The organism is Saccharopolyspora hattusasensis (genome assembly GCF_050972075.1).
Classification (GTDB): domain Bacteria; phylum Actinomycetota; class Actinomycetes; order Mycobacteriales; family Pseudonocardiaceae; genus Saccharopolyspora; species Saccharopolyspora hattusasensis.
Genome location: NZ_JBPCDC010000001.1, coordinates 7,059,803 through 7,175,145 on the forward strand (window position 1 = coordinate 7,059,803; position 115,343 = coordinate 7,175,145).

General features: G+C 69.9%; 80 protein-coding genes and 3 pseudogenes (1 of these 83 cut by a window edge). 54 read left to right on the plus strand and 29 right to left on the minus strand.

The features are described 5' to 3' along the window. Nucleotides 1-756 carry the 5' portion of an ATP-binding protein gene (locus tag ACRXBZ_RS34020; protein ID WP_433882556.1) on the minus strand. It extends 417 nt beyond the left edge of the window, so only the first 756 of its 1,173 coding nucleotides appear in the window; it begins with the start codon at nucleotides 754-756; its stop codon lies beyond the left edge, outside the window. A 418-nt stretch (nucleotides 757-1,174) separates the two neighbouring features. Here ACRXBZ_RS34020 and ACRXBZ_RS34025 point away from each other — a divergent pair, with 418 nt between their 5' ends. Further along, nucleotides 1,175-1,567 (plus strand): transposase, encoded by a 393-nt coding sequence (locus ACRXBZ_RS34025; protein WP_433884056.1) that lies wholly within the window; start codon nucleotides 1,175-1,177, stop codon nucleotides 1,565-1,567. A 45-nt stretch (nucleotides 1,568-1,612) separates the two neighbouring features. Here the strand turns inward: ACRXBZ_RS34025 and ACRXBZ_RS34030 are convergent, their stop codons facing one another. The 4 genes from ACRXBZ_RS34030 to ACRXBZ_RS34045 all read right to left on the minus strand — a co-directional run bounded on the left by ACRXBZ_RS34030 (nucleotide 1,613) and on the right by ACRXBZ_RS34045 (nucleotide 5,776). After that, entirely contained in the window at nucleotides 1,613-2,521 is a 909-nt protein-coding gene (locus tag ACRXBZ_RS34030) for an IS5 family transposase (RefSeq protein WP_433877464.1), read from the minus strand. A gap of 163 nt (nucleotides 2,522-2,684) precedes the next feature. After that, nucleotides 2,685-3,890 (minus strand): amidohydrolase family protein, encoded by a 1,206-nt coding sequence (locus ACRXBZ_RS34035; protein ID WP_433882557.1) that lies wholly within the window; start codon nucleotides 3,888-3,890, stop codon nucleotides 2,685-2,687. A 78-nt stretch (nucleotides 3,891-3,968) separates the two neighbouring features. Beyond that, nucleotides 3,969-4,454: a RidA family protein gene (locus ACRXBZ_RS34040; protein ID WP_433882558.1), complete on the minus strand. Its 486-nt coding sequence runs from the start codon at nucleotides 4,452-4,454 to the stop codon at nucleotides 3,969-3,971. Further along, nucleotides 4,451-5,776, minus strand: a complete 1,326-nt coding sequence (locus tag ACRXBZ_RS34045; protein ID WP_433882559.1) for an MFS transporter — start codon at nucleotides 5,774-5,776, stop codon at nucleotides 4,451-4,453. Before ACRXBZ_RS34045 ends, ACRXBZ_RS34040 begins: the two co-directional genes overlap by 4 nt. A gap of 184 nt (nucleotides 5,777-5,960) precedes the next feature. On the opposite strand from ACRXBZ_RS34045, the gene ACRXBZ_RS34050 reads away from it, so the two are divergent. The 5 genes from ACRXBZ_RS34050 (at nucleotide 5,961) to ACRXBZ_RS34070 (ending at nucleotide 11,806) form a co-directional block, all read left to right on the plus strand. Continuing rightward, on the plus strand, nucleotides 5,961-6,878 hold the full coding sequence (locus ACRXBZ_RS34050) for a LysR family transcriptional regulator (protein ID WP_433882560.1): 918 nt from the start codon (nucleotides 5,961-5,963) through the stop codon (nucleotides 6,876-6,878). Between the two features lie 124 nt (nucleotides 6,879-7,002). Next, the gene (locus ACRXBZ_RS34055) at nucleotides 7,003-8,112 is read left to right on the plus strand and encodes a PLP-dependent cysteine synthase family protein (RefSeq protein ID WP_433882561.1); all 1,110 of its coding nucleotides are present in this window, start codon (nucleotides 7,003-7,005) and stop codon (nucleotides 8,110-8,112) included. A 693-nt stretch (nucleotides 8,113-8,805) separates the two neighbouring features. Then, the gene (locus ACRXBZ_RS34060; RefSeq protein ID WP_433877503.1) at nucleotides 8,806-9,882 is read left to right on the plus strand and encodes a tyrosine-type recombinase/integrase; all 1,077 of its coding nucleotides are present in this window, start codon (nucleotides 8,806-8,808) and stop codon (nucleotides 9,880-9,882) included. Beyond that, nucleotides 9,879-10,211 carry a helix-turn-helix domain-containing protein gene (locus ACRXBZ_RS34065; RefSeq protein WP_190818330.1) on the plus strand — a complete coding sequence of 111 codons (333 nt, stop codon included), beginning with the start codon at nucleotides 9,879-9,881 and terminating at the stop codon, nucleotides 10,209-10,211. The genes ACRXBZ_RS34060 and ACRXBZ_RS34065 overlap by 4 nt, the downstream gene beginning before the upstream one ends. A gap of 5 nt (nucleotides 10,212-10,216) precedes the next feature. Next, nucleotides 10,217-11,806, plus strand: coding sequence for an integrase (locus ACRXBZ_RS34070; RefSeq protein ID WP_433877504.1), 1,590 nt, complete (start codon nucleotides 10,217-10,219; stop codon nucleotides 11,804-11,806). A gap of 140 nt (nucleotides 11,807-11,946) precedes the next feature. Here ACRXBZ_RS34070 and ACRXBZ_RS34075 read toward each other — a convergent pair whose 3' ends face one another. Together ACRXBZ_RS34075 and ACRXBZ_RS34080 are read right to left on the minus strand one after the other, a co-directional pair. Beyond that, nucleotides 11,947-12,333 (minus strand): group II intron maturase-specific domain-containing protein, encoded by a 387-nt coding sequence (locus ACRXBZ_RS34075; RefSeq protein ID WP_433882562.1) that lies wholly within the window; start codon nucleotides 12,331-12,333, stop codon nucleotides 11,947-11,949. Then, a complete protein-coding gene (locus ACRXBZ_RS34080; RefSeq protein WP_433882563.1) occupies nucleotides 12,330-13,001 on the minus strand; it encodes a transposase family protein in 672 nt (223 codons plus the stop codon). Before ACRXBZ_RS34080 ends, ACRXBZ_RS34075 begins: the two co-directional genes overlap by 4 nt. Before the next feature lie 301 nt (nucleotides 13,002-13,302). On the opposite strand from ACRXBZ_RS34080, the gene ACRXBZ_RS34085 reads away from it, so the two are divergent. From ACRXBZ_RS34085 to ACRXBZ_RS34120, 8 genes are all read left to right on the plus strand, one after another. Next, a complete protein-coding gene (locus ACRXBZ_RS34085) occupies nucleotides 13,303-13,875 on the plus strand; it encodes an IS607 family transposase (RefSeq protein ID WP_433882564.1) in 573 nt (190 codons plus the stop codon). Beyond that, nucleotides 13,872-14,426: a helix-turn-helix domain-containing protein gene (locus ACRXBZ_RS34090; protein ID WP_433882565.1), complete on the plus strand. Its 555-nt coding sequence runs from the start codon at nucleotides 13,872-13,874 to the stop codon at nucleotides 14,424-14,426. The genes ACRXBZ_RS34085 and ACRXBZ_RS34090 overlap by 4 nt, the downstream gene beginning before the upstream one ends. Then, nucleotides 14,348-15,223, plus strand: a complete 876-nt coding sequence (locus ACRXBZ_RS34095) for an RNA-guided endonuclease TnpB family protein (RefSeq protein ID WP_433882566.1) — start codon at nucleotides 14,348-14,350, stop codon at nucleotides 15,221-15,223. The genes ACRXBZ_RS34090 and ACRXBZ_RS34095 overlap by 79 nt, the downstream gene beginning before the upstream one ends. 640 nt (nucleotides 15,224-15,863) lie before the next feature. Then, nucleotides 15,864-18,626, plus strand: a complete 2,763-nt coding sequence (locus tag ACRXBZ_RS34100; protein WP_433882567.1) for a helix-turn-helix transcriptional regulator — start codon at nucleotides 15,864-15,866, stop codon at nucleotides 18,624-18,626. A gap of 103 nt (nucleotides 18,627-18,729) precedes the next feature. Further along, nucleotides 18,730-19,977, plus strand: coding sequence for a cytochrome P450 (locus tag ACRXBZ_RS34105; protein ID WP_433882568.1), 1,248 nt, complete (start codon nucleotides 18,730-18,732; stop codon nucleotides 19,975-19,977). Then, complete coding sequence (locus ACRXBZ_RS34110) at nucleotides 19,971-20,837, plus strand: class I SAM-dependent methyltransferase (RefSeq protein WP_433882569.1); 867 nt, start codon at nucleotides 19,971-19,973, stop codon at nucleotides 20,835-20,837. Before ACRXBZ_RS34105 ends, ACRXBZ_RS34110 begins: the two co-directional genes overlap by 7 nt. Next, nucleotides 20,834-21,658: a hypothetical protein gene (locus ACRXBZ_RS34115; protein WP_433882570.1), complete on the plus strand. Its 825-nt coding sequence runs from the start codon at nucleotides 20,834-20,836 to the stop codon at nucleotides 21,656-21,658. The genes ACRXBZ_RS34110 and ACRXBZ_RS34115 overlap by 4 nt, the downstream gene beginning before the upstream one ends. Continuing rightward, on the plus strand, nucleotides 21,655-24,759 hold the full coding sequence (locus ACRXBZ_RS34120) for a non-ribosomal peptide synthetase (RefSeq protein WP_433882571.1): 3,105 nt from the start codon (nucleotides 21,655-21,657) through the stop codon (nucleotides 24,757-24,759). The genes ACRXBZ_RS34115 and ACRXBZ_RS34120 overlap by 4 nt, the downstream gene beginning before the upstream one ends. Nucleotides 24,760-24,786: 27 nt before the next feature. On the opposite strand, the gene ACRXBZ_RS34125 is transcribed toward ACRXBZ_RS34120, so the two are convergent. After that, nucleotides 24,787-25,602 carry an SDR family NAD(P)-dependent oxidoreductase gene (locus tag ACRXBZ_RS34125; protein ID WP_433882572.1) on the minus strand — a complete coding sequence of 272 codons (816 nt, stop codon included), beginning with the start codon at nucleotides 25,600-25,602 and terminating at the stop codon, nucleotides 24,787-24,789. A gap of 260 nt (nucleotides 25,603-25,862) precedes the next feature. On the opposite strand from ACRXBZ_RS34125, the gene ACRXBZ_RS34130 reads away from it, so the two are divergent. The 7 genes and pseudogenes from ACRXBZ_RS34130 to ACRXBZ_RS34160 all read left to right on the plus strand — a co-directional run bounded on the left by ACRXBZ_RS34130 (nucleotide 25,863) and on the right by ACRXBZ_RS34160 (nucleotide 68,016). Continuing rightward, nucleotides 25,863-40,907 carry a type I polyketide synthase gene (locus ACRXBZ_RS34130; RefSeq protein WP_433882573.1) on the plus strand — a complete coding sequence of 5,015 codons (15,045 nt, stop codon included), beginning with the start codon at nucleotides 25,863-25,865 and terminating at the stop codon, nucleotides 40,905-40,907. A gap of 32 nt (nucleotides 40,908-40,939) precedes the next feature. After that, nucleotides 40,940-46,162 (plus strand): annotated as a pseudogene (locus ACRXBZ_RS34135) (type I polyketide synthase); the annotation flags it as partial. Nucleotides 46,163-46,187: 25 nt separating this feature from the next. Continuing rightward, the gene (locus ACRXBZ_RS34140; protein WP_433884058.1) at nucleotides 46,188-50,864 is read left to right on the plus strand and encodes a type I polyketide synthase; all 4,677 of its coding nucleotides are present in this window, start codon (nucleotides 46,188-46,190) and stop codon (nucleotides 50,862-50,864) included. 168 nt (nucleotides 50,865-51,032) lie between these two features. After that, on the plus strand, nucleotides 51,033-56,369 hold the full coding sequence (locus ACRXBZ_RS34145; protein ID WP_433884059.1) for a type I polyketide synthase: 5,337 nt from the start codon (nucleotides 51,033-51,035) through the stop codon (nucleotides 56,367-56,369). 40 nt (nucleotides 56,370-56,409) lie between these two features. After that, a pseudogene (locus ACRXBZ_RS34150) lies at nucleotides 56,410-64,521 on the plus strand (beta-ketoacyl synthase N-terminal-like domain-containing protein); the annotation flags it as partial. A 28-nt stretch (nucleotides 64,522-64,549) separates the two neighbouring features. Then, on the plus strand, nucleotides 64,550-65,371 hold the full coding sequence (locus ACRXBZ_RS34155) for a glycoside hydrolase family 16 protein (RefSeq protein WP_433882574.1): 822 nt from the start codon (nucleotides 64,550-64,552) through the stop codon (nucleotides 65,369-65,371). After that, complete coding sequence (locus ACRXBZ_RS34160) at nucleotides 65,368-68,016, plus strand: cytochrome P450 (RefSeq protein WP_433882575.1); 2,649 nt, start codon at nucleotides 65,368-65,370, stop codon at nucleotides 68,014-68,016. The genes ACRXBZ_RS34155 and ACRXBZ_RS34160 overlap by 4 nt, the downstream gene beginning before the upstream one ends. Before the next feature lie 10 nt (nucleotides 68,017-68,026). Here the strand turns inward: ACRXBZ_RS34160 and ACRXBZ_RS34165 are convergent, their stop codons facing one another. From ACRXBZ_RS34165 to ACRXBZ_RS34175, 3 genes are read right to left on the minus strand one after another with little or no spacing between them, the layout of a single operon-like run. Beyond that, nucleotides 68,027-69,211 carry a cytochrome P450 gene (locus ACRXBZ_RS34165; RefSeq protein WP_433882576.1) on the minus strand — a complete coding sequence of 395 codons (1,185 nt, stop codon included), beginning with the start codon at nucleotides 69,209-69,211 and terminating at the stop codon, nucleotides 68,027-68,029. Between the two features lie 2 nt (nucleotides 69,212-69,213). After that, nucleotides 69,214-70,857 (minus strand): MFS transporter, encoded by a 1,644-nt coding sequence (locus ACRXBZ_RS34170; protein ID WP_433882577.1) that lies wholly within the window; start codon nucleotides 70,855-70,857, stop codon nucleotides 69,214-69,216. A gap of 11 nt (nucleotides 70,858-70,868) precedes the next feature. Then, entirely contained in the window at nucleotides 70,869-71,447 is a 579-nt protein-coding gene (locus ACRXBZ_RS34175) for a PadR family transcriptional regulator (RefSeq protein ID WP_433882578.1), read from the minus strand. Nucleotides 71,448-71,678: 231 nt separating this feature from the next. Here ACRXBZ_RS34175 and ACRXBZ_RS34180 point away from each other — a divergent pair, with 231 nt between their 5' ends. The 4 genes from ACRXBZ_RS34180 (at nucleotide 71,679) to ACRXBZ_RS34195 (ending at nucleotide 75,855) form a co-directional block, all read left to right on the plus strand. Then, the gene (locus ACRXBZ_RS34180) at nucleotides 71,679-72,968 is read left to right on the plus strand and encodes a cytochrome P450 family protein (protein ID WP_433882579.1); all 1,290 of its coding nucleotides are present in this window, start codon (nucleotides 71,679-71,681) and stop codon (nucleotides 72,966-72,968) included. Continuing rightward, entirely contained in the window at nucleotides 72,965-73,330 is a 366-nt protein-coding gene (locus ACRXBZ_RS34185; RefSeq protein WP_433882580.1) for a VOC family protein, read from the plus strand. Before ACRXBZ_RS34180 ends, ACRXBZ_RS34185 begins: the two co-directional genes overlap by 4 nt. Nucleotides 73,331-73,696: 366 nt before the next feature. Continuing rightward, a complete protein-coding gene (locus ACRXBZ_RS34190) occupies nucleotides 73,697-75,214 on the plus strand; it encodes an FAD-dependent oxidoreductase (RefSeq protein WP_433882581.1) in 1,518 nt (505 codons plus the stop codon). Further along, the gene (locus ACRXBZ_RS34195; RefSeq protein WP_433882582.1) at nucleotides 75,214-75,855 is read left to right on the plus strand and encodes an FMN-binding negative transcriptional regulator; all 642 of its coding nucleotides are present in this window, start codon (nucleotides 75,214-75,216) and stop codon (nucleotides 75,853-75,855) included. The genes ACRXBZ_RS34190 and ACRXBZ_RS34195 overlap by 1 nt, the downstream gene beginning before the upstream one ends. A 123-nt stretch (nucleotides 75,856-75,978) precedes the next feature. Here ACRXBZ_RS34195 and ACRXBZ_RS34200 read toward each other — a convergent pair whose 3' ends face one another. Beyond that, nucleotides 75,979-78,114: a HelD family protein gene (locus ACRXBZ_RS34200; RefSeq protein WP_433882583.1), complete on the minus strand. Its 2,136-nt coding sequence runs from the start codon at nucleotides 78,112-78,114 to the stop codon at nucleotides 75,979-75,981. A gap of 741 nt (nucleotides 78,115-78,855) precedes the next feature. Between ACRXBZ_RS34200 and ACRXBZ_RS34205 the strand changes: the two genes are divergently transcribed. Further along, complete coding sequence (locus ACRXBZ_RS34205) at nucleotides 78,856-79,719, plus strand: tyrosine-type recombinase/integrase (RefSeq protein WP_433882584.1); 864 nt, start codon at nucleotides 78,856-78,858, stop codon at nucleotides 79,717-79,719. A 125-nt stretch (nucleotides 79,720-79,844) separates the two neighbouring features. Here the strand turns inward: ACRXBZ_RS34205 and ACRXBZ_RS34210 are convergent, their stop codons facing one another. Further along, on the minus strand, nucleotides 79,845-80,789 hold the full coding sequence (locus ACRXBZ_RS34210; protein WP_433882585.1) for an LGFP repeat-containing protein: 945 nt from the start codon (nucleotides 80,787-80,789) through the stop codon (nucleotides 79,845-79,847). Nucleotides 80,790-80,865: 76 nt separating this feature from the next. Here ACRXBZ_RS34210 and ACRXBZ_RS34215 point away from each other — a divergent pair, with 76 nt between their 5' ends. From ACRXBZ_RS34215 to ACRXBZ_RS34250, 8 genes are all read left to right on the plus strand, one after another. Then, a complete protein-coding gene (locus ACRXBZ_RS34215) occupies nucleotides 80,866-81,258 on the plus strand; it encodes a hypothetical protein (protein WP_433882586.1) in 393 nt (130 codons plus the stop codon). A 10-nt stretch (nucleotides 81,259-81,268) separates the two neighbouring features. Next, nucleotides 81,269-81,406 carry a hypothetical protein gene (locus ACRXBZ_RS34220; protein WP_433882587.1) on the plus strand — a complete coding sequence of 46 codons (138 nt, stop codon included), beginning with the start codon at nucleotides 81,269-81,271 and terminating at the stop codon, nucleotides 81,404-81,406. Beyond that, nucleotides 81,403-81,534 (plus strand): ATP-binding protein, encoded by a 132-nt coding sequence (locus ACRXBZ_RS34225; protein ID WP_433882588.1) that lies wholly within the window; start codon nucleotides 81,403-81,405, stop codon nucleotides 81,532-81,534. Before ACRXBZ_RS34220 ends, ACRXBZ_RS34225 begins: the two co-directional genes overlap by 4 nt. Before the next feature lie 64 nt (nucleotides 81,535-81,598). Next, nucleotides 81,599-81,982 carry a hypothetical protein gene (locus tag ACRXBZ_RS34230; RefSeq protein WP_433882589.1) on the plus strand — a complete coding sequence of 128 codons (384 nt, stop codon included), beginning with the start codon at nucleotides 81,599-81,601 and terminating at the stop codon, nucleotides 81,980-81,982. Nucleotides 81,983-82,277: 295 nt separating this feature from the next. Then, nucleotides 82,278-82,691 (plus strand): ArsR/SmtB family transcription factor, encoded by a 414-nt coding sequence (locus ACRXBZ_RS34235; RefSeq protein ID WP_433882590.1) that lies wholly within the window; start codon nucleotides 82,278-82,280, stop codon nucleotides 82,689-82,691. Beyond that, entirely contained in the window at nucleotides 82,652-83,137 is a 486-nt protein-coding gene (locus ACRXBZ_RS34240) for an SRPBCC family protein (protein WP_433882591.1), read from the plus strand. The genes ACRXBZ_RS34235 and ACRXBZ_RS34240 overlap by 40 nt, the downstream gene beginning before the upstream one ends. A gap of 227 nt (nucleotides 83,138-83,364) precedes the next feature. Next, nucleotides 83,365-83,721 carry a phosphotransferase gene (locus ACRXBZ_RS34245; protein WP_433884060.1) on the plus strand — a complete coding sequence of 119 codons (357 nt, stop codon included), beginning with the start codon at nucleotides 83,365-83,367 and terminating at the stop codon, nucleotides 83,719-83,721. Between the two features lie 110 nt (nucleotides 83,722-83,831). After that, a complete protein-coding gene (locus tag ACRXBZ_RS34250) occupies nucleotides 83,832-84,242 on the plus strand; it encodes a phosphotransferase (RefSeq protein WP_433882592.1) in 411 nt (136 codons plus the stop codon). A gap of 238 nt (nucleotides 84,243-84,480) precedes the next feature. Here ACRXBZ_RS34250 and ACRXBZ_RS34255 read toward each other — a convergent pair whose 3' ends face one another. The 3 genes from ACRXBZ_RS34255 to ACRXBZ_RS34265 are packed head-to-tail and all read right to left on the minus strand — an operon-like array spanning nucleotide 84,481 to nucleotide 85,603. Beyond that, on the minus strand, nucleotides 84,481-84,912 hold the full coding sequence (locus ACRXBZ_RS34255) for a hypothetical protein (RefSeq protein WP_433882593.1): 432 nt from the start codon (nucleotides 84,910-84,912) through the stop codon (nucleotides 84,481-84,483). Beyond that, entirely contained in the window at nucleotides 84,867-85,274 is a 408-nt protein-coding gene (locus tag ACRXBZ_RS34260; RefSeq protein WP_433882594.1) for a hypothetical protein, read from the minus strand. The genes ACRXBZ_RS34255 and ACRXBZ_RS34260 overlap by 46 nt, the downstream gene beginning before the upstream one ends. Further along, nucleotides 85,271-85,603, minus strand: a complete 333-nt coding sequence (locus tag ACRXBZ_RS34265; RefSeq protein ID WP_433882595.1) for a hypothetical protein — start codon at nucleotides 85,601-85,603, stop codon at nucleotides 85,271-85,273. Before ACRXBZ_RS34265 ends, ACRXBZ_RS34260 begins: the two co-directional genes overlap by 4 nt. Between ACRXBZ_RS34265 and ACRXBZ_RS34270 the strand changes: the two genes are divergently transcribed. The 3 genes from ACRXBZ_RS34270 to ACRXBZ_RS34280 are packed head-to-tail and all read left to right on the plus strand — an operon-like array spanning nucleotide 85,602 to nucleotide 87,440. Then, complete coding sequence (locus ACRXBZ_RS34270) at nucleotides 85,602-85,982, plus strand: acyl-CoA dehydrogenase family protein (protein ID WP_433882596.1); 381 nt, start codon at nucleotides 85,602-85,604, stop codon at nucleotides 85,980-85,982. The two genes, ACRXBZ_RS34265 and ACRXBZ_RS34270, sit on opposite strands and share 2 nt — an antisense overlap. After that, on the plus strand, nucleotides 85,975-86,940 hold the full coding sequence (locus ACRXBZ_RS34275) for an HpcH/HpaI aldolase/citrate lyase family protein (RefSeq protein WP_433882597.1): 966 nt from the start codon (nucleotides 85,975-85,977) through the stop codon (nucleotides 86,938-86,940). Before ACRXBZ_RS34270 ends, ACRXBZ_RS34275 begins: the two co-directional genes overlap by 8 nt. After that, nucleotides 86,940-87,440: a MaoC family dehydratase gene (locus ACRXBZ_RS34280; RefSeq protein WP_433882598.1), complete on the plus strand. Its 501-nt coding sequence runs from the start codon at nucleotides 86,940-86,942 to the stop codon at nucleotides 87,438-87,440. Before ACRXBZ_RS34275 ends, ACRXBZ_RS34280 begins: the two co-directional genes overlap by 1 nt. Before the next feature lie 428 nt (nucleotides 87,441-87,868). On the opposite strand, the gene ACRXBZ_RS34285 is transcribed toward ACRXBZ_RS34280, so the two are convergent. Together ACRXBZ_RS34285 and ACRXBZ_RS34290 are read right to left on the minus strand one after the other, a co-directional pair. Next, on the minus strand, nucleotides 87,869-89,086 hold the full coding sequence (locus tag ACRXBZ_RS34285; protein ID WP_433882599.1) for an IS4 family transposase: 1,218 nt from the start codon (nucleotides 89,084-89,086) through the stop codon (nucleotides 87,869-87,871). 99 nt (nucleotides 89,087-89,185) lie between these two features. Further along, a complete protein-coding gene (locus tag ACRXBZ_RS34290; RefSeq protein ID WP_433882600.1) occupies nucleotides 89,186-89,566 on the minus strand; it encodes a hypothetical protein in 381 nt (126 codons plus the stop codon). A 343-nt stretch (nucleotides 89,567-89,909) separates the two neighbouring features. Between ACRXBZ_RS34290 and ACRXBZ_RS34295 the strand changes: the two genes are divergently transcribed. From ACRXBZ_RS34295 to ACRXBZ_RS34305, 3 genes are read left to right on the plus strand one after another with little or no spacing between them, the layout of a single operon-like run. After that, nucleotides 89,910-90,236, plus strand: coding sequence for a DUF6317 family protein (locus ACRXBZ_RS34295; protein WP_433882601.1), 327 nt, complete (start codon nucleotides 89,910-89,912; stop codon nucleotides 90,234-90,236). Then, nucleotides 90,236-91,396 carry a WXG100 family type VII secretion target gene (locus ACRXBZ_RS34300; RefSeq protein WP_433882602.1) on the plus strand — a complete coding sequence of 387 codons (1,161 nt, stop codon included), beginning with the start codon at nucleotides 90,236-90,238 and terminating at the stop codon, nucleotides 91,394-91,396. Before ACRXBZ_RS34295 ends, ACRXBZ_RS34300 begins: the two co-directional genes overlap by 1 nt. Next, the gene (locus ACRXBZ_RS34305; protein WP_433882603.1) at nucleotides 91,393-91,698 is read left to right on the plus strand and encodes a hypothetical protein; all 306 of its coding nucleotides are present in this window, start codon (nucleotides 91,393-91,395) and stop codon (nucleotides 91,696-91,698) included. The genes ACRXBZ_RS34300 and ACRXBZ_RS34305 overlap by 4 nt, the downstream gene beginning before the upstream one ends. A 151-nt stretch (nucleotides 91,699-91,849) precedes the next feature. Here the strand turns inward: ACRXBZ_RS34305 and ACRXBZ_RS34310 are convergent, their stop codons facing one another. From ACRXBZ_RS34310 to ACRXBZ_RS34320, 3 genes are all read right to left on the minus strand, one after another. Continuing rightward, nucleotides 91,850-92,254 (minus strand): hypothetical protein, encoded by a 405-nt coding sequence (locus ACRXBZ_RS34310; RefSeq protein ID WP_433882604.1) that lies wholly within the window; start codon nucleotides 92,252-92,254, stop codon nucleotides 91,850-91,852. Next, nucleotides 92,235-92,585: a hypothetical protein gene (locus ACRXBZ_RS34315; RefSeq protein ID WP_433882605.1), complete on the minus strand. Its 351-nt coding sequence runs from the start codon at nucleotides 92,583-92,585 to the stop codon at nucleotides 92,235-92,237. Before ACRXBZ_RS34315 ends, ACRXBZ_RS34310 begins: the two co-directional genes overlap by 20 nt. A gap of 128 nt (nucleotides 92,586-92,713) precedes the next feature. After that, nucleotides 92,714-92,926 carry a hypothetical protein gene (locus ACRXBZ_RS34320; RefSeq protein WP_433882606.1) on the minus strand — a complete coding sequence of 71 codons (213 nt, stop codon included), beginning with the start codon at nucleotides 92,924-92,926 and terminating at the stop codon, nucleotides 92,714-92,716. On the opposite strand from ACRXBZ_RS34320, the pseudogene ACRXBZ_RS34325 reads away from it, so the two are divergent. After that, a pseudogene (locus tag ACRXBZ_RS34325) lies at nucleotides 92,841-93,482 on the plus strand (transposase); the annotation flags it as partial. The gene ACRXBZ_RS34320 and the pseudogene ACRXBZ_RS34325 sit on opposite strands and share 86 nt — an antisense overlap. Before the next feature lie 27 nt (nucleotides 93,483-93,509). Here ACRXBZ_RS34325 and ACRXBZ_RS34330 read toward each other — a convergent pair. The 3 genes from ACRXBZ_RS34330 to ACRXBZ_RS34340 all read right to left on the minus strand — a co-directional run bounded on the left by ACRXBZ_RS34330 (nucleotide 93,510) and on the right by ACRXBZ_RS34340 (nucleotide 96,602). After that, entirely contained in the window at nucleotides 93,510-94,445 is a 936-nt protein-coding gene (locus tag ACRXBZ_RS34330; RefSeq protein WP_433882607.1) for an IS630 family transposase, read from the minus strand. Nucleotides 94,446-94,720: 275 nt separating this feature from the next. After that, on the minus strand, nucleotides 94,721-95,473 hold the full coding sequence (locus ACRXBZ_RS34335) for an IclR family transcriptional regulator (RefSeq protein ID WP_168587467.1): 753 nt from the start codon (nucleotides 95,471-95,473) through the stop codon (nucleotides 94,721-94,723). Next, entirely contained in the window at nucleotides 95,463-96,602 is a 1,140-nt protein-coding gene (locus tag ACRXBZ_RS34340) for a PLP-dependent cysteine synthase family protein (RefSeq protein WP_433882608.1), read from the minus strand. Before ACRXBZ_RS34340 ends, ACRXBZ_RS34335 begins: the two co-directional genes overlap by 11 nt. A gap of 82 nt (nucleotides 96,603-96,684) precedes the next feature. On the opposite strand from ACRXBZ_RS34340, the gene ACRXBZ_RS34345 reads away from it, so the two are divergent. From ACRXBZ_RS34345 to ACRXBZ_RS34380, 8 genes are read left to right on the plus strand one after another with little or no spacing between them, the layout of a single operon-like run. Next, nucleotides 96,685-97,056: a nuclear transport factor 2 family protein gene (locus ACRXBZ_RS34345; protein WP_433884061.1), complete on the plus strand. Its 372-nt coding sequence runs from the start codon at nucleotides 96,685-96,687 to the stop codon at nucleotides 97,054-97,056. A gap of 9 nt (nucleotides 97,057-97,065) precedes the next feature. After that, on the plus strand, nucleotides 97,066-98,649 hold the full coding sequence (locus ACRXBZ_RS34350) for a phytoene desaturase family protein (RefSeq protein ID WP_433882609.1): 1,584 nt from the start codon (nucleotides 97,066-97,068) through the stop codon (nucleotides 98,647-98,649). 26 nt (nucleotides 98,650-98,675) lie between these two features. Continuing rightward, nucleotides 98,676-99,056, plus strand: coding sequence for a cupin domain-containing protein (locus ACRXBZ_RS34355; RefSeq protein WP_168587471.1), 381 nt, complete (start codon nucleotides 98,676-98,678; stop codon nucleotides 99,054-99,056). Next, complete coding sequence (locus ACRXBZ_RS34360) at nucleotides 99,053-100,501, plus strand: aldehyde dehydrogenase family protein (RefSeq protein ID WP_433882610.1); 1,449 nt, start codon at nucleotides 99,053-99,055, stop codon at nucleotides 100,499-100,501. Before ACRXBZ_RS34355 ends, ACRXBZ_RS34360 begins: the two co-directional genes overlap by 4 nt. Before the next feature lie 14 nt (nucleotides 100,502-100,515). Beyond that, complete coding sequence (locus ACRXBZ_RS34365; protein WP_433882611.1) at nucleotides 100,516-102,120, plus strand: amidohydrolase; 1,605 nt, start codon at nucleotides 100,516-100,518, stop codon at nucleotides 102,118-102,120. Then, nucleotides 102,117-103,895, plus strand: coding sequence for an ABC transporter permease subunit (locus tag ACRXBZ_RS34370; protein ID WP_433882612.1), 1,779 nt, complete (start codon nucleotides 102,117-102,119; stop codon nucleotides 103,893-103,895). The genes ACRXBZ_RS34365 and ACRXBZ_RS34370 overlap by 4 nt, the downstream gene beginning before the upstream one ends. Beyond that, nucleotides 103,892-104,983: an ABC transporter ATP-binding protein gene (locus ACRXBZ_RS34375; protein ID WP_433882613.1), complete on the plus strand. Its 1,092-nt coding sequence runs from the start codon at nucleotides 103,892-103,894 to the stop codon at nucleotides 104,981-104,983. Before ACRXBZ_RS34370 ends, ACRXBZ_RS34375 begins: the two co-directional genes overlap by 4 nt. Before the next feature lie 5 nt (nucleotides 104,984-104,988). Further along, a complete protein-coding gene (locus tag ACRXBZ_RS34380) occupies nucleotides 104,989-106,059 on the plus strand; it encodes an ABC transporter substrate-binding protein (protein WP_433882614.1) in 1,071 nt (356 codons plus the stop codon). 22 nt (nucleotides 106,060-106,081) lie between these two features. Here ACRXBZ_RS34380 and ACRXBZ_RS34385 read toward each other — a convergent pair whose 3' ends face one another. Continuing rightward, a complete protein-coding gene (locus ACRXBZ_RS34385; protein WP_433882615.1) occupies nucleotides 106,082-106,327 on the minus strand; it encodes a DUF7144 family membrane protein in 246 nt (81 codons plus the stop codon). Between the two features lie 206 nt (nucleotides 106,328-106,533). On the opposite strand from ACRXBZ_RS34385, the gene ACRXBZ_RS34390 reads away from it, so the two are divergent. The 4 genes from ACRXBZ_RS34390 to ACRXBZ_RS34405 all read left to right on the plus strand — a co-directional run bounded on the left by ACRXBZ_RS34390 (nucleotide 106,534) and on the right by ACRXBZ_RS34405 (nucleotide 109,378). Next, on the plus strand, nucleotides 106,534-106,854 hold the full coding sequence (locus ACRXBZ_RS34390; RefSeq protein ID WP_433882616.1) for a hypothetical protein: 321 nt from the start codon (nucleotides 106,534-106,536) through the stop codon (nucleotides 106,852-106,854). A gap of 189 nt (nucleotides 106,855-107,043) precedes the next feature. Further along, nucleotides 107,044-108,036 (plus strand): LysR family transcriptional regulator, encoded by a 993-nt coding sequence (locus ACRXBZ_RS34395; RefSeq protein ID WP_433882617.1) that lies wholly within the window; start codon nucleotides 107,044-107,046, stop codon nucleotides 108,034-108,036. Nucleotides 108,037-108,206: 170 nt separating this feature from the next. Then, complete coding sequence (locus ACRXBZ_RS34400) at nucleotides 108,207-109,079, plus strand: HTD2 family dehydratase (protein ID WP_433882618.1); 873 nt, start codon at nucleotides 108,207-108,209, stop codon at nucleotides 109,077-109,079. Continuing rightward, on the plus strand, nucleotides 108,983-109,378 hold the full coding sequence (locus tag ACRXBZ_RS34405; protein WP_433882619.1) for an aldolase/citrate lyase family protein: 396 nt from the start codon (nucleotides 108,983-108,985) through the stop codon (nucleotides 109,376-109,378). Before ACRXBZ_RS34400 ends, ACRXBZ_RS34405 begins: the two co-directional genes overlap by 97 nt. A 48-nt stretch (nucleotides 109,379-109,426) precedes the next feature. On the opposite strand, the gene ACRXBZ_RS34410 is transcribed toward ACRXBZ_RS34405, so the two are convergent. Next, the gene (locus tag ACRXBZ_RS34410) at nucleotides 109,427-109,624 is read right to left on the minus strand and encodes a hypothetical protein (protein ID WP_433882620.1); all 198 of its coding nucleotides are present in this window, start codon (nucleotides 109,622-109,624) and stop codon (nucleotides 109,427-109,429) included. A 30-nt stretch (nucleotides 109,625-109,654) separates the two neighbouring features. Between ACRXBZ_RS34410 and ACRXBZ_RS34415 the strand changes: the two genes are divergently transcribed. After that, nucleotides 109,655-109,786 (plus strand): hypothetical protein, encoded by a 132-nt coding sequence (locus ACRXBZ_RS34415; protein WP_433882621.1) that lies wholly within the window; start codon nucleotides 109,655-109,657, stop codon nucleotides 109,784-109,786. Between the two features lie 358 nt (nucleotides 109,787-110,144). On the opposite strand, the gene ACRXBZ_RS34420 is transcribed toward ACRXBZ_RS34415, so the two are convergent. The 3 genes from ACRXBZ_RS34420 to istA all read right to left on the minus strand — a co-directional run bounded on the left by ACRXBZ_RS34420 (nucleotide 110,145) and on the right by istA (nucleotide 114,899). Continuing rightward, nucleotides 110,145-112,493 carry an ATP-binding protein gene (locus ACRXBZ_RS34420; protein ID WP_433882622.1) on the minus strand — a complete coding sequence of 783 codons (2,349 nt, stop codon included), beginning with the start codon at nucleotides 112,491-112,493 and terminating at the stop codon, nucleotides 110,145-110,147. A 163-nt stretch (nucleotides 112,494-112,656) separates the two neighbouring features. Further along, entirely contained in the window at nucleotides 112,657-113,430 is a 774-nt protein-coding gene (gene istB, locus ACRXBZ_RS34425; RefSeq protein WP_433879554.1) for an IS21-like element helper ATPase IstB, read from the minus strand. Beyond that, nucleotides 113,427-114,899 (minus strand): IS21 family transposase, encoded by a 1,473-nt coding sequence (gene istA / locus ACRXBZ_RS34430; protein WP_433883877.1) that lies wholly within the window; start codon nucleotides 114,897-114,899, stop codon nucleotides 113,427-113,429. The genes istB and istA overlap by 4 nt, the downstream gene beginning before the upstream one ends. Between the last annotated feature and the right edge of the window lie 444 nt (nucleotides 114,900-115,343).

The following is a 115,343-nucleotide window of genomic DNA, read 5'->3' on the forward strand; positions in this document are numbered from 1 at the left end:
GTTGCCGGACGTGAGCATGTTGAACCGGTCGTTCAGGCGCTGCAGGAGTTGCGCGGGTGAGAGGATTCGGAGGCGCGCGACAGCGAGTTCGATTGCCAAGGGGATTCCGTCCAGTCGTCTGCACAGGCCTGTTACTGCTTGGCCGTTGTGCTCGTCGATTTCGAAGTGTGGCACCGCAGCGGCCGCTCGGTCCTCGAAGAGTTTGATCGCCTCGAATGCGCGCAATGCCTCAGCGGGCCGTGGTGCGTCGTCGGACGGGAAGCGGAGGGTCGAGACTGGTTGAATGAGCTCTCCGGTAATGCCCAGTGCTTGTCGGCTTGTGGCCAGAACTCTCAGGTCCGGGCACCGTCGCAGCAGGGTCGCCACGAGACGGCTGTACGTGTCCAGCAGGTGCTCGCAGTTGTCCAGAACGAGCAGAAGTCGCCGGTCCGCCAGCTTTCCAGCCAGTGTGTCCGGAGTCCAGCGGGTGTACTGATCCTGGAGCTCCAGGGAGGTCACGACCGCCTGAGACACCAGGCCACCGTCTTCGAGACCTGCGAGTTCCACCACGTATACGCCGTCGGGAAACGACCGCCGCATTTCCCATGCGGCCCGCATCGCAAGCCGGGTTTTGCCGACGCCGCCAACGCCGGTGAGTGTCACCAACCGGAACGCCGACAGCCCTTTCCGGACCTTGCTCAGCTCGGTTCGCCGTCCGATGAAACCGGGCAGGTCGGCGGGCGCGAAGGCCTGGGGATCTCGTACGCGCCGTGGCATGGTGGCTCATCCGTTTGTTCGGTCTTCTCGACGCTTAACCCAACGATAACGGTGGCGCCGGCGCTCAGCCGTGTGGCGCTTCCGCCACATCGCGAGGACTGGGGCTTCGATTGGGCTAGGTCGTCGGGGCGATGAGCATGAGTCCGGAGTTGCCCGTGTTACCAGAGCGAACGCTGGGAAGATCAGCACGTCCATAGCTACCACCTTGGCCAGGTACACGGGCTTGCGTCCGAACCCGTCCAACACGGCGCCGAACATTTGGCATCGATCCGCGCACATCCCTGCTAGCCGGTCACCGGCGGACGGCTCACCCTTCACGAGGCTGGTCCCCCTGGGGATGGCCGGAGCGCATGGGGCTACCGCAGGGTCTGTGCAAAGTTGACCTGTCCGGTTTAGGTCGTTTCGGGTAGTAGGTTCAATCGTCACGGCTGCGTCGGTGCAGGATTCCGCTGGCGGGAAACAAGTTCTGGACCATCTGGCTGCTGAGCATCCAAGCGTGTCGACGACGTGGGTGGATGGCGGTTACAACACGTCCGTCATATCTTATGGTGCGCAACGAGATATCGAGGTCGATGTCGTCAAACGCCCTACTTCCAAGGGATTTCACGTGTTACCCCGCCGCTGGGTAGTGGAGCGCACCCTGGGCTGGCTGATGCAACACCGCCGACTCGTGCGTGACTATGAGGCCCTGCCCCGGCGTTCACGCACGATGACCCTCTGGGCGATGACTAACATAATGAGCCGCTCGCTGGCCGGAGAATCCACCCAAACCTGGCGAAACGATCCACGCAAAATGGGCATAATAGCCTAAATGGAGATCAAATGCCCTCTAAGAGACTGTTGGGTAACTGGGTGGTTACGCAGCGATGTTGGTTTCGGCGGTGAGTCGGCGGGCGGCTTCGCGTTCGGTGGCGTTGGACCACCGGATGCTCTGGCCGGCGAGCCGGGTGGCCATGAGGCGGATCATCGCGAGTTTGATCATGTTTTCGGAGTTCGCGGTCAGGCGTTCGTAGTCGCGGGCGAGGCGACGGTTGCGGATCAGCCACCCAAAAGTTCGTTCGACCACCCACCTACGTGGTAGCACCTGGAACCCCTTGACATCGTCGCTGCGTTTGACGATTTCCAGTACCAGTCCGAGTTTTTCCTTCGCCCAGGCCAGCAGGCCGTTGACGACGGAGTTGGCGTATCCGCCATCGGCCCACACCAGAGCGATCGAGGGGAACCGGGCCGCCAGGCGTCGCAGGATCTCGCGCCCGCCGCGCTCCGCGCGGTCCTGCACCGATGCGGAGGTGACCATGACGACCAGCAGCAGGCCGAGGGTGTCCACGACCAGGTGCCGTTTGCGGCCTGTCGTTTTCTTGCCCATATCGAACCCGCGTTCCTGCCCTCCCTCGCTGCTTTTGATGGACTGGGCGTCGAGCACGGCCGCCGACGGGTCCGCCGTGCGTCCGGCCTGGCGCCGAACCTGATCGCGCAGCGCGTCGTGGACACGGTCGATCGTGCCGTCGGCACTCCAGTCCCGAAACCAGCGATAGGCCGCGTCCCAGGGCAGCAGATCACGGGGAATCATCCGCCACTGACAACCCGAACGCAGCACGTAGAAGATCCCGTCCAGCACCAGGCGATCGTCGTATTTCCTTGCCATACCGCCCTTTCGGCGGTCTCGTACCGGCATCAACGGCTCCAGGACCGCCCACACCTCATCGGTCAGACTGGACGGATAACATGGGCGGCGATCATCCCCGCCGGTATCGCAGTTGCACACACAACAAGATCACGGCGGGGATGATCTCTTTGTCATCTCGACACACCGACCGTGATCAACATCACGCCACGCTCAGTGTCGCCCCAGTTACCCAACAGTCTCTAAGGCACGCCGTGCGCCTCGTCCGAGGCTCCCTGTGGAGGCGCACGGCGTGCCTTCGCGGTCAGCAGTGGGGGCTCACCTTGACCTCCCGCACCGGGGCGGGCGAGTTCCGGCTGCGCAGTGCGCGGATTTGGCCGTTGATGACGACCCCGGCGATACCGGTGATGTCGCCTCGGCCGAGTGCCTGTATGGGGTGTGCGGCGGGTCCGCCGACGGGTTCCTGCACCAGCAGCAGGTCGGCGGGTCGCTGCTCTTCGAGGATGCCTTCGTCTCGGCGCAGGACTCGGGCGGCGTTGCCGGTGGCGTAGGCGATGACGTCGGTGGGCGCCATGCCGCCGATGGATGATAGTTCGGCGATGGTCTTGATGATCGCCATCGGCATCACCCCGGTGCCCGAGGGGGTGTCCGATCCGAGGATCACCCGGTCGAGGGCATCGTTCTCGGCTGCCATGCGCTGGATGTTCAGGCTCGCGGAGAGGTTTCCGGCCTGGACCAGCTGCAGTGCGGCGGTGGAGTCGGTGACGAGAAGCTTGACCTCGTCCTCCGGAAGGCTGGTGGTGCCTCCGTTGATGTGTCCGGCGATGTCAGGGCTCATGGCGAGGAGGTCGTCCACGGTGATCGGGGCGACACCGGGAACGGATGAGGCCCCGCCGGAGTGGGACATCACCACGAATCCGGCCTCCTGTGCCCAGCGCACGTGGGGGACGGCGTCTTTCGGGACGCGGAATCCGCCGAAGCCGACCTTCATCAGCCAGATGCCCTGTCGGGCGAGTTCGGCGTAGTCGCTTTCCTCCATGTATGGGCCGGTCATCAGGGAGCCGCCGTGGATGCGCACTCCGCCGGGGCGGTTGAGCGTGAAGGAGCGGTTGGCAGCGACGGCGACGGCTTTGACGCCGTCGCGGTCCATGGGACGGCCGGGGAAGTGCACTTCACCGGCGGACATCATGGAGGTGACGCCGCCGTGCATGTAGCTTTCGATGAACCCGACGGTGTTCTGCTTGGGGTTGAAGTCGCCGATCGCGAAGTGGGTGTGCGTGTCGAAAAGGCCGGGCAGCGCGACGGCGCCGTGCGCGTCGATGGTCACGTCGGCATCGGCGTCGGCGGCGGCGCCCATCTCGAGGATGTGGCCGTTTTCGACGAGGATGGTCTCGACCTCGCGGAGGGGGTCGCCGAGGCGTCCGGTGACGGCGCCTCGGAGGTTTGTGATCAGTAGCCTGCCTGTGGCGGGGCCGAAGTGGCCTTCGGCGTATGTCTCATCCCACGTCATAGATTCCACCTTTCTATCGGTTGTTGTTGCGGGTGCTTTGGAGGAGGGGCGGGTCGGGCCGCGCGAGTTCGTCCTGTTTCAGTGCAAGGCGACGGTCAGTTCGACCTCGACCGGGCTGTCTTTGGGGAGCACCGCGACGCCGACCGCGGACCGGGTGTGAACGCCATCGGCCCCGAAGGCTGCCTTCAGCAGTTCGCTTGCCCCGTCGATGACCGCGGACTGGGAGGTGAATGCGGGGTCGCTGGCCACGAACCCGGTAAGCTTCGCTACCCGGGCGATTCGGCCTAGGTCGCCGAGCATCGTCGCAAGAGCTGCCAGGGCGTTCAGCGCACACCGCGCGGCCTGCTCGCGGGCGGTATCGGGCGAGATCAGACCGGGACCGTCGCCTACTTTCCCAGTGGCCTCGAGTTTCCCGTCGACGAGCGGAAGCTGACCGGAGGTGAACGCGAGCTGCCCGGTCTGGAGCGCCGGTGTGTACGCCGCGAGCGGGGCAGGAGGGGCCGGCAGAGTGAACCCTGCGTCCGCGAGTGCTTGGACGATGTCGCCGTGTCGATTGGTGTTCATAAGTGGACCTCCTGTGAGATTGCCGCTTCGGATGTGTGGCCTGAGGATTCCCTGGCAAGCGTCACCGACACGACGGTGATGATCAGCATCGCCGCGACGTACACGGCGATCGGGATCCAGGTCTGGAAGCGGCCGTACAGGGCGACGGCGATGATCGGTGCGAGTGCGCCGCCGAAGATGCCCGACAGCTGGAAGCCGAGGGACGCGCCGCTGTAGCGGACGTTCGCGGGGAACAGTTCGGTGGTGAACGACGCCAGCGGGCCGTACATCGCAGCCCAGCACAGCATCCCGACGAAGTCAGCCACCAACAGGCTTGCGAGGTTCCCGGTCTCCAGGAGGGGGAAGAACGCTAACACCCACACCAGGGCTCCGACGGCCCCACCCAGGTACACCGGTCGGCGTCCCAGCTTGTCGGACAGCGCGCCGAATGCGGGGATGAGCACGAGCATCGCCGCGGCCGACAACAGCACGACGAGCATGGCGGTCGGCTCCGGGATCTTGACCATCTGGGTCAGGTAGGTGACGATGAACAGCACGAAGATGTAAAACGCGACATCAGTACCGATGCGCGACCCGGTCGCGATGAGCAGTTCCCGCCGCTGGGTACGGAGCACCTCGACGATGGGGAGCTTCACCCGCTTTCCCTCGGCGGCGAGCCTCTCGAACTCCGGGGACTCGGTGACGTGGAGCCGGATCCATAGGCCGATGGCGATGAGGACCGCGCTGAGCAGGAACGGCACGCGCCATCCCCACGCCAGGAAGGCATCGTCCGAGGTCACCGCGAGCATGAGGGCGAGTGTTCCGTTGGCCAGGAGCAGTCCCAGGGGCACGCCGATCTGGGGCCAACTTGCGGCCAGGCCGCGTCGTCTCGGGTCGCCGTGTTCGAGCGACATGAGCACGGCGCCGCCCCATTCACCGCCAAGACCGAAACCCTGGATGAACCGGAGGACGGTCAACGTGATCGGCGCGAACAAGCCGATCGAGTTGTAGTCCGGGATCAGACCTATCAGGACCGTGGAGACGCCCATGATCATCAGAGTGATCACGAGAACGAGTTTTCGGCCGATCCGGTCGCCGTAGTTGCCGAACACGATCGCGCCGATCGGGCGGGCGATGAAACCGACGGCGAAGCTGCCGAATGCCAGTAGCGTGCCGGTAAGTGGGTCGGCGCTGGGGAAGAACAGGTGGTTGAACGCAAGCGTCGCCGCTGTACCGTAGAGGAAGAAGTCGTACCACTCCAGTGCCGTACCGACGATGCTTCCCCCGGTGGCGCGCCACCTTTCCTTGTGGCTCAGGAAAGTCTCTGCTCGTGAAGATGTCATGCGTGCCTTCTCCTTCGAACGCCGTCCGCTCTGACAGACGTCCACGTCGAGCAGCCTGCTGTCCCATCAGAGGCTGCACGGCGCCGCGACCTGCGTGGCGGTATGAAGCATCTTCTGCGCCCTCTGAGATCAAAGCCAGAGCATGCTTTCTTGTGTATCTCAAACTGGTGCTTATACTTTGGAGATGTTAGATACCCAGCGCCTGCTCACCTTCGAGGCTGTCGTCCGCACCGGCACGTTCGCTGCCGCCGCTCGTGAGCTCGGGTACACGCAGCCGGGTGTCAGCCAACAGATGCGCGCGCTCGAACGCGAACTGCACACCACCCTCTTCGCGCGCGAAGGACGCGGACTGCGACTCAGCGAACAAGGGGAGGTTCTCGCCTCGCGCGTAACCAGCTTGCTATCGGAGATCAGATCCACCGAAGAGCACATCGCCGCGGTCAACCGCCTGCGCGACGGGCGGGTGAAGGTGTGCGCATTCCCAAGCGCCAACGCCACCCTCGTCCCAGCGGCAATCTCGAAGCTCCGTTCAAACCACCTCGGGATCGAGATCGAGCTCTTCGAAGCGGAGCCTCCGGACTCCCTTGCGGGCCTGCGGTCCGGCGCCTACGACATCGTCGTCGCGTTCCGCTACGACGACCAGGAACACCAAGATGACGACGACGCCGTCTCAATCGCCTTGCTGGAGGAACCGCTGGTCCTGCTGCTCCCTGACGACCACCCCCTCGCTCGTCGTCGCCAGATTCAACTCGCCGACCTGCGTGAGGAACGCTGGGTGGCCGGCTGCGTCCGCTGCCGCAAGGCGTTCTTAGCCGCGTGCGAGGACGCAGGCTTCACGCCACGCATCGACATCACGACCGACGACAACCTTGCCGTACAGAGCTATGTCGTCTCCGGACTCGGCCTGGCGGCGATGCCCGAGATGGTCCAGTCCTTCGTCCGACACCCGAAACTGCGCATACGCCCACTCTTGCCAGAACGCAAAAGGATCGTCACGGCGACGATCCTAAAAACCAACCGTCGCTCACCAGCGGTCGAGCACATGCTCAGCTCTCTACTGTCGGCTGCGTCCGACATCCTCGCCAACACTGATGACACATAACGGATCGTTTGGCTATATCGGGAAACTCTTGCTGGACGTTTGCTCACGGCGTTCTCAGACTGAGCATGGGCGCGAACGGGACTTCCTTTGGCGCTCGGAACACAGCGTGAGAAGCGAGGTCTACGTGGACACCAAGCTCGACATCCGGTCTGACATTGCGGCAGAGCAGAGCCGTCGTGCCTGGGCGACCAGTGCTCTCGAACTCATCAGAGCCGAAAAGACACGCGGGACACACACGCCCCTCGTTCCGTTCTCTCTCCCTGTGTTCGGCGAGATCGACGTCTACCTGAAGGACGAGTCATCACATCCGACCGGGAGCCTGAAGCATCGCCTCGCGCGGTCCCTCTTCGTCCACGCGCTGTGCAGCGGCGACATCGGTCCGGACACCCCAATCATCGAAGCATCCAGCGGATCAACCGCTGTCAGCGAGGCCTACTTCGCCCGCATCATCGGCGTCCCTTTCATCGCCGTTGTCCCCCGTACCACCAGCCAGGAAAAGATCGACCTCATCGAACGCTACGACGGCCAATGCCGGCTGGCCGAGGACTCAACTCAAGTCGTCACCGAAGCCCAGCGACTCGCCGCCGCCCGCGGCGGGTATTTCATGGACCAGTTCACCTTCGCCGCCCAAGCGACGAACTGGCGTTGCGACAACATCGCCGAGGAACTCTTCGAGCAAATGCGCAACGAACCCCACCCACTTCCGCAATGGGTGGTCGTCGGCGCCGGCACCGGCGGCACAAGCACGACCATCGCCCGCTTCGCACGCTACAACGGATTCCACAGCCGTCTCACCATCGTTGACCCCGAGGGATCAGCCTTCTACGACGGATGGCGGATGAAGGACACGACGATCACCACAACCACCCCATCGCGGATCGAAGGGATCGGCAGGACCCGGGTCGAACCGTCATTCTTCCCCCACCTCGTGGACGAGGTCCTGCAGGTACCCGACGCAGCATCCGTCGCCGCGATGCGATGGGTATCCGAACAACTCGGCCGACGAGTCGGTGCATCCACCGGCACAAACATCTGGGGCACGATCCAGCTCGCACAGCGCATGAACCAAGACGCCACCCCCGGAAGTATCGTCTCACTGATCTGCGATGCCGGATCGCGCTACACCTCGACCTACTACAACGACGCCTGGCTCACCGACAACGGCATCAACATCGCCCCCTACACTGCCGCGCTCCGCCGATTCGAGAGGACTGGGACACTCGCCGTCGACTGACCAACCTGCCATACCGTGGAGCGCCCGAGAGAGAAGAAGCGCCCTCTCTCGCCGAGGCCGACACGGTGCACGCCGGCTGAGCATGACCTTGATTCGCGGGACCCGCATGCTGGGGCAGAGCAACTGCATCCTCGACGCCATCCCCCTTGGCGATACGAACTCCTCGCCTTCCTGCACTCTTCGGGAGCACCCCTCAGCCGATCACGGAACTCGCACGTCGCTGCGAGTGTCGGCAGCAGCGAGGTGGACCGCCCCTTCCATCCCCCGCCAACGGCGGTTTCGAAAGAACGGATCACAGCCACCGGTGCAGCTTCTTCTGGATCTCCAGTACCCGTGCCTCGGCATCTTCGAGCATCGGCCACGGATCATCGATATTCACCCATGCACTCCTGGCATTCCAGTTCGAACGCTGCGGACTCGCTGCCGTCCTTGGCCCTGTGAGCGGCTTTCCCGCTCTCCGTGACGGGGCGTGACTCCCGCGACTGTCGGGTCGGGGGAGGCGGCGGACACGGGTCCGCTACTAATAGATAACCCTTGAGTTCCCGGAGGGATGTTCCGTCGTCGGGCGGCCTGGACCAGGCTGTTCTTGCTCGTTCGGGTGGTTGGTTCGTGTTCTGACTCAACTTCAGGTTCCGTGAGCCGATGTCACGTCTGTTGATGTTCTTGCGGTCGAGCTGAAGTCGGGGAGGCGTGGTGGGGCTTGCGGTCGTGCGGGATCTGCGCGAGATGCGCGAGCCGTTGGGCCCGGAGGAGATCGCGCGGTTCGAGACCGATGTGTTCGCCGGGTTCGTGTTGGCCCGCTCGGCGGCAGGCTTGGCCGATAACACGATCCGTTCGGATGTCTGCCATCTGGAGCAGGTGCGTGCGTGGTTCGGCCGACCGTTGTGGGACCTGCAACCGTCCAACGTGGACTCCTATTTCGGCACGGTGCTGCGGGCGGTGCCGCCCAACACGCGGATGGCGCGGGCGCAGGCGATCAGGACGTATTTCGAGTTCGTCGAGCTGCGGCACAAGGTGGAGATCCACAACCTGACCGGCCGGGTCGTGGAATGCCCGATCGACGAGGTGAACCGACCCCGCGGCCGACGCGAGGCGAAACTGCGGATCCCGCCGTCCGCTGAGCAGATCAGGACGCTGTTCGCCGGGTGGCGCGGCGAGCTGGCGACCTGCCGCAAGTTCGCTCCCACCGCGCGTAACTACGCCGCCGCCCGGCTGATGTCGGAGGTGGGGTTGCGGATCAACGAGGTGCGCCACTTGGATTTGGCCGACATCAAGTGGGACCTGGGCCCGTTCGGCAAACTCCATGTCCGACACGGCAAAGGCGCCCGCGGCTCCGGGCCCCGGGAACGCATGGTGCCGCTGATCAATGACGCGGGCCGGACCCTGCGGTGGTTCGTCGAGGACGTGTGGTGCCAGCTCGGTGACGACCCTGCCCGGCTGGGCGCTCCGTTGTTCTGCTCCGAACGCAAGAACGCCGACGGGACCGGTGCCAGGGTGGGCAACGAGGTGCTGAGGGCCGGGTTGGCTACGGCCGCCGCCGAGCACCTGCCGGACTGGTCGGACCGGTTGACACCGCATGTCCTGCGGCACTTCTGCGCCAGCGAGCTCTACCTGGGCGGCATGGACTTGATCGCCATCCAAGCGACGCTCGGGCACGCCTGGATCGCCACAACTATGAATTATGTTCATGTTCATCGGACGCATGTCGAGGACGCATGGCTGGCCGGGCAGCAGCGGGCCGCGCAACGGCTGAAGGGACTGAGCATATGAGGTGGAACCTGCGGCTGGCTGCCGCCAACCGTGGTATCTGGAAGGCCAGCGAGCTGCAACGGATGCTCGCCGAGCACGGCCTGATGATCAGCGCTGGGAAGATGTCCGGGCTGTGGTCGGGCAGCCCGGCCAGCGTCAAACTCGACGAGCTGAACATCATCTGCGCAGTCCTTGGTTGCGGTGTCGAGGTGTTGCTCATCCCAGAGCCCGACAAGGTCGACCGGCCCGCCCCGCAAGGCGAGTCGACCGCTGCGACCGGTACCAGCGGCGCCGCCGGTGTGACGGTCACGCCGAAACGCCGGGACGGCCGCTCGCTGCCGCCCATGTGAGCCGCGTGGTCACCATGCCCCAACGCCGACACGCGATCGACAAGACGGCGGAAAGCTGCCCCACCTGCCTGGCCTGGGGCGTGCTGTATGGCGGATATTGCCGCGCCTGCTACGACTTCCGCCGCCGCCATGCCCCCGGCCGCTGCGCGGTCTGCGGCCGGCACGTGCCGCTGAAGCACGGCTATTGCAGGCTGTGCTGGTTGCAGGCCGGGGTACTGGCCGACGATCCTCACGTCGTCACCGACGCCGACCTGGCCACGGTCACCTGCCACCAGCTGGCCTTCGCCGGCATGACCAAGATGCGCGGCCCACGCTCCGGAGTGCGCCAGCGCGCTGGCCAGCGAGCCCAGACCAGTGCACGAGTCACCGACCTCGTGCTGGCTGCGCCCCGGCCCGCCGATGGCGGGCAACTGCAACTGCACCTGCCCGGCCCGCAGCGAGCCTTCGGCTGGGAGTTGCACGCCGAATTGGCCAACCCGGTCCTGGTCCGGGTGCGGCGGATCGCCGACCAGCTGGGGCAGGCGCACGGCTGGAACCCCAAGCTGGTCGCCGAGCTGGGCCGGGCACTGGTCATCCTGCTGTCCGGACATGCCGAGGGCGAAGCGTTCCGCTACTCGCAGCTGGTTGACATCCTGCATCGCTACGGCGTCAGCATCGACCGTGTCGCCGAGGTCCTGGATCGGGCGGACCTGTTCGTTGACGACCGCGTCCCGGCGTTCCAGCACTGGCTGGACGGCAAGCTCGCCGAACTCGCGCCCGGCATCGCCGCCGACGTCCACGACTGGGTGCGCACTCTGCACCACGGCGGGCCGCGCAGCCTGCCCCGCAAGATGGGCACGACCCGCCGCTACGTGCGCGCCGTCCACCCCGTGCTCGTGGACTGGTCCGCCCGCTATGCCCACCTGCGCGAGGTCACCGTCGCCGACGTCGCCGCCGTGATCGAAGCCCTGCAAGGACATCGCCGTCGGCAAGCCGTCACCGGGCTGCGGTCGTTGATGCGGCACTGCAAGAAGACCGGCACCATCTTCGCCAACCCTGCCGCTCGACTCCGGGACCGCAGCAACCGCGACGACCCAGTGATCCTTCCCTTGTCTCCCAACGAAATCGACGACGCTACGCAGGCCGCGACCACCCCCGCCGCCCGGCTCACCCTGGCGCTGGCCGCAGTGCACGCCGCCCGCCCCGACGCCATCCGCAAGCTCCGGCTCGACGACGTCGACCTCGGCAACCGGCAGCTCACCATCGCCACGGTGACCCGACCGATGGACCAGCTGACCTACCGTCTCTTGCTCGACTGGCTCACCTACCGGCGTGACCGTTGGCCCCACACCGCCAACCCCCACCTGATCATCAACAAGCAGACCGCGAACACGACCCGGCCGGTCAGCGACAACGCGCTCACCGGTCCGTTCCGTCGCCGAGCCGCCACACTGGAGGCCCTGCGCGTCGATCGCCAACTCGACGAAGCCCTCACCCACGGGCCGGACCCTCTCCACCTGGCCGCCGTGTTCGGGCTCGACGAGACCACCGCCATCCGATACAGCGCCGCCGCCCGTAATCTCCTGCACAGCGCCCACCACGACACCGTGGGTTGAGCACGAACCCAAGGGTCCAACCGCCCCACACAGCCCGAACACCCTTGGGTTCCCGCTGAGAATCCCTCAGTTCGCCTGAACTCCGGGCAGAGCTCCGCCCGCCCTCCGAACCGCTCGTGCAGTTTTCCCGCAAGCGGCTCTCAATGGATGTAGCCCTTCTGGCGGTAGTAGTCGCGCATACTTGGAATCAGTTGCAGAAGGTTGACCAGACCGTATTCACCGTAGAGGCGTGTCTCCGGCAGCGTGCGCCATCCGGCGTTCCGCCATCGTTTGAACCGCCATCCCCAAATTCGTCGCACAATCCACATGTTGAGTCGATTGAACAACCTGCGCACGTTCGCGCGCCGATAATACATGCCCCATCCCCGGATCACCGGGTTCAGCATGTCGGCGGGAGCGACCCAGATCGCGCGCCGGACGATCTTGCCGTTGCTGCGGTCGATCTCGACGTGGTGCTCACTGCCCGGCTTGGCGGGTGGCAAAACGGTGGTGATCGCCGCGAGCAGCGCGGGCTGGTTGCCTTTCACGGTGAGGGCGTAGGCACCACCTCGCTCTCACAGACGATGTGGGCCGCGGTGGCGTGCTGGGCATGCGCGGCATCCCCGGTGACCACCACATTGGTCAGGTCCACGTCTTTGAGCAGCGCGGCCACTTGCGTGATCTCGTTGGTGTCATGGGGGATACGCCGCTGTGCGATCACGACCGCCTCCTCGTGCAGCAACGCGGAGAACAGCTTGATCTCGCTACCCTCGGCACCGCCGGGAGCGATGGTGTTCCGCACGACCTTGCCGTCCATGGCCACCGCAACCACCCCCGCATCAGCGCCCTCACCGGAGCCGCTGGAGCCGTCCGCCCGACGGGCAAACGCTGCCGCCATAGCCTGCTCCCGCATCCATTGACATACCCGTGCATCGGCGGCGTCGGCGTCGATATCGTGGGCCAGCCGACGCATCGTCGGCTCGCTGGGCACTACATACCGACCGGTCACCGGATGCAGGCGGCACCCGGCGGCTGCCAACAACACCACTGGCAGATCCACTGCCTGATCAGCGATCTCCCGAAAGTTGCGGGCACCGGCCAACACCGCGAACACCATCACCGACAGCACCGCACCAATCGTGTGCCGAACACCCCGCGGATCACGCGGATCAGGCACACCAGCAAGCAGCTCAACCAGCAACCCAACCGCGGACAAACCGGTCTCCAGCAGTGGATCCGGCCGCTCAGCAACGGCTAACACGGGCGACGAACACGAGACGTGCGACACTGACAACGGTGGCCTTCTTCCTGGTGACGATCGTGGCGTAGGAACCTTGATCATCCCAGGCGGAGGCCATCACCCATGTTCGGACTAGGCATCGACCACGTACACACCGGACTTCACACCAAGATCACCGACTTTGACGTTCTCCTGGGGTTCGAGGGGGCCGGATAGGGGCTGGAGACTGTTCCTGGTTCTGAGTGAGTCTGTGTCAATGCGTGCTAAACTGTGTTGCGTGAAGTTGAAGGAGTGGGCACGTGAGCAGGGTGTCTCGTATCGAACCGCGCTGAACTGGTTCCATGCGGCCGCCCTGCCCGTTGCTGCTCGTCAGCTTCCTACCGGAACAATCCTGGTCGAACCGCCCAAGGAGTCGACCGGCCGCACCGTCGCCTACTGCCGCGTTTCCTCTGCTGACCTGAAAGACGATCTGTACCGGCAGGCCGGACGTGTCGCTGAAGAATGCGGCAAGCGCGGCATCTCTCTGGACGCGACCGTGACCGAAGTCGGGTCAGGACTGAACGGGCGACGCGCCAAGCTTGCCAAGCTACTGGCTGATCCTGACGTTGCGTGCATCGTGGTCGAGCACCGAGATCGGCTCGCCCGGTTCGGTGTCGAACACCTCGAAGCCGCGCTGGCCGCGACCGGCCGCACCATCGTCGTGCTCAACGCTGACGAAGTTGCTGACGACCTGGTCCGCGACATCACCGAAGTCCTGACCAGCATGTGCGCCCGTCTCTACGGCCGCCGGTCCGCGAAGAAACGAGCAGAGAACGGCATCACCGCCTGCGCTGCGGAGCCGCAGCCATGACCGAGGTCATCCAGGCATACAAGTTCGCGCTCGACCCGAGCCCGTCGCAGGAAAACGAGCTGCGGTCGCACTGCGGCGCGCAGCGTTTCGCCTACAACTGGGGTCTGCACCGCGTCAAAGCGGTCATGGACCAACGCAAAGCCGAAGCGTCCTACGACCTCGCCGACGACGAACTGACACCCTCGATCTCGTGGTCCGCGTACTCGCTGCGCAAGGATTGGAACCAGGCCAAGGACGAGGTCGCCCCGTGGTGGGGCGAGAACTCGAAAGAGTCCTACTCGTCCGGCCTGGCGAACCTCGCTACCGCGCTGAAGAACTGGGACGACTCCAAGAAAGGCAAGCGGAAAGGCGCGAAGGTCAAGTTCCCCCGGTTCACGAGCAAGTACCGCACGATGTCGTGCCGCTTCACCACCGGCAGCTTCGGTCTCGCTGACCGCGCCGGCGGCACGTCAAACTGCCGCGTATCGGAACAGTGCGGACCCACGAATCCACCCGCAAACTCGCCCGCAGGATCGAACTCGGCACCGCCACGATCCGTTCAGCGACCGTGAGTTTTCGGTCCGGCCGGTGGTTCGTGTCGTTCTCGGTGAAGATCGACCGCGACGACCCACCGCCGCAGCAGCCGGACAGTGCGGTCGGCGTTGACCTAGGCATCAAGTCCCTCGCTGTGCTCTCCACCGGGGAAGTGGTTCCCAATCCGCGCCGCCTGGAACTCGCGCAGCGCGAACTCCGCCGGTTACAGCGGCAGGCATCCCGCCGCACCGGCCCCGACAAGCGCACGAAGCAGAAGCCCTCGAAGCGCTGGCGCAAGACCCAAGCTCGCATCGCGAAGCTGCACGCGGAGATCGCCAACGCCCGCCGCGACGGGCTGCACAAGCTCTCCACCCGGCTCGTCGCCGAACACGGCGCGGTCGTACTGGAAGACCTCAACGTCAGAGGAATGATGTCCAACCGCCGCCTGGCCAGGCATGTTGCCGGTGTCGGAATGGGCGAGCTCCGGCGACAGGTCGAATACACAGCAGCCTGGCGCGGTGTGCACACGCACGTCGCCAGCAGGTGGTACCCGAGCTCGAAGACGTGTTCCGGATGTGGCGTGGTGAAAACCAAACTGCGCTTGAGTGAACGCGTCTACCAGTGTGAACACTGCGGCATGGTCCTCGACCGGGACCTGAATGCCGCACGTAACCTCACTGCTCTTGTTGAGCGCGACACCTCTTCGGCGAGTTGCGTCGTGAGGCTAAACGAGCCCGCTGGAAACCCACGTAAGCCCACTCCAGGTGGCAACGGGTATCGCCATGGGAAGGCCCACGCGGGTCAACGTCAGCGCAGCAATGCGCCGACTCGGTGAACGTTGTTACACGTTTTCCGAACGGTTTAGGAGCGCCTCGGGCGCGGTGGGCGGCGGCAGGTCTCCGGGTCGTTGGCGGGGCGCGAACATCCGAGAATTTCCCAGTAATGGGGGAGTGGTTGTGTAGCGCGCAGGATACCGTCCGCGGATCGGTCGGCAGTAGGGGCTTTCGGGTGATCTCGGGGCCGACCGGCTCGCCTCGGTTTGCGGAATTGTCCCGGACTGGTGGCAGAAGTCGGATTCAAGCGCGTGGTCCGGAGTTGTTTGGTTTGTGGCGATGCTCACAGGATTTCGGTAGTTGCGGTGGCTCGGGCGAAGGAGTCATCGCGGGACGTTGTTGGCCAATTGAGGGCATTCCGGGAGGTGGCCGGGCAGGTCGCCGGCGTGCGTGGCTGAATTGACAGAGTGGCGCAACCCTCTTTTGGGGTATTCGTGATTCTGTTGTTCGGGTTATCGCGACTCGGTCGGTTGCGTCGTTGCGAGATATCGCATCAACCATTGCAATGGGGAAGCATTAGTTCTGGCCTTGACGCCCGCAGGCGCTTCATGGCATGTTTTCCCTGCTGGGGTTCATGGAGCCTATTTATTTGTTGGTCGGGTTGCGTTTTCTTGATTTTAAAATTCAACGTTGGGGGATTCCGTGACCGCGTTGGTCGGACGGCATCGGCAGTTGATGACTTTAGACGGGATGGTGGATGCCTGTGCGGGTGGAGATGGTGGAGTTGCGGTATTACGCGGTGGCGTCGGCAGCGGCAAGACGGCTTTGCTGGCCGAGTTCACCCGGCGGGCGGCGGTTCGGGGAGCGCGCTGCCTGACCCTCGTCGCCACCTCGGGTGACGCGGACCACTGGAGCCTGCTCGACGCTGTCGCCAACGCCGCCGGGCGCCCGGGTGCCGATCCGCTGGTCGTCGCCGAGGAGCTGGTCTCGGAGGGGCCGCTGGTCGTGGTCGTGGACGACCTGCTCCTCGTGGGGGCAGCCGCCGAGGAGCTGCCCCGCGCGGTGGCCCGGCTGCAATCCGCGGGCGCGCTGGTCGTGCTGGCGGATGCGGGCCTGCCCTGGGACGCGGTGCACGTCGAACTCCTGCGGTTGTCCGGTTTCCGGTCGATCTGGTTGCCCGCGCTGGCCCCGTCCGGCGTGCTGGAGGTGTTGGCCGAGCACCTCGACTCCCCGGACGCCGCTCTCGCCGCCGAGGTGCATGACATCACTGCGGGCAACCCGCTGCTGGTGCGCGCCTTGGTGGAGGACCTGCTGGCGGTCGGTCCGGGGGAACGGCTTCCGGTGACCCCGGGCCGCGCCTTCGGCGAAGTAGTGCTCGCCTGCCTCGCCCGGACCAGCTCCGGGGCGGCGCGGCTGGCGAAATGCGTTGCGGTGCTCGGCGACGACGTGGACCCGGCCGTGCTGGCCGCGGTCCTGGACGTCGACGACGAGGAGCTGTCGGCGCACCTGCGCACCTTGTCCGGCACCTGCCTGCTCGCCGATGACGGCCGCGCCGCGTTCCGGTCGCCGGCCGCACGGGCTGCGGTGCTGTCCGGGGTCGGCGCCGGTCACGCCGCAGACTTGCGGGTCCGCGCCGCCGACGTGCTCCGACGCAGCGGCGCCGAGGCGAGCGAGGTCGCCGCGCACCTGCTGGCTGCTGAGTGCGCGCCGGACGAGTGGGCGGTGACCGCGCTGTACGACGAGGCCCAGCGCTGCCTGCGCGATGGCGAACTCGACCTGGCGCGCCGCTACCTGGACTTGGCCGCCAAGCAGCGCTCGGGCGACAGGAGCCCCGGTATGGACGCCCACGCCATCGCGCTCGGCTGGTTGATCGACCCGGTGGCCGTGCCGCGCAGGCTCGGTGGGGCGCTGGACGCCGTCGCCGACGGCGAGATCACGGCGCACGACGCGATCGTGCTGACCGGGCAGCTGCTCTGGCACGGGTGGCACGACGAGGCCGTGCAGGTGCTGGACTGGTTGGCCGCGAACGAAGGCACTTTCGTCGCCGATGACGCCACCGACCTGCGCACCCTGTCGCTGCACATCGCGATCACCTACCCCGGGATGGCCGGGCGCATGGCGGCCTTCGACCCCGGTCAGGTGCGCAGCGAGGTGATGATCGGGGCCAGCGATGCGTTGCTGCGCTCGATGCAGGCCCTGCGGAACACGGTCACCGGCGGCCCGAGCGAGGAGCTGATCGGCGAGGCGCTGCGGCTGCTGGAGGTCTGCACGCTCCGCCGGATGTCGTTGCAGCCGTGCCTGTTCGCCCTGAGCACCCTGATCTACTCCGACGAGCTCTGCCACGCCGAGCACTGGTGCGACCGACTCATCGAGCAGGCGGGCAACGACGGCATCGTCCTGCTGGAGGCCAAGCTGCACGAATCCCGGGCGCACGTCGCGCTCGCTTCGGGCGACCTTCCCAAGGTCGAACTGCACGCCCGCCGCGCGCTGACCGCCATGCCCGCCGAGGCATGGGGAACCGCCCTGGGCGCCCCGCTGAGCACGCTCGTCGCCGCCCTGGTGGGGATGGGCAGGCTGGAGGACGCGGCCACCGAACTGGGCAGGCCGGTGCCGCCCGCGATGTTCCGCACCGTGTGGGGGCTGCGCTACCTGCGATCACGCGGCTACTACTACCTCCACACCGGGGCTGCGCGTGCCGCGCTGGGCGACTTCAGGTCGATCGGCGGGCTGATGACCGAGTGGGGCCTGGACAGCCCGGTCCTGCTGCCGTGGCGCTCCGACGCCGCGGAGGTCCACATGCACCTGGGCGAGCGCGATCTCGCGTCGCGGCTGCTGGCTGAGCAGGCCCGGCTGCCCGGCGGCGAAACCGCCAGGCTGCGCGGGGTCGAGGCGCGCATCCGCGCAGGCCACATGGACCCGAGGGACCGCGGCCGCACCCGGATCGCGGCCACGGCGGTGCAGCACCTGGAGACCTCCCAGGACCGGCTGGAGCTGGCCAGGGCGCTGGCCGTGCTGGGTGAGGCATACCGCGGGTCCGGGGACAGCCGCCGGGCCCACATGGTGACCCGGCGGGCGCTGCACCTGGCCACGCTGTGCCGGGCCGACCGGCTGACCCCCGAGCTCACCGTGCAGCAGCGGCCGGTTCCGGTGCCGGGCCACCAGGCCGCGGAAGGGCTGGAATCGCTCAGCGACGCCGAGCGGCGGGTGGCCGAACTGGCGTCCCGGGGGGACACCAACCGGGAGATAGCGCGCAGCCTCTTCATCACGGTCAGCACCGTCGAGCAGCACCTCACCCGCGTCTACCGGAAGCTGAAGGTGCGCAGGCGGGCCGATCTCCCCGCCGACCTCGGCCTGCCCTGGCAGGTTTCCGGCGCTGCGCAGCCCGAGCCGTTGCGCAAGGTGGAGGTGCATCCCGCCCCCCCGCGCGAGCGCAGGCGCGGTAGGAGTCGGTTAGGGGGCTCCTAGGGGCAGTCGCAGCGGTGGCGCCGCCGTAATTTCCTTCCCGGGAGCGGTCGGCGAGGTGCCCGCTCTTCATTCGATTTTCCGACCGAAATTGGGAGATTGTCTCGTGACCACGCCCCATGACGCCGATCCGGCGGAGACCCCGGCATACCCGATGGCCAGGGGTTGTCCGTTGCACCAGCCCGCGGAGTACGCCGAGCTGAGCACTCGGCGACCGATCAGCAGGGCGGTTCTGCCTTCGGGGAAATCGGTGTGGTTGGTCGCCAGCTACGAACTCGTCAAGGAACTCCTGATCGACCCGCGGGTGAGCTCGAACCGCTTCCACGCCGGATTCCCGCACCAGTTCCGCCAGGTGCAGACTGCGGCCCAGCAGGACGCGCAGCGGGGGCAGAAGTCCGCGGTGATCGGCCGGGCCTTCGGCGTCGACGGCGCCGAGCACGCCGCGCGCAAGCGGCTGGTCGTGCCGGAGTTCACCGTGCGGAAGGTGCAGGCGTTGCGGCCGCGGGTGCAGGAGATCGTGGACGACTGCCTGGACTCGATGGAGGCGGCCGGTAGCCCGGCGGAGCTGATGTCGGCCTTCGCGCTGCTGGTGCCCTCGCGGGTGATCTGCGACCTGCTGGACGTGCCGCAGGAGGACCGGGAGCACTACCTGGAGCGGACCATGACCATGGTCGACCACGCAAGCACCATCGAGCAGCGCCAGCAGGCCAACGTAGACGTGCTCGACGGACTCGACGGGCTGATCCGGGCCAAGGAACAGGACCTCTCCGACGACGTGCTCGGCCGGATCGTGCGGCGCAACGTCGAGCTGGGCGTGCTAAGCCACGACGAGATCGTCGGGATGGCGGCATTCCTGCTCATCTCCGGCTTCGAGACCACTGCCAACATGATCTCGATGGGCACCCTCGGACTCCTGGAAAACCCCGACCAGCTGGAGCTGCTGGTCGCGGACCCCGGCCTGGCCGCAAGCGCGGTGGAGGAGCTGCTGCGCTACTTCAGCGTCTCCGACCCGGCCGGATCGCGGGTGGCCCTGGAGGACATCGAACTCGGCGGCGAGACGATCCGCGCAGGCGAGGGCGTGATCGCCCTGGCAGGGGCCGCCAACTGGGACCCGGCGGTCTACGAGCACCCGGAGCGGCTGGACATCCGGCGCAACGCCGGCGGCCACCTGGCCTTCGGGCACGGCGCGCACCAGTGCATTGGCCCGCACCTGGCCAGGTTGGAGCTGGAGGTCGTGTTCGGCACGCTGTTTCAGCGCTTGCCCGGCCTGCGGGTGACCACGCCGGTCGAGGACCTGCGCTACAAGGTCGGCGCGAACATCTACGGCGTGCACGAGGTGCCGATCGCATGGTGAAGTCCACCGAACGCACGATCGTCTTCGACGAGCTCGCCGAGCAGTACGACAACACCGGGGTCGAGTTCTTCCGCCCGATCGCAGACAGGCTGCTGGAGCTGCTCGCGCCGCAGCCCGGTGAACGCGTGCTCGACGTGGGCTGCGGTCGAGGAGCTGTGCTGTTCCCGGCCGCAGCCGCGGTCGGGCCGTCCGGCGCCGTCCTCGGCATCGACATCGCCGAGGCCATGATCGCCGCGACCGCGGCGGACGCGGCAGCGCGCGAGTTCGCCAACGTCGAGGTCCGGGTGCTCGACGGCACCGCACCGGACCTGCCCGCCGGGTCGTTCGACCTCGTCGCGGCGAGCATGAGCGCGGCGCACTTCCCGGATCCCTTCGCGACCGCCGCCCACTACGCGCGGCTGCTGCGGCCCGGTGGCCGGATCGGGATGACCGGTCCGGTGCCGCCGCCGACGCTTTCCGAGTGGGACCTCGGCGCGCTGCGCGTCGACCGGATCATCGCCGCCGCCGATCCGGATGCGCTCGCCGCGGCGCACCCGCGGGTGGCCGCGCTCTACGGCGCGCACCCGTTCGGCCGGCCCGGCCGGATCGGCGAGGCCCTGTGCGCAGCCGGATTCACCGAGGTCGCCGAACACCGCCAGGACGTCGTCCTCGCCGCCCCGACCGCGCAGGCGCTGATCGACTGGACCTGGTCCAACGGATTGCGCGTGTACTGGGAGCTGGTGCCACCCGAGCGCCGGGAGCAGGTCGCCGCCGAACTGGCCGCCGAGCTCACCGAGTGCGCGGCGGGCGGGCAGGTGACCGCCGTGTACCCCGTCCACCACTACCTGGGGCGGCTGCCCCGGACCGGAGGCACGACATGACCACGACGCCGGTGTGGCGGGAGATCGGCGCGGACCCCGGTGGGCCGATCGTGCTCGCGGTGGACTATGCGGCCACGGGCCGCCCGGAGGCGGCGTTCGGCGACCTGGCGGACGGGCTCGGCGCCGGGGCGGCCATGTGGGAGACGGTGCAGCCCCCGCTGGGCGCGGAGGCGGATTTCGACGCTGCCGACTACGTCGACCGGTGGGTCTCCGCCGTGCCGGACCGGCCCGTCCGCGCCGTGCTCGGGTTCTGCGCGGGCGGGGCGTTCGCCGGTGAGCTCGCCGCGCGGCTCACCGAGCGCACCGGCCGGGCTCCGGCGCTGCTGCTGTTCGACCCGGAGTCCCCGACGACGCTGACGCTGTACTACCAGTACCGCAAGGTGGTGGAGAGCCTGTCCGGCATGCTCGGCGCCGAACGCGCGGCTGCTGCCGTCGCCGACGGCGACCGCGCGCTGGCCGGCGTCGACGGGGTCGAGCAGCTGGGGACCGAGCTGGTCCGGATCTTCACCGGCGCCGCCGAGGTGGCGTGCGCGGCCGCCGGCCTGGACGAGGAGTACGCCGAGGAGCTCACCGGCACCTACCGCTCCTTCGTCCGCTACCTCATCGCCGCGGCGCAGATCGACCGCGACAAGCGGTGGGCGGGCGCGGTCGTGTTCAGCTCGGCCACCCCGACCAGCGGCCTGAACCCGCTCGATCCGGCGGACCGGGCCGCCCTGGTCGACCGGGAACTGCGCTTCGACGTCGAGCACGCCGACCTGCTGCGCGCCCCGGATGTCGCGGCCGCCGTCGGCGAGGTGCTGGCGGGGAAGGGCGCGCGGTGACCCGCACCGGGGAGGAGGCCGGCCCGGTGCCCGCTTCCAGCAAGGAATCGGCGCTGTGGCTGCTGGAGCGCCTGGTGCCCGGGGCCGGGGTGAACAACCTGCACCTGGCCTTCCGGGTCACCGGCGGTGTCGACCCGGCGCTGCTGGCCCGCACGCTCGACGTGCTGGTCGCCCGGCACGAGGCGCTGCGTCGCGCCTTCCGCGCCGAGGAGTCGGGTCTGGTCCGGGAGACGGTGCCGGAGCTGGTGGTGCCGCTGGAGCGGGAGACCTGCCCGCCGGACGCCGTGGGTGCCCGGCTCGCCGACTTCGTGGCCGCGCCGTTCCCGCTCGACGGTGGTCCGATGCTGCGCGCACTGCTGCTCGGAGTCGGCGCCGACGACGTGGTCTGCGTGGTCGTGCACCACCTGGTGTTCGACACGGTGTCGGCCACGGTGCTGCTCGACGACCTCGTCGCGGTGTACGACGGGTTGGCCGTCGGTGCGCTGCCCCCGCACCTGAGCGGCTGGGCACTCGCGGCGCCCGAGCCGGAGGCCCGCCCGGAGAGCCTGAGGTACTGGCGGGAACAGCTGCGCGGGGTGCACCCCGACCGGCTCGCGCTGGCCGTGGTCCCGCCCGGGGTGCCCGCGTCGGCCGATCCGGATGAGGCCGCGGTGCTGGGCGATCAGGTCGAGGTCGAGCTCTCCGGTGAGGCCGTCGCCGCGGTGGCATCCGCGGCCAGGGCGTTGCGCGTTCCGGAAGCCGTGGTGGTGCTCGCCGCGTACGCGGCGCTGCTGCACGCCCACGGAGCAGGGCCCGACCTGGTGATCGGCTCGCCGTTGAACGTCCGCGGCAGCGACGCCCCCAGGGCCATCGGCTACCACGTCAACGTGGCCCCGCTACGCATCGTCGTGGACCCGGAAGCCGGGTTCGCGCCGCTGGTTCGTGCGGCCCGCGACGCGTTCTTCGGGGCGCTCGCGCACCACGACGTTCCGGTGGACGACCTGCTCGGGGAGATCCCGCGCAGCGGCGGTTCGTGGCGGCACACCGTCTTCCGGCACGTGTTCAACTACGTGCCGCACACCGGGCCCACCGAGTTCACCGTGGGCGGCCGGCCCGCCGCGGCGGAGCCCGTGGCCACCCGGTACAGCAAGTTCGACCTGGAGTTCTTCCTGCTGCCCCGGCCGGACGGCATCCGGGTCCGCGCCGTGCACAACACCGGTGTCGTGTCCACTGTGGATGCACACGCGATGGTGCTGCGCTACGACCGCCTGCTCGTCGACCTCGCCGAGGACACAGCGCGCGCCGTGGGCTCGGTCCCGGTCGCGCACGCCGGTGACCGGGAGGTCCTGGCCGCGGCGAACCGCACCACCCGCGAGATCCCGTTCTCGACGGTGCCCGCCGCGCTGAACGCGGTCGTGGCAGCCGAGCCGGACCGGACGGCCGTGGTGGCGCCGGACCGCGCGGAATCCTTCGGTTCACTGTGGACGATGGCAGGCGCGGTCCGGGACCGGTTGCGGGCGGACGGGGTCGGTCGCGGCGACGTGGTGGCGCTGCTGGCCGCGCGCGGGCCGGAGCTGGCGGCGGCGGTGTTCGGCGTGTGGCTGGCCGGGGCCGTGTACCTGCCGCTCGACCCCGATCATCCGGACCAACGCCTGGCCTACCAGCTCGCCGACTCCGGGGCGGCTGCGGTGCTGGTCGGCGCGTCGGCGCGGGTGCCCGAGGAGATCGACTGCCCGGTCCTGCCGCTCGCGGACGCCGTGGCCGGGCCGGGCCCGGACGAGCCGCCGGTGGTGCCGGTGACCGGGGCGGACCCGGCGTACCTGATCTACACCTCCGGCTCCACCGGACGTCCCAAGGGGACGCTCGTGGGGCACGCGGCGCTGGCGAACCTGATCGGTCACTTCGCCGCCGATCTCGGCGCCGCCGCGGACACCGCGCTGTGGTCCACCACCTTCTCCTTCGACATCTCCGCGCTGGAGCTGTTCGCGCCGCTGGTGCGCGGCGGCCAGGTCGTGGTCGCCCCGGACGAGGCCAAGGTCGACGGCCAAGTGCTGGCGGAGGTGGTGCGGGACCACGACATCACGCTGCTCCAAGCCACCCCGACGACGTGGCGCCAAGTGCTCGGCGAAGCAGGCCCCGCCCTCGCCGGGCGGACCGTGCTCTGCGGCGGTGAGCCGCTGCCGGCGCCGCTGGCCGCGGACCTGGTGGCCACGGGGTGCTCGCTGCACAACGTCTACGGGCCGACCGAGACCACCATCTGGTCGACGTGCGCCCGGATCGAGGAGGCCGGGGCGCGGATCGGGGTCGGGACACCGATCGCGAACACCACCGCTTTCGTCGCCGACGAGCAGGGGCGGGAACTGCCGGTGGGTGTGATCGGGGAGCTGTGCATCGCGGGGGCCGGCGTGGCGGTGGGCTACCACGGCCGTCCGGAGCTGACCGCCGACCGCTTCCGCACCCGGCCCGGGCACGGCCGCCACTACCGCACCGGCGACCGGGCCCGCTGGCTCCCGGACGGCACCCTGGAGGTGCTGGGTCGGGCCGACCGGCAGGTGAAGCTGCGCGGCAACCGGATCGAACTGGGCGAGGTCGAATCGGTGCTGCTCGGCCTCGCCGAGGTGAACGCCGTGGCCGTCACCGTAGTCGGCGACGGCGACGGCGACGGCGACGACGCCGTGCTGGTCGCCGTGGTGCTGGGCGCCGAGCAGCCCGGGCTGCGCGAGCGGCTGTGGAGCTCCGCGCGGGCCGAACTGCCCGCGGCGGCGGTACCGCAGGACTTCGTGTTCCTGGAACGGTTCCCGCTCACCGGAAACGGCAAGGTCGACCACCCGGAGCTGCGCCGGATGTTGTGCGAGCGGGCCGCCCCCGCCGTCGAGCCCGCCGATGAGCAGGCCGCGGTCGATCCGGTGACAGCCGGGATCATCGCGCGGTTCGCCAAGCTGCTCGACCGCGCGGACGTGGTCGCCGGCACCAACTTCTTCACCCACGGCGGCCATTCGCTGCTGGCCGCGAAGCTGGCCCAGGAGGTCCAGCGCGAGACCGGGGTGCGGGTGCGGATGGCCGATGTGTTCAACCACCCGACCCCGGCCGAGCTGGCGGGCTTCGTCAAGTCCGGCGGGTAGTCCGATGTGGACCCGACGGCGGGGTGCTCAGCGCAGCGGTGCGCCGAGCACCTCGTCGTGGTCGGCGCGCAGCAGGGGCATCAGCTCGTCGGCGTTGGGCAGCGCGTAGAACCGGTTCTCCCGGATCGCGTCCAGCGTCATCTCGGCCACCTGCTCCGGCGGCATGCCCTCGTGCTTGGTGCGGCGGGCGTGCTCGGCCAGCGTCCTGGCCTCCGGCGGGAGCGATTCCGGTTCGCCGCCCGCGAGCGGGGTGTTCGGGTCGATCGCAGTGACCACCGCGCCCGGGCACAGCACCGTGACGCCCACGTGCGGTGCGCGGTCGGCCAGTTCCAGGCGCAACGACTTCGACAGCCCCACCACCGCGTGCTTGGCCGCGGTGTACGGGGCGATGAACGGTGCTGACACCAGGCCGCCGATCGACGAGGTGTTCACGACGTGGGCCTCGGGCTGCTCCAGCAGGTGCGGGACGAAGCTGCGCATCCCGTGCACGACCCCCCACATGTTGACCTCCAGCACCCAGTGCCATTCGGCCAGCGGGATCTCCCAGCTCCGGCCCATCCGGGACACGCCTGCGTTGTTGCAGACCACGTGCACCGCGCCGTACTCGGCCACGGTCCGCGCGGCGAGGCGGTCCACGGCGCCGGGGTCGCGCACGTCCGTGGGCACTTCCAGCACGTCCGCCCCGGCCGCCCGGATCTGCCGCGCGGTCTCGGCCAGCGCTGGTTCGTCCACGTCGGCCAGCGCGAGTGCCATGCCCCTGGCGGCGAAACCTCCAGCGAGCGCTCGGCCGATCCCGCTGCCCGCCCCGGTGACCACCGCGGTCCGGCCAGCCAGTTCTCGCATGTTCTTCCTCCGCATCTTCCTTGCCCAGCAACGGATTCCGGTACGAACAGGACGCATTTCCCCGTGCGGCAGCGAGTCTAGCGGTGACGTCGCTCACCCGGTAGCGCTGCGCGCAGGCGAGCAAGCCCGGTCCGGGCGCGGCGCATAGGGGGGCGCTAGGGGGCTTTGCTGGGGTAGCCGGGCGGTTCGGGTCACTACGTTCGCTGTCTGGGACCAGCTGGTTTCGCCCTGTCCATCGAGAGTTCGGGGGTCGAGTCGAAGTGACGACAACTGCCGCGGAGCCGAACGAGCCGATCGCCGTCGTGGGCATGTCGTGCCGGCTCCCCGGAGCACCCGATCCGAGCGCGTTCTGGCGCGTGCTGCGGGAGGGCCGCTCGGCCATCACCGAGGTGCCCGCGGACCGCAGCGCGGAGTGGGATCCCGAGGCGCTGCGCCGGATGCCGACGACCCGCGGTGGTTTCCTGGACGCGGTCGACCGGTTCGACGCCGGGTTCTTCGGCATCTCGCCCCGCGAGGCCGCCGCCATCGACCCGCAGCAGCGGCTGATGCTGGAACTGGCGTGGGAAGCGGTCGAGCACGCCGGGCTGCTGCCGGTTCCCGGCCGGGTCGGCGTCTTCGTCGGTGCGATCTGGGACGACTACGCGCTGCTGACCCACCGCCGGGGGCCGGACCTGGTCGACCCGCACACGTTCACCGGGCTCAACCGGGGCATCATCGCCAACCGGGTCTCCTACGCGCTCGGTTTCACCGGTCCCAGCATGGTGGTCGACACCGCCCAGTCGTCGTCCCTGGTCGCGGTGCACCTGGCCTGCGAGAGCCTGCGGCGCGGCGAGGCCGACGTCGCGGTGGCGGGCGGGGTGAACCTGCTGCTCGCCGCCGAGTCCGGGCTCGGTGCGGCCGGTTTCGGCGGCCTTTCCCCGGACGGGGACTGCTACCCGTTCGACGCCAGGGCCAACGGTTTCGTCCGCGGCGAGGGCGGCGGCGCCGTCCTGCTCAAGCCGCTGTCCGCGGCCCTGGCCGACGGGGACCGGGTCTACGGCGTGTTGCGCGGCAGCGCGGTGAACAACGATGGCGCCTCCGTCGGCCTGACCGCGCCGGACGCGGACGCCCAGCGCGACGTGGTGCGCGCGGCCTTCGACGCGGCGGGGCTGGCCCCGTCGGCGGCTCAGTACGTGGAACTGCACGGCACCGGCACTCCGGTCGGGGATCCGGTAGAGGCACGCGCCCTCGGCGCGGCGCTGGGCGCCGGCCGGGACGCGGGCGAGGCGCTGCTGGTCGGCTCGGTGAAGGCCAACGTCGGCCACCTTGAGGGCGCGGCGGGCATCGTCGGGTTGCTCAAGGTGGTGCTGAGCCTGGACGCCGGCGAGATCCCCGCCAGCCTGAACTTCCGCACCCCGAACCCGGACATCCCGCTGGACGACCTGCGCCTGCGGGTCGCGCAGACCGCCGGGCCGTGGCCGCGCCCGGGCGCGCCGCTGGTCGCGGGCGTGTCGTCGTTCGGCATGGGCGGGACGAACTGCCACGTCGTGGTGACCGCCGCGCCGGGACCCGCCGAGCCCCGCCGACCGTCGGCCGAACCGGGCGGCGTGCTGCCGTTCGTGGTGTCCGGTCGCGACGCCGCCGCGCTGCGCGCGCAGGCCGCCCGCTTGGCCGCAGCGGAGCCGGGTTCGCCCGCGGACACGGCGTTCTCCTTGGCCACCACCCGGTCCGCGTTTCCGCACCGCGCGGTCGTGCTCGCGGGAGACCAGGACGAGCTGGCGCGCGGCCTGGCCGCGGTGGCCGATGGGCTGCCCGCGGCGTCGGTCGTGCGCGGATCAGCGGCTGCGGGGCGGCGGGTCGGTCTGCTGTTCGCGGGGCAGGGCGCGCAACGCGCGGGCATGGGCCGCGAGCTGGCCGCGCGGTTCCCGGTGTTCTCCCGTGCGTTCGACGCGGTGTGCGCGGAGTTCGCGGACCTGGGGGTGCCCGGCCTGGCCGACGTCGTGCAAACCGGGGACGGCTTGGAGCGCACGGAGTTCGCCCAGCCCGCGCTGTTCGCGTACGAGTTCGCGCTCGCCGAGCTGTACCGCTCGTGGGGGGTGGAGCCGGAAGCCGTGACCGGCCACTCCGTCGGTGAGTTCGCCGCAGCCTGCGTCGCCGGCGTGCTCTCCCGCGCCGAAGCCTGCCAGGTGGTGGCGGCTCGGGGCAGGCTGATGCAGGCGCTGCCCGCCGGTGGGGCGATGGTGGCGGTGGAAGCCGCCGAGGACGACGTGCGGCCCCTGCTGGCGGGTGCGGTCGACCTCGCCGCGGTGAACGGCCCACGCGCCGTGGTGCTCTCTGGGGCGGAGGACGACGTGGCCGCCGTGCTGGCACGGCTGCCGGAGTGCCGGACCAAGCGGCTGCGGGTGAGCCACGCGTTCCACTCGCCGCTGGTGGAGCCGATGCTCGCCGAGTTCGCCGACGTCTTGTCCACTGTGGAATTCTCCGCGTCTGCCGTGCCGTTCGTCTCCGCCGTCACCGGGGCGGTCGCCGCCGACGAGGTGGCCACCCCGGAGTACTGGGTGCGCCACGCCCGCGGCGCGGTGCGCTTCGGCGACGCCGTCGCAGCGGTTCGCGACCTCGGAATGACGGACCTGCTCGAAGTCGGCCCGGACGGGACGGTGGCGGCGCTGGCCCGCGAGATCGGGGGCACGACCGTCCACACCGGACCGAGGCCGGACCGGGCCGAGGACGCGGCCGCCCTCGCCGGGGTGTCCGGCTTGTTCGTGCGCGGCCTACCGATCGACTGGACAGCTGTGGTCGACGGCGAGCGCGTGCCGCTGCCCACCTACGCCTTCCAGCGCACCCGGCACTGGCTGCCCGCAGCCCCGTCCGCGAACCCCGCCGTCGCGCCGCCGCCCGCCGAGTCCGCTCCCGCGGTCGAGGAGGAGCCCGAGGACTGGGTCGCGGAGGACCTGGTGCTGCGCACCGCTGCGGCGGTGCTCGGTCACGCCGGTCCGGATGCCATCGACCCGGACGTGACCTTCCGCGACCTGGGCCTGAGCTCCCTTACCTCCGTGGAGTTCCGCGACGCCCTCGCCGTGGCGACCGGACTGCGCCTGCCGGCCGGGCTGCTGTTCGACCACCCGACGCCCACCGCGCTCATCGCGCACCTCGACTCCTGCCGGGACGGCGGCACCCCTGACCCGGTCGACGCCACCAGCGCCGGTCCGACCGATGTGGACGACGACCCGATCGTGATCGTCGGGCTGGGCTGCCGGCTGCCCGGTGGCGTCAACTCGCCGGACGACCTGTGGCGGCTGCTGCGCGAGCGCGGCGACGCCGTGGGCGCGTTCCCCACCGATCGCGGCTGGGACCTCGACGCGCTCTACGATGCCGATCCGGCCAGCAGCGGCACCTCCTACACGCGGTCCGGCGGGTTCGTCTACGACGTGGACCGGTTCGACGCCGCGTTCTTCGGCATCAGCCCCCGCGAGGCCACGGCCATGGACCCGCAGCAGCGGCTGCTGCTGGAGACCTCGTGGGAGGCCGTGGAGCGGGCGGGCATCGACCCGCTCGCGCTGCGCGGCAGCGCTACCGGCGTGTTCGTCGGTGCAATGGCCCAGGAGTACGGCCCAGGCATGGTCGACGCCGCCGGGCATGAGGGCTACGCGCTGACCGGGAGCACCGCCAGCGTCGCCTCCGGCCGGATCGCCTACACCTTGGGGCTGGAGGGTCCCGCGCTGACCGTGGACACAGCCTGCTCCTCCTCGCTGGTCGCCCTCCACCTCGCCGCCCGGTCGCTGCGGGCGGGGGAGTGCGCTCTTGCCCTGGCGGGCGGGGCGGCCGTGCTGGCCCGGCCCGGGATGTTCGTGGAGTTCAGCCGCCAGCGCGGGCTGGCCCCGGACGGCCGCTGCAAGGCTTTTGCCGCAGGAGCCGACGGCACGGGGTGGGCCGAGGGCGCGGGCATGGCTGTGCTGGAGCGGCTGTCCGACGCCCGGCGCAACGGTCATCCGGTGCTCGCGGTGATCCGCGGGTCCGCGGTCAACTCCGACGGCGCGTCCAACGGGCTGACCGCGCCCAACGGGCCGTCGCAGGAGCGGGTCATCCGCAACGCGCTGGCCGAGGCAGGCCTGACCACCGCCGACGTGGACGCGGTCGAGGCGCACGGCACCGGGACCACGTTGGGTGACCCGATCGAGGCCGAAGCCCTGCAGGCCACCTACGGCCGAGCGCACACCGCCGACCGCCCGCTGCTGCTGGGCTCGCTGAAGTCCAACATCGGGCACACCCAGGCGACAGCGGGCATCGCCGGGGTGATCAAGATGGTGCTGGCGCTGCGGCACGGTGTGCTGCCCGCGACCCTGCACGTGGACGAGCCGACGCCGCACGTGGACTGGTCGGCGGGCACGGTCAGCCTGCTCACCGACGAGGCCGAGTGGCCCGCCACCGACCGCCCGCGCCGCGCCGGGGTCTCCTCGTTCGGCATTAGCGGGACCAACGCCCACCTGATCCTGGAGGAAGCCGCTGAGCAGCCCCAGGATCCGGCCGAGGCGCGGACCTCCACCGGGCCGCTGGCCTGGACTTTGTCCGCCCGCGGTGAGGACGCGCTGCGCGGGCAGGCCCGACGGCTGGCCGAGCACCTGGACGCGCACCCCGACGCCACCGCCGCCGACGTGGCGGTCTCGCTGCGAGACCGGGCGCTGCTTGACACCCGGGCCGTGGTCGTCGGCGGTGACCGGGAGGCGCTGCTCGACGGGGTTCGGGTGCTGGCCGACGGCGGCATGTCCCCGGCCGTGGTCAGCGGGCAGGCGCGACGGCGGGCGAAGCCGGTCCTGGTCTTCCCCGGTCAGGGCTCGCAGTGGGCCGGGATGGCGGTCGACCTGCTCGACGACGAGGTCTTCGCCGCGAAGATCGACGAGTGCGCCGCCGCGTTCGCGCCCTACGTCGACTGGTCGCTGCTAGACGTGCTGACCGGCGCCCCGGGGGTACCCGAGCTGGAGCGCGCCGACGTGGTGCAACCCGCGCTGTTCGCCGTGATGGTGTCGCTGGCGGCGCTGTGGCGGGCCGCGGGTGTGCGCCCGGCGGCCGTCGTCGGTCACTCGCAGGGCGAGATCGCCGCCGCCCACGTGGCGGGTGCGTTGAGCATGGCAGACGCCGCGCGCATCGTGGTCTTGCGCAGTCGGGCCCTGGGCGTGCTCGCCGGGCGCGGCGGCATGGTCTCCCTGCCCGTACCCGTCGCCGAGGTCCGCGAGCGGCTGGCCGCCTACCCGGACCGCATCGGCGTCGCGGCGATCAACGGCCCAGCGGCGACGGTGATCGCGGGCGATGCCGACGCGCTCGACGAACTGCTGGCCGAGTGCGAGCGCGACGGGGTGCACGCCCGCCGCGTGCCCGTCGACTACGCCTCCCACTCCCCGCACGTCGACGCCATCCACGACGAGCTGCTGGACCTGCTCGCCGGCATTTCGCCGCGCAGCGCCGAGATCGCGTTCTACTCGACCGTCAGCGGCGGCTCGGTGGACACCGCCTGCCTGGACGCCGGCTATTGGTTCCGCAACTTGCGCCAGCCCGTCCTCTTCGAGCAGGCGGTGCGGGCGGCGCTCGCCGACGGGCACGACGCGTTCATCGAGAGCAGCCCGCACCCGGTGCTCACCATCGGCGTGCAGGAGACCGTGGACGCCGAGGAATCCCCGGCACTGGTGTGCACGTCGCTGCGCCGGGGCGAGGACGGTCCGACCCGGTGGCTCACCTCGCTGGCCGAAGCGCACGTGGGCGGCCTCCGGATCGAATGGCCCGCCTGTGCCGGGGCCCGGATCGCATTGCCCACCTACGCGTTCCAGCGGCAGAGGTACTGGATCGAGCCCTCGACCCGCCCGACCGACCCGGATCAAGCCCGCCTGTGGGCCGCCGTCGACGACGCCGATGCCGACGCGCTGGCCGCGGTGCTCGCGCCGGACGGTGACCGGGCTGCATCCGACGCCGCCCTGCCCGTGCTGGCGGCGTGGCGGCGGCGCACCCGCGACCGGGTCGCCGCCACGCCGGGGCACTACCGCGTGCGCTGGCAGCCGGTGCCCGAGCCCGCCGCGACCGCGCTGCGCGGACGGTGGCTGGTGGTGGTTCCCGACTGCGCCGAAACCCCGGACCTGCCCGCCGACCACACCGCCGTACCGGTCGTTCCGGGCACCGACCGCGCCGAGCTGGCCCGCATGCTGGCCGGAGCGCTGGCCGGACCGGACCCGGTCGTCGGTGTGCTGTCGCTGCTGCCCGGGTTGGTCGACACCATCACCCTGGTCCAAGCGCTCGGGGACACCGGCAGCTCGGCGCGGCTGTGGTGCGCGACCCGCGGCGCGGTGGCCGCCGGACCCGACGACCCGATCATCGCCCCCGCCCAGGCCCGGCTGTGGGGACTGGGTCAGGTGGTCGCGCAGGAACATCCGGACCGCTGGGGCGGTCTGGTCGACCTGCCCGAGGAACTCGACCAGCGCGCGCTGCGGCGGCTCGCCGCCGTGCTCGCCGGTGCTTCGGGCGAGGACCAGGTCGCGTTGCGCCCGTCCGGGGTGTTCGGCAGGCGGCTGGTTCCGGTGCGCGGCACGGCCCCCGAGACCGGTCTTGATCCCCTGCGCGGCACGGTCCTGATCACCGGCGGCACCGGAGCGCTCGGTGGGCGCGTGGCCCGGTGGCTGGCCGCCCGCGGCACCGAGCACGTGGTGCTGGCCGGGCGCCGCGGTGCCGCCACGCCCGGCATCGGGGTACTGCTCGACGACCTCGCGGAGACCTCGACGCGGGTCACCGTGGCCGCCTGCGACGTGACCGACCGCGACGACCTGGCCGCGCTGCTCGCCGAGCACCCGCCGACCGCCGTGGTGCACGCCGCCGGGGTGCTCGACGACGGTGTCGTCGACGGGCTCACCCCGGAGCGGGTGGCCGGGGTGCTGGCGGCCAAGGCCGATGCGGCCGAGGTGCTGCACGAGCTGACCGCCGGACTGGACCTCGATGCCTTCGTCCTGTTCTCCTCGGTGATCGGCGTGCTCGGCAACGGCGGCCAGGGCGCCTACGCCGCCGCCAACGCCCACCTGGACGCGCTCGCGGAGCACCGCCGTGCCCAGGGCCTGCCCGCCACCTCGATCGCCTGGGGCATCTGGTCCGGCGGCGGCATGGCCGAGGGCGGGATCGAGGACCGGATGAGCGGGCGCGGCCTGCTCGGCATGGATCCCGACGCCGCCCTGTCCGCGCTGGGCACCGCGCTGGGCCGAGGTGAGACGACCCTGGTCGTTGCCGACGTACGCTGGGACCGGTTCGCCCCGGTGCTGACGGCCGCCCGCCCGAGCCCGCTGATCGCCGAGCTGCCCGAGGTGCGCGCCCTGGACCGGGAAGCCGCGGGCGAGCGGTCCGGGCTGGCGGGGCGGCTGGCGGGACTGGACCCCGACCAGCAGCGCCGTGTCGTGCTCGACACCGTGCGCGACCACGCCGCCGGGGTGCTGGGGCACGCGACGGCTGGGGCTGTGGTGGTGGATAAGGCGTTCCGCGAGATCGGGTTCGACTCGCTCACCGTCGTGGAGCTGCGCAACCGGCTCGCCGCCGCCACCGGTCTGCGGCTGCCGACCACGTTGCTCTTCGACCATCCGACAGTGGCCGCTGTCGCCGATTTCCTGCACGGCCGCCTGCTCCCCGACGCCGAGGTGGTCGGCGACGGTGGAGCGGTCGTCCCGGCTCGCACCGCCCGGTCCGACGAGCCGATCGCGATCGTGGCGATGGGCTGTCGCTTCCCCGGCGGGGTTCGCTCGCCGGAGGACCTGTGGGAACTCCTGGTCGGCGAGCAGGACGTGGTGTCCGACCTGCCCACGGACCGGGGTTGGGATCTGGCGGGTTTGTTCGATCCGGATCCGGATCATCACGGCACGTCGTATGTGCGGTCGGGTGGTTTCTTGCGCGATGCGGCGGAGTTCGATGCGGAGTTCTTCGGGATTTCGCCGCGTGAGGCGTTGGTGATGGATCCGCAGCAGCGGTTGTTGCTGGAGACGTCCTGGGAGGCGGTCGAACGGGCCGGGATCGACCCGCGCTCGCTGCGGGGCAGCCGCACCGGCGTGTTCGCCGGCATGGTCTACCAGGACTACGGCACCCGGCTGCACGAGGCGCCCGAGGGCCTGGGCGGGTTCCTGGTCACCGGCAAGTCCTCCAGTGTGATCTCCGGCCGCGTCGCCTACGCCCTCGGGCTCAGCGGGCCCGCCGTGACCGTGGACACCGCCTGCTCGTCGTCGCTGGTCACCCTGCACCTGGCCTGCCAGGCGCTGCGCGCGGGCGACTGCTCGCTCGCCCTGGCGGGTGGTGCGACGGTGATGGCCGCGCCCGGCATGTTCATCGAGTTCAGCCGCCAGCGCGGCCTGGCCCCGGACGGCCGGTGCAAGCCGTTCTCGTCCACTGCGGACGGAACGGCCTGGGGCGAGGGCGCTGGGATGCTGCTGCTGGAGCGGTTGTCCGACGCCCGCCGCAACGGCCACCCCGTGCTCGCCGTGGTCCGCGGCACGGCGGTCAACTCCGACGGCGCGTCCAACGGGCTGACCGCGCCCAACGGTCTCGCCCAGGAGCGGGTCATCCGCGATGCCCTGGCCAAGGCCGGTCTGTCCACGGCAGAGGTGGACGCGGTGGAGGCGCACGGCACCGGCACGACGCTGGGTGATCCGATCGAGGCCCAGGCGTTGCTGGCGACCTACGGCCAGGACCGCACCGAGCCCCTCTGGCTGGGCTCGCTGAAGTCCAACATCGCCCACCCGCAGGCGGCCGCCGGGGTGGCCGGGGTGATCAAGATGGTGCTGGCGCTGCAGCACGGCGTGCTGCCCGCGACCCTGCACGTCGACGAGCCGACGCCGCACGTGGACTGGTCCGCCGGAGCGGTGCGGTTGCTGACCGAGACGCGGCCGTGGCCGGAGGTCGACCGACCACTGCGGGCAGGGGTGTCGGCCTTCGGGGTCAGCGGCACCAACGCCCACGCGGTGCTGGAGCAGGCCCCGGCTGACGACGTGCCCGAAGCCGTCGCTGACCGCACCGTGCCGCTGGTGCTGGCCGCCCGCGACCCGCGAGCTCTGGCAGCGCGGGCCGCCGAGCTCGCTGACTGGCTGACCGCCCCGGACGCGGCCGGTCTGGTCGACACGGCCTTCGCCCTGGCCACGGGCCGGACCCCGTTCGATCACCGGGCCGTGGTGGTCGCCGCCGACCGGGCCGCCGCCGGGACCGCGCTGCGCGCGCTCGCAGCCGGGACCGCACCGTCCGATGTGGCCGTCGGTGAGGCGGTTCCCCGGGGGCGCACGGCTTTCGTGTTCCCCGGGCAGGGTTCGCAGTGGCTCGGCATGGGTTCGGCGTTGCTGGCCTCGTCGCCGGTGTTCGCCGCGCGGTTCGCCGAGTGCGCGGCGGCCCTGGAGCAGTTCGTGGACTGGTCTCCCGCCGAGATGCTGGGCGACGAGTCGGGCCTGTCCCGCGTGGACGTGGTGCAGCCCCTGCTGTGGGCGGTGATGGTCTCGTTGGCCGCGGTGTGGGAGTCGCTGGGCGTGGTGCCCGACGTCGTGGTGGGCCACTCGCAGGGCGAGATCGCGGCGGCGGTCGTGTCGGGTGCTCTGTCGGTCCCCGACGGAGCCCGGGTCGTGGCGCTGCGCAGCAGGGCGCTCGTCTCCCTCGCCGGGGCGGGCGGGATGGTCTCGGTCACCGAGCCCGCCGACTGCGTCCGGGAGCGCATCGCCGCGTGGGGAGAGCAGATCTCGATCGCCGCGGTGAACGGGCCTGCGGTGACGGTGGTGTCCGGCGAGCCAGCCGCTTTGGACGAGCTGATCGCCGGGTGCGAGCGCGAAGGGGTTCGGGCCCGGCGGATCCCGGTGGACTACGCCTCGCACTCCGCCCAGGTGGAATCGCTGCGCGAGGAGTTGGTCGACGCCCTCCGCGCGGTTCGGCTCGCGGCCGGCCGGTTGCCCCTGCTGTCCACAGTCACCGGTAAGCTGACCGACGGGTCCGACCTGACCGGGGAATACTGGTTCCGCAACCTGCGCGAGCCGGTGGAGTTCGAGCAGGCCGTGGCGGAGCTGAGCGGGTCGGGGCACGACGTGTTCGTCGAGTGCTCGCCGCACCCGGTGCTGACGCTGGGAGTCCAGCAGACGGCCGACGCCGTCGTCGTGGGCACGCTGCGCCGCGACGACGGCGACTGGGACCGCGTGCTGCTGTCCGCCGCCGAGGTGTTCGTGGCCGGTGGCCGCGTCGACTTCACGCCGCTGCTCGACGGCGGCCGGAGGGTGGACCTGCCCACCTATCCTTTCCAGCGCAAGCGCTTCTGGCTGGACACCTCCGCATCCGCGGGCAGCGCGACCCCGGTCCCGGAGCTCACCGCCGAACCGGTTGCACAGCTCGAACTCGCCGCCACCGCGGACGGCGAACGGGCGGAGGCGCTGCGCCGCATCGTCCGCGCGGAGACCGCGGTCGTCCTGGGCCACACCGACCCCGCGGACGTCCGCCCCACCCGGACTTTCGCCGAACTCGGCGTGGACTCGCTCATCGCGCTGCAGCTGCGCAACCGTCTGGTCCGGGCGACCGGGCTGCAACTGCCCGCCGCCGTCGCGTTCGACCACCCCACCCCGGCCGCGCTCGCCGACCACCTGGGCACGCTGGAGACCGGGCCCGCGGCGGCCGATGCCGAGCCCGCGGCGGCGCCCGCGACCACCAACGAGCCGATCGCCATCGTCGGGATGGCCTGCCGTTACCCCGGCGGGGTCCGCTCACCCGAGGACCTCTGGCGGTTGGTGCAGGAGCGGACCGACGCCATCACCGGCTTCCCCACGGACCGGGGTTGGGATCTGGCGGGTTTGTTCGATCCGGATCCGGATCATCACGGCACGTCGTATGTGCGGTCGGGTGGTTTCTTGCGCGATGCGGCGGAGTTCGATGCGGAGTTCTTCGGGATTTCGCCGCGTGAGGCGTTGGTGATGGATCCGCAGCAGCGGTTGTTGCTGGAGACGTCCTGGGAGGCGGTCGAACGCGCCGGGCTGGACCCCACGAGCCTGCGCGGCACATCCACCGGGGTCTTCGTAGGCGTCATCGACCAGAACTACGGGCCGCGCGCCCAAGAGGCGTCCGAAGCGGTCGGCGGCTACCTGATGACGGGCACCCTGCCCGCCGTCGCCTCCGGCCGCATCGCCTACAACCTCGGGCTGGAGGGCCCCGCCGTCACGTTGGACACCGCTTGCTCGTCGTCGCTGGTCGCGCTGCACATGGCGGCCCGGTCGCTGCGCCAGGGCGAGTGTGAACTGGCCCTGGCGGGCGGCGCGTCGGTGATGGCGACGCCGGACCTCTTCGTGGAGTTCAGCAGGCAGCGCGGCCTGTCGCCGGATGGCCGGTGCCGGTCGTTCGCCGCGGGCGCCGACGGCACCGGGTGGGCCGAGGGCGCGGGCGTCCTGCTGCTGGAACGGCTGTCCGATGCGCGGCGCCGAGGTCACCCCGTGCTCGCGGTGCTGCGCGGCAGCGCCATCAACTCCGACGGCGCCTCGAACGGGCTCACCGCGCCGAGCGGCCCCGCCCAGCAGCGGGTCATCCGGGCCGCGCTGGCTGAGGCCGGGCTGTCGGCGCAGGACGTCGACGCGGTCGAGGCGCACGGCACCGCCACCACCCTCGGCGACCCAATCGAGGCGGAGGCGCTGCTCGCGACCTACGGCCGGGATCGCGCCGAGCCGCTCTGGCTGGGTTCGCTGAAGTCCAACATCGGGCACTCGCAGGCCGCCGCCGGAGTCGGCGGGGTGATCAAGGCCGTGCAGGCCCTGCGGCACGCGGTGCTGCCCGCCACCCTGTACGCGGAGGAACCGACGCCGCACGTGGACTGGGAGCGCGGCAAGGTGCGGCTGCTGTCCGAGGCCCGGCCGTGGCCCGAGGTCGGTCGGCCGCGCCGGATGGCGGTGTCGTCGTTCGGCGTCAGCGGGACCAACGCGCACGCCATCCTGGAGGCTGGCGATCCGGACGCCGCGGTGGACCCGGCGCCGCCGGTCGCTGTGCCCGTGGCGGTTTCCGGGGTGAGCCCGCGGGCACTGCGAGCTCAGGCGGTCCGGTTGCTCGACCACCTCGATGCGCATCCGGGTCTGGGCGTCGCCGACGTCGCACTGTCCACTGTGACCACCTGTGCTGCGCTGGAGCACCGGGCAGTGGTGGTGGCGACCGAGCACGACCAGCTACGCGCCGGTCTGGCCGCGATCGCCGCCGGTCAGGACAGCCCCTCGGTGCGCGTCGGTGCCGCTTCCGGCGGGGAGCACCGGATCGCGTTCCTCTTCGCGGGTCAGGGTTCGCAGCAGCCCGGGATGGGGCGTGAGCTGGCCGAGCGGTTCCCGGTGTTCGCGGACGCTTTCAACGAGGTCTGCACCGCGCTGGCCGCGCACGGGGTCACCGATCCGCGCCGTGCGGTCGACCTCGACCCGACCGACCTGGCCCAGCCCGCGCTGTTCGCGTTCGAGGTCGCCATGGCCAGGCTCCTGATGTCCTGGAACGTCTACCCCGACGTCGTCGCTGGCCACTCCGTCGGTGAGTTCGCCGCCGCGCACCTGGCCGGTGTGTTCGGCCTCGACGACGCCTGCCGGGTGGTCGCCGCCCGCGGCAGGCTGATGGCTTCGCTGCCCGGCGGCGGTGCGATGACCGCCGTGGGGCTGCCCGAGGACGAGGTCCGCCCGCTGTTGGCGGGCGTGGTGGACATCGCCGCGGTCAACGGGCCCGCCTCGGTGGTGATCTCCGGTGCCGAAGCCGACGTGGCCGCGGTGGCCGAGCTTGCGGCCGCGCGCGGGGCCAAGACCAAGCGGCTGCGGGTCAGCCACGCGTTCCACTCCGCGCTCGTGGAACCGGTGCTCGCCGAGTTCCGCGAGGTGGTCGCGGGCGTGCACCGGGGCCGGCCGGTGCTGCCCGTCGCCTCCGGCCTGACCGGCGAGCTCGTCACCGACGAGCTGTGCGACCCGGACTACTGGGTGCGCCACGCCCGCGACACCGTGCGGTTCGCCGACGCGGTCGCCGCTGCGGAGTCCCGCGAGATCACCGCGTTCGTCGAGATCGGACCGGATGGGGCGCTCAGCGGAATGCTGGACACCACCGCGCTCGTCGTGCCGACCGCGCGCGGCGGCCGCGCCGAGGTCGACTCGGCGCTCGGTGCGGTGGGTGCCCTGCACGCCGCCGGGGCCGATGTGGACTGGACTGAGGTGTTCGCCGGCACCGGGGCGCACCGGGTCGACCTGCCCACCTACGGCTTCCAGCGCAGCCGCCACTGGCTGGAGCCGGTGCGCCCGGAACCGGTCGAGGACGAGGTGGGGGCGCGGTTCTGGTCCGCTGTGGACGCCGAGCGGTGGACCGAGATCGCCGAGACCATCGATGTCGATGCCGACGCACCGCTCTCGCTCGCGCTGCCCAAGCTCGCCGCTTGGCGGAAGCGGGCGGACGAGTTGTCCAGGACGGACCAGTGGTGCCACCGGCTGGAGTGGCGGCCGCTGCCGGAACCGCCGACCGCGCGGCTGTCCGGGACCTGGTTGCTGCTCACCGCCCCGGACGGAACACCCGCTGCCGACGCCGAAGCAGCGCTGAGCGCGGCAGGTGCCGAGGTGCGGCGAGTGGAGCTGGCCGACGCCGACCGCGCGGCCGTGCTGGCCCGGATCGCCGCTGCGGTGCCGGACGGGACCGGCGTCGCAGGCGTGCTCTCGTTGGCCGCAGCGGGTGGCGTGGAAAACGGTGTGCCCACCGGACTGGCCCGAACCGCCGCCGTTGTCCAAGCGTTGGGCGACGCCGGGATCGACGCTCCACTGTGGTGCGTCACCGCCGGGGCCGTGGACGTGGCCGGTTCGGGCCCGCTGGTGCCGGAGTTGGCTTCGGTGTGGGGATTGGGCCGGGTCGCGGCACTGGAGCACCCCGAGCGCTGGGGCGGTTTGCTCGACCTCGGGACCGAGAGCGGCCCATGGGCCTGGCGGCACGTCGCAGCGGTGCTGGCTGGGACCGGGGAGGACCAGGTGGCGCTCACCCCATCCGGGCCCGCCGGCGCCCGGCTGGTCCGCGCGGTGCCGAGCACCGGGTCCTGGCGGCCGCGCGGCACGGTTCTGGTCACCGGCGGTACCGGTGCCCTCGGCGCGCACGTGGCCCGGTCGCTGGCCACCGCGGGCACCGAGCACCTGGTGCTGGTCAGCCGCCGGGGTGAAGAAGCGCCGGGCGCCGCCGAGCTGGTCGCCGAGTTGTCCGGCGGCGGCACCCGGGTCACCGTCGCCGCCTGCGATGTGGCGGATCGGGACGCGCTCGCCGCGCTGATCGCAGACCTGCCGCCGACCGCCGTGGTGCACACCGCGGGAGTGGTGGACGACGGCGTGGTCGACGGGCTCACCGCCGCCCGACTCGCCGGCGTGCGCGCGCCGAAGGCGACGGCGGCCTGGCACCTGCACGACCTGACCCGCCACCTCGACCTGGACGCGTTCGTGCTGTTCTCCTCGGCGGCGGGCGTGCTCGGCAACGCGGGGCAGGGCAACTACGCCGCCGCCAACGCCGAGCTGGACGCCCTCGCGCAGCACCGCAGGGCCGCTGGTCTTCCCGCGACCTCGATCGCTTGGGGAGCCTGGGCCGGGGCGGGCATGGCTCTGGACCCGGTCACCGCCGACCGGCTGCGTCGTGACGGTGTGCGGCCCATGGATCCGGCCGAGGCACTGTCCGTGCTCTGGCGGACCGTCAACTCCGAGCAGGCGCACGCGCTGGTCGCGGACATCGACTGGGCCCAGCTGGCGGCAGCCGTCACCGTTGCGCGACCGAGTCCGCTGCTCACCGACCTCGCGGGCGTCCCGGCACCGGACGGTTCCGCTGCGGCACCGGAGCCCACGTCGGCCGAGCGCCTGGCCGCCGCGGAGCCGGGGGAGCGCACCCGGCTGCTGCTGGAGGTCGTGACCGAGACCGTCACGGCGGTGCTGGGCCACGAACCGGGCGCGGTCCTCGCGGACCGGGCGTTCGCCGACCTCGGGTTCGACTCGCTGACCTCGGTGGAGCTGCGCAACCGGCTCGCTGCGGCCACCGGGTTGCGGCTTACCGCGACGCTGGCCTTCGACCACCCGACTCCGGAGGCGCTCGCCGGGCACCTGAGCGAGCTGCTGGTACCCGCGGCACCGCAGGTCGACCTGGTCGCCGACCTCGACCGCTTCGCCGCCGCAGCCACCGGCGCGAACGACCCCGACCTCCGGGTCGGGCTGGCGAGCCGGCTGCGCGCCCTGGTCGATCAGCTGGCGTCCGCACCCGGCACGACCACCCGCGACGTGCTGAGCGCGTCCCGGGAGGAACTGTTCGACCTCATCGACAACGATCTGGGGGTGTCCGACCGATGACCGGTGACGACAAGGTCCTGGACTACCTGCGCCGCGTCACCGCCGACCTGCAGGCGACTCGCGAGCGGTTGCGGCAGGCCGAGGAGGCCGACAGCGAGCCCATCGCGATCATCGGCATGGCCTGCCGGTTCCCTGGCGGCGTGCGCTCCCCCGAGGACCTGTGGCGGTTGGTCTCCGAGGGCACCGACGCGATCGGCCCGTTCCCGACCGATCGGGGCTGGGACCTCGCCGCGCTGGCCGGTGCTCCCGGCGCGGGGCGGTCGGTCGCGCAGGAGGGTGGATTCCTGGACGGGGCGGCGGATTTCGATGCGGAGTTCTTCGGGATCTCGCCGCGCGAGGCGTTGGCGATGGATCCGCAGCACCGGCTGCTGCTGGAAACGTCGTGGGAGGCGTTGGAGCGTGCGGGCATCGATCCGACTTCGCTGCGCGGCAGCCGCACCGGCGTGTTCCTGGGCACCAACGGGCGGGACTACCCCGAGCTGCTGCGGGACGTGCCCGACGACGTGGAGGGGTACGCGGGCATCGGCAACGCGGCCAGCGTGCTCTCGGGCCGGGTGGCGTACGTGCTGGGGCTGGAGGGGCCTGCGCTGAGTGTGGATACGGCGTGCTCGTCGTCGTTGGTCGCGCTGCACCTCGCCTGCCAGTCGCTGCGCCGCGGCGAGTCGACCGTGGCGCTGGCCGGCGGCGCGACGGTGATGGCCACTCCTGGCACGTTCGTGGAATTCACCCGCCAGCAGGGCCTCGCCCCCGACGGGCGCTGCAAGGCGTTCGCGGATGCCGCCGATGGCACCGGCTGGGCCGAGGGTGTGGGTGTTGTGGTGTTGGAGCGGTTGTCGGTGGCGCGGGGGTTGGGTCGTCGTGTGTTGGGTGTTGTTCGTGGTTCTGCGGTGAATTCGGATGGTGCGTCGAATGGTTTGACGGCGCCGAGTGGTCCGTCGCAGGAGCGGGTGGTGCGGCGGGCGTTGGCGGTGGCGGGTGTGTCGGCGGCATCGGTGGATGTGGTGGAGGGGCATGGGACGGGGACGGTGTTGGGGGATCCGATTGAGGTGCGCGCGTTGCAGTCGGTGTATGGGCGGGGGCGTGGTGGTTCGGCTTTGTTGTTGGGGTCGGTGAAGTCGAATGTGGGTCATGCGCAGGCTGCTGCGGGTGTTGCGGGTGTGATGAAGATGGTGTTGGCGATGCGGTGTGGGGTGGTGCCGGCGTCGTTGCATGTGGGTGAGGTGTCGTCGCGGGTTGATTGGTCTGGTGGTGGGGTTGAGGTGGTGGGGGAGTCTTGTGCGTGGCCGGTGTCGGATCATCCGCGTCGGGCTGGGGTGTCGTCGTTCGGTGTGTCGGGGACCAATGCGCATGTCATCCTCGAAGCCGCAGAAGAAGCGGAAGTTCGAGAGTCCGCTGTGGACGGACTGGTGCCCTGGGTGATCTCCGCCCGGACCCCGGAGGCGTTGCGGGAACAGGCTGCGCGGCTGTGCGAGCACGCCCCGCGAGCAGCCGTCGACGTCGCCCACACGCTGCACACCGGCCGGGCCGCGCTCGAACACCGCGCGGTCGTCGTCGGCGCTGACCGCGCCACCATGCTCGATGGACTCCGCGCGGTGGCGGAGGGAGTCCCCGCACCGCAGGTCGTCCACGGAAAAGCCCGCAAGACGGGGAAGACGGTGTTTGTGTTTCCTGGTCAGGGTTCGCAGTGGGATGGTATGGGGGTTGATCTGCTGGGGTCTTCGTCGGTTTTCGCTGAGCGGTTTGCGGAGTGTTCGGCGGCTCTTGAGCGGTTTGTTGATTGGTCGCCTGTGGAGATGTTGGGCGATGAATCCGGACTGTCTCGGGTGGATGTTGTTCAGTCGTTGTTGTGGGCGGTGATGGTCTCGCTTGCTGCGGTGTGGGAGTCGTTTGGGGTGAGGCCGGATGTGGTGGTGGGGCATTCTCAGGGTGAGATCGCGGCTGCGGTGGTGTCGGGTGCGTTGTCGGTCGAGGACGGCGCCCGGATCGTCGCGCTGCGGAGCCGTGCGCTGACTGTGCTGGCCGGTGATGGGGGGATGGTCTCGGTCGCTGAACCTGCTGACCGGGTGCGGGATCGCATTGCGGGTTGGGGTGATCGGGTTTCGGTTGCTGCGGTGAACGGTCCCGCAGTCACGGTGGTGTCGGGTGAGCCGGCGGCGCTGGAGGAGTTGATCGCTGCTTGTGAGGCTGACGATGTGCGGGCTCGCCGGATCCCGGTGGATTACGCGTCCCACTCCGCCCAGGTGGAGAGCCTGCGGGACGAACTGCTCGCCGTCCTGGGGTCGGTCCGCCCCCAGGCTGGTCGCGTTCCGCTGATGTCCACAGTGTCCGGTGCCGAGACTGATGGGTCCGATCTGGACGCCGACTACTGGTTCCGGAATCTGCGTGAGCCGGTGGAGTTCGAGCGGGCGGTGTCCCGGTTGGTGGAGTCGGGTTGTGGGTTGTTCGTGGAGTGCTCGGCGCATCCGGTGTTGACGTTGGGTGTTCAGCAGACCGCCGAAGACGCTGTCGTGGTGAGTACGTTGCGCCGCCGGGACGGTGATCTCGACCGGGTGCTGCTTTCCACGGCGGAAGCCCATGTCGCCGGGGCCGATGTTGACTTCACCCCGCTGCTCCAGGGCGGTCGGCTCGTCGGCCTGCCCACCTACCCCTTCCAGCGCAAGCGGTTCTGGCCGACGGCCCGCTCCGCCGTCGGCGACCTCGACGCGGGCGGTCTCGATCCGGCAGCGCACCCGCTGCTGGGCGCCGTCGTCGAGCGGGCCGACGACGACGGGGTGGTGCTGACCGGGCGGCTCAGCCTGGATACCCACCCCTGGCTGGCCGACCACGTCGTGCGCGGCACCGCGCTGCTGCCGGCAGGCGCCTTCGTCGACCTCGCGGTGCATGCGGGCGACCTGGTCGGCTGCGACCAGGTCGACGAACTCACCCTCGAAGCGCCACTGGCCATCCCCGACCACGGCGGTGCTCGCCTGCACGTCACCGTCGGCGGCCCCAGTCCTTCGGGTGCTCGCTCCATCGCGGTGCACTCGCGCAACGACAGCGGCTGGATCCGGCACGCCACCGGCACCCTCAGCCCGGCGAAGTCCAGTGTGGACACTCCTGGTGGTGGGCAATGGCCCCCGAGCGGCGCGGTCCCGGTAGACCTCGACGGCTGGTGGGATCACCTCGCCGCCCTCGGCGTGGACTACGGCCCGGCGTTCCGATGCCTGCGCGCGGTGTGGCGGCACGGCGACTACCTGTTCGCCGAAGCGGCCCTGCCCGACCCCGCCGCAGCAGAGGGGTTCGGCGTGCACCCGGCGCTGCTCGACGCCGCGTCCCAAGCCACTGCCCTGCTCGCCGGCGACACCACGGCCCGCATGCCCTTCTCCTGGAACGGGTTCCGCCTGCACGGCACCGGAGCGACTGCGGTGCGGATGCGGGTGTCCCCGCGCGGTGCGGACACCGTGAGCTTGTCGATCACCGACCTGGCGGGTGCCCCCGTGGTCACCGTCGAGTCGCTGGTCTCCCGCCCGGCCCCCGCTACGGGCGTTGTGCGAGCGGGCGGCCTGTACAGCCTCGATTGGATCGACCTCCCCGGCGGGCTCGCCAGCGGGCAACCGACCGGCGATGTCGTGCACCTGCGCTGCGACCCCACCCCGGGCGACCCCCGCGCCCCGCTCGGCCGCGTGCTGGAGGCGCTGCGGGACGCGCTCACCCGCGACGACGGACTGCTCGTGGTGCGCACCCGGGGCGCTGTGGCCACCGACGACCCCGACCCGGCGACCGCAGCGGTGTGGGGGCTGGTCCGGTCCGCGCAGCGCGAGCACCTCGGCCGGGTCCTGCTCGTCGACGTGGACGACGACCCGGCGTCCGAGCGTGCTCTCACCGCCGCGATCGGCACCGGCGAGCCCCAACTGGCGCTGCGTGCGGGCAAGGTGCTCGTGCCCCGCCTGACGGCGGTGTCGGCGGGCAGCTCGGCGGGAACGTTCCCGAGTGACGGAACCGTTCTGGTGACAGGGGCACCCGCAGGACTCGGCGGTCTCGTCGCCCGGCACCTGGTGACCGCGCACGGCGTCGCACACGTCCTGTTCGTCTCGCGCCGCGGTGAGGACGCTCCCGGTGCCGACCGGCTGCGGGACGACTTGACCGCTGCGGGTTCCGGAGTCACGATCGCCGCTTGCGATGCCGCCGACCGGGACGCGATGGCGGTTCTGCTGGCCGGAATTCCAGCTGAGCGACCGCTGCGCGCCGTCGTGCACACGGCCGCCGTGCTCGCCGACGGTGTCGTCACAGCCGTGACCGACGCGGATCTGGACCGCGTGCTGCGCGCCAAGGCCGATGCCGCCCAGGTGCTGGACGAAGTGACCGCCGACGCGGATCTCGCCGAATTCGTACTGTTCTCCTCGGCCTCAGGGACCCTCGGCGGCCCCGGCATGGCGGCCTACGCCGCGGCTAACGCGCACCTCGACGCCTTCGCTGCCGCCCGGCGGTCCCGCGGCCTGCCGGCCCGGTCGCTGGCCTGGGGCCTGTGGGCCGACACCGGGGGCATCGCGGGCCGGCTCGCGAACACCGCGGTCGACCGCATGGTCCGCGCGGGCGTCTCAGCCCTGAGCGAGCAGGACGGTCTGGCGCTGTTCGACTCGGCCCTGGCCTGCGAAGCCCCGACCGTGCTGCCGATGCGGCTGGACTTCGCCGCGCTGCGGGAGGGCGGTCCTGAGCTCGCCCCGCTGCTGGCCGGTCTGGTCCGCGCCCCGGTGCGGCGTGCGGCCGTGGGCGGGATTGACGACGGGCGGCCCCCGGCGGACCTGGCCGAACCGGGTGCGCTGCTCGACCTGGTGCGCGGGCACGTGGCGACCGTCCTCGGACACGGCTCCGCCCGCAAGGTGCCCGAGGACCGGCCGCTGCGGGAACTCGGTTTCGACTCGCTCACCGCTGTGGAGCTGCGCAACCGGCTCGTCGCGGCTACCGGGCTGCGCCTGCCGCCGACCCTGGCGTTCGACCACCCGAGCGCCGCGGCGCTCGCCGCGCACCTGCACGCTGCGCTGTTCGGGGAAGAGGCAGACGGGGCAGCGGCGGTGTTCGACCGCATCGACCGGCTCGCCGAGGAGCTGGCCGCGACCGCGCTGAGCCCGGACGAACGGGCTGACGTCACCGCCCGGATGCGTGCCCTGCTCGCCGAGTGGGCCGGGGAACCCGGCGATCCCGGCGACGACGGGATGCCGACCGGGGACGACGACGAACTCTTCGCCTACATCGACAGCAAGCTCGGTCCTGCGTGACCCACGACGACTGCACCGGGAGGTTCTGATGGCCAATGAGGACCGGCTCCGCGACTACCTCCGGCGGGTCACCGCCGACCTGGACCAGGCGCGCACCACCCTGCGCGAGCACGAGCGCCGGGCCAGCGAGCCCATCGCGATCGTCGGCATGGGGTGCCGCTTCCCCGGCGGCATCGACGACCCCGACAAGCTGTGGCAGCTGCTCGCCGAGGGCGGCGACGCGGTCGGCGGCTTCCCGACCGACCGGGGCTGGGACCTCGCCGCGCTCGCGGGGAACGGCGATGCCGGCCCCTGCCACGCCCGCGGCGGCGGCTACCTCCACGGGGCGGCGGATTTCGATGCGGAGTTCTTCGGGATCTCGCCGCGCGAGGCGTTGGCGATGGATCCGCAGCACCGGCTGCTGCTGGAAACGTCGTGGGAGGCGTTCGAGCGCGCTGGCATCGACCCGACTTCGCTGCGCGGCACCCGCACCGGTGTGTACGTGGGTGGCAACGGCAGCGACTACGCGGGACTGCTGCGCGAGGTGCCGAAAGGCGTCGAGGGCTACCTCGGCATCGGCAACGCAGCGTCCGTCGCGTCGGGCCGGGTGGCGTACGTGCTGGGGCTGGAGGGGCCTGCGCTGAGTGTGGATACGGCGTGCTCGTCGTCATTGGTCGCGCTGCACCTGGCCTGCCAGGCCCTGCGCGCGGGTGACTGCTCGCTGGCGTTGGTCGCCGGGGTGACCGTCATGTCCACGCCCGGGTTCCTGGTCGAGTTCAGCAGGCAGCAGGGCCTGTCCCGCGACGGCCGGTGCCGCGCCTACTCCGACGCGGCCGATGGCACCGGGCTCGCCGAGGGTGTGGGTGTTGTGGTGTTGGAGCGGTTGTCGGTGGCGCGGGGGTTGGGTCGTCGTGTGTTGGGTGTTGTTCGTGGTTCTGCGGTGAATTCGGATGGTGCGTCGAATGGTTTGACGGCGCCGAGTGGTCCGTCGCAGGAGCGGGTGGTGCGGCGGGCGTTGGCGGTGGCGGGTGTGTCGGCGGCATCGGTGGATGTGGTGGAGGGGCATGGGACGGGGACGGTGTTGGGGGATCCGATTGAGGTGCGCGCGTTGCAGTCGGTGTATGGGCGGGGGCGTGGTGGTTCGGCTTTGTTGTTGGGGTCGGTGAAGTCGAATGTGGGTCATGCGCAGGCTGCTGCGGGTGTTGCGGGTGTGATGAAGATGGTGTTGGCGATGCGGTGTGGGGTGGTGCCGGCGTCGTTGCATGTGGGTGAGGTGTCGTCGCGGGTTGATTGGTCTGGTGGTGGGGTTGAGGTGGTGGGGGAGTCTTGTGCGTGGCCGGTGTCGGATCATCCGCGTCGGGCTGGGGTGTCGTCGTTCGGTGTGTCGGGGACCAATGCGCATGTCATCCTCGAAGCCGCAGAAGAGTTCGACCCCGCCGCCGTCGAGGGTTCGGATGAATCCGAAGTGGACGATCTGACGGACGCGGTGCTGCCCCTGGTGCTCTCGGCCCGCACTCCGGAGGCGTTGCGAGAGCAGGCTGTTCGGCTGAGGGAACGGTTGGACTCGTACCCCGCGCGTACCGCGGATGTCGCGCGCACGCTCCTCCACACCCGTGCGACTTTCGAGCACCGCGCTGTGGTGGTCACCCGGGACCTCGACCGGCTGTCCGTCGCGCTGACCGCCCTCGCCGAGGACCGGGAGATCCCCGAACTGCGCCAGGGCACCGCTGAACCCTTGGGCAGGACGGTGTTCGTGTTTCCCGGTCAGGGTTCGCAGTGGGTTGGTATGGGCGCGGACTTGCTGGAGTCTTCTCCGGTGTTCGCTGCCCGGTTCGCCGAGTGCTCGGAGGCTCTTGAGCGGTTCGTCGATTGGTCGCCGCGGGCGATGTTGGGCGATGAATCCGGTTTGTCCCGGGTGGATGTTGTTCAGCCGTTGTTGTGGGCGGTGATGGTCTCGCTTGCTGCGGTGTGGGAGTCGTTTGGGGTGAGGCCGGATGTGGTGGTGGGGCATTCTCAGGGTGAGATCGCGGCTGCGGTGGTGTCGGGTGCGTTGTCGGTCGAGGACGGCGCCCGGATCGTCGCGCTGCGGAGCCGTGCGCTGACTGTGCTGGCTGGTGATGGGGGAATGGTCTCGATCACCGAGCCCGTGGACCGGGTGCGGGAACGCATTGCGGGCTGGAGTGATCGGGCCTCGGTTGCTGCTGTGAACGGTCCCGCAGTCACGGTGGTGTCGGGTGAGTCCGCGGCGCTGGAGGAGTTGATCGCTGCTTGCGAGGCCCAGGACGTGCGGGCTCGCCGGATCCCGGTGGATTACGCTTCGCATTCGGTCCAGGTGGACAGGCTGCGCGAAACGCTGGTCGAAGAGCTCGCTCCGGTTCGCCCCCGGACGGGTCGTGTCCCACTTCTGTCCACAGTGACAGGTGAGTGGATCGATGGTGCCCAGCTCGACGCCGACTACTGGTTCCAGAATCTGCGTGAGCCGGTGGAGTTCGAGCGAGCGGTGTCCCGGCTGGTGGAGTCGGGCAGTGGGCTGTTCGTGGAGTGCTCGCCGCATCCGGTGTTGACGTTGGGTGTCCAGCAGACCGCCGAAGACGCCGCCGTGGTGGGTACCTTGCGCCGCGACGACGGTGACCTCGATCGCATGCTGCTTTCCGCGGCGGAAGCGCACGTCGCCGGGGCCGATGTTGACTTCACCCCGCTGCTCCAGGGCGGTCGGCTCGTCGACCTGCCCACCTACCCCTTCCAGCGCAAGCGGTTCTGGCTGGAGCCGACGGCCACCGCCCGGGCAGCCGACCCCATCGACCCGCTCCGCTATCGGGTCGGCTGGGGGCCGGTCACCACCACGCGCAGCGACCTGTCCGGCCGCTGGCTCGTCGTCACCGACACCCCGGATGACCTGGTCGCCGCCGTGGCCTCGGCCCTGCGTGAGCACGGTGCCGACCCGGTGACCGTCACCGCGGCGGAAGCGCCCGCGGCCGCCCAGGGTGCCGCCGGAATCCTCTCCCTGCTCGGCATCGACACCACGACCCATCCCGAGCACCCCGCACTGGGCGTGGGCGAGGTGGCGACCCTCTCCCTCGTCCAGGGCCTCGCGGGCAGCACGGTCCCGCTCTGGCTCGCCACCCGTGGCGCGATCGGTACCGGACCGGCCGACCAGGTCACCGCGCCGGAGCAGGCCGGGATCTGGGGCATGGGCCGAGTCCTCGGCCTTGAACACTCCGAGCGCTGGGGCGGTCTGGTCGACCTGCCCGCCGAATTCGACGCCGAGGCGGGTGCAGCGCTCGCCGCCGCTCTCGCGGGCACCGGCGGCGAGGACCAACTCGCCGTGCGGGGCCGCACACTGCTCGCCGCTCGGCTGGCACGCGCGCCCCGCATCCTGCGCGGTGACCGGCGGTGGCAGCCTCGCGGCACCGTGCTGGTCACTGGTGGTACCGGCGTGCTCGGCCCGCACCTGGTGCGCTGGCTCGCCCGCAGCGGCGCCGCACACGTCGTGCTGCCCAGCAGACGAGGGCCGGACATGCCCGGCGCGGCCGAGCTGACCGCCGAACTCGCAGAACTCGGCGTGCGGCTGACCATCGTCCGATGCGACGTGGCCGACCGGTCCGCACTGGCCGGCCTGCTCGACAGCCTCCGCGACGACCCTGCGCCGCTGCGCGCCGTGGTGCACGCCGCCGCGCACATCGGCCTGGCATCGCTGGAGAGCACCAGCACTGCCGACTACGCCGAGGTCTGCGCGGCCAAAGTGGACGGTGCTCGCGCCCTGGACGAGCTGACCGCCGGGTTCGACCTGGACGTGTTCGTGCTCTTCTCCTCGATCGCCGGGGTCTGGGGCAGCGGTGACCACGCCGCCTACGCCGCCGCCAACGCCCGCCTGGACGCGCTCGCCCAGCACCGCAGGGCCCGCGGGCTGCCCGCCACCAGCATCGCCTGGGGGGTCTGGCGGGCGGTCAACCCGTGGGACGCCGATCGCACGATCGAGGGCATCGACAACGACGAGCTGCGCGCCCGCGGTCTGCCGCTGATGGACCAGGAGCTCGCCCTGGCCGCGTTCGGGCAGGTGCTCGACGACGACGAGACCAACATCGTGGTCGCCGACGTCGACTGGCCCCGGTTCGTCCCGGTGTTCACCTCGACCCGGTCCCGTCCGCTGCTGACCGATCTGCCCGACGTGCGCTCGCTCGACAGCTCGGCTGCGGCGTCACCGGCCGGCGACGACGGGCTGGCGGCTCGCCTGGCGGCGGTGCCGGACGACGAGGCCGAGCGGATCGTGCTGGCCCTGGTGCGCACGCACGCAGCTGCGGTGCTTGGTCACGACGGTCCGGATCCCGTCGACCCCCGGCGTCCGTTCCGGGAGTCCGGGTTCGACTCGCTGACCGCAGTGGAGCTGCGCAACCGGCTGCGCCGGGTGGTCGGCGGATCCCTGCCCGCCACGCTGGTCTTCGACCACCCCACCCCGGCCGCGCTGGCCCGCTTCGTCCGCTCCCGGCTCGCGCCCGAGCGGGCCGCGGCCGGCGGCGACGAGGTCGACCGGTTGGAGCGGGAGCTGTTCGGCCCGGGTGATGACGAGCGCCGGGACCGGCTGGCCGCCCGGCTGCGGGCGCTGCTGTGGCGGTGGGACGACCGCACCGCGCACCACGTCGACCAGCCGGGGGGTGACGACCTCGACCGGGCCACCGGCGAGGAGTTCTTCGACCTTATCGATGCCGAGCTCGGCGGTGCCTGAATGAGGGTGGACCTGATGGGTGAGAGCCATGCGACTGGGGCGCACGCGCCCCACGACCGACCCGGATCGGAGGAGGCGCGGCTGCGCGACTACCTCAAGCGGGTCACCACCGAACTGCGGTCCGTGCGACGCGACCTCGCGGCGGAGCGGGAGCGCCACCGGGACCCGGTGGCCATCGTCGGCATGGCGTGCCGGTTCCCCGGCGGTGTTGAAACCCCGGAGCAGCTGTGGGAGTTGCTGGCCGCGGGCGGTGACGTGATCAGCGAGTTCCCCACCGACCGTGGCTGGGACGTCGACGCGCTGTACGACCCCGATCCGGACCGGCCGGGCCGGACCTACGTGCGGCACGGCGGTTTCCTCACCGACGTCGACCACTTCGACGCCGAGTTCTTCGGCATCTCACCCCGCGAGGCCGCTGCCACCGACCCGCAGCAGCGGCTGCTGCTGGAGGCCGCGTGGGAGGGCCTGGAGCGCGTCGGCATCGACCCGCTGTCACTGGAGGGTTCGCGCACTGGCGTGTTCGTCGGCTGCCACTACCAGGACCACGGGACCCTGCTGCGCGGTGCGCCGGAGGGGTACGAGGGGTACGTCGTGACTGCGAGCAACACCAGCGTGGTCTCCGGCCGGATCTCCTACTGCCTGGGCCTGCAGGGGCCTGCGATCACAGTGGACACCGCCTGCTCCTCGTCGTTGACCGCGGTGCACCTGGCCGCCCAGTCGCTGCGCCAGGGCGAGAGCACGCTGGCCGTGGCGGGCGGAGTGGCGATCATGGCGACCCCGGCCTCGTTCACCGGCTTCAGCCGCCAGCGCGGACTGGCCCGTGACGGCCGGTGCAAGGCTTTCGCCGCAGCCGCCGACGGCATGGGGCTGTCCGAGGGCGTCGGGCTGGTCGTGCTGGAGCGGCTGTCCGATGCCCGGCGCAACGGTCATCCGGTGCTCGCGGTGGTGCGCGGGTCCGCGGTCAACTCCGATGGCGCGTCCAACGGGCTGACCGCGCCCAGCGGGCCCTCCCAGCGCGCCGTGATCCACCAAGCCCTGGCCGCCGCCCGGCTCTCCCCGCACGAGGTGGACGCGGTGGAGGCGCACGGAACCGGTACGACGCTGGGTGATCCGATCGAGGCCCAGGCATTGCTGGCGACCTACGGCCAGGACCGCACCGAGCCGCTCTGGCTGGGGTCGATCAAGTCCAATATCGGACACGCCCAGACCGCGTCCGGGGTGGCCGGGGTGATCAAGATGGTCCTGGCGCTGCGGCACGGCGTGCTACCCGCGACCCTGCACGTCGACGAGCCGACGCCGCACGTGGACTGGTCCGCCGGAGCGGTGCGGTTGCTGACCGAGGCGAGGCCGTGGCCGGAGGTGGACCGGCCCCGGCGTGCGGGTGTGTCCTCGTTCGGGGTGAGCGGCACCAACGCGCACGTGATCCTGGAGAGTGTCCCGGCCGGCACCGGGGAGTCCACCGAACAGCCGACCGCCGGCCCGCTGCCCTGGCTGCTGGCAGCCCGCAGCCGCGCCGCGCTGCGCGCGCAGGCGGCACGGCTTGTCGAGCACCTCTCCGGGGACGGGGCGCCCGCGTCGCTCGACGTGGCCCACTCGCTGGTCGCCTCCCGGTCCGCGTTCACCCACCGCGCCGTTCTCGTCGGTGCTGACCGCGAGGCATTGGTCGAAGGGCTCACCCACCTCGCCGACGACGCACCCGGCCCTCACGTGGTCGTCGGTGAGGCGGCCGACCGGGGCAGGACGGTGTTCGTGTTTCCCGGTCAGGGTTCGCAGTGGGTTGGTATGGGCGCGGACTTGCTGGAGTCTTCTCCGGTGTTCGCTGCCCGGTTCGCCGAGTGCTCGGAGGCTCTTGAGCGGTTCGTCGATTGGTCGCCGCGGGCGATGTTGGGCGATGAGGCCGGTTTGTCCCGGGTGGATGTTGTTCAGTCGTTGTTGTGGGCGGTGATGGTTTCGCTTGCTGCGGTGTGGGAGTCGTTTGGGGTGAGGCCGGATGTGGTGGTGGGGCATTCTCAGGGTGAGATCGCGGCTGCGGTGGTGTCGGGTGCGTTGTCGGTCGAGGACGGCGCCCGGATCGTCGCGCTGCGGAGCCGTGCGCTGACTGTGCTGGCTGGTGATGGGGGAATGGTCTCGATCACCGAGCCCGTGGACCGGGTGCGGGAACGCATTGCGGGCTGGAGTGATCGGGCCTCGGTTGCTGCTGTGAACGGTCCCGCAGTCACGGTGGTGTCGGGTGAGTCCGCGGCGCTGGAGGAGTTGATCGCTGCTTGCGAGGCCCAGGACGTGCGGGCTCGCCGGATCCCGGTGGATTACGCTTCGCATTCGGTCCAGGTGGACAGGCTGCGCGAAACGCTGGTCGAAGAGCTCGCTCCGGTTCGGCCCCGGACGGGTCGTGTCCCACTTCTGTCCACAGTGACAGGTGAGTGGATCGATGGTGCCCAGCTCGACGCCGACTACTGGTTCCAGAATCTGCGTGAGCCGGTGGAGTTCGAGCGAGCGGTGTCCCGGCTGGTGGAGTCGGGTAGTGGGTTGTTCGTGGAGTGCTCGGCGCATCCGGTGTTGACGTTGGGTGTCCAGCAGACCGCCGAAGACGCCGCCGTGGTGGGTACCTTGCGCCGCGACGACGGTGACCTCGATCGCATGCTGCTTTCCGCGGCGGAAGCGCACGTCGCCGGGGCCGATGTTGACTTCACCCCGCTGCTCCAGGGCGGTCGGCTCGTCGACCTGCCCACCTACCCCTTCCAGCGCCAGTCCCACCGGCTCCCGGTCGCGGACGGGGCCGACCTGGACGGGGCCGGAGTTGCCCCGGCGGGCCACCCGCTGCTGGGTGCGCGGATCGACCACCCCGACGGCGCGGGCCTGGTGCTCACCGGGCGGCTGTCCCAGCGAACCCACCCCTGGCTGGCCGAGCACTCCGTGCACGGCGCCGTGCTGCTGCCCGGCACCGCGTTTGTCGACTTCGCCGTGCACGCCGCCGACCTCGCCGGCTGCGACCACGTCGATGAGCTGACCCTGGCCGCCCCGCTGGTGCTGCCCGAGCGCGGGGCAGTGCTGCTGCGGGTCGCGGTGGGAGAGCCCGATGACGCCGGGGCCCGAGGACTGACCGTCCACTCCCGACTCGATGAGGACGGCGCGGAGTGGACCGAGCACGCCACCGGCCTTCTCGGCGTTGCCGACCCCACCGGGCAGGAGACCGCCCGCGCCGCGGCCGACCTCGGCAGGGCCTGGCCCCCGGCAGGTGCCCAGGAGATCGACCTCGCCGACTTCTACCCCGGCTTCGCCGACCGCGGTTACGGCCACGGCCCGGCGTTCCAGGGCATGCGCGCGGCGTGGCGCCGCGGCGACGACGTCTTCGCCGAAGTCCGGCTGCCTGCGGACCACATCGCCGGGGCCGAGGGCTACGGCCTGCACCCAGCCCTGCTCGACGCGGCCTCGCACGCGCTGTCCCTGAGCCCGGCGTCCGGCGGCGACGAGCGTCCGCACCTGCCCTTCTCCTGGACCGGGGTCACCCTGCACGCCACCGGCGCCACCGCAGCCCGGGTGCGCGTCTCGCCCGCGGGTGAGGACGCCGTGGCCATCGCGCTCGCCGACGACACCGGCGCCCCGCTGGCGACCGTGGACTCCCTGGTCGTGCGGCCGGTCTCCCCCGGCGGGCTGCGCACCCGCGGCACCGGGCCGCTGTTCCGGGTGGCGTGGCGCGCCGAACCGGTACCGGCGGTCGGGACGACCGGGCTGCCGGTGGTCGGCGACGAGTTCGGGCTCGCCGAGGCGCTGCCCGGTGCCGGGACGACCACCTTCGCCGAGCTGGCCGCCGATTCCGGGGAGGTTCCGCCGGTCGTCGTGACCTGCCTGACCGGTGGGGCGGCGCACCCGGCCGAGGCCGCGCACACCGGGGCCCGGAGGGCGCTGGAACTGGTCCACACCTGGCTGTCAGAGGAGCGGTTCGCCGACGCGCGCTTGGTGATCGCCACCCGCGGCGCGGTCCGCACCGACGCCGAGGACCCGGCCGCCGACCTCGGTGCCGCTGCCGCATGGGGACTGCTGCGGACCGCGCAGACCGAGCACCCCGGCCGGTTCGTCCTGCTCGACCTCGACGACTCCGGGGCCGCGGCCCTGCCCGCTGCCGCAGCCACCGACGAACCCCAGCTGGCCGTGCGCGGCGGGCAGGTGCTCGTCCCCCGACTGGCCCGAGTGCCCGCCGCCGAGCCGGTCCACCTCGAAGGCACCGTGCTGCTCACCGGCGCGGGTGGAACGCTCGGTGGGCTCGTCGCCCGCCACCTGGTCACCACCCACGGCGCGCGCGACCTCGTGCTCGCCTGCCGCCGCCCGGACGCGGTCGGCGAACTCGCCGAGCAGCTGCGCGGCCTGGGCGCCGAGGTGCGCGTGAGCGGCTGCGACGTGGGCGACCGCGCCCAGGTCGACGCCCTGGTCGCCGGGCTGACCGGTCCGCTGGCCGTGGTGCACCTCGCCGGGGCGCTCGACGACGGCGTCGTCACCGCGATGACACCCGAGCGGCTGGACACCGCACTGCGGCCGAAGGCGGACGCGGTGGTGCACCTGCACGAGGCCACCCGTGATCACGACGTGCGCGCCTTCGTGCTCTTCTCCTCGGCAGCAGGCACTTTCGGCAGTGCGGGCCAGGCCAACTACGCCGCGGCCAACGCCTTCCTCGACGCGTTCGCCGCCCACCGCCACGAGCTCGGCCGGCCCGCGGTGTCCCAGGCGTGGGCGCTCTGGGCCGAGCGCAGCGGCATGACCGGGCACCTGACGGACACCGACGTGGGCAGGATGACCGACGGGGGCATGGTCCCGCTCGACACGGCCGAGGCGCTCGCGCTGTTCGACGCGTCCCTAGCCGCGCAGCACGCGGCGGTCGTACCCGTGCGCCTCGATCCGGCGCGGCTGCGCGCGGGCGAGTCGGTGCCCCCACTGTTGCGCGATCTGGTCCGGGGTTCCCGGCGCCGCACCGCGCGCAGCGCAGCGGCCGACGACGGCGGCCTGCGCGAACGGCTCGCCGGTCTCACCTCCGCCGACCGCGACCGTGCGCTGCTCGACCTGGTCCGCCACCACGTGGCGACGGTCCTCGGGCACGCCTCGTCGGCTTCGATCCGGTCCGGCCGCTCCTTCCAGGAGCTGGGCTTCGAGTCGCTGACCGCCGTCGAACTGCGCAACCGGCTCGCGACGGCGACCGGGCTGCGGCTGCCCGCGACGCTGGTGTTCGACCACCCGAGCCCGGCCGCGCTGGCCGCCCACCTGGGCACCCAGCTCGGCGCGGACCGGCCCGCCCCGGAACCTGCGGCGGAGGACGCCGACCTGGACCTGCTGCGCCGGGTGCACGCGATCCCGCTGGAGCGGCTCCGGGCCACCGGGCTGCTCGACGACCTGCTCGCGCTGTCCGACGACCTTGCGGTGAAGCCCTCGGCGGAGCCCGACGCCATCGACGATCTTGACCTGGACGGCCTCGTGCAGCTCGCCCTCGACGGCGAACTGGGCCGCGGGAGGAGCTGAGATGACGACCTCGAACGATCGCGTCGTCGCCGCGCTGCGCGCCTCGCTGAAGGAGAACGAGCGGCTCGGCCGGGAAGTGGCCGAGCTGACCGCGGCCGCCGCCGAGCCGATCGCCGTGGTGTCGGCGGCCTGCCGGTTCCCCGGTGGTGTGCGCACCCCCGAGGACCTGTGGCGGCTGCTGGTGGCCGGGGAGTGGGCCGCGTCGCCGTTTCCCTCCGACCGGGGCTGGGACCTCGGCGCACTGCTCGACGGCGAACCCGGTTCGGCCGGGGCCAGCAGCACCGGGCTCGGCGGCTTCCTCGACGGCGCAGCCGATTTCGACGCCGCGTTCTTCGGCATCTCGCCGCGCGAGGCGCTGGCCATGGACCCGCAGCAACGGCTGCTGCTGGAAACCGCGTGGGAGGCCGTGGAGCGCGGCCGGATCGCCCCGCATACCCTGCGCGGCACCCGCACCGGGGTGTTCGCGGGCGTGATGAACAACGAGTACGGCTCCCGGTTGACCGACCTGCCGCCGGGTGTCGCCGGGTACGTGGGCAACGGCAGCGCGGGCAGCGTCGCCTCCGGCCGCGTCGCTTACGCCCTGGGCTGGGAGGGCCCGGTGGTCTCGGTGGACACTGCCTGCTCGTCCTCGCTGGTCGCTCTGCACCTGGCCGTGCAGGCGCTGCGGCGCGGCGAGTGCGAGCTCGCCGTCGCCGCCGGGGTCACCGTGATGGCCACGCCCGGCACGTTCCAGGAGTTCAGCAGGCAGGGCGCGCTCGCCCCCGACGGCCGGTGCAAGGCGTTCGCCGACACCGCCGACGGCACCGCCCTGGCCGAGGGCGTCGGCGCTGTGCTGGTCGAGCGGCTGTCCGACGCGCGCCGACTGGGCCACCCGGTGCTCGCGGTGGTGCGCGGGTCGACGATCAACTCCGACGGTGCCTCCAACGGCCTCACCGCACCCAACGGGCCCGCGCAGGAGCGCATGATCCGCCAGGCCCTCGCCGACGCCCGGCTCACTGCGGCCGACGTGGACGCCGTCGAAGCACACGGCACCGGCACCACCCTCGGCGATCCGATCGAGGCGCAGGCGCTGCTGGCGACCTACGGCCAGGACCGGGACCGTCCGCTGTGGCTCGGCTCGGTGAAGTCCAACCTGGGCCACACCCAGGCCGCCGCGGGCATGGCCGGGCTGATCAAGATGGTGCTGGCCCTGCGCCACGGCGTGCTGCCCGCCACCCAGCACGTGGACACCCCGTCGACCCGCGTCGACTGGTCCGAGGGCCAGGTCCGGCTGCTGACCGAGCAGCACGACTGGCCGCGGTCCGAGCGCCCGCGCCGGGCCGGGGTGTCCTCGTTCGGCGTCAGCGGAACCAACGCGCACGTGATCCTGGAGGAGGCCGACCCCGCTGACGCCGATCCCGGGCTCGCCGCCGAAGGACCTACCGTGCCCGGGCCGTGGCTGCTGTCCGGTCACGACGAGGCCGCCGTCCGGGCCCAGGCCGGCGAGCTGGCCGGCTTGCTGGACGGCGACGTCGCCCCGGCCGCGATCGGCCACGCGCTGGTGGTCAGCCGAACCCCGCTGGAGTACCGGGCCGTCGTCCCCGGCAACGACCTCGCCGCCGGGCTCGCCGCCCTCAGCGCCGGGCGCGCGCCGGTCCACCGAGCCCTCGAGGACGCCCGCACCGGGTTCCTGTTCGCGGGCCAGGGCGCCCAGCGCACCGGCATGGGACGCGAGCTGGCCGCGCGGTTCCCGGTGTTCGCCGAGGCGTTCGACCGGGTGTGCAAGGCATTCGCCGCCGTTGGGCTGGCCGATCTGCGCGCCGCGCTCGACTCGGCCGACACCGACCGCACCGAGTGCGCCCAGCCGGGCCTGTTCGCCCACGAGCTGGCGCTTGCCGAGCTCTTCCAGTCCTGGGGCGTGCGGCCGACCGTGGTCGCGGGCCACTCCGTCGGTGAGTTCGCCGCCGCCTGCCTGGCCGGGGTGTTCTCGCTGGAGGACGGCTGCCGGATGGTCGCCGCGCGGGCCCGGCTGATGGGGGATCTGCCGCCTGGCGGGGTCATGGTCGCCGTGGCCGCGAGCGAGGCCGAGGTGCGCCCGCTGCTCGCGGGTGCGGTGGACATCGCCGCGATCAACGGACCGGAGGCGGTCGTGCTCTCCGGCGAGCAGACCGCCGTGGCGAGCGTGCTCGCGGAGCTGCCGGGCAGGCGGACGAAGCGGCTGCGGGTCAGCCACGCGTTCCACTCGCCGCTGATGGAGCCGGTGCTCGATGACTTCGCGACCGTGGTGTCCACTGTGGAGTTCCACCGGCCGTTGGTGCCGTTCGTCTCCGCGGTGACCGGCGCCAGGGCCGACGCGGAGGTCGCGGACCCGCAGTACTGGGTGCGCCACGTCCGGGCCGCTGTGCGCTTCGCCGACGCCCTCTCCGCAGCCGGTGAGCTGGACACCGATGTGTTCCTGGAGATCGGCCCGGACGGCGTCCTCAGCGGGCTCGTCGCCTCCCTGCTCCCCGGCACTCCGGTGGTGCCCGCCGCCCGCGCTGACCAGCCCGAGGCCGCCGCCGCGCTCACCGCGATCGGCGCGCTGCACGCCCGCGGAGCCGAAGCGGACTGGGCCGCGGTGTTCGACTTCGCAGGTCCGGCCACAGTGGACCTGCCGACCTATCCGTTCCAGCGGCAGCGGTACTGGTTGCGCTCCGGCGGGCACCCGGTGCTCGACGGGGACACGGCCATCGCGGGCACCGGGGGGCACGTGCTCACCGGGCGGCTGTCCCGCGCGACGCACGATTGGCTCGGCGAGCACACCGTGGCGGGCACCGACATCGTCCCCGGCGCGGTGCTCGCCGAACTCGCGGTGCAGGCCGCCGACCGAACCGGGTGCGGTCACGTCGCCGAACTGACACTGCGCGAACCCGTCCTGGTGCCCGAACGGGGCCCGGTGCACCTCCAGGTGCTGGTCGCGGCCCCCGATCCGGCGGGCAGGCGCGAGTTCGCCGTGCACGCCAGGAGCGCGGACACCGACGACTGGACCCAGCACGCCAGCGGTGTGCTCGCCCCGGGACCTGCGGTCGAGAAGCCCTGGGACGCCACGGTCTGGCCACCGCCGGGCGCCGAAGAAGTCGGCCCCGACCAGCTCTACGCCCGCATGGTCGACGCTGGTGTGGAGCACGGCCCCGCCTTCCGCGGGGTGCGGGCGGTGTGGACCCGTGCCGAGGAGGTCTTCGCCGAGGTGGCCCCGCCGGTCGACCTGCCGGGGGAGTACGCCGTGCACCCGGCGCTGCTCGACGCCGTGCTGCACGCCGCCACCCTGGTCCCCGGTGCGGGTGCCGGGCTGCCGTTCGCGTGGGACGGGGTCTCGGTGCACGCCGCTGCCACCGGAGCGCTGCGGGTGCGGATCGACCCGGCCGGCCCGGATGCGGTCTCGGTGTCCGCAGTGGACGGTTCCGGGGCGGCGGTGCTCACCGTCGGGTCGCTGACCGCCCGGCCGTGGCGGGCGAACCGGGGTGCCTTGCTGCAGCCGGTCTGGCAGCCGGTCGATCCGGTGCCGGAACCCGCCGCTGCTCCGGCAGTGCTGACGGGCGAGGACCTGTCCATCCTGACCGAGGTGCCCCCAGTGGTGCTCGCGCCGTGCGCCCCTGCCGGTGACCTCCCCGAAGCCGCGCACGCGGCGGCGGCGCGGGTGCTGGCCCTGATGCAGGAATGGATCGCCAAGGAACGCTTCGCCACCTCCCGGCTCGTGCTGCTCACCACCGGTGCGGCGGCGGTGGGCACCGCCCCGGACCCGGCGGCCGCAGCGGTGCGGGGATTGGTCCGCGCTGCGGCGACCGAGCATCCGGGCCGGTTCGGTCTGCTCGACCTCGATCCCGCCGACCTCGATCCCGCCGATCTCGACCCCGCCGATCTCGACCCCGCCGATCTCGACCCCACCGCACCGGCCACCCGCACCGCACTGGCCGCGCTCCTGCGCGGAGAACCGGAGGTGGCTGTCCGGGCCGGGACCGTGCACGTCCCCCGTCTGACGCGCCGCACCGCACCGGACGAACCGGGTCGGCTGCCCACCACCGGCACCGTGCTGGTGACCGGAGGCACCGGATCGCTCGGCGCCCTGGTGGCCGAGCATCTGGTCCGCCACCACGGTGTCGGGAAGCTCGTGCTGCTCAGCCGCAGCGGGGGACCGGCGCCCGACCTGCCCGCCGACGTGCGGGTAGTGGCCTGCGACGCGGCCGACCGGGAAGAGCTCGGCGCCGTCCTCGCCGGCATCCCCGACCTCACCGCCGTCGTGCACGTCGCGGGTGTGGTCGACGACGGAGTGCTCACCGCCCTGACCCCCGAGCGGCTGGCGGCCGTGCTGCGGCCCAAGGTCGATGCCGCAGCGCACCTGCACGAGCTGACCCGCCACCTCGACCTGGACGCCTTCGTGCTGTTCTCCTCGGCAGCGGGCATGTTCGGTAGCCCCGGCCAGGCCAACTACGCCGCGGCCAACGCCTTCCTCGACGCCCTCGCCGCGCAGCGGCACGCTGCCGGGCTGCCCGCCACGTCGCTGGCTTGGGGGCTGTGGGAGCAGAGCGACGGGATGGCCGCCGATCTCGGTACCGGCGACCGCGCCCGGCTGACTCGGGGCGGGGTCACCGCGCTCGCTCCGGCCGACGGGCTGGCCCTGCTGGACGCGGCACTGGCCTGTCCTGAGCCGGTGCTGACCCCGATCGCGCTCGACAACGCCGCCTTGCGCGCCCAGGAATCCCCGCACCCGCTCCTGCGCGACCTCGTGCCCCGCCGCCCGAAGCCCACGACCCGGCCCGCGACCCGTCCCGCCGCGCGGCCGGTGGCCGCTGCCGGACCGGAACCGGATCTGCTCGATCTGGTCCGTACCGAGGCCGCCGTCGTGCTGGGCCACCGCAGCGGCGCCGACATCGACCCGGACCGGGCGTTCAGCGATCTCGGCGTCGACTCGCTCGCCGCCGTGGACCTTCGCAACCGGCTCGCCGAGCACACCGGGCTGGCGCTGCCCGCCACCCTGGTGTTCGACCACGCCACCGCGACCGCGCTCGCCGCACACCTGCGGGCCGAGCTCGGCGGTGCCGTCGAGGAGGCGGACGCTCCGGCCGGCACCGGCCCGGTGCCGGGGGACGAGATCGCCATGGTGGCGATGAGCTGCCGATACCCCGGCGGGGTGCGCAGCCCCGAGGACCTGTGGGACCTGGTGGCCGCTGGGCGGGACGCGATTGGCGAGTTCCCCACCGATCGCGGCTGGGACCTGCCCGCGCTGTACCACCCCGACCCCGACCACCGCGGCACCTCGTACACGCGAGAAGGCGGATTCCTGCACGACGCCGCCGATTTCGACGCGGAGTTCTTCGGGATCTCGCCGCGCGAGGCGGTCGCGATGGACCCGCAGCAGCGGCTGCTGCTGGAGACCGCCTGGGAGCTGTTCGAGCGGGCCTCGATCGACCCCCGGTCGCTGCGCGGCAGCCGCACCGGGGTGTTCACCGGGGTCATGTACCACGACTACGCGGGCCGGCTGCACACCGTGCCGGAGGCGGTCGAGGGCCACTTGGGCAGCGGCAACGCGGCGAGCGTGGCCTCCGGGCGGATCGCCTACACCCTCGGTTTGGAGGGCCCCGCGCTCACGCTCGACACCGCCTGCTCGTCCTCGCTGGTGGCGCTGCACCTGGCCGCCCAGGCTCTGCGTCAGGGCGAGTGCACCCTCGCCGCGGCGGGCGGGGTGACCGTGATGGCCACCCCGGACGCGTTCGTCGACTTCAGCCGCCAGCGCGGGCTGGCCCCGGACGGGCGCTGCAAGTCCTTCGCCGACGGTGCCGACGGCACCGGGTGGGGCGAGGGCGTCGGTCTGGTGCTGCTGGAGCGGCTGTCCGACGCGCGCCGCAACGGTCATCCGGTGCTGGCCGTGCTGCGCGGGTCCGCGGTCAACTCCGACGGCGCGTCCAACGGGCTCACCGCGCCGAGCGGCCCGGCCCAGCGCCGGGTCATCCGGCAGGCCCTCGACGCCGCGGGACTGGAACCGTCCGATGTGGACGCGGTGGAGGCGCACGGCACGGGGACCGCGCTCGGCGATCCGATCGAGGCCCAGGCCCTGCTGGCCACCTACGGCCAGGACCGCGCCGAGCCGCTGTGGCTGGGTTCGGTCAAGTCCAACATCGGCCACACCCAGGCCGCGGCCGGGGTGGCAGGGGTGATCAAGATGGTCCAGGCCATGCGGCACGGCGTGCTGCCCGCGACGCTGCACGTGGACGCCCCTTCCACGCACGTGGACTGGACTTCCGGCGCGGTGCGGCTGCTCACCGGGGCACGGCAGTGGCCCGATCTGGGGCGCCCTCGCCGGTGCGCGGTGTCCTCGTTCGGGATCAGCGGCACCAACGCGCACGTCGTGCTGGAGGCGGCGGCCGAGCCCGTCGGCGCCGTACCCGAGGTGACCGGTGCGCCCGAGGTGGCGGTGCCGCTCTCCGCCCGCACCGAAGCGGCGTTGCGCGCGCATGCGGTCGGGCTGGCCGCCACCGGCGCGCACCCGGCGCACCTCGGGTGGTCGCTGGCCACGACGCGGGCGGAGTTCGACCACCGGGCCGTCGTGGTCACCGGGGACGGGCCCGGCCTGATCCGGGGGCTGGACGCGATCGCCGCCGACCTCCCGGCGGGCTCGGTGGTCCGCGGCGTGGCACGGCCCGACCGGCGGGTGGCGTTGCTGTGCACCGGGCAGGGCACCCAGCGCGAGGGCATGGGGCGTGAAGCCGCCTCGCGGTTCCCGGTATTCGCCGAGTCCTTCGACCGGGTGTGTGCCACCTTCGCCGCCGAGGGCCTTCCCGGGCTGCGCGAGCTGATCGACTCGCCGCGGGTGCAGGGGACCGACGTGGCCCAGCCGGCGCTGTTCGCGTTCGAGGTGGCCGCTGCCGAGTTGCTCGCGTCCTGGGGTGTGCGGCCCGCCGTGGTGCTCGGGCACTCGGTCGGCGAGCTGGCCGCCGCCCACCTGGCCGGAGTGCTGTCGCTGTCCGACGCCTGCCGGGTGGTCGCTGCCCGCGGTCGGTTGATGGCGGGACTGCCCGCCGGCGGCGCCATGGTCGCGGTCGAGGCATCCGAGGACGAGGTGCGCCCGCTGCTGGTGCCCGGCGCGGACCTCGCCGCGGTGAACGGCCCCCGGGCCGTGGTCGTGTCCGGCGAGGAGGACTCCGTGGCCGCCGTGCTCGACGCACTGCCGGGCAGGCGCACGAAGCGGCTGCGGGTCAGCCACGCCTTCCACTCGCCCCTGATGGAGCCGATGCTCGCGGACTTCGCCGCCGCGCTGTCCACTGTGGAATTCTCTGAACCCGTTCTCCCGCTGGTGTCCGGGCTGACGGGCGCCGCGGCCACGTCCGAGGTGGCCACCGCGCAGTACTGGGTCCGGCACGCCAGGGAGGCGGTTCGCTTCGGTGCCGCGGTCGGCACCGCCCGTGAGTCCGGCGCCACCGACTTCGTCGAGGTGGGTCCGGACAGCGCGCTGGCCGTCATGGCTCGCGACGCCCTGGGCGCAGAGGCGGAGCCGGCCATCGCGGTGCACGCGGGTCCCCGCCGCGATCGCCCGGAACCGGCCGCGCTGCTCGGCTGCGCGGCCGGGCTGTATGTGCGCGGCGTCGCCGTCGACTGGAGCTCCGCGTTCGGCGGTCTCCCGGTCCACCGGACCGACCTGCCCACCTACCCGTTCCAACGCCGCCGCTACTGGCTCGACGCCGCACCGGCGCTGCCCGAAGGTGATCTGTGGCGGGCACTGCGGGATGCCGACGTCGCTGCCGCCGGCATCGACCCGGACGAGCCCTGGGGGGAAGTGCTGCCCCGGCTCGCCGCGCTGCTCGGCGGCGACCGCGCCACTGCGCCGGAACCTGAACCCGAACCCGAACCCCAGGCACTGCCGGACCGGCTCGCCGGGCTCGACGAGACCGAGCGCGACGACGTGGTGCTGTCCTACCTGCTGGCCAGCATCGCCGCGGTGCTCGGCCACGACTCCGCAGCGGACATCGACCCCGACGCCGACCTGCTCGACCTCGGCTTCGCCTCGCTGACCGCGGTGGAGCTGCGCAACCGGCTGGTCGCGGCCACCGGCCTGGACCTGCCCCCGACCCTCGTCTACGACCACACCAGCCCGACCGCGCTCATGCGGTACCTGCGCTCGGAACTGGCCGCCTCCGCCTGAACGAGAAGAACCGAAGGAGACCACCACCGTGACGATCTCGGCCTCACCTGGCACCGACCTCACCTCCCCGGACTGGCAGGTGATCTGGAGCGACGACTTCGACGGCCCCGAGGGCACGCCGGTCGACCACGACCGCTGGACGATCATCACCGGCAAGCCCTGGGCCGCGGGCAGGGAGAGCTACGCCGACGACACCGACCACCTCAGCCTCGACGGCCAGGGCAACCTGCGGGTCACCGTCACGCACACCGAGGACGAGGGCTACGTGTCCGGCTGGCTGGAGACGAGCCGCGCGGACTTCCTGCCGCCCGCGGGCGGCGCACTGCGCATCGAGGCCCGCGTGCGCACCGCGCCTGGCCTCGGCCTGGACTGCGCGATGTTCGCCTGGGCCGAGCGGATGCGCTCGCTCGGCGACGAGGAGCCGCTGCAGGGCTGGTACAAGTCCGGCGAGCTGGACCTGTTCGAGGTCGTCAACACCGTGCCCGCCGACGTCTACGGCGTCGTGCACTCCCCGGAGTGCCACCAGCTGCCCTCGCTCGGCATGGGCACCGCCTACACCAACCCCGGCGGGGCGCCGCTCAGCGACGACTTCCACACCTACTCCGTGGTGTGGACGCGTGAGCCGGACACCCTCACCTGGTACCTCGACGGGCACCAGTACCTCCACCTGACCCCGGCGGACACCACCCCCAAGGGATGGCTGTTCGACCAGCGCGTCTTCTTCGGCCTGCTGGTGGTCGTGGGCAGTCCGGGCGGCCCGATCCTGCCCGGCGAGCCCGACCCGGCCGCCTTCCCGGCCACCATGCTGGTCGACCACGTCACCATCGCCGAGATCGGCGCCGCCCGGTGACCGCGGTGGACGCGGCCACCGACACCGTCGACCGGGTCGTCGCCGACCTCGTCGCGGACCCCGGCGGCAACCTCTACCCGTCGGTGTACGAGACGGGCCGGTTGGTCTCCCTCGCGCCCTGGCTGGCCGGGCACGAGCAGCGGATCGAGTTCCTGCGCTCGGCGCAGCAGCCGGACGGGACGTGGAGCGGGCCGGGCACCCTCGCCCTGGTCCCGACGCTCAGCGCGGTGGAGGCCCTGCTCGCCGCCGGGCGGCCGGGCGACTCTGTCGAGCGGGGGCTGGCCGCTGCCGCGGACCTGCTGCGTCAGGTGGAGCGGGACGGCCTGCCCGGAACGCTGATCCCGTTCCTGATCGGGCCCGCGCTGGTCGCCGACATCAACGACCGGCTCGGCCATGAGCGCCTCGCCCTGCCGCCGGACCTCGACCCCGCGGCCCTGGCCGCGCTGCGCGCCGACGGCTGGCGCAACCCGGTGTCGGCGTTCTACCTGGAGATCGTCGGCCCGGCGGCGGTCGGCTCGACCGCCGTGTCCCCGGTGGCCGGGGTGATCGGCTGCTCGGCGGCGGCCACCGCGGCCTGGCTCGGCCCCGAAGCTCCGGCCGCGGACGACCCGCGCGCCGAGTCCGTCGACTTCCTGGTCCGATCGCAGTCCACCATGGACGGTCCGGTCGCCGGGTTGACCTCCATGACGTACTTCGAACGGGCCTGGGCGTACCGGGCCCTGGCCGCCGCGGGCACCGACCCGGAGGTCATCGCGCCACTGCTGGACGGCCTGCCCGGCGACGTCGGCCGGACCGGAGCGCCCTCGGCCCCCGGCGCGGCGGCCGATTCGGAATCCGCCGCGCTGGTGCTGCTCGCCGAGGCCGATCGCACGGGCGTGCTGCCCGAACCGCACTGCCTGTGGGAGTACGACCGGGACACGCACTTCCTCACCACCGTGCCGGTCGGTGCTCCCTCGGTGATCACCAACGCCCGCGTGCTGGAGGTCCTGCACCGCTACCGGCAGCAGGGCCCGCCCGACGCCGACCGCTACGCCGAGGCCGCGACCCGCGTCGCCCGCTACCTGACCGACAACCAGCAGCCCGATGGCAGTTGGCGCGACCGCTGGCACATCTCGCCCTACTACGCCACGGTCTCCTGCGGGCTGGCGTTGCTGGCCGCGGGCATCGCCGAACCGGTCGGCCGCGCCGCGGCGATGGTCCGCGAGACCCAGCGCTCCGACGGATCGTGGGGCGTCCACGAGGGCACGGCGGAGGAGACCGCCTACGCAGTGCTGCTGCTGGCCGCCGCACCGGGCGAGCACCAGGACGCGATCGCGCGCGGGGTCGCCCACCTGGAACGCACCGGCTCCGCGGGCCCGCACCCGCCGCTGTGGGTGGGCAAGGACCTCTACGCGCCGGTCAACCTGATCCGGGCGGCCGTGCTCGCGGCCGCGGAGGCGGGCCGTCGGGCCGGGGAGCGCCGTGCCTGCCCGTACCCCTTCCAGCCCGCCGAGCGGCTGGAGACCGACCTGCGCGCGGCCGAGCTGCGCCGCGAGGCCCCGGTCAGCCGGGTGGCGCTGCCGTACGGCGGGGAGGGATGGCTGGCGGTGGGCCACCGAGAGGTGCGGGGCGTGTTGTCGGACCGCCGGTTCAGCCGGGCCGCCCTGGTCGGGGCCGACGTGCCGCGGGTGACCCCGCGGGTGATCGCGCAGACCAGCATCCTGACCATGGACCCGCCGGACCACGCCCGGCTGCGGCGGCTGGTCGCCCCGGCGTTCACCCCGCGCCGCATCGAGGCGCTGCGGCCCAGGGCAGCGCGGCTGGCCGTCGACCTGGTGGGCCGCATGATCGACCAGGGTCCTCCCGCCGACCTGGTGCGCGACCTGGCCAGACCGCTGCCGAGCACGCTGATGTCGGAGCTGCTCGGGGTCCCGGCCGCCGACCAGGACCGGTTCTTCGACTGGGCCGAGACGGTGGTGGGCGGCCCTGGTGTGGACCCGTCGGAGATCGCGGCCGCCTTCGCCGAGCTGTCGGAGTACCTGGCCGGACTGGTCGCGCAGCGCCGCGAAGAACCCCGGGACGACCTGATCGGCACCCTGGTCGCCGCGCGCGACGTGGGAGACCGGCTCAGCGAGCAGGAGCTGGTCGGGATCGGGGTGACCCTGCTGCTGGCGGGCCTGGAGACCACGACCAACCAGATCGGCAACTTCGCCTGGCACCTGCTCACCCGACCCGACCGGATGGCGTGGCTGCGCGAGGACCTAGGCCGGGTCCCCACCGCCGTCGAGGAGCTGCTGCGGTTCACCCCGATCGCGACCTCCGCCGGGTTCACCCGGGTGGCCACCGAGGACGTCCGGCTCGGCGGGGTCACGATCCGCGCGGGCGAAGCGGTGCTGGTCGACCTCGACTCGGCCAACCGCGACGAGGCGATCTACCCCGACGCCGACGAGCTGCGCCTGGACCGGGCGGGCGAGCCGCACCTGGCCTTCGGCCACGGACCGCACTTCTGCCTGGGCGCCCAGCTGGCCCGGATGGAGCTGGCCGTGGCGCTGACCGCGTTGCTGGAAGCCCTGCCCGGCCTCCGGCTGGACGTGCCCGCCGAGGAGTTGGCCTGGCACACCGACCGCGTGGTCCGCGGCTTGCGGGAACTGCCGGTGCGCTGGTGAGCGGCAGCGCTCACCAGCGCACCGGCAGCGCGTGCAGGCCGTTGACCAGTGGCGAGGACTTCACCGGCAGGTCGGCTGCCGGGACCGCCACCCGCAGTCCCGGCAGCCGCTCGAACAGCACCGCCAGCGCCACTTCGAGCTCCGCGCGGGCCAGGTTCTGCCCGAGGCACTGGTGCACCCCGAACCCGAACGCCACGTGCCTGCGGTCGCCGTCGGCCAGGTCGAGCCGGTCGGGATCCGGGTGTTCGCGGTGGTCCCGGTTGGCGACCGCGGTGGAGAACACCAGCCCGTCGCCCGCGCGGATCCGGACCTCGCCCACCTCGACGTCGGCCACCGCGATCCGGGTGACCACCGTGTCGGTGACCGAGGTGTGGCGCAGCAGCGCCTCCACCGCCGGCTCCGGGTCGGCGCTCAGCGCGGCGAGCCGCTCCGGATCACCGGCCAGCAGGGCGGCGCTGACCGCGATGCTGCTCGACGTGGTCTCGTGCCCGGCGCCGAGCAGCAGCACGGCGGTGTTGACCACCTGCTCGACCGTCATCCGGCCCGCCCGGACCTGATCGGCCAGCAGGCCGCTGATCAGGTCCGGGCCCGGATGCTCGGCCTTGTCGGTGACCAGGCTGGTCAGGTAGCCGATCAGGTCCGCCGCCGCCCGGACCACGTCGGCGCGCTCCGGTGCGGTGATCATCGTCCGGGTGCGGTCCTGGAAGAACTCGTGGTCGGCGTAGGGCACCCCGAGCAGTTCGCAGATCACCATCGAGGGCAGCGGCAGGCAGTAGTCGCGCACCAGATCCGCCGAGCGGCCTCCGGCCACCATCCGGTCGACCAGCGAGCCTGCCAGCCGTGCCAAGGCCGGCCGCATCGCCCGCACCCGCCGGACGGTGAACCAGGAGGTCACCATCCGGCGGAAGTAGGCGTGCTCGGGGTCGTCCATTCCCGCCATCGTGCGCAGCGAGGTCCCCGCGGCGGGCGAGGGGAGTAGCGTCGGGTAGCCCGGCCTGGTCCGGTCTGCGGAGATCCGCGGGTCCGACAGCAGGGCGCGGGTCTCGGCGAAGCCGGTGACCAGCCAGGCGGGGGCACCGCCGGGCAGGGTGATCCGGGAGATCGGGTGCCGCGCGTGCAGCTGCCGGTAGCCCGCAGGCGGTTCGTGCGGGCAGGTCCTCGGCTGGGGGACCCGCAGCGGCTCGTCGGTGGTCATGATCAGGACACCTTGGACGCGGAGCTTTCGTCCTCGCGAGAGTCCGCCGTGGGCGCGGCCGGCGTCGGCCGCCCCTTGGTCAGCAGGCCGCAGACCGCGCCGAGCAGCACTGCCGCGATCGGCAGGACCATCGCGCCGTGCATGGCGCTGACGAAGCCGCTGGAGAAGACCTCGCGGGCTGCGGCTTCGACCTGCTGGGCGACGGCGGGGGAGATCCCGCTCGGGATCGGCACCGCGGTGCCCGCCTGCAGGTCGGCGAAGTCGACGCCGCTGCTGGTGGCCCGCCGGACGCCGTCCACGAACTCGCCGCGCACCTCGGCGGGCAGCGCCGCGGCCGCTTCTTCGGCACGGGTCATCAGGCTGCCGACCAGCTGGTTCTGCAGCAGCACGCCGAACCCGGCGGTGCCCAGCACCGAGCCGATCTGGCGAGTCGCATTGAGCAAGCCCGCCGCCGAACCGGCCACCATCGGCTGCACCTCATACATCGCCACCGTGGTCAGCGGCGCGAAGGTGGCGCCGAGACCCATGCCCATCACGAGCATCGCGGGCAGCAGCGTCCAGGCGGTGCTGTCCACAGTGGAGGTCAGCGAGAAGATCAGCAGACCGAGGCCGAACAGCAGCAGGCCGGTGACCACGATGGGCTTGCCGCCCAGCTTGTCGCTGAGCCGGCCGGCGTACGGGCCGAGCACCACCGAGATCGCCGACATCGGCAGGCTGATCAGACCCGCGGCCAGCGCCGAGTAGCCCAGCACCGACTGCGCGTAGAGCTGGAAGCCGATCGCCATGCTCATGATGCCGACCGAGAGCCCGATCGCGCCGATGTTCATCAGGCTGAAGTTGCGGTTGGTCAGCAGTTCGAACGGCACCATCGGAGCGCGCGGGCCGGGGCGGCGCTGGCTGAACGCGAACGCGACCAGCAGCAACGCACCGACCACCAGCAGCAGCGGGATGTTGACGAACGACCAGACCGCGCCCCAGTCGTAGCGCTGCCCCTCCTGCAGCCCGAAGGTCAGGCAGGACAGGCTTAGGACCACCAGCAGCGCCCCGCGCACGTCGAAGCTGCCGGTCCGCGGAGGCTTGGCGCCCGCCGGGATGATCATCGGGGCGATCACCAGCACCAGGACGCCCAGCGGCACGTTGATGGTGAAGATCCAGCGCCAGTCCAGCGCGCCGACCAGGAATCCGCCCAGCGGCGGCCCGGTGATCGTGGCGACACCGGCCACCGCGCCCCACACGCCCAGCGCCGCACCGCGCCGCACCGGGGGGAACACGCTGATGATGATCGACATCGTCTGCGGGATCAACAGCGCCGCGCCCAGCCCCTGCAGGGTGCGCGCCGCGATGAGCTGGCCCGGCGTCTGCGCCAGCGCGCACAGCAGCGAGGCCACCGAGAACACCGCGACGCCGGCCAGGTAGGTGTTTCGCTTGCCGAACAGATCACCGAGCTTGCCGCCGGGGATCAGGAAGACCGCCAGCACCAGCACGTAGGCATTGCTGACCCAGAGCACCTCGTTGTAGGTGGTGCCCAGTCGTTCGACGATGTTGGGAATCGCGACGCCGACGACGGTCGTGTCGAGCAGCGTCATGAAGAACCCGAGGCAGAGGGCCACCAGTACGGCCCATGGGTTCCCGCGCAGTTTACTCATCCGTCCGCTCTCTACTCGGTTGTGCGTTCGCCGGTCTGCCAGTGCAGGCGTCCCGCTCGGATGTCCTCGACGATGGCGCGCGTGAGGTCCAGGTCGGCGCGCAGATGTGCTTGCAGGTGCCGGATTTCGACGACGTCGATCGCGGCCACCCCGCTCTTGATCAGCGCGTCGCTGCTCGTCGTCGCCGACGCCAGCGCCGACTCCAGCAGCACGGCCCGCCGCTCCAGCTCCGCGGCCGCGTCCTCCATGGGCAGCAGCGACATGAACGCCAGCGCCGCGCAGTACGCGGGGTACTCCGACTCCAGCGTGGAGAGCATTTCGCGCAGCCGCTCGGTGGCGATCTCCCGTCCGGCGTCGGTGATCGCGTAGATCGTCCGCTCGGGTCGCTTGCCCTCCCTGGTGGTCTCCACCGGTTCGATCAGCTCAGCTTTCGTGAGCACGTCGAACGTGTGGTACAGCGCGCCGTGGGTGACCTTGATCAAGTGGTCGAGCCCCTGTTCCCGCATGCGCTGCCGCGTTTCGTACGGGTGTCGCGGTTGCTCGTTGAGCAGCCGCAGGACGGCCAGGCCGAGGGTGGTGAGGTTTCGCATCAGGTGTCTCCGATCGGGTCCGTTTAGAATAGTCCAAACAAACTATTCGGCGAAGACGGGTCTGCCCGCGGTCCGCACGCGGGCGGGTAGGGGCCCGCTAGGGGTGCCTCGTCTGCGGTGGTCGCTGTTAGCGTTGATCCGTCATACAGGTGCTCTGAGCTGCGTAAACGTACGTTCGTCGATGCTGCGGACAGCAGCCGCTCGCAGGCGGGGGAAGGTGGGTTCGTCACTGTGTCGGCACCGAACGGGAGTTCCCCCGGAGAAGCGTTGGAGCTGGACGACTCCCTCTCCCAGTGCCCGCATGAGCTCTACCGGAGGCTGCGCGCCTCGGGCTCGGGGGTCCAGCGCGTGATCATGCCGCCCGGCGCGGGGCCGTGGAGCGGCCTGCGCGTGTGGCTGGTCACCGGCTACCACGAGGCCCGCGCCGCCCTCGCCGATTCGCGGCTGAGCAACGACCTGGCGCGAACGGCCCGCCTGTTCGGCGGTGGCGAGCAGGGCGGCGGTGGCGAGCAGGGCGGCGGTGGCGAGCAGAGTCGGGGTGCTTTCTCCGCGACGCTCTCCCGCAACCTGCTGCACGCCGATCCGCCGGACCACACCCGGCTGCGCAAGCTGGTCAACAAGGCGTTCACCTCGCGCGCCGTGCAGCGCCTGGAACCCAGGATCGAACTGATCACGGCCGACCTCCTCGACCGGCTCGACGGCGTCGAGGAGACCGACCTGCTGGTGTCCTACGCCTCGCCGCTGCCGATCACCGTCATCTGCGAGCTGCTGGGCATCCCGGCCTCCGACGAGGACGACATCCGCGGCTGGACGAAGGGCCTGGTCTCCGGCGCCTCGCGCGCGGACATGGCGGCCGCGTCGGAGGGCATCGGCGCCTACCTGACCAACCTGGTCGCGGACAAGCGAGCGGCACCCGGCGACGACCTGCTCTCCGAGCTGATCCGGGTCAACGAGAACGGTGACCAGCTTGCAGACGAAGAACTGGTGCCGATCACCTTCGTACTGCTCATCGCGGGCCACGAGACCACGATCAACCTGATCGGCAACGGCGTGTACGCCCTGCTGTGCGACCGCCCCCAGCTGGAACGGCTGCGGGCCGACCCGTCGCTGCTGCCGGGGGCGGTGGAAGAGCTGCTGCGCTACGAGAGTCCCAGCAGCCACGGCACCTTCCGCTCGACCACCGAGGACCTCCCGCTGGGCGGCACGGTGATCCCGGCGGGCGAACTGGTCCTGATCTCGCTCATCGCCGCCAACCGCGACCCCGCCCGGTTCGACGCCCCCGACGTGCTGGACGTGGCCCGCCCTCCGACCTCCAACCTGGCCTTCGGGCACGGCATCCACCACTGCGTCGGAGCGCCGTTGGCCCGCATGGAGGGGCGCATCGCTCTGGGCAGGCTGCTGGAGCGCTACCCGGACCTCGCCCTGGCGGCCGACGAGTCCGATCTGTCCTGGAACCACAGCACCCTGATCCACGGCCTGCGGTCCCTCCCGGTCCGCCTCAACGGAAGGAGCGAGTCGTGATCACCCGAGCGGCCTCCATCGGAATCCCGGTCACCGACCAGGCAGCGGCGGCCGAGTTCTTCATCGACGTCCTCGGCTTCGAGAAGCGGGTGGACGTCCCGACCGACCGGGGGCGGTGGATCGAGGTGGCGCCGCCGGGCGCGGAAACCGTGCTGACCCCCTACACCTGGCTCGACCACCACGACGACCGGACCGGCGTGTTCACGCGCGTGGTCCTGGAGTGCGAGGACCTGACCAGTCTGCATGAGGAGCTGGTGGCCAAGGGGGTCGAATTCGAACTCGATCCCACCGAATCGGCGGGTGGTCGGTTCGCGCATTTCAAGGACCCCTTCGGCAATACGTACGTCCTGGCCGAGCTCTGATTCCGGGGAATCCGGCTCAGCCCCCGCGGTCGGCCGAGATCGGCGATTCCTGGTGGTTCCCGCCGGGGATTCGCGGTTTCCCGGCGGACTGCGCGCGGTTTCCGGGATGGCGGCAAGGGCATGCCAGTGGTGCGCGGCGAAATCGTGCTCGGACAACGTGCCCCGTGAACAGCGGATGTGCGGCCGAATTTCTCGTTCGGTCTCTCGCATTCCAGGTCGGGGAGCGCGATGAGCTTTCTTCGACCTGGTCGGCTGCCGCGGTCGCTGGCCCTGATCTGGGCATACGTGAGGCTGGGTGTCCGCGACTAGGCGGGCACCGTGATTCCGCTGCCTGCACCGCCACGCAAACGAGATTGGAAAACGTCAATGAATTCCGTCAACGTTCTAGTCGTGGGTGCGGGTCCCACCGGGCTCACACTTGCTTACGACCTTGCTCGCCGGGGTGTGTCGGTGCGGATCATCGACAAGGACGCGAAGTTCACCACCGCATCCCGGGGCAAGGCGGGCATCCAACCGCGCACCCAGGAGGTCTTCGACGACTTCGGCATCGTCGACGAGGTGCTGAAGCTGGGCACCACGCGACTGCCGTTCCGGCGGTACCACCGCGACCGGATCGTGAGCGAGGCGATCCCGTACGAGGCGAACGACCCGCTGCCGGACGCGCCCTACCGGCGGTTGCTGTTCGTCCGGCAATCCCTGGTCGAGGGGGTCCTGCGGGACCGGCTGGTCGAGACGGGGAACTCGGTGGAACGCGGTGTCAACCTGCTCCGGTTCGAGCAGGACGCCGGAGGGGTCGTCGCGACGCTGGAATCGGAGGGTGGCTCCGAAGAGGTCACCGCCGACTACCTGGTGGGCTGCGACGGCGGTGCCAGCACCGTGCGGAAGGTCCTCGGGCTGGAGTTCCGCGGGTTCACCGAGGAGGACCGCAAGCTGCTCGTCGGTGACGTCGAGGTGGACGGCCTGGAGCCGGATGCCTGGTACCAGTGGTACGACATGGAGCGCGGCATCCTCCTGCTGTGCCCCCTCGCGGACACCAACACCTGGCAGATCCAGGCATCGCCGCCGGTGGACGCCGGCGGTGCGCCGATGGGCCCGTCGCTGGAGGCGATGCAGACCGCGGTGGACCGGATCACCGGGATGCCGATCCGCCTGTCCAACCCGACCTGGCTGTCGACCATGAAGCGGAACGTGCGGATGGTTGACACCATGCGCGTGGACCGGGTGCTGCTGGCCGGCGACGCCGCGCACGTGCACCCGGTCACCGCGGCGCTGGGCGCGAACACCGGGGTGCAGGACGCGTACAACCTGGGCTGGAAGCTGGCCAGGGTGATCACGCGCGGTGCCGACGACGGACTGCTCGACACCTACGAGCGCGAACGGGTGCCCATCGCGGAGTGGACCCTCAAGACCGCGTGCGACGCAGGTGACCTGATCTTCGCGGCCATGCTGGATGGCAAGGGCGGTGCCGAGAAGGGGCTGACCGAGGAGTCGCTGCAACTCGGCCTGCACTACCGGGAAGGGCCGCTGAGCCGCGATCTCGTGGGGGCCGGTGCCGTCCGCGCGGGCGACCGGGCACCCGACTCGCCGTGCCCGGGCAGCATCGACGGGGCGACCACGCTCTTCGACGCCTTCCGAGGTCCGCACCTGACCCTGGTCGGCGTGGGCCCGACCACCGCGGCCGCGCTTGAGACCGTCTCCGACGAGCACGGCGACGTGCGCACCGTCCTGCTCACCGAGCACCCGGAGGCGTACGCGGGCCCGGGTGACCGGCTCGTGCTGGTGCGGTCCGATGGCTACATCGGCCTCGTCGCCCCGGCCGACGACGCGCGATCCGTGCTCGATTACCTGGCAGCCCTGGACACCTTCGCACCCGTGGAGAACTGATGTACCGTCCCGAATACTTCCGCGCCCCCGACCTGGAGGCGCAGCACGACCTCATCGAGGAGTACCCCTTCGGCCTGCTCACGCTGTCCATGTTCGGTTCGCCCGAGGCGGTGCAGCTGCCGTTCGTGCTCGACCGGGATTCCTGGCCGTACGGCAAGTTGCGCGGGCATCTGTCGCGGGGCAATCCCATCGCGAAGGCGCTGTCGGAGAACGTCGAGGTCCTGGTCGCCTTCACCGGGCCGAGCGCCTACATCTCGCCGGACAACTACGAATCCCAGCCGCACTTCCCCACCTGGGCGTACGCGGCGGTGCACGTGAAGGGAAGGCCCAGGCTGCTCGACGACACCAGGACGGTGCGCCAGCTGACCGACCTGATCGCCGACCAGGAAGCACGCCTGGTCCCCAAGCAACCGTACGTGCTGCCCCGCGAGTCCTCTGCGCTCTTCGACGAGTACCTGCAGCTCATCCAGGGTTTCGAGATCTTCGTGACCAAGATCGACGGCATCTTCAAGCTCGGTCAGAACAAGACGCCGCGCGACATGGCGGCCCAGGCGAAGGCGTTCCGGGAGCAGGGCACCGAGTCCTCGCTGCGGATGGCCGAGCTGCTGGAGAAGCACAACCCGTTCCCCAAATACTCGTGAACCCGCGCGGACGCGGATCACGGTGTCGCAGCGCGACTTTCGCCGATCCGTCCACCGAAGCCGGTCTGCCAGACTGATCGAACTGGCAGGCCGGCTGTCGTTTCGGGCTCCAGGCGCGGGACTTCAGCGGTTCATCGCGAGTTCCGGCGTCAGCGCTTCCGGCAGCCGGTCCGCGTGGATGACGTGCAGATTGCTGACGGCTCGGGTCAGCGCCACGTAGAGGCGCTGGAGGCCGCGCTGCTCGGCTCCGGCGATGCGGGCGGGTTCGACGACCAGGACGATGTCGAACTCAAGCCCCTTGGCGAGGGTGACCGGCGTTAGGGTGAGGCGCTCGGCGTCCAGGTCGTCCTCGCCGGTGCCCAGCACGGTGTGCGCGAACCCGTTGTCGGAGAGGGCCCGGTGGAGTTCCGGGATGTCGTCGTCGGCGGCGATGAGCCCGACCGATCCTTCACCGGCCAGCGCGGTGGTGCAGGCCGCGATGGCCGCCTCGATCGTCCCCTCGGGCGCGGTCCGGGTGGTGCGCAGTGAGTCGGCGACCTGGCGGAACGATGCCGGACCGTTCAGCCCCGGGGCGATGTGCGGCAGGAGACGGGCGGCGTAGTCGATGATCTGCGCCGGTACGCGGTAGCCGCGGGTCAGTTCCTCGACCCGCCCGTCCGGCAGGTCGAGGTGCGCGAGGACATCGGTCCAGTCCTGGACGGCGGAGGGGCTGGTGGCCTGCGCCAGGTCGCCGAGGACGGTGCAGGAGATCGCCACCCGGCGGCCGATCGCCCGGATCTGCATCGGGCTGAGGTCCTGGGCTTCGTCGACCACGATGTGGCCGAGCTTCGCCGGGCGCTCGATCAGCGCCGCGGCCTCGTCGAGGAGGGCCAGGTCGAGGCTGGTCCACGGCATCGACTTCACGCTGCGCGGCCGGGGCTTGAGCAGGAGGGCCTGCTGTTCCTCGGTGGAGAGCACTCCGTCCGCGGCGCGAGCGAGGTGGTCGGCGTCGGTGAGGAGGTCGAAGACCAGGCGCGCGGGGTCGACCGCGGGCCACATCTGCCGGAGGGCGCGGCCGATCGCCTTGTTGCGCTGGAGCTGGGGCAGCGTTGTGCTGCCCGAAGTTCCGGCCTGCTCCATCTTGCGCAGCACCAGATGGGCGAGCCGCTGGGCCAGCAGCTCGTGACCAGCGCTGTAGTCGATCTTGCGGCTGAGCGCGGCGTCGAGCTCTTCGGCGAGTTCCTCGGGGTGCAGGCGCCACGTGCGGTGCTGGTGCTTGACCTCCAGCGTTTCGCCGAGCGGTTGTATTCGCGACCACAGGTGGCGCCGGATGACCTCGCTCATCCGGGCGTCCCCTTTCACCCGCGCCGTCCGCGGCTCGTCGGTGCGCTCGACGGTACGGCCCGAACCGGTGAGTTCGTCGATGGTGGTCTGCGAGACCGCCACCTCGCCGAGGGCGGGCAGGACCTTGCGGATGTAGGCGAGGAAGGAGCGGTTGGGGCCGATGACGGCGACCCCGCCCGCCTTGTGCAACCGTTCCCGTTCGGCGTAGAGCAGGTACGCCAGGCGGTGGAGGCCCACCGCGGTCTTGCCCGTGCCCGGCGCGCCCTGGATGCACAACGTGCTGTCCAGCGCGGTGCGCACCAGGCTCATCTGCTCGGGCTGGATCGTGGCGACGATGTCGCGCATTGGGCCCTTGCGGGGCCGCTCGATCTCCGCGGCCAGCAGGCCGCTCCCGGCGCTGGAGGTGGCCTGCCCGCCGATGGGTTCGTCCTCGAAAGCGGTCAGCACACCGTCGTTGTCGAAGCCGTACCGGCGGCGAACCCGGACGCCCAGCGGATCCTGGTCGCTGGCCTCGTAGAAAGCGCGCGACAGCTCGGCGCGCCAGTCGATGACCATGGGTTCGCCGTCTTCCTCGCGAACACCGCGCCGTCCAATGTAGACGCGGTCGCAGTCCGGCGGGTGGGTGGGCGAGCCCTCCTCCCGGACCTTGCCGGTGTCGTTGCCGTACGCCTCGCCCGGCGGGAATTCGAGACGTCCGAAGAACAACGGCGCGCCGTCGAGATCGGCCAGCTCCTTGGCGAACTGCTTGCGGAACTGGCGCAGCGCATGGTTGAAGTACTTGTCCACGACGGCATCGCCCTCGCCCGCGCCAGTGGCGAGCATCGTGTTGACCTCGTCGCGCATGCGGGCCAGCGTTTCGCGACAGGTGGCCATGTAATCGCGTTCGGCGAGTATCTCGGGCTCTACGGCGTCCTGGTCGGTCTGGTGCAGGGTCATGGCAGCCTCGCAGCGGAAGATCGGCAGGTGGAGCACACAATCTCGATCAAGAATACAAACGAGGAAATTCCTTAACCAAGTTGGCCCGCATCCTGGCAATTTGTCCCTGGTGGGAAGAATTGCCGCATCCGGAGCACACTTCTACTCACTGGAAGGTGACTAAGTACCGGCACTGGGCGTCGAGCAACCGAGAGCTGGGTGCGGGTGGCGGTGTTGGCGAGGAACTGCGCGCACTGCTGGGCGTCGTAGAGCGGTCGGCCGTCGCGGTAGCGGACGATCGGCGGGCGGGTCATGGCGTAGGGCTCCACTGTGGATTCTCGGTGAGGCGGTCGGCTGCGACCGTCCATGGGGCGGTGTGGTCAGCGCCGTCTTGGATTTCGGTGAACATGGCTCGGATGCAGGACCAGGCACGACCTTCGGAGAACTCGCCAGGTGATCAGTTAGGCGAGCCATGAGCGTGCGTCAGCTTGGGTGGTGCGGAGACCGTCGACCTTTGCGTGGGGGTGAGCCTGGCCCTGATCGAGTGGTTTCGACTGCCCGATTCGCTGGCGACCCGGCGGCGGCTGTTGCAGCGGGGTGCAACCCTGTCGGCCTATGGCGCCGGTCACCTATACCGGAGGAGTGTGGCCGACCGGGCTGCCAACCAACCGGAAGGGAGCGGCTGCATGGCAGACAGCAGGGTCGCGCTGGTCACGGGATCGGCGCGGGTATCGCACGCAGGCCCGTCGGCTGTTCGCGGGCATGGACGGATTCGTCGTCGAGAGCCGCTCGTACAACGGGTCGGATCTCCCGGACCTCGTCCGGTTCCTCCTCGGGACCGGCTGCCGCATAGGCGAGGCCGTGGCGGTGTGGTGGCAGGATGTCAACCTCACCGACAAGCCCGTGGTCGTCGACGGCACGGACGTCCCGCCGCGCTCGGTCTGGATCAACGGCAACATCGTCAACGTCAAGGGCAAGGGGTTGGTCCGGCACGGCGGCAAGACCGAGAACGCCGTCCGCATGGTTGCACTGCCCGAGTTCGTCGTCACGATGCTGACGGTGCGGTGGCTCATTGTGTGGTCGGCAGCCCAGGCCGAGCAGCTTCATGTGAGCCCGCGGCGGACGCTCGCACAGTCGGACAAGCAGGGGCGCCCGGCTAGGGGCGCGGAGAGCGCTTTGCAGACCGAGCGCGGCGGTTTGCTCATGGCCAGCCGTCTCGAGGAGCCGGTGTTTCCGTCCCGAACGCTGGGGTGGAAGACCCCGAACAACGTGCGGCGCGGCTGGCGAGTGATCCGGGAAGAGATCGGCCTCGGGTGGGTCACGCCGCACGTGTTCCGGAGGACGGCTGCCACTCTGCTCGATGATGCGAAGCTGACCGCACGCCAGATCGCCGACGTCTTGGGCCATTCCCGGCCGTCGATGACCGAGGACCACTACTTGGGGCGTGGATCGGTCGGCTGCCGCGGCTGCCCTCGACTCCGCCTTCCGGTAAGCGAGCAGGATGCCGCTGTGACGTCGTGTTCGCCTTGCTCCACGACAAAGCTCTTTCCTCGCCACAACCCTTTCAGGCCACATCCGTTCAGGCGGTTAGGCAAACCCGTAGAGACTCCAGGCGGCTCGACGTGACGCCCCCGACTCGGGCGTCACGGTGGTCAGTACCGACACTTTGCCGTGAGCAGGGTGTCCCAGCGTTGGTCGTGGGCGCGAACAGCCCGCCCGGGGCCAACGCCCTGCGGGATAGGCCCACGACTTCACTGGTGGCGGTATGCGGTGGTGGTTTCGGTGGTGGCGTTCCATTCGATGTAGCCGCCTTGGAAGTCGTTTCGGCGTCCGGCGGGTACCGGGTATTCGTTGCTGGTGGGGTAGGCCAGCCAGGATGTTTCCCAGCCGAGGGCGCTCCAGTATTCCCGGATGGCTCCGTGGACGAGGTGGGCGTCGGTGGTGGGTGTCCAGTAGATGGAGGCGTTCTTCGTGAAGTGGTTGTAGCGGCCGACTCCGTCAGGTGTGCCCAGTTCGTCGGTGGTGGGGTAGCCGGCGGGTCCGGTTTCCCAGCCGCTGGCGGCCCAGGCGTTGCGGATGGCTCCGTGCACGGCGTGCGCGCCGGTGTCCGGCGTCCAGTAGACCGAGGCGTCATGGGTGAAGTGGTTGAAACGGCCGCTCGCGTCGGGCGTGGCCAGCTCGTCGGTGGTGGGGTAGACGCCCGCGTTCGGGCCGCCGAGCCGGTGGTAGGTGGCGTGGATGTCGCCCTTGACCCAGTGCGCGCCGATGTCGCTGCGCCAGGCGATGGTGGAGAACCCGCTGCCGAATACGGTGGCGCGCCCGCCTCCGGGCCAGTTGGTTTCCACCGCGTAGACCGGGCCTGCCGCGTTCTCGCCGCCGAGTGCTTGCCATTTCTGGTGGATCGGCCCGCTGCGCCAGTCGCCGGCCAGTTGCACGGCGCGGTCGCGGACTGATCCGAGGGAGTTGTAGCCGAAGTTGCCGGGGCAGCTGGTTCTTCCGGCGTCGCGGTGGGCGAAGATGGTGGGCAGCGTAATCGCGGTGCCCGTGGCGTACTTCGAGGTGCCACCGCCAGCGCTGACGAGTGTGACGCTGCCGAGCGGATCGGCGTAGCTGTTGGCGATCTTCCACGCGATCATCAGTGAGACGGATTCCAGCGTCGCGGCGCTGGGTGGGATGGCGTCGTAGTTGCCGATCATCGCGGTTGCGAGACCGGTGACCGCGAGCGCGATTGCGAAACGACGACGCCGCTACGAGATTCACGGAGTGGCCGGGATGGCCGATCGCCGGACCGACAAGCCCGTCGCGCCACACGGCCGGGTGGATCCGAAGGCGGTGGATGCGATGCGGCAGGCAGTCGAGGAGGCCACCGGACAGTCCACGCGCACGGCCACCTACCTGTTCTGGCGCATGCAGCAGATCCTGGACGCCACCCACGGGCCTGGAGTGGTGGAGTTGCCGTCGCGGCGCAGCCTCTACCGGCTGCTGGAGAAGCTGACGGTGGGCAAGCACACCACCGGCTCGGCGCGGACCCGCCGGTCGCTGGCCGACCGCCCGGACGGGCCGTTCGGCGAGTCCGATGCGTGGGCGGGTGAGGTGATGCAGATCGACTCCACCCCGCTGGACGTACTGGTGCGCTTGGACGACGGAGTGATAGGCCGAAATTGACCTGACTGGGATGATCGATGTCGCGACCAGATCCGTGACCGCGGCAGTGCTGCGGCCCACAACCAAGTCGGTGGACGCGAGCGTGCTGCTGGCCCGCACGGTCACGCCCGAGCCGATGCGGCCGGGCTGGTCACAGGCATCGACGTGATCACCAGCAACCGGGACGCCAGCGAGTGGCTGGCCATGATGGATGACCCCCTGCTGGCGCAGTCCGCGGTCGACCGGCTGACCTCCACCTGCCACGAACTCGTCGTCGACGGCGAGTCCTACCGGTAGCGCCAACGCCCCCGGGCCAGCGGCGACAACCACGCCTGAGTTGACGATCAGGGCATTGACACCGATGCTCGATGACAGCCACGGATGGTCCCTTGCTCTTGGCTACTCGGTGGCCCATCACGTCGGCAAGCGACACCAGCGCAGCGACGCCAAGCTCACCGTCGTTGGGCTGGCCGCCGAAGCAGGCATTCCCCGCGCACGCCTCTACGAACACTACGCCGATCTCGTTAGCGAGTTCAAGACCGCATCCTTCGGTGGCCCGATCCAGCCCAACGTTCAAGCACTGCAACAACAACTCGCCGACGCACACGAACGCATCCGCCAGCTCGAAGGCGACAACGAGCACCTCCACGGACAAATCACGACGCTCTGCGCCGTGATCACCGGACTCACCCAAGAAGCCGAGGCTGACAACGTCACGCCGCTGCCCTCGCACCGCCGACGATGAATGGCGACCGCAGCTTCGAAACGAAGCGGTCGCCACGCTCTCGGCGCCGGGCCTCGCCGTCCTGCGCTATACCAGGGTCAAGACACACCGACCTGCCAGCCCACGATGTCCCCGTCGGCATTAACGCGTTGCCAGGCGCACGGTCAGCGGCATGTCAGGACGGTCAGCGAAACGCGCTCCTCGCGGCGTTATGAGTGCGCGTCCTGCAAGGAGTCAAATGCCCGAGAGTCGACCACGCCCGGCACGTCCGACAAAGCCATCTCCAACGCGGGCTTGACAACATACAACCGATTGGTTGTATGTTTGGGAGGTGGATGACAGCGAGGCCGAGGACAGGGCAGACGCCCTTTTCCACGCACTCGCCGACCGAACCCGGCGCGACATCCTGCGTCGCGTTCTGGCCGGTGAACACTCGGTCACGGCGCTCGCCGCGATGTACGAGATGAGCTTCGCGGCGGTGCAGAAACACGTCGCCGTCCTCGAACGCGCGGGCCTTGTCACCAAGCGCCGCAGCGGACGCGAACACCTCGCCACCGGCGAGGTGGAGGCGGTGCGCTCAGTGGCCTCGATGCTGGGCGAGCTCGAAGAGGTGTGGCGCGGCCGCGTCGCCCGCATCGACGAGCTCCTCGCCACTGAGCAAAAGACAGAATCGACAAAGGAGAATGAGCCATGCCCGTCACCGACGTCCAGCACGACCTGGACAACCTGACCCTGACCATCACCGCCGAGTTCGCCGCACCCGCGGAGCGCGTGTGGCAGGTCTACGCCGACCCACGCCAGCTGGAGCGAGTCTGGGGACCGCCCTCGCACCCCGCGACGTTCGTCGACCACGACCTGCGGCCCGGCGGACGGGTCACCTACTACATGACCGGCCCCGAAGGCGAGAAGTACTGCGGCTGGTGGGAGGTGAAAACGGTCGACGAGCCACGCGAATTCACCTTCGAGGACGGTTTCGCCGACGAGGACTTCAACCCGCTGCCGGACATGCCGGTCTCTCACAACACCTACACCTTCAGCGATATCGACGGCCGCACCCGCGCCACCTTCGCCGGCCGCTACGCCTCGGCCGAGGCTCTGCAGAAAGTGCTGGACATGGGGATCGTCGAAGGCGCCACGTCCGCCATCAACCAGATCGACGAGCTGCTCGCAGCGTGAACACGCCGGGGCCAGCCCCGGGGCCGGCCCCGGCGTCAACACCGATAACACGATCTGCGCCGTCTGCTCCACCGGCACCAGCGGAGCATTCTTCCTGCGGCTCGTGACCGCATCATTCTCGAACCCGCCAGAAGTTTGACGCTGCAGAGCACCGCCGATGAGGGGCATTTTGTCGGGCGCCCCTGCTTAAAACGATCTATGCTCAGGATCGACCTCGGTTCCGACAGCTGTCGGATGGGCAAGAGAACAACACCTACCGCGTCGACCTCGGCGGGGACCGTCCGGTGATCCTTCGCATCGCTTTCGAACCGGGGCGCCAGGCGCGCTCCGAGCGCGAACTGATGCGCAACGAGCATGCGAGCGTGCCGTTTCTCGCGCCGATCGCGCCGATCGCGCCGATGATCCCGCACACGCTCGCGGCGGACTTCACCCACGAGATCATCGGCAGGGACTACCTGTTCCAGACGATGCTCGACGGGGGTTGCGGCCCCGGACGGCATCGGCCGCTACCCCCGGCATCAGTGGACGGCGTTCTTCCGGGAGATGGGCGAGATCGCCAGTCGTATCCACGCCGTCCGGGGTGAACGTTTCGGCCCCGTGGCGGGTCCTGGGTTCGGCACTTGGAGCGAGGCTGTGCTCGCGTATTTCGCCGACCTCGCGGCGATCTGGACGATGCTGGCCTCTCTTCCCCGACGTGCGCGAGGTCACGGCTGCCGCCGAGAAGCACCGTGCGGTCCTGGACGAGGTCACCGAGCCACGGGTGTTGCATGGCGACCTATGGACGGTCAACGCGATGATGGAACCGGACACAGCGGAGCCAAGGATCAGCGGCGTGTTCGACAACGACCGGACAGTGTGGGGTGACCTCGAGTCTGACTGGACGATCTACACGGCGGCCAAGAAGCCCGGCACGGAACGCGACGCATTCTGGGGGACCTACGGGGCACGGCCAGCTACACCCGGCGCCGCTGTGCGGTCGCTGTTCTATCTCGCCAAACACACGGGTGCTATCCGTCTGGAGCGGCAGCGGTTGGGGAACACCGACGCGGTGTCGGAGTCCTACGAGCAGATGCGCGGCGTGCTTGACCAGCTTCTCCGTGCGTGAGTGGTGCAGCCATCGGCTGAGGCCGGCACACAGGTCGGCACCGACTCGGCTTTGCGCGGCCCGCATGCCGCCAGCGTGAGAAAACATCGTGATTCGCCGGATTGAGTGAGCAACGACGATGGCTCGCGCGGAGTCGAAGCCCTGGCCGGGATCTGGAGCTTACCTGGCCTGTGGCTTCGTTGAGGGGCATTGCCCAGTGTGCATCGGTGAGGTTCGGCCGTGAAGGGCGTTTTCACCATCAGGAAGCCCGGATGTCTCGGCCAAGAGTCGCGGCGACAGCGCGTTGGTGAACCAGGCCCGTGCGTACGAGTTTCGCTTCCGGGGTGAAGCAGTCGATGATCGTCATGTGGTTGGCGGCGGGGCAGACGCCGCCGTCGACGATGACGGAGACGGTGAGGCCGGATGTTGTGAGGAAGGTGTGTACCTCGTCGAGGGTCACAGCGGGACCACGGTCTTCTGGGCCGGCGTCTCCGGAAATGTTCGCGGTGGTCGCGGCGACGGGAACGTTCGCTCTCGCTGCGAGTTCACCGAGGAATCCTGGGGCCCCGGCCGCTGCCGGGTGCGCGGTCTCCTGGACCTGCGTCGCGGTCCTGCCCGCATCGTTGATCTCGGTAGAGACATAGGTCAATGCCCGCCGCAGCCCCGCCGCGTGTGCGTCCGTTGTGGACATGCCCGCCCGCAAGTGTCCTGCAGCCAGCCGAACAAGGCGTTTCCCAGCCATTCCAGGCTCATGCCACCAGCGGTCACCCCGCTGTAGGACGCGGGCAGCACCGAGGCCACCGCGGATTCGTTGGTGCCGGATAGGGCCTCGTCCACGAACGGCTGCGCCAGCGCGGCGGCGTAGATCTGGCCGGTCGTGATCGCCGCGACGAACACCGGCAGGATCGCGCTCGGGTACGCGGCCAACGGTCGATCGGGCGCGACCTCGCGCCACGCCTGCTGCACCTCGTTGGCCGCCCGCCGGACGGCCGCCTGGGTGGCGTCCTGGTGCTCGTGGCCGATCTCGGTGCGCTCGGCCGTCGGCGCGGTCATCCGCTGGCGCTACCGGCGGGCACCAGGGGCCACCGCTGCTCGTCGTCGGCGGCGGGTTCGGCCTTCGACCCCGTCTCGGCCGCCGGGTCGTAGACCGCGCGGGTCACGTCCTCACGGTCCTCGCGCTCCATGTCCGCGATCTGCGTCTGGGAATAGCCCAGGGTGCGCCGGGCCATCCGGCGCGGCACCAGCTTGTCCGCCTGGTAGAGCTTGACCACCGCGTCGGACTTCTGCGCGAACGTCGGCGTCGCGGCGTCGGCCCACGCGGTCTCCATCCAGCCGGCCGGTTCCGGCACGGAGCCGTCGCGCACGAGCATCACCAGCCGCATGATTCGCTCCAGCTACGTCGGCGAGCGGGTCCAGTTCGGCCGCCCCATCGGCGTCAACCAGAGCCTGCGGTTCAAGATCGCGGACATGGCGGCGCAGGTCGAGGCGGCCCGAGCGTTGATGTACCAAGTCTGCACCGAGGTCGACGCCGGTCGCCCCAGCCCCGTGCAGGCCTCGATGGTCAAGCTCGTGGCCTCCGAGATGGCCGAGCGGGTCACCAGCGAGGGCCTGCAGATCCACGGCGGCGCCGGCTATACCACCGACTTCCCCGCTGAGCGCTACTGGCGCGACGCCCGACTGACCAAGATCTTCGAAGGTACCTCCGAGATCCAGATGAGGATCATCTCCGACGCACTGCTGGGGAGGGCCGAACGTGCCTGAAACCTACCGTCCCCGCCGATCCTGCCTCGCCGTCCCGGGTTCGAGCCCGAAGATGATTGACAAGGCCCGGGGGTTGGCCGTCGATCAGGTGTTCCTCGACCTGGAGGACGCCTGTGCCCCGCTGGAGAAGCCGGGCGCCCGCAAGAACATCACCACCGCGTTCACCGAGGGTGGCTGGGAGGGTAAGACTCGTGTCGTGCGGGTCAACGACCTGTCCACCCAGTGGGCGTACCGCGACGTCATCGAGGTCGTCGAAGGTGCCGGCGCTGACCTGGACTGCATCATGCTGCCCAAGGTTCAGACCGCCGCCCACGTCGTCTGGCTCGACGTGCTGCTCACACAGATCGAGGCCGCTACAGGGCTTGAGTCCGGCCGGATCGGAATCGAAGCCCAGATCGAGGACGCGCGCGGCCTGCAGAACGTCGACGCGATCGCCGAGGCCTCACCCCGGCTGGAGACCATCATCTTCGGACCCGCGGACTTCATGGCCAGCACGAACATGCGCGGGTTCGTCGTCGGTGACCAACCACTGGGCTATGACATCGGCGACGCCTTCCACTACCCCCTCGCGCGCATCCTGATGGCCGCACGGGCGAACGGGCTGCAGGCCATCGACGGCCCCTACGTCCAGATCCGCGACAAAGCAGGTTTCCGCAAGGTCGCAGGCCGCTCCGCCGCCCTCGGCTACGACGGCAAATGGGTGCTGCACCCTGGCCAGGTGGACGCGGCGAACGCGGTCTTCAGCCCTCGCCAGGAGGACTACGACCACGCCGAGAACATTCTCGACGCCTACGCCTGGTCCACCTCCGAGGCGGGCGGCGCCCGGGGTGCGGTCATGCTCGGAGACGAGATGATCGACGAGGCATCCCGGAAGATGGCTCTGGTGATCGCCGGTCAAGGACGCGTGGCAGGGATGACACGCCAGGACGTGTGGCAGCGACCCGAGGCGGGTGCCTAATGCAGTTCGGACGCTGCCTGGAGGAGTTCGAGATCGGGGCGGTCTACAAGCACTGGCCCGGTAAGACGGTCACTGAGTACGACGACCACCTCTTCTGCCTCCTCACGATGAACCACCATCCCGCCCACCTCGACACGCACTACGCCGAGAACACCACGCAGTTCAAGCAGAACATCGTCGTGGGCAACTACGTCTACTCGCTGCTGCTCGGAATGTCGGTCGCCGACGTGTCCGGCAAGGCCATCGCGAACCTCGAAGTGGAATCACTGCGGCACATCGCCCCGACTTTCCACGGCGACACCCTCTACGGCGAGACAGAGGTGCTGGCGGTGACCCCGTCCCGCTCCAAGGACGACCGCGGGGTGGTCCACGTCGAAACTCGCGGGTACAAGCAGGACGGCACCGTCGTCTGCGTGTTTCGGCGAAAAGTGCTTGTGCCGACTCGGGCCGCCCGGACCGAGCATGGCGAACAACCTGGCCGTCCGGCACCGCGGCCGTGACATCGGGCGGTGCCGGGCGACCGGCACCGCCCGATGCCACGGCCGGCGATTCGGCTCGCTGTCGCGCTAGTAGATGATTGAGCGGACAGGGTGGGCCGCGCGGCGAGGTTCCTGCTGAGCAGGCCCTTTCCTTTCGATCCCCGTGCAGGATCCGCAACTGCGTCGGCTTTGCGGCCGGACCACGCTTGCCCATCCGCCTCCAATGCCACGTAGCTTAAGTTGATCATGCTGCGCGGGGTTGGAGTTTGTAGAGGTGGATGGTGGCCGGTGCGGGGTGGCGGGTGCTTGCGGGCTCGTCGGGTTTTTTGATGCGGTAGTTGTTGTGGCGAGCGCGTTTGACCGCGCGGGGGCAGGTGCGGTGCCGTCGGACGGGGTTGGGCTTGCGGGCGATTTCGGCCAGGATCTCGGGTAGGGCGGTGTTCCAGTCCTCAGGGGGGAAAAGCCGCCGTACCGGTGGCGGTACGGCGGACGAGGCGCAGTGTGCGGGTGAAACTGATCCGGTCTGGGTCGATGTCGGCGGCCTCGGCGGCGCGGGCGATGAGCACGGACAGGGCGTAGTGCACGGTCAGCCAGGCCCAGATTTCCTGGCGGACCAGCTCCGGTAGTCGCGAGCGCAGGATGCGTCCGGGTCCGCGGAGGTGGGTCTTGAGCTGGTCGTTGGCGGTTTCCTCTTCCCACCGGCCGTGGTAAGCGGCGGCCAGTTCATCAGCCCGTGCCTGGGCGGGATCGAGGATCGTGGACAGCAGCACGATCAACTCGCCGGTGCCGTTACCGTCCCGGTCGGGCACGTCATATTCGACCACCCTGACCAGGTGGGCCTCGTCAGGGTCCAGCTCGGTCCCGGCACAGGCAGCGGCGATGATGCGCTCCCGGTGGGCGCCCCGGATTGCCGGGTTGATCACGACCGAGACGTAGGTCCCGTCGGACAAGACCGCCACGACAGGCAGCCGCAGTTGGGTCGGAGCCCGCCACAACAACGCCGCCCCGGTGCGCACCGCGGCGGCCCAGGCGTCGAAGGAGTAGAAATTGCGGTCCGCGGTGAGCAACTCGTCCGGGTGCAGCCGCGGGTAGAGCCGGGCGGCCAGCGTCGCCTCCCCCTGCGACCACGCCCCGACCTCCGCGGCCACAAACGCGTGCGTACCACACTCGGCCAGGGCCACCACCCGCGCTTTCGGGAACGCCGACCGGTTCTTGCCCGACCCGGCGTAGCCGAAGGCCTCCGCGTTGTCCCTGCTGTCCGGCAGATCCACATCGAACCCATCGATCGCCAGCAACCGCCAGTGCCGCAGCCACGCTCCCCGAGTGTCCACTGTGGCCACCGGCTGCGCCACGCCCTCGAAAACATCGGCCAGCACCGCCGAACCCAACCGCTTACGCGCCTGGGTGATCCCACTGGATGTCGGCGCCTGCCACGACGCGTCCCAGCAGCCGAACCGCGACAACGACCCGGTCACCTTCATGGCGACCTCCTCATAGTCATCGTCGGGAAACAAGCACAATCCCATCGTCAGATACGCCACCACATGCGGCGGCAACGTCCCACCCGAACGCTTCGCACCGACACCACGCGCAGCCACCGCCAGGTCAATCACATCCCGCGGCACCGCCGAAACCAGCACACCCAACGACACCTGATCCGGCGCCACCGTCACACCTGAGGTCACGGATCATGATCAGACCACACCACCACCCACGATCACGCCGCCACACCGCGATACCCACAGAAACCCAGCTCAACACCATGATCAACTTAAGCTACGCGGCATTGCATCCGCCTCTCCCAGGTTAGCTGCAGTCTTGCAATTTAAGTGCCAAATTGTTCTGAGATTCCTTACCCCTTCATCTAAAGGTGTATGCGAGAGCGACACAAGGAGCATTGATAACGCTGCTGCTGCGGCTAGTGTCCATCGCCTACTGATCAGCAAGAAGGCGACGAATGCGGGGAGGAATGCTGGTAGTAGCGGAATGATGGTTCCGAGCAGGGTTCCGGTGACGCCGCCTGCTTGCGCGATCTTCATGGCGACCGCTGGATCATTGTTTGACATAAGAAGTAGTCGTGTCGCTGCAGCAAGCAGGAGAACTGGTGGTGACAGTATTAATGCTCTTAACCAGGTCGGAAATTTCATGCTCTCCTGCCGGATACAAGCGAATCCGCGATCTGTTGGATTGTGAAGGCTGGCTTGCGCGTACTTATTTCAGCGTTCTTGCTACGAGACCGAACATGACTATAGCTAGCAAGGGGTTGCGCTCGCTGGCAGTCCGGAATTTTCCGTCCTGAGCTGCGTAATTCGGTCCCGGGAGCTACGGCTTCGGCCTGGGCTGGCGGCGCGGCGGGAGAAGGCGCGGCGGATGTCAACGCAAGCGGCGGCTGTTCTTCCATTTGGGTGACGAAGCTGTGCCTTGCCCCTGGGGCTGCCGCGCTGTTCGTAGGGTGGGCATCCATTGGAGCCAAGCCGAGGACGGAGCCGCATGCCCGACGGGTTTCGCGTCGACTTATCTGGCTTGACACAAGCATCGGAGGGTGTGAACGAGACCATCGATTCGGTTCGGAAGCAGCCGGTGAGCGACATCGACTGTCCTGCGAACGCGTTCGGTCATGGTCGGCTGGCCACCATGGTGGCTGAGTTTTGTGATCGCTGGGATCAAGGGGTAGTCAACCTGGCCGACGACGGTGCTGAGATCGCCGGTCGGCTCGCGCAGTGCGTAGAGGTTTACCGTCAGACAGACGAGGCGGTCCGATCCCACTTCGAAGGCATCGTCCAGCGCACCACCGGCGACGATCCGGCGGCGCAGTGATGGGGGCCGAACTCGGGACCACCACCGACCCCAGGGCGCTCGTTCCGGGCTTTCCGGACGCGGTCCGCGCGACGGCGGCAGCGATGAGGGCGTATGGAGACAACCTGCACGAAGCAGGCTCGGGCCTGAGACGTATTGAGACCTCGGAAGGCTGGGAGGGTGAGGCTGCCGAGCAGTTCCGCTCCGCCTTCGATGGTGAGCCAACGAAGTGGCTGGAAGCCGGAGATTGCTTCCACCAGGCGGCCGAGGCACTGGAGCGGCACTCCGAAACCCTGACCTGGGCGCAAGGCCAAGCCCAGGAGGCGATCGTGCTGTGGGACGCGGGCGAGGCTGCAACCAACTACGCCAAGAAGCAACACGACCGTGCGGTCACGCAAGCCCAGCAACAAGTACCTCCGGGTTCAGGGCCGATCGAAGTTCCGTTCAATGACCCTGGTGAAGCGAAGCGACAGCAGGCCCGCGAAATCCTGGATCGTGCGCGTAACCAGCTTGCGACCGAAGGCGAGCAAGCCGCCGACGTTGTCGGTCGTGCTCGGGACAAGGCTCCGGAAAGGAGTTGGCTGGAACAGGCCGGAGACGCCGTCGGTCAAGCGGCGGGCATCGCGATCAACGCCGTCGGCTCGTTAGGCAACGCCGCGCTCAACCACCCGGAAATGGTGCTCGGTGTCGTGGGCGGTGCCGCGCTCACCGCAGTCAGCGCGGCCGGGGAGACCGTCGGCGTGGCGTTGGATGCCACCGGCGTCGGAGCAATCGCCGGGGGGCCGCTGAACGTCGTCTCGGCGGCGGGCATCGTGACCGGGGTCGGCATCGCGGGCACCGCAGCCATGGCGTTGGGTGCTGAGGCTGCGGGCGACGACGCCGTTGAGGTCGTTGACACCGACGAAGCAGTGGAAGTCGAAGAGTCGACGCAGGACAAGGACTCGCTGTCGCCGTCGGATCGGCGTTCCGTCGAGTCGCATGAGAGGCTGATCAAGGAGCACGAAGAGAAGTTGGAGGCTTACAAGCGCGATCCGGAAGCCTTCGACAACAAAGGTATTCTCAAGAATGCTCCGAATGACGAGGTCCGCCAGCGGATTATCGACGGCCGTGTAAGGCATCTGGAGAAAGAGATCCAGACCTTCCGTGACAACATCGACAAGATCTACAAGGGTGCGCAATGAGCGACGACGAGTCCGTGGTTTCGGTCGAGGTCTTGCGCCAGGTGCTCAACCAAGCACTGGACAGCCTGCAAGCGCGGGCGGGCGAGACCGTCGAACTCGACAAGGACTTCTTCTGGGCGATCCCGCCGGACGTGGCCTACGACGTCTACACACAACCAGATCCAGAGCAGTTGACTGTAGGTCAACTCTCGGAATCGTGGAACAACCTTGCTGCACTGCACGCGCGTGGCGAACAAGTCCCGCCCTACGCGCTGGTGTGGATCGCCGATCTCCTCAAGGCACTTGGACAGCAGGCTCGCTGACGCCCACAGGCTCGTAAGATGCCCCGCTGACGTGCGGGGCACCTTTCGTCCGTGAATTAGGTGCCCGAGCTGCGGCCTCGGCCGGGGCTGGCGGCGCGGCGGGAGAAGGCGCGGCGAATGCCGGCGGCGGCGCGGGCGATACGGCTGCGCATTAGGACTCACCTCCTTCTTCGTTGGTGGGCATGGGGATTCCGAGGGCGCGGGCGACGGCGTAGCCATCGAGGTACTTGTCTCCGATGGCCATCAGCCGGGCCGCCTGCAGGAAGGCCTCTTTGTCTTCGCGGGTGCGGAAGCAGACGGCGAACCAGTACTCGGAGTCGGTGGCCAGGCGGAAGCGTTCGTCCTCGCGCTTGGTGCGTTCCCGGAAGCCTTTGGCCAGGGCGTCGAGCTCTGCGGCGGAGTCGGTTTCCAGGTTGCCGGTGTACTCCACATTCGCGAGCGGGTCAGGTTCGGGTTCGGCGTTGAGCTGGGCCAGCAACTCGTCGTTGCTGGGGCCGCTGGGTGCGGCGCTGGCCTGTAATTGGGCGAGCAGGTCGTCATTGGGGTTGGAGTCCACGTCGGAAGATCTCCAGGTCGGCGAGGGGGAACCAGTCGAGGATGCGTTGGTAGTCGTCGGGGGCGTGCTCCTTGATGGGTGCGAGGAACCGGTAGTCCAGGCCGTCGAAGGATCGGTTGAACCAGTCGTACTCAGGTGGGAGTGGGCAGTCGTGGCGTTTGAGGGCGGCGCGAACATCGGCGATGCGCCAGTCCCAGACCGCGCTTACCTTGCGCAGGTGTTCACGCTTCGGGCCGTGGGTGACCATGGCCATGCGCCGGTTCGGAGAGTCCGCGGCGCGCACCCCGTCGGCGTTCCATGCCTGCGGAAGATCAAGGTCTTCACGCAGCATCCCGGCGATTTCTTCGTAGGTCGGTTCGGGCAGCTGTGCGGCTTCGATGATCGCCAGGCGTTCGGGCGGTCGGAACAGGAAGCTGTTGAGCCACCGATACAGCGACGGGTGCGGCAGGCTGAGGTTTCTCAGTTTTTGGTGAGTTGATCTGACGTGGTGGATGTCGAGGTGCTCGGCGTGGCGGCGTGAGTTGGCCTGAAGATGGAGGAAGCATCGGCGTTGCTTACAACCGCCCGTTGTCCGGGAGATTCGCCGATGCTTCCTGTGGGAACCATACCGTCTTGTTTGCTGTCGGTGTTGGAAGGGGTGCGTTCGGTGTTCACCGCGCCGACGTTCGCCACGTTCGTCTCGTTGGTGACCGGCCTGCTGGCAGCCACAGGCCCCCGGACGGTGACGGGAATGTGGAGCGCGGCCGGACTGGCGGGACGCTCCCACCACGCTCGGGCGCACCGGTTTTTCTCCCACGCGCGTTGGGATCTGGATTCGCTGGGGTTGCTGCTGGCCCGTCTGGTGGTGGCCCGTTTCGTCCCGGCCGGGCAGGCGGTGACGGTGGTGGTCGACGACACGTTGTTTCACCGCTATGGTGCCAAGACCCACGGGGTGTTCTGGCAGCACGACGGCTCGGCGAAGGGCCGCGATGGGATCGGGCGGGGTAACTGCTTCGTGGTTGTCGGACTCATCGTGACCGTGCCGTTTTTGACCAGGGCGGTCTGCCTGCCGGTTCTGTTCCGGTTGCATATCCCCAAATCCGGTGTCTCCAAGCCCGACGCGGCCCGGGCGCTGGTCGGGTTGCTCGCCCGCGCGTTCCCCGAACGCACCCTCCACGTGGTGGCCGACGCCGCTTACCGGGGACCGGCGTGGCGCACTCTGCCCGGCAACACCACGTTCACCACCCGCCTGGCAGCCAACGCCGTGCTGTATGCCCTACCGCCCGAGCCCACGGGCAAGCGCGGACAAGCGTTTGAGGTCGGCACCCCGGATCTCGTCGGGGTTGAGTTCGGGGCTGTATCCGGGCAGGAAGTGCATCTCGATCGCCTCAGCGTGCTTGGTGATCCATTGCTGGATGGTCTTGCGGCGGTGGACGGGGTGTCCGTCAACGATCAGGTGGACCTTGCGGTCCAGATGGCGGGTCAGCCGGTCCAGGAACCGCAGGAACACCTTGCCGTTGAACGAGCCGGTGTAGACGGTGAAGTACAGCTCGCCTTTGTTCCCGATCGCGCACATCGCGTTCACGCTGAACCGTTTGCCCGTTTTGCCCACCACCGGTGTCTGGCCCGCCGGTGCCCAGGTGCGGGCCACGGTGGCGTCGGAGCGGATCCCGGTCTGGTCCAGCCACAGGATCAGTGCGCCCTCGCGGCGGGCGCGGGCGGCGATGGCCGGGTAGTCCTCCTCCAGCCATCGGCGCACCGACTCGGGGTCCTGTTCATAGGCCTTGCGGATCGGTTTCTGCGGCGACAATCCCCAGGAACGCAGGTAGTTGCCGACGGTGCGCAGGTTCAACACGATGCCGTGGCGCACCCGGATCAGCTCGGCCACTGTCTTGCGGGTCCACACCAGGCCGGTCAGCCCGAACGTGGCCGGGGTGTGCTCGGCCACCGCATACCGCAGCTTGCGCTGCCGGCGGGCACTCAACGCTTTCTGCTCGCCGGGCTTGCGACCCCGGCGACGCCCGGTGAGACCCTTCGAGCCACGTTTCCGCCACGCCTGCACCCATCTGGACACCGACTGCGGGGCCACCGCGAACACCCGGGCCGCCTCGACCTGCGTCATCCCACCATGAACAGCAGCGACCACCCTGCGCCGCAGATCCTCCTGCGCCTCAGGCGACAACCTCCGCGTGTCCCGCACACCAGCGATCATGCCAGAACAACGAAGATCACACCTATAAGTTCCCGATCAATACACCGAAAACTTGACAGCCCCCGGCTTGGCGTGCTCAGGCTCCAAGACTGATCCGTCGGTGGCGACTGGGTTCTGCCTGCATTCCTTGCTGGTCACCATCTTCGCCCTGCCGACCGGCGCCGGCCGGGATGCCAGCACCGGCCTGCTGGCCCAGCGGGCATGACGTCCACGACGGAGCCGGCCCGGCGCAACTCCGCCGGGCTGGCTCCGCGGAGCGGTAGCCAGCGAAATGTTCACCCGCTACGGTCGGTGGCGACCTCGCAGGTGAGCTGGATTAGCCGTTGGACGTAGTCCTCGTCGGAGCGGGTCAGGGGAACGACGACCGACAGCACGCCGACGAGGGTGCGCTGCCGGTACACCGGCGCGGCCACGGACCAGGACTCATTCGTCGATTCGCGAGCGCTGTAGGCGTAACCCCGCGCCCTGACCTCGGCGCATTCGGCCCGAAGCGCGTCCAGCGACCGGTATTGGCCGCCGGACAGGGCGAAGCCGTCCGTGCCGGCAGGCAGGCCGACGGGCTGGTTCTCGGCGTTGTTGAAGGCCAGCAACGCCTTTCCTGCCGCGCCAAGGTAAACCGGGCCCCGTTCGCCGGGCAGGCAGACCCGCCGGACCAGCTTGCTGGATTCCGCGGACTCGATGCACAGCCGGTCGTCGCCGGCGCGGACGAAGAACGCGCTCGTCTCGTCCGCTCGCGCGTGCAGGTCCCGTACGGTGTCAGCGGCGATCGACCGGATGCCGGCCCACAGGTCGGTCGCGGAGATCATCGCGGTCAGCTCAGGGCCGGGAATGTAGGCGCCGTCGGTGTCCTGGCTGACATAGCCGGTGGCTTTCAAGGTACCGAGCAGGCGGGATGCAGTGCTGAGGCTCACCCCGGAATGCCCGGCCAGCGCGGTGAGCGTCTTCGGCCCGCGGGCGACCGCGGACAGCAGCGACAGCGCCCGCGTTACCGACCGGACCCCCCCGTTCGCACCGCTACTACTGTCCATCGCAGACACACTCCTCGGGACGGAACCTACCGGTCAGCTCGTAGTCCTCCAGCACCTCCGCGTACGGCGCGAAGTCGATGCCGCGCGCCCGCAGCCAGCCGTCGTCGAAATACGTGCTGGCGTACCGCTCGCCGCCGTCGCAGAGCAGGGTGACGATACTGCCCCGCTCACCCCTCTCCGCCATCAGCCGGGCCACGTGCAGCGCCGCCCAGACGTTGGTGCCGGTCGACGCGCCGACCCGGCGGCCGAGCCGATTCGAAGCCCAGCGCATGGCGGCGATCGAAGCCCCGTCCGGCACCCGGAGCATGTCGTCGACGACACCGGGGACGAACGATGGCTCGACCCGCGGGCGGCCGATCCCTTCGATACGCGAGGACGCGTCGGTCCGCACCGTCGGATCGTCACGAAGCCAGCTGTCGATGAACACGGAGTTCTCGGGATCGGCGACGAGCATGTGCGTGGGGTGCCGCCGGTACCGCAGATAGCGGCCGATGGTGGCGCACGAACCACCGGTGCCCGCGCTCAGTACAATCCAGGAGGGGATGGGATGTCGTTCTGCAGCCAACTGCGCGAAGATCGACTCAGCGATGTTGTTGTTGCCGCGCCAGTCCGTCGCACGCTCGGCGTGCGTGAATTGGTCGAGATAGTGGCCGCCCTTCTCGCGTGCCAGTCGCCGCGCCTCCTCGTAGACTTCCGCAGAGTGCTCCACGAAGTGGCACTGCCCGCCGAAGGACTCGATCAGCGAGATCTTCTCGCGGCTGGTGGCTGCGGGCATCACCGCCACGAACGGCAGACCCAGCAGCCGCGCGAAATACGCCTCGCTGACCGCGGTCGATCCGCTGGAAGCCTCGACTACGGTGGTGCCGGGTCCGAGCCAGCCGTTGCACAGGGCGTACAGGAACAGCGACCGGGCGAGCCGGTGCTTGAGACTGCCGGTCGGATGCACCGACTCGTCCTTTAGGTACAGGTCCACCCCGGGCATGCCTGGGAGCTCGAAGACATGCAGGTGGGTCTCCGCGCTGCGGTTGGCGTCCGCCTCGACTCTGCGGACAGCCTCGGCGATCCAGGCTCGGCGCTCGGAAACCCGGTTTATTGGGCGTGCGAGATGGCTTGACTTCGGTTTGACCACATGCTCATACTACTGCCAAGCGGAAGCGATACAACCACCAGATGGAAGTTGTCCGGATCCGGAGGAACCCCAGTTGCCCGGCATGCTCTCGCCTGACGATCAAGTGCAGATCCACCAGCTGCTCGCCTCGGTCGCGTACGTCCTCGACGCGCACGACTACGACCGGCTCGGCGACGTGTTCGCACCCGAGATCCGGTTCGACAACCCCGGCCGGCTCACCGCCGAGGGCCTGCCCGCGCTGATCGAGGCGTTCAAGGTCATCGCGACGCCCGCGCTGAGCCACCACATCACCAACGTGGTCGTCACCCCGGCCGGGCCGAACGAGGCCGCCTGCGTGTCCAAGGCACTGACGCTCCGCCAGGCCGGGGTCGCCGCCGCCGAGTACCGCGACATGGTTCGCCGCTGCGCCAACGGGTGGCGGATCTCCTCGCGCACCATTCGGCCGCTCGGCTAGGGGTCACTCGTGCGAAACTACGACGCGATCGTGATAGGAACTGGCCACAGTGGACTAATCGGTGCCTTCTACCTCGCCCGTGCCGGATGGCGGGTGCTGATGCTGGAGCGGCGGGACCTGGTCGGCGGCACCTGTGTCACCGAGGAGATCTTCCCGGGCTACCGCGGCAGCAGCGTGGCAAACGCCAGTCACAGCCTCGACCCGCAGATAATCCGGGACATGGAACTGGCCCGGTTCGGGCTGCGGTTCCGGCACCCCGAACTCGGTTCACTCACGATGTTCTCCGACGGACGCGCGCTGGCGCCCTGGCGCGACCGTGAGCGGCGGCACGCCGAGATCGTGAAGTTCGCCCGCAGCGAGCGTGATCCCGACGGCTTCTACGGCGTGCTCGACTTCTTCCGCACGGTGGCGCGGCAGATGGACGTGTCGTTCTACGATCCGCCCCCCAGTTTCGCGTCCGTGGCCGCACGGTTCCGGACGCCCGCGCAGCAGCGGGCGTTCGAGCAGGTAATGTTCGGATCCGTCGCCGACATCCTCGAAGAGCACCTCGACTCCCCTGAGCTGCAAGCGTTCTTCGCTGGGACCGCGGTGGCGACCAACCTCGTCGGCCCGCGTACCCCGGGCAGCGCATACTTGCTCCTGCAGCGTCCGCTGTGGGAGGAGTCGATGCGCCGCGCCGGCACCCAGGACGACAACGACCTGATGATGCGCAACAGCGCGCCCCTCGGCGGGATCGGTGCGGTCACCGGTGCGATGGCGGCGTCCTGCCGTGCCCTCGGAGTGGAGATCCGCACCGGCGCCGAGGTCACGAAGGTACTGTGCGAGGACGGGCGGGCGACGGGCGTGGTGCTCGCGGACGGGACCGAGTTCCGGGCACGGCGCGTGTTGTCCAACGCCAGCGCCAAACTGACGCTGACCCGGCTGCTCGGCCCGGCGGATCTGGGCGAGGAGCTCTACCGGCAGGCCGAAGCGATCTCGGTGAAGGGCTCGTCGGCGAAGGTGCACCTGGCGCTCGACGGCACCCCCCGGTTCGCGGCCGCGACCTCCGCCGAGGAGAACGAACTGTTCCTGGGCACCAACTTCCGGGTCGCGCCGAGCCTGGAGGTGTTGCAGCACGCCTATGCCAAGGCGGTGGCCGGGAGGTGGACCGACCGCCCGACGATCACCGGAATCATCGACTCGGCGCACGACCCGTCACTCACCCCGCCGGGCTGCCATTTCGTCAGCCTCAGCGTCCGTGGGGTGCCGTACCACCTGGCGCACGGCACGTGGGAAGAGCAGAAGGACGACCTGGGCAAGGCCGTCGTCGCGACGCTGGAGGAGCACATTCCGAACCTGTCGCAGGTGCTGGCGGACTACCACGTGTATTCCCCGCTCGACCTGGAGCGAGAGTTCGCGCTTCCGGAAGGCAACGGCGCGCACGGGGATATCGTGCCCGGCCACATCTTCGACTCCCGGCCGATGCCCGGCTGCGCCGGATCGCGCACCCCCGTCCCCGGCCTGTACCTGTGCGGGGTCGGCACCTGGCCCGGGAACTTCATGAGCGGCGTCACCGGCTACAACGCCGCCCGGCACATGCTTGCCGACGCCTGAGTCCACTGCAGAGGGAGACAAGCGACATGCACATCGGACGCGGCATCCCGCAGGGCAGGGAAACCGGGCTGCGGTCGTCGACGACCACCGGCCAGGTCTGGTCGGACATCGTGCTCAACGAGGCCGGAACCCGCGCACTTACCATGTATTTCGCGCCCGGCTCCCGCACGCACTGGCACCGGCACCAGGGTGGGCAGTTGCTGTACACGATCGCCGGGCAGGGTTGGATTCAGGAGCGTGACGGGGAAACGGCGACGCTCGGTCCTGGCGACGTGTGCTGGACCGAGCCCGGCGTGGAGCACTGGCACGGTGCCGCGCCGGACAGCCAGCTGATCCAGCTCGCCGTCCACTTCGGAGACGTCCAGTGGGGACCGGGTGTCGCGGACGAGGAGTACCGGTTGCCATGAGTACCACCACGCCCCCCAGCCGTGCCGCCGTCGAGCGTCTCGTGGGCAGCGCACCCGATGGCGACTGTTTCGACGTGTTCGAACCCGCGACCGGCGAACACCTCGCCCGAGTCACTGAATCATCCACTGTGGACATCGAGACCGCGATCTTCGCGGCGTCGGACGCATTGCCCAGCTGGGCGTCGATGCCGGGCTGGGAACGGTTCGAGGTGCTGCGGCGCTGCGTGAACGCATTGCGCGAGGTGGCCGACGAGCTCGCGGAGCTGATCTGCGCAGAGACCGGCAAACCGCTCGCCGAGGCCCGCGGCGAGGCGGCCAACACGATCCGTTTCTTCGAATGGTTCAGCCACGAAACCCTGCGGCTGCACGGTGAGTACTGGCCGGGGATCACCGGCGATCGCGACGCGGCCGTGCTACGCGAACCGGTCGGGGTCGTCGCTGCCATCACACCGTGGAATTTCCCGGCATTCCTGGTGGCGTGCAAGGTCGGCGCCGCCATCGCCGCCGGATGCACCGTGGTGCACAAGCCCGCGGAACAGACCCCGTTGACCGCACTCGCTCTCGCCGGGGTGTTCGAGCGGGCCGGGCTGCCTGCCGGGGTCTGGAACGTCGTGACCGCCAGCCGACCCGAGCAGGTCGGTGACGTGCTGCTGAGCGCGCCCGAGATCGCGTGCGTGAGTTTCACCGGCTCCCGCATGGTCGGCGAACGGATCATGCGGGCCGCGGCCGGTACGATCAAACGGGTCCTGCTCGAACTCGGGGGGAACTCGCCCGCTGTGGTGCTGGCGGACGCCGACCTCGACCTCACCGCCGCCCAGCTCGTGCGGGCGAGGTTCCTCAACGCGGGCCAGGCTTGCATGGCCGCCAACCGCGTCTACGCCGTCGAGCCGGTCTTCGACACCCTGGTCGAAAAGCTCCGCGAGCACACGGAAACCCTGCGCGTGGGTGACCCACGCGAGGCAGGCACGAACCTCGGACCGCTGATCGACCTGGCCGCCGTCAAGCGGCTCGAAGACCAGCTCGCCGCCGCCGTCGGCCAAGGCGGCAAGCTGGTCACCGGCGGTCGGCGGTCAAGCGAGAACGCCGTGAGCGCGTTCCTCGAGCCTGCCTTGATCGCCGCCCCCGGGGACGCTCCGCCCGCGGTGTTCAGGGAGGAGATGTTCGGGCCCGCGCTGGCTGTCGTCCGTTGCCGGGACGAAGAGGATGCCGTCCGGCTGGCGAACGCGACCGAATACGGCCTCGCCGGGTACGTCTTCACGCGTGACCGCCAGCGGGCGCTCGCCGTCGCACGCCGGCTGGTGGTCGGCTCGGTCGCGGTGAACCGCGCGCTGATCAGCGAACCGCAACTGCCCTTCGGCGGGGCCAAGGCAAGCGGGCTCGGTCGCGAGCGCGGCCGGGCCGGAGTCGAGGAGTTCCTCGAACTCAAAACGGTCCACTTAGGATAGCTGAGGAGAACACCTTGCCCGACAACGATGTATGCGTAGTCAATGCGCGGGTGGTCACAATGGACGACCGGCGCACGATCGCGGACTCCTTCCGCTTCTGCGACGGCGTCGTGGTCTCGGTCGGCGACCGGGAGAGCGTGCTACGCGTGCCCGGCGACCCCGAGATCGTCGATCTCCACGGCGCTACTGTCCTACCTGGACTCATCGACGCCCACTCACACCTGGAACTGCTCGCGTACGCGTGGGAGATCGCGGAGGACTGCCGCGCCGGCCGAGTTTCCTCGGTTGCAGCGATCGTGGACGTGTTGCGGGACAAGGCGAACAAGACCCCCGCCGGGGAGTGGGTGCTCGGGCAGGGCGAGCACTACCAGCACCTCAAACTCACCGAAGGACGGTATCCCGACCGGCACGACCTCGACCAGGTCAGCGTGAACCATCCGGTCATGTACCGCGCCAGCTACCACCTAAACGTCTTCAACTCCCGAGGGCTGCGCGTGCTCGGCGTTGACGACCACACCCCGGACGCGCCAGGCGGCCGGATCGAGCGGGACACGGACGGCACCGCGACCGGGCGCACCTACGACATGTTCGCCGCTCTCGGCGGACCCCAGCCGCCCCTCGGAGCTCTCATCGACGGCATCAAGCGGGCACAGCAGCGGTATCTCAGCGTCGGCGTCACCGCGCTGGGCGACATCCTGCTGCACACCGAGGGCCTCGACGCGCTGCTCACGCTCGAAGACGATCTCCTGCTCCGCACCGCCGTCTATCCGAAGCTGCCCACCATACTGTCCAAAGAGGACATTACATCGGGCCGGCTCGGCGCGCACTTCGCCACGGCCGATCCGGCACGCCTGCGGCTCAACGGCGTCAAGATCTTCCTCGACGGTGGGCTCACCGCGGGCGCGGCCGCGCTCCACGACGACTACCCCGGTCAGCCCGGCTATCGTGGCGAACTGGCCTTCACCGACGAGGAGGTCCGCGAGATCGTCCGCATCGTCGACGACGCCGACCTGCAGATCGCCATGCACGCCATCGGCGACCGCGCGCTCGACCAGGCGATCGACGCCGTTGAAGCGCTGCCCGAAGCCCGGCACGGCGTGCTGCGGCACCGGATCGAGCATGCCGGCAACATGTTCATGACAAGCGAGCGGGTCAAGCGACTCGCCCGGGCCGGGATCGTCCCGGTGCCACAGCCGGCGTTCCTGCTCACTACCGCGCCCGGCTACGTCAAGCACCTCGGGCGGGATCGGATCGGCCCGGTGATGCCGTTCCGCACATTGATCGACGCGGGCCTGCCCGTCCCGGGCAACTCCGACGCCATCGGCATCACCCCCGACCAGCATCACCCGTTCCCCGCGATGCAGGCCGCGATCTCGCGCCGCAGCCAGGACGGGGCGGTGCTCGACCCGCAGGAGGCAATCACGGTCGACGAGGCGATCGCGATGTACACCCGATGGGCGGCCTACTCACTCGGCCGCGAGAACGAGATCGGCTCGATCGAAATCGGCAAGCACGCCGACTTCGTCGTCACCGGGGCGGACCCGTTGACCGCGCCGGACCTGGGTGCGATCACCGTCGAGGCGACGTGGCTGGGCGGCCGGAAGGTCTACTCGCGATGACCACCCGGGCCGCACTGCCGGAGGTCCCGCTCGCCACGAAGCCGGGCCTCGGCCGAACGCTGCGCGGGAGCTCGCTGTGGCTGTGCGTCCCGGCAGCCCTGTTCATCGTGGTCGTGTACGTCGTGCCGCTCGCCGTGCTGCTGGTCAGGAGCTTCACCGACCCCACTGTCGGTCTGCACAACTACGGTGCGGTGTTCGAGAACTTCGGGTATGTCTGGACGATCCTGCGCACCATCGGGATCTCCGCGATGGCCACCGCGCTGAGCCTGCTGCTCGGGTACCCGCTGGCGCACGTCATGGTCACCGCCGGGCCGGGGTGGCGGAAGTTCCTGATGTTCTGCGTGATCACCCCGTACGTCACGAGTGTACTGGTGCGCAGCTTCGCCTGGCAGGTGATTCTCGGCCGCCAGGGACTGGTGAACAAGCTGACCGAGGTGCTCGGCCTGGGCACGCACGACCTGCTGTTCAGCCCGTTCGCCGTCGCGGTCGGGCTGACGCACTACATGCTCCCGCTGATGATCCTGCCGCTGACCAGCGTGATGCGGCATGTCCCGGCGAACCTCGTGCCCGCCGCGCAGAGCCTCGGCGCCGCGCCCGCCACGGCGTTCATACGGATCTACCTGCCGCAGACCAAACCGGGGATCGAAGCCGGGGTCGTGCTGTGCTTCGTCTACGGCGTAGGCGCGTTCGTGATCCCGGCCATCCTCGGCGGCAACTCCGGCGCGATGCTCGGCGTGACGCTCCAGGCGGCGATCGCGCAGCGAGCGGACTACGGTTTCGCCGCGGCCGCCGCCACCCTCCTCGCGCTGTGTGTGCTGGGTGTCGTGGCGCTGTACAAATGGCGCTTCGGCGGTTCTCTGGAAACCCTTGCGGCGCCGCGGAACGCGGCCCAGTCCGGCGCCACCGTTCCCGGCCGGACCTCGGCGGGCGTGCTCACGCGGATGCTGGCCGTGCTGGTCCGGCCGCTCGACACCAGCGGGATCTCGCGCGCGGGCTGGCTGCTCAAGGCGTACAGCCTCGTGGTCGGGCTGCTGCTCCTGCTGCCCCAGTTCATCGCGATCCCGGTGTCGCTGTCGTCGTCGCGCGCGATGGTGGTGCCGCCGCCCGGCTGGTCGCTCCAGTGGTACCGCAACCTCGCCGACGCGGCGTGGAGTGAACCGATCGTCACGTCGCTTCAGGTCGCGGCCGTGGCCGCTGTGCTCGCCACCACGCTGGGCACGCTGGCCGCCCTCGGCGTGGCGCGCAGCGGCCTGAGCAGACTCGGCGGGCTGACCAACACGCTCATGCTGGTACCGCTGCTGTTTCCCACGGTGGTCGCGGCGGCGGCGATGTTCGTCGCGTTCCTCCCGCTGTATCTCACCGACAGCCGCACCGGACTGATTCTCGCCCACACCGCGCTTGCCATCCCGTTCGCGTTCATCGTCGTGCTGGCGAGCGCGCGCAAACTCGACCCGAAACTCGAACAGGCCGCGGCGAGCCTCGGCGCCCGGCCGTGGAAGCGGCTGACCCGGGTCCTGGTGCCGCTGCTGCGACAGTCCATTGTGGTCGCCCTGTTCCTCGCGTTCATCGCCTCGTTCGACGAGACGTCAATAGCGATCTTCCTCAGCGGCGTGCGGGTCAGCACGCTACCGGTTCAGATGTATGACTCGCTGACGATCCAGAGCGACCCGACGATCGCCGCGGCCGCGGTCGTGATCATGGCGCTGGCCGGGGCCGGCGTCGGACTGGCGCCCCTGCTGGCCGCTTTGGGCTCCCGGAAGGGCAGGAAGAAATGACGAGCGCGGTCACCAGAGCGACGACGGCCCGGCGCGGCTCAGTGAGCCTGCGCGGGCTGACCAAGGAGTACGCCGGCGCACGGGCGGTCGACGGGATCGACCTGGACATTCCGGCGGGCGAGTTCTTCACCCTGCTCGGCCCGTCGGGCTGCGGCAAGACAACGACGCTGATGATGCTCGCCGGGTTCGTGCAACCGTCCGGTGGCGGCGTGCTCATCGACGGCCGGGACGTCGCGAACGTCCCGCCGACCCATCGCGACATCGGCATGGTGTTCCAGAACTACGCGCTGTTCCCGCATCTGACCGTGTTCCAGAACCTGGCTTTTCCGCTGGAGATGCGGCGGCTGCGGCGTCCGGAGATCGCCCGCCGGGTCAGCGAAGCGCTTAAGCTGGTCCGGCTGGAACAGTGGGCGGACAGTTATCCAGGTCAGCTTTCGGGCGGTCAGCAGCAACGCGTCGCGGTCGCTCGCGCGGTCGTGTTCAACCCACCGGTGTTGCTGATGGACGAACCGCTGGGCGCACTGGATCGCAAGCTGCGCATGCAGCTACAGCTGCAAATCCGGAGCCTGCAACGGGAACTCGGGCTGACGGTGGTCTACGTGACGCACGACCAGGACGAGGCCATGTCCATGTCAGACCGCGTCGCGATCATGCGCCAGGGCCGGATCGAACAGGTCGGCACACCCGCGGAACTGTACGAGACCCCGGTGTCGATCTTCGTCGCCGACTTCCTCGGCGACAACAACACGATCCCCGCCCGGATCGTGGACGACGGTCACGTCAGCGTGGGAGACGTCGTGCTTTCCGTGCCGGCCCACGGGCTGGCCGAGGGCGCGGACGGCGTCGTGCTGATTCGGCCGGAGCGAATCCAGATCAGCGACCGGCCGGCAACGTTCTCCGGTGTCGTCCACGAGGCCGTCTATCTCGGCGGTACCAGCCAGTACGAGGTTGACGTGCCCGGAGCCGGGAGGCTCCGGTGCTCGGTCAGCCACAACGGGAGTCACACGGTCTGGGAACCCGGCCGGCGCGTCGGCGTTGAGCTGCCAGCCGGGTCAATTCGTGTCATGCCTAGGTCGGAGAAGGAGTAACGGAAATGACCACACACGAGCCGATCGGGCGCCGACACTTCCTGCGCCTGGGTGCTATGGCCTCCGGCACGGTGCTCGGCGCCGGTTTCCTGTCCGCCTGCGGTGGTGGTGGCGGCGGCGCGTCGAGCGAGCTGGTCTACGCCGGGTACGGCGGTTCCTACCAGGACGGTATCAAGTCAGCGATGTTCGACCCCTTTACCCAGTCGACAGGGATCGGCGTCAAGTACACCGCGGACGCCAACGACGTCACGAAACTGATTTCGCTGGCCACCGCGGGCCGTTCACAGGACGACATCGCTGACGCGCAAGGCCCCGCGCTCGCCCAGCTGCGCGCCAGCGGCGCGCTGGAGAAGCTCGACCGGACCGTGGTGACCCACGAGGACGTGGTCAACCCCAGCCTGATCACCGAGTACAGCATTCCGTACTACCAGTTCAGTCACAACATCTTCTGGAACGCCTCGATGGTGTCCGGCCAAATGAACTCGTGGGCCGACGTCTGGGACGTGCGGAAGTTCCCTGGCAAGCGCGGTTTCCAGCGACTGCCGTGGTTCACCCTGGAAATCGCGCTACTGGCGGACGGCGTGGCGATGGACCGTCTCTACCCGCTCGACGTCGACCGGGCCTTCCGCAGCCTTGACCGGATCAAACCGAACGCGGTGTTCCTGGACAACAACTCGCTCACCAACGCCGTGTCCACCGGCGAACTGGTCACCGCGGACCTGAACTTGTCGCGCGTGAAGACGATCATCAAAAGCGGGGTCAAACTGGAATACACGTGGAACCAGGCGATGGTCGACGTGGAACAACTGGTGGTGCTCCGCGGCGGTGCCAGCCGCGACGCCGCGATGAAGGCGGTCCAGTATTCACTCGAACCGGAGACACAGCTGCGGATCATACGCACCCTCGGCTACACGCCCACGTCTAAGGCCGCCCTCGCCCAAATCCCGGCGGCCGACGCGAAAGACCTGCCGGGCACCGCCGAAACCGTGGGCACCAGCTTCTACCTCAACGCGTCCTGGTGGGCGGACAACTACAAGACCGTGTCCACCAAGTTCCAGGGCTGGCTCACCTCCTGAGCCGCAGGCCACGTGCACGGAGTCACCACGCGTCCTGACGCTGGAGCTCCCTACCGTGGACGATGACGGCCCAGATGACGACCAGGTCGACGGCGATGATGACCATGCACCACACCGGGTATACGGACAGGAAAGCCAGCTGCGCCAAGGCGTTCAGTGCCGCCAGCACCACGGCCACGACCCGCGCCCAGGCGGCGCCGTTGAACAGGAAGATGCCGGCTGAGGTGCTCCGGATCCTCCGGACAGTGGTTCTTAGAGCGTTATTCACGTGCGTTAGCCCAGCTGTTTCGCGCGGGTTGGTGTGACATGGGTCGGAAGTAGGGCGAAGTGCCTGCCTTGTAAGGGAAACTGGGGCTTGTTGAGTGTCCGGTCCGCCGAACGGGAAGGCACTTCGCGGGTGAAGGGTAGCAAGGGGTCGAAGCCGGTCAGGGTCAGCGCCGATGGGCGTGGTGTGGTGTCGCATGCTGGGTGGGGATGTTGCGGGAGTTGGCCGAGGACATCGGACTGATCGCAGGGGTGAATGAGGCGTTGGCCGCGCTGCGCTACGGGACCATCTCGATCAACTGCTGGACGGGCGTCGGCTACCTGAGCCCGACCGTGCCGTGGGGCGGCTCCCCGGGCCATCGGCTCGACGACATCCAGAGCGGCATCGGCGTGATCCACAACGCGCTGCTACCAGCGACCGAGCGCACGATCGTTTCGGGCCCCTTCCGCCCGTTCCCGCGGTCCGTCCTCCACGGCGAGATGGCACTCGCGCCGACCAGGCCCGGGTTCTCCCAGGCGAACGACGCGTAGGTCTCGACCAGGGATCCCAGCGCTGAGTCGGCGTCAGTTGAGCGGGCCAGGATCCTGTCCAGGGTGAGCTGCAGGTAGCCGTCCGCCCGGGTGAGTGCGGTGAGAAGCAGGTCGCCTCTTCCCGGCGTTCCATGCCTCACTTAGCATCATGAGCTTTAATAGCCGCGTTCCGAAAATAGCAAAATTCGGATGGCTCCTGTGCCGGTCGCGGATGGTGGGGAGGATGCGGTGGACATCAAGCAGCTCAAGGCGCTCGTGACAGTCGCCGAGGCGGGCAGCGTCACCCGGGCAGCTGAACTGCTCCACCTGGTCCAGCCTGCGGTCACCCGGCAGATCCGCACGCTGGAGCAGGAGTTGGGCGTCGTCCTGTTCGAGCGGATCCGTCAGGGCATGCGGCCCACTGAGGCCGGGGCGGTGATGGTCGACCGTGCACGGCGGGCTCTGAACGAACTCGAACGGGCTCGGGCCGAGGTGCAGCCGACACCGGGTGTGGTGACGGGGGTGGTAACCGTCGGTCTGCTCGAAAGCGCGACCGACCTGCTCGCCGAACCGCTGGTGTCCGCCATAGCGCGGGAGCAACCCGGAATCGAGTTGCGGTTGATGACTGCGTACTCGGGATATCTGCAGCAGTGGCTCGACGACGGTGATCTGGACGTGACCCTGATGTACAACCTGGCCAGCACCCCGTCGCTGAACGCGCACCGGTTGGTGGGGGAGCGCCTGTGGGCGGTCGCGCAGGCGGCCGACGGGCTGCGGCCCGAGCAGCCCATTTCGTTCTCCGAGGCCGCCGGGCATCCACTTGTCATGCCGACGGCCGGTCACGCCCTGCGGTCGCTGATCGACTCGGCCGCTGCGCGAGCCGGTGTCGACATGGACGTGGTCGTGCAGACGAACTCCATGCGGGTGCAGAAGCAACTCGTCCTGGCCGGCTATGGCTGGACCATCCTGCCTGGGGTGGGCATCGCCGAGGACGTCGCCCGCGGTTCGCTCAGCGCTGCGCCGCTGTGCGAGCCCGACGTGCGGCGCTCGATCGTCCTCGGAACGCAGCGAAGTGGGCGCACACCACCTGCCGTGGAGGTGGTGGCCCGCGAGATCACCCGGCAGGTCCGCCTGGCCGTGCGGGACGGTCGTTGGCCTTCAGCCGAGTGGCAGGCCAACAGTGGCGCTGCGGGGGACGAATGATCCGGTTGCGCTGAATCCAGCCCGCCAGGAAACGCGCGCTGACTGTTCCGGTTTTCGGCACCGATGCCGCCAATGCATGATGCCATCAGGACTTTCTATTGTTCTGCGGACCTCATCAGTGCACATGATGTGTGCCACGAACCGAGTAACGCATCCCGGACGGAAAGCGCATGCACAACACCGCGGACACGCTCGACAAGTATGTGGAAGGGTGGACTCCGGCTCCGGTCACCGATGAGGACCCGATGCCGGCCGGTCCCGCCACGGCGATGTCGGCGTTGCTGGACCAACCCGAACTCGTCGCGGAGTTCGGTGACCCGCTGCCGCCGCTGTGGCACTGGGTCTACTTCCTGCACTGGCCGAGGCAGCACGAGCTTGGCGCCGACGGCCACCCGAGCGGCGGACACTTCCTGCCACCCATCCCGGACCGGCAGCGGATGTTCGCCGGTGGCCGCTGCGAGATTCTCGACCCGCTGCGGCTCGGCACGCCGGCCGAGCGCATCGCCAGCCTGAAGAACGTGGCCGTCAAGCGCGGCAGGACCGGTGAGATGGTGTTCGTCACCCAACACAACGAATTCCGCCAGCACGGCCGCACGTGTCTGATCGAGGAACTGGACATCGTCTACCGGTCGGGTCGCAGCGCGGCGGAGCACCCCGCATCGCTGGACACCACCGTCGCACCGCAGCCCGACGGGGCGTGGCATCTCGGCGCTCAGCCCGATTCGACGCTGCTGTTCCGCTTCAGCGCCCTCACCGCGAACGCACACCGCATCCACTACGACACCCCATACGTGCGGGGAGAGGAAGGCTATCCAGGCCTGGTCGTGCACGGCCCGCTGCTGGCAGTGCTGATGATGGAACTCGTGCGCCGCAACGCATCCCAGCAGGTGCGTTCCCTGTCGTTCAGGCTACGCAGCCCCGTGTTCGCGGGCGAGCAACTGGCGGCGTGCGGAACACCGGTGGAAGAAGGTGTGGACCTGCATGTCGCGACCCACCGCGAGGCACGGCACGCCACCGCGGAGGTGATGTTCGCCTGCCCCTGACTCGAGAGCGGATCGCTTCAGCCCGCAGCTTCCTGTTCGTACCCGGCCACCGGCCTGACCGGTTCGCCAAGGCCCTCCACTCCGGTGCCGACGTGGTCATCATCGACCTCGAAGACGCCGTCGCCGGTGAGGACAAAGACCGCGCCCGAGGCCACGTCGGCGAGTGGCTCGAGCACGGGAACAAGGCCGCCGTCCGGATCAACCCGCCCGGGGACTCCCTGGTTCGAGGACGATCTCGCGACCGCGGTCCGCCATGGGGGTCCGATCATGGCGCCCAAGGCAGACGTCATTGGGCGTAGTGCTTCAAGAAGGGTTCGCTGGCTGTGAGCTGGGGTTTCGTCGGGCAGTCAGGCTGCTTGGCGGTACTCGTTGATGAGTCCTGCCACGGTTTGTAGGCGTTCGATCCGAGCTGTCGGCGGCGGTATGACGTTCGGGTTGTCGAGGGGTGCCCGTTGGTCGCTGGCACTGGTGGGCCTATGGGTGTTGAAGTGGCAGGCGTATTCCTGGAGGTTCTTCTCCGCGTGGCCCCTGTCGAAGATCAGCATCCGTTGGTGCACTCCTCGCGAACGGAGCGTATGAATCGTTCCGCGTGCGGGTTGCAGTTGGGGCTGCGCGGCGGGATCTTCGCGACGGTGCTGCCTTCGCTGGCGATGATTGTGTCGAAGGCGGCGGTGAACTTCGCGTCGCGGTCGCGGATGAGGTACTGAATGTGGCGGCACGGTCGCCGAGTTGCCACAGCAGCTGCCGGGCGTGTTGAGTGGCCCAGGCGGCGGTGGGGCGGTGACGCCGAGGATGTGAACGGTGCGGGTGCGGACCTCCATGACGAACAGGGCGTACAGCCGCGTCGATTTGAAAGAAGTCAGTGGCGAGAAGACCGTTTGCCTGGGCTTTGAGGAACGTGGTCCATTCGCGGCGCGCCGTCTGTCGACGTTGTCCGGGACGGAACCCGGCGGCTCGCAGGACGCGGCGGACGGTGGCTGCGGTTAATGGGGGAGGATGCCGTAGCGGACCGTCAGCGAGGCATTGATTACACGCTGCGGCCGACATGTCTTGAAGCCCTCACGGCTATTTCCTGCGCCGTTCCGTGATCCAGGTTGCGATCTGGGCGCGGGAGGCGAAGCTGAGCTTGGTAAGGATGTGCTGGACATGGGATTCCGCCGTGCGTTGGGAGATAACGAGCATCTTCGCGATGTCCTTATTGGACAAACCCTGGGAGACCAACGCGGCTACCTCAGACTCGCGGGGTGTGAGAAGATCGAAAGATGATCGGGCCGAGTCGGGTGCAGGCTGTGCGTGGGGCTCTTCCGCCAAGGCATATTGAATCGCGGTGTCACGCTGCAGGCTGGCGCCCTGGGTGTAGGCATCCGCGAAGGTATCGGCCAGCGTCTGTCGCAGGCGTGTCTCGCACTCCTGGTGGCGGGTGAACAGACCGGGTAGCGAGCTGATGGGGATGCCCATCTCATCAAAGCGTGTGACGGCGGCCCCAAGCAGGGCGGCTGCGCGCCGCGGATTGTTCCAGGAAGTGATCCATGCCATGGCATCGATCGAGATGGCTATGCCAAAGTGGTCGTCGATCGACCATTTCAGCCGCAGGCTTTCCTGTTCCATCTTGAGGTCCCCTTGGATGTCCGCTGTGTGGAGGACGGCTAACCAGCTCAGGCACTTGGCGCGGATCAGAATTTCGTCCGGGGGATCGAGCGCTAAACATTCGTGATAGCGGGTCGGCGCACGTTCGACATCGCCCGCAAAGGTATGCACAAGCGCAAGCAGAAACAGTGTATAGACCTGTTCGCTGGAATTTCCTACGGTCTCGAAAGTTGCAAGTGCCTTTTCGAAATCGTTGGCTGCGCGGGGCAGGTCATTGGCGAACAAAGCCCGGAAACCGGAGGCCTGACGGATGAACGCCTCGGCTGGCTCACCGAACTGGTGGGCCAGTGCACGGCCTTCATCTAGTAACGAGGCCGCAATGGTGAGGTCGCCTTGCAAGGTGGCCAGCCAGACAGCGGTGTTGATGGCCAGGATTGTGGCGTGGGTGTCCGATGGCTTTTGCGTGCGGAGACGTGTGATCCAATGGCGTCCTTCACGGACCAGCCCTCGTGTCATCCAGTGGTGACGTAAGCCAGCCGCCATGCGCAGACCGATAACTGCCTCGCCAGGTTCGGTCGCGCAGAACTCCAACGCCGCTTGCAGGTTAGCATGTTCACGGCGCAGTCGAGCGAACCAGTCGCTCTCGCGTATATTGCCCCACCCTGCCTGCGCCTGGTCAACAAAGTCGGCATAGAAGTCGCGGTGGCGACGGCGCGCGGTTATCCATTGTCCGGAATCGCGCAACCGCTGCTGTCCGTATTGGCGGATGATCTCCAGCATGCGATAGCGCGTCTTACCATCTTGCTCCTCGCGGATCAGAATGGACTTATCAACCAGCGAAAAAAGGACGCTGGCAAGCTCAGGCTCGCTGTCGTGGGCGGTTGCCGTCGCGATAGATTCGATGGCGTCGAGTTCGAAACCGCCAGCGAAGACCGCCGCCTGCGCCCAAAGGTCGCGTTCTGCCGGTGTGCACAGCTCGTAACTCCACTCGATGCACTCCCGTAAACTGTGTTGCCGATCTGCGGCTACCCGATTCCCCGTAAGTGATGGGAAGCGACCGGACAGCTTCTCCAGAACCTCAGTAAGAGACATTCCGCGTAACTGGACGGCGGCGAGCTCCAGGGCAAGCGGTACGCCCTCGAGTTGCCGGCAGAGCCCGAGCACCTTGTCCATGTTGTCGTCGGTTAGCCGGAAGTCAGGCACTACGGCCATGGCACGGTCGAGAAACAAGTTGACCGATGAATCCTCTAACTGTGCGTCGCGAGGGTGCAGCTTGTCTGGGACCGGCAACGGCATCACCGGAAGGATCTGCTCTCCGGCGGTGTTCAATGACTGTCGGCTCGTCGCGAGGATGCGCAGGTTCGGAGCGCACTGCAGCACCGAGCCTGCCAGTTCAGCGCACGGATCCAGCAGGTGCTCGCAGCTGTCCAACACCAGCAGCGCGTGACGCGGCGCAAGGAACTCCGTCAGAACGCCGATGGCCCCGCGTGGTGACTGCGGGTGCAGCTTCAATGCGCTGGCGACCGTGTCGGGAACGAGAACGGGATCACTGAGCGTCGAAAGGTCGGCAAACCACACCCCGTCTGGGAACGCCCGGCGTAACTCCGTCGCAGCGCGCAAGGCCAGCCGTGTTTTGCCAACCCCGCCGAAACCGGTCAGTGTCACCAGTCGCGCCCTCGACAGCAACCGCCTGATCTCCGCTTGTTCCACCCGCCGGCCGACAAAGCTCGTCAGCTCAGCCGGCAAGTTGCCGACAGAGCCAGTCACCGCCCTCGGTGCAGCCACAAATCCCAGCATAGAATGGGTCAACGAGCTCGTGCCGGTCACGTGAGCACCAATGGCCACGCTGATAGACAACATTAACCGGCATCGCTCTTGATGATCCGCGCTGTCAACGGACGTTTGGTAGTCCGGATGGGTGGACAGTTGGCCCCCGGGGTGGTGGACATCGGTGTTCCGGGTTGATGGACAGCGGTTCTCCGGGGGGTGGTCAGTTCAACGGGATCACCCCCTTGCCGGCGAGTGCTTCGGCGAGTCGGTGGGAGTCGCCCTTGGTGGTGACGAGGTGTGCGTGGTGCAGTAGCCGGTCGACTGTCGCGGTGGCGAGGGTTTTGGGCAGGATCGAGTCGAAGCCGCTGGGGTGGATGTTGCTGGTGACTGCGATGGAGCGGCGTTCGTAGGCGGCGTCGGTGATCCGGTAGAACGCTTCGGCGGCGTCTTGCCCGGTGGGCAGCATGCCGATGTCGTCGATGACGATGAGGTCGCAGCCGCAGATCTTGCTGATGGCGCGCGCTATGGTGCCGTCGACTTTGGCTTTGCCGACCGCGGTGGTCAGGGTTTCCAGGGTGAACCACGCGACGCGCATGTCGTTTTCGATGGCCGCGTGTGCCAGGGCCTCGACGAAGTGGCTCTTGCCCGTGCCGGAAGGTCCCGCGACCGCAAGATTCTCTTGCCTGCCAACCCATTCCAGAGTGGACAGGGCGTTCTGGGTGGCCTCGGGAATCGAGGATTTCTCGGGCCGCCAGGAGGAGAACGTCTTGCCGGTGGGGAAGTTCGCGGTCTTGCGGCGTTGCCTGCGGGTGGCCGAGGCTCGCCCGGTGACTTCTTCGTCGAGCAGGACACGCAGGACTTCAGCGGGATCCCAGCGCTGGGCGCGGGCGGTGGCGAGCACGTCGGGTGCGGCTTTGCGCAGGTAGGGCAGCCGCATCCGGCGCAGGATACGATCCAGCTCGTCGGGGATGGCGGGTGCTTTGGGGCTGCTCATGCGCCGAACACCTCCCACCCCCGGGTGCCGGGCTGGACCGAGTGGTTCTCGTCGGCCCGGATGACCGTCTCGGCCGGTCCGCGGGCGGTGATGTGGTCACAGATCGAGGCGAGGTCGTCCTCGGCGAACCTGCCGGCGATCGCGGCCAGCCCCAGCGCCTCGTCGACGCGGTCGGTGCCGAGCAGGGCGGCGAGCTCGACCGCCCGGGCCATCTTGGCGCGGATGCGGGTCACGCCGGTCGCAGCCGCCTCGACCAGCCAGCGTCTGGCCCCTTCGCCCACAGCGAGGAACGCGACCTCTTCCGGGGTGCGGGCGCGCACCTTGGGCGTGCGGGGCAGGTTCCCGCCCGGATGGTGCGGGTAGTGGGCGTCGGCGATGCGCGGGTTGCCCGGGGTGGACAGCTCGTGCCGGGCGATCTCGGCCGGCCCGGCCGGGCTCCGGCCGGTGATGACCAGCTCGTCGCCGGTCACCCGGACCCATACCTTGCTGCCCTGATATCCGTCCGGGGTGGAGTAGCGCACCGACCCGAACCGGATCGTCTGATCGGTGTCCACCAGACGTTCCTCGCCCAGCGCGATCGCGTGTGGTTCGGCGGGTAGGACATGCAAATGCTGCCGTTCGGCCGCCAGCCGCTGCACCGGTGCCGTCCCGGTCTCCCGGTGCGGGCGGGCGTTGACGCGTTCACACCACTCAAAGCACGCATCCGCGAGTTCGGTGAACGAGGAGTAGTCCGGCAGCAGGTTCGCCGTCGTGGGCACCAGGTCCGCTTTAGCGATCTTCACCGTGTGTTCTGAGCCGCCTTTGGACTCCGGGTCGAACGGCTCGCATGTCTCGACCTTGCAGCCGTAGTGCCGGCCCGCGGCGACGATGTCGGGATGCCGCACCGGTACCCCGGCCACCCTGTCAATCGTCACCGTCCTCGGATTGTCGGTGAGCAGATAGGTTGGTGCGCCACCGATCCTGCGGAGCATCATGTCCACACAGGACACCAGGGTGCCCAGAGTCTGGTCCCACACCGGCAGCACCACCCGGTATCGTGACCACGACAGCCACGCGCAGAACAACTGAGTACGGCGGCCACCGACCCGCGGGCCTTCGCCCCAGTCGAACTGGCACCACATGCCCGGCTCGGGCACCCACGGCCGGTACTTGCGCCGGTGCCCGGCCCGAAACGCCGCTTTCGCCTCGGCCACCGCACGCCGCGTGGAGCGGTCGGTGCCGGTGAACCCCATCGCCACCAGACGCTGGTGCACCACATCCGCGCGCACCCTGCCCTGGGATGCCTCCACCAGCTCCTCGAGCTTGCCCACAAACGGGTCGATCGAGCGAGCCCGGCGAGTTCGCACCAGCGGATCCCGCCCGGCATCGCGGATCGCGACGTAACGCGTCACGGTCTTCTCATCCACCCCAGCCAACTGGGCAGCGGAGTGCGCGCAGCGGGTGAGGTCGAACGCTTCCAAAATCTCCATGATCTCCCTGTCAGACTTGGTCACGGGATCCCTCCAGGACGACGTCGGCATTGATCAGCAATCAGAGCCAACCCCGCCGGAGGGATCCCTCCCCGCATTACTGCTCAGGCGTGTCCCGGAGATCACACGTCCGCACACCCGGAAATCTCATGTCCGCCGATCCGGACCAAACTGTCCACCCACCCAGATTTTTCCGTGTCCGCTGACACGCGCCGCGTTCACCTAACCCGAACCCTCTGCCCCTACGACCCGAAAGACACTGGAGCGGCCGACAGAAGCAAGTCGGCGGGCCAACCATGCCCGCCTACCGAATCACCCAAAACGAGATCAACAGTACCAGCAACAACATCAACGAGATACCGCGCGAAAGACCGAGGTTAGGTCGGAAGTGCGCTCTGCCTCGTACTGGTCGGTAGTATCGGGCATTCGACGACGCAATCGCAT

Coding starts and splice junctions, on each gene's coding strand:
- ACRXBZ_RS34200 (WP_433882583.1), bottom strand. CDS start 78,114: ATGACCCTGCACCAGACCGACCAGGACGCCGTAGAGCCCGAGATACTC.
- ACRXBZ_RS34065 (WP_190818330.1), top strand. CDS start 9,879: ATGAGGTGGAACCTGCGGCTGGCTGCCGCCAACCGTGGTATCTGGAAG.
- ACRXBZ_RS34265 (WP_433882595.1), bottom strand. CDS start 85,603: ATGCGGCTGGTGATGCTCGTGCGCGACGGCTCCGTGCCGGAACCGGCC.
- ACRXBZ_RS34380 (WP_433882614.1), top strand. CDS start 104,989: ATGACCACACACGAGCCGATCGGGCGCCGACACTTCCTGCGCCTGGGT.
- ACRXBZ_RS34220 (WP_433882587.1), top strand. CDS start 81,269: ATGATCGATGTCGCGACCAGATCCGTGACCGCGGCAGTGCTGCGGCCC.
- ACRXBZ_RS34395 (WP_433882617.1), top strand. CDS start 107,044: ATGGCTCCTGTGCCGGTCGCGGATGGTGGGGAGGATGCGGTGGACATC.
- ACRXBZ_RS34210 (WP_433882585.1), bottom strand. CDS start 80,789: ATGATCGGCAACTACGACGCCATCCCACCCAGCGCCGCGACGCTGGAA.
- ACRXBZ_RS34355 (WP_168587471.1), top strand. CDS start 98,676: ATGCACATCGGACGCGGCATCCCGCAGGGCAGGGAAACCGGGCTGCGG.
- ACRXBZ_RS34170 (WP_433882577.1), bottom strand. CDS start 70,857: ATGAGTAAACTGCGCGGGAACCCATGGGCCGTACTGGTGGCCCTCTGC.
- ACRXBZ_RS34165 (WP_433882576.1), bottom strand. CDS start 69,211: ATGACCACCGACGAGCCGCTGCGGGTCCCCCAGCCGAGGACCTGCCCG.
- ACRXBZ_RS34125 (WP_433882572.1), bottom strand. CDS start 25,602: ATGCGAGAACTGGCTGGCCGGACCGCGGTGGTCACCGGGGCGGGCAGC.
- ACRXBZ_RS34335 (WP_168587467.1), bottom strand. CDS start 95,473: ATGGACAGTAGTAGCGGTGCGAACGGGGGGGTCCGGTCGGTAACGCGG.
- ACRXBZ_RS34255 (WP_433882593.1), bottom strand. CDS start 84,912: ATGTCCACAACGGACGCACACGCGGCGGGGCTGCGGCGGGCATTGACC.
- ACRXBZ_RS34300 (WP_433882602.1), top strand. CDS start 90,236: ATGGGGGCCGAACTCGGGACCACCACCGACCCCAGGGCGCTCGTTCCG.
- ACRXBZ_RS34190 (WP_433882581.1), top strand. CDS start 73,697: ATGAATTCCGTCAACGTTCTAGTCGTGGGTGCGGGTCCCACCGGGCTC.
- ACRXBZ_RS34215 (WP_433882586.1), top strand. CDS start 80,866: ATGGCCGATCGCCGGACCGACAAGCCCGTCGCGCCACACGGCCGGGTG.
- ACRXBZ_RS34115 (WP_433882570.1), top strand. CDS start 20,834: ATGACCACGACGCCGGTGTGGCGGGAGATCGGCGCGGACCCCGGTGGG.
- ACRXBZ_RS34270 (WP_433882596.1), top strand. CDS start 85,602: ATGATTCGCTCCAGCTACGTCGGCGAGCGGGTCCAGTTCGGCCGCCCC.
- ACRXBZ_RS34360 (WP_433882610.1), top strand. CDS start 99,053: ATGAGTACCACCACGCCCCCCAGCCGTGCCGCCGTCGAGCGTCTCGTG.
- istB (WP_433879554.1), bottom strand. CDS start 113,430: ATGAGCAGCCCCAAAGCACCCGCCATCCCCGACGAGCTGGATCGTATC.
- ACRXBZ_RS34315 (WP_433882605.1), bottom strand. CDS start 92,585: ATGCTGCGTGAAGACCTTGATCTTCCGCAGGCATGGAACGCCGACGGG.
- ACRXBZ_RS34280 (WP_433882598.1), top strand. CDS start 86,940: ATGCAGTTCGGACGCTGCCTGGAGGAGTTCGAGATCGGGGCGGTCTAC.
- ACRXBZ_RS34050 (WP_433882560.1), top strand. CDS start 5,961: ATGTTAGATACCCAGCGCCTGCTCACCTTCGAGGCTGTCGTCCGCACC.
- ACRXBZ_RS34400 (WP_433882618.1), top strand. CDS start 108,207: ATGCACAACACCGCGGACACGCTCGACAAGTATGTGGAAGGGTGGACT.
- ACRXBZ_RS34305 (WP_433882603.1), top strand. CDS start 91,393: ATGAGCGACGACGAGTCCGTGGTTTCGGTCGAGGTCTTGCGCCAGGTG.
- ACRXBZ_RS34045 (WP_433882559.1), bottom strand. CDS start 5,776: ATGACATCTTCACGAGCAGAGACTTTCCTGAGCCACAAGGAAAGGTGG.
- ACRXBZ_RS34415 (WP_433882621.1), top strand. CDS start 109,655: ATGAATCGTTCCGCGTGCGGGTTGCAGTTGGGGCTGCGCGGCGGGATC.
- ACRXBZ_RS34330 (WP_433882607.1), bottom strand. CDS start 94,445: ATGATCGCTGGTGTGCGGGACACGCGGAGGTTGTCGCCTGAGGCGCAG.
- ACRXBZ_RS34390 (WP_433882616.1), top strand. CDS start 106,534: ATGTTGCGGGAGTTGGCCGAGGACATCGGACTGATCGCAGGGGTGAAT.
- ACRXBZ_RS34290 (WP_433882600.1), bottom strand. CDS start 89,566: ATGAAATTTCCGACCTGGTTAAGAGCATTAATACTGTCACCACCAGTT.
- ACRXBZ_RS34090 (WP_433882565.1), top strand. CDS start 13,872: ATGACCGAGGTCATCCAGGCATACAAGTTCGCGCTCGACCCGAGCCCG.
- ACRXBZ_RS34375 (WP_433882613.1), top strand. CDS start 103,892: ATGACGAGCGCGGTCACCAGAGCGACGACGGCCCGGCGCGGCTCAGTG.
- ACRXBZ_RS34040 (WP_433882558.1), bottom strand. CDS start 4,454: ATGAACACCAATCGACACGGCGACATCGTCCAAGCACTCGCGGACGCA.
- ACRXBZ_RS34110 (WP_433882569.1), top strand. CDS start 19,971: ATGGTGAAGTCCACCGAACGCACGATCGTCTTCGACGAGCTCGCCGAG.
- ACRXBZ_RS34410 (WP_433882620.1), bottom strand. CDS start 109,624: ATGCTGATCTTCGACAGGGGCCACGCGGAGAAGAACCTCCAGGAATAC.
- ACRXBZ_RS34195 (WP_433882582.1), top strand. CDS start 75,214: ATGTACCGTCCCGAATACTTCCGCGCCCCCGACCTGGAGGCGCAGCAC.
- ACRXBZ_RS34230 (WP_433882589.1), top strand. CDS start 81,599: ATGCTCGATGACAGCCACGGATGGTCCCTTGCTCTTGGCTACTCGGTG.
- ACRXBZ_RS34205 (WP_433882584.1), top strand. CDS start 78,856: ATGGACGGATTCGTCGTCGAGAGCCGCTCGTACAACGGGTCGGATCTC.
- istA (WP_433883877.1), bottom strand. CDS start 114,899: ATGGAGATTTTGGAAGCGTTCGACCTCACCCGCTGCGCGCACTCCGCT.
- ACRXBZ_RS34370 (WP_433882612.1), top strand. CDS start 102,117: ATGACCACCCGGGCCGCACTGCCGGAGGTCCCGCTCGCCACGAAGCCG.
- ACRXBZ_RS34240 (WP_433882591.1), top strand. CDS start 82,652: ATGCCCGTCACCGACGTCCAGCACGACCTGGACAACCTGACCCTGACC.
- ACRXBZ_RS34175 (WP_433882578.1), bottom strand. CDS start 71,447: ATGCGAAACCTCACCACCCTCGGCCTGGCCGTCCTGCGGCTGCTCAAC.
- ACRXBZ_RS34345 (WP_433884061.1), top strand. CDS start 96,685: ATGCTCTCGCCTGACGATCAAGTGCAGATCCACCAGCTGCTCGCCTCG.
- ACRXBZ_RS34295 (WP_433882601.1), top strand. CDS start 89,910: ATGCCCGACGGGTTTCGCGTCGACTTATCTGGCTTGACACAAGCATCG.
- ACRXBZ_RS34260 (WP_433882594.1), bottom strand. CDS start 85,274: ATGACCGCGCCGACGGCCGAGCGCACCGAGATCGGCCACGAGCACCAG.
- ACRXBZ_RS34035 (WP_433882557.1), bottom strand. CDS start 3,890: ATGACGTGGGATGAGACATACGCCGAAGGCCACTTCGGCCCCGCCACA.